We start from the raw sequence: 115,343 nt of genomic DNA, 5'->3' as shown, positions 1-115,343 counted from the left end.
GTCACTGGAAGAGAACATTGAAATCTGCTCCAAATACCTGGCGCGCATGTCCAAAATGGGCATGACCCTGGAAATCGAACTGGGTTGCACCGGTGGTGAAGAAGATGGTGTGGATAACAGCCACATGGACGCTTCTGCTCTGTACACCCAGCCGGAAGACGTTGATTACGCGTACACCGAGCTGAGCAAAATCAGCCCGCGTTTTACCATCGCGGCTTCCTTCGGTAACGTACACGGCGTTTACAAGCCGGGTAACGTGGTTCTGACCCCGACCATCCTGCGCGACTCTCAGGACTATGTTTCTAAGAAACACAACCTGCCGCACAACAGCCTGAACTTCGTCTTCCACGGTGGTTCCGGTTCTACCGCTCAGGAAATCAAAGACTCCGTAAGCTACGGCGTAGTGAAAATGAACATTGATACCGATACCCAATGGGCGACCTGGGAAGGTGTTCTGAACTACTACAAAGCGAACGAAGCGTATCTGCAGGGTCAGTTGGGCAACCCGAAAGGTGAAGATCAGCCGAACAAGAAATACTACGATCCGCGCGTATGGCTGCGTGCTGGTCAGGCAACGATGATCACCCGTCTGGAACAGGCTTTCAAAGAACTGAACGCGATCGACGTTCTGTAATGTAGTCAGCTGATTGTAAAAATGGCTTCCTTCGGGAAGCCTTTTTTTTGCTTTGTTGCCGGAGGATGTTGTAGGCCGGATAAGACGCTTGAGCGTCGCCATCCGGCAATGACAAACGGCAGGGCGTTTACTGTGTCACGCAGGTGCCTTTCTCGCCCATTAATATCTGCGGCGCATCTCTCAGGGCGCCAATAAACGCCGAGCTTCCGGTTTGCTTAACAAACTGGATAACTGCCGCCGCCTTTGGACCCATCGCACCGTCTGGTGCAGCAAACGGCGCCAGCTCTTCTGTCGTGACATGTCGCAATGCGCGCGCCTGCGGCGTTCCCCAGTGTTCATAAACGGCATCGGCATCGGTCAGGATCAGCAGGTGATCGGCGTTGATGGCATTGGCCAGCACTGCCGCTGTCAGATCTTTATCGATTACCGCTTCGGTTCCCTGGTAGCCGTCGCCCTGAGCCACCACCGGAACACCGCCGCCACCACAGCAAATCACCGTATGTCCCGCTTCCATCAACATCTGGATGGCATCGCTGTCGAGGATAGCTTGCGGTATCGGTGAGGGAACGACCCGACGGATGTACTGCCCGTCAGCCTTCATTGTCCAGCCATAACGTTGTTCCAGTTCAGCCTGCTGATCGGGTTGATACACGGGCCCGATGTATTTGCCCGGTGCGCAAAATGCCTCATCCTGTGGATCCACTTCCACACGTGTCATCAGGGTTGTCACCGGCGCGGCCCCTGCGTTTTGTGTCAGCGCCTGGGCGATAGCGACGCCAATCATTCCCTGGCTTTCGGCTACCAGAATATCCAGCGGCCAGGCGGGCGCTTCCGTGTATGCCGCGTTCTGTAACGCCAGCAATCCCACCTGAGGCCCATTGCCATGCACAATCACCAGTTGGTAATCGCGGGCCAGCATTGTCACCATTTGTGCAAAAACCTGAATGCTGCGCTGTTGGTTTTCCGCGCTCAATACTTCTCCGCGCTGTAATAACGCATTACCGCCCAGCGCAATGACCAGTTTCTTTTTCATTATGACCTCAATGTGCAAAATATCTCGTGGTCAAAATAACGTTCCTGGCTTTTTATAATGTGACTTATTCGACAGCTTATTGACTGATAAAAATAACGCGTTAATTCGGATTGTTTTTAATTACTTTGTTTAAAATATTTAAAAAATGATTGTTAGACTTTTTTTAATAATGCTGCGGTCAGTTCCCAGGAATTTATAACAATGGATTTTGTGTGACTTTGCTCAAACGAAATGACCTCACGGCCCGATATGGTGGGTATAGTTAAAACATCAAGCCTCATCAATCGTCAGATAACCTGAGGTGTTCAACGGTAAATATTACCGGGAGATTACTTATGTCTGAATCATGTGAAGTGACTGAGGTCACGAAGAAAAAAGGAATACCGGCCTGGTGGGTTACCATTTTCCTGTTCTGGTTGGGATGGATTTTTATGTATGCCGACCGGACGGTATTGAACCCGGTGATGGGCGAACTGGAGAAAGAGTTTGGCTTAAGTGGAACACAATTAGGCATTCTTAATTCTGTATTTTATTTTTCTTATGCGTTATTACAGGTTCCGGCCGGAATACTGGGTGACAAAATCGGTAAGAAAAAAGTGCTGGTGCCAGGGTTTATTCTCTTTGGCGTTTTCACCGCGGTGACCGGCTGGGCAAAAAGCTGGTACACGTTGCTGTTTGCCCGCGTGGTAACCGGTGCGGGAGAAGGGACCTATTACGGTCCTCAGTACGGCCTTTCTTCTGAGCAAATCCCTAAAAAGTATCGCTCGCTGGGCAGTGCAATTATCAATAGCGGCATGGCTTTTGGTATCGCGCTGGGGCTGATGACCTCAAGCTGGCTGGTGTACGATCAGGGGCATTCATGGCGGATGCCGTTCTACGTGATGGCGATCCCTTCGGTGCTGGTGGGGGTAGCGATCTGGCTGTTTGTGAAAGAAAAGAAACGCACCGTAGATACCGATGGTCAGCCGTTAAAAAAAGGGAAATTCAGCGATCTCTTGAAAAACCGCAACCTCGTTCTGACCTATATTATGGTGTTCTGTAGCCTGTTTGGTTTCTTCGTTATTCTGACCTGGCTTCCCTATTATCTGCAAAATGAGCGCGGTATTGCCGGTAGCGAAACCGGGTTTATCTCTTCGCTGGTGGCCTGGATTTCAATACCCGGCGCGCTGTTATTCTCCAGCCTGTCTGACAAATTAGGTAAGCGTAAACCGTTAATTATGTTCCTCGTGCCGGTGGCGATCCTCAGCATGCTGTCCATTGTCTGGATGCCAAATATGACCGGCGTGATTGTCGCCCTGTGTGTTTACGGCCTTGTCGGCAAACTGGCGTTAGATCCCGTGCTGGTTGCACTGGTTGCCGATAGCGTCGATGAAAATAATTACAGCACCGCGTTTGGCTTATTTAATTTTATCGGCATGAGTTCCTCCATTCTTGCTCCGATTATTGCCGGTGCGGCGCGCGATATAACGGGCAGCCTGGCATCCAGTTTTTATGTGTCAGCCATTCTGTTAGTTGTCGGATTGGTTGCCATGCTGTTTTTGAAAGAAAAACGTACATAAGAGGTAGCGGTAATGATTTACGCCTTTATTAAAAAGGGAAGCTTTCAGGACTCCGTCAGCCTGATGATCATTTCCCGTAAATTAAGTGAGCGACCGGAAGTCGACCAGGTTTCCGTCATGATGGGAACGCCTGCGAATAAAGCGATGCTGGATTCCACAGGCTTCTGGCATGCCGATTTTGCCGAGGCCACGCCGAACGATATTTGTGTGGCGGTACGAACGCATGACGAGCAACCCGAGATTCTCGAATTAATTCGCGAACAGCTGGAAAAAGAGTTGAGTGCGATTGCCAGCGCCTCGGGCAGTTCACAGCAACTGCTGAAGGCGCGTCGCTGGGAGAGCGCCTGCCAGAAACTACCGCAGGCCAATTTGCTGCTGGTTTCGGTTGCCGGGGAGTATGCAGCCTCCGTGGCTAAAGAGGGGCTGTTGGCGGGTAAGAACGTGATGATGTTCTCCGATAACGTACCGCTGGCGCAGGAAGTGGCGCTGAAAACGCTGGCGCGCGAAAAGGGGCTTATCGTGATGGGGCCGGACTGCGGGACGGCGATGATTGCCGGTAGCCCACTGGCATTCGCTAACGTGTTACCAGAAGGTGGAATTGGCGTGATAGGGGCGTCCGGGACCGGTATTCAGGAGGTCACCTCGCAGATTGCGCTACACCAACAGGGCATCAGCCATGCCATCGGTTTGGGTGGGCGCGATCTGAGCGCGGAAGTGGGGGGGATCAGTGCGCTAACGGCGCTGGAGATGCTGGCTGCCGATGATGCGACTCGAGTGATTGCGTTTGTCTCCAAACCGCCGTCGCCGCAGGTCAGAACGCGCATTATCAACGCGATGCAGAACGTCGGTAAACCGGTGGTAGCGCTCTTTCTCGGCAATAAACCGGAACAGCGTCGTGAGGGGAACGTCTGGCTGGCGGATTCGCTCTCGGATGCCGCCCAACTGGCCGTCTTACTGATGCGCGTGGCGCAGCAGCGCCTGATTCAACCCGAGGTGGCTGGAAAAGGTATTTACGGTCTGTACGCCGGCGGCACCCTCGCGGCAGAAGCGGCGATGCTGCTCTCATCCGGGCTTGGCGTTCCGGTTAGCGAAAGCCACGATGCTGGCGTCATGCTCGACGCGCAGGGCCACCGCATTGTCGATCTGGGGGATGACAGCTACACGCTGGGCCGACCGCACCCGATGATTGACCCAACCACCCGCAGCATTGAAATCGAAAAGCTGGCCGCAATGCCGGACGTCGGCGTGCTGTTGCTGGATGTGGTGCTGGGCTATGGCGCCTGCGCCGACCCGGCTGGCGCGGTTGTAGAGGCGGTCGAAAAGGTTCGTGCGGCGCGGAGCGCGCCGCTGGTAACCATTGCCACCATGACCGGAACCGATGCTGACCCGCAGGGGCGCAGCGGACAAATTGACATCCTACGCGAAGCGGGCATCGCCGTGGTGGAAACCCTGGAGGAGGCCGTGTTGCTCGCCATCAGCCTGACACATCATCAGGACGCCCGCCCATCAGCCGAACCAGGCACTTTGCTGGATGGCGTACAGGTGATCAATGCCGGATTACGCAGCTTCGCGCTGGATCTGCAAAGCAGCGGCACGCCGGTTGTGCATTATCAGTGGGCGCCGATTGCTGGTGGCAATGCGCGTCTCGCCAGTTTACTCAAGCAGTTACATTAATTCAGAGGTACCGATATGTATTCATCAATTGCACAGGCCAACGACGCCATTATTGAACGCATTAAAACCGCGCGCCCGCACTGGGTTGCCGTCCGTCCTGCGAAAGAGGCGGTGGTGGAATTGTCCTCAGGACGTAAGTTACTGCACGCCGGTCCGCCGATTGCCTGGGAAGAGATGACGGGGCCAATGCGCGGCGCGTGTATCGGCGCATCGCTGTTCGAAGGCTGGGCCGCCAGTGAGGAAGAAGCGGTGGCGCTGTTGAGTCGGGGTGAAGTGGAATTTATTCCCTGTCATCACGTTGGCGCCGTCGGCCCGATGGGCGGAATCACCTCTGCGAACATGCCAGTGCTGGTGGTGCGAGACGTAGTGCACGGCAATCAGTCCTGTTGCAACCTGAACGAAGGGATCGGTAAGGTCATGCGCTTCGGGGCCTACGGTGAAGATGTGCAGACACGCCTGCGCTGGATGCGCGATACGTTGGCGCCGGTGTTGCAGGAGGCGTTATCGCGTATGGAGAACGGCGTTGATTTGACGGCAATGATGGCCCAGGCGATTACGATGGGTGACGAATTCCATCAGCGTAATATCGCGGCCTCGTCGCTGCTGCTGCGCGCACTGTCCCCTGTGATTGCGGGTCTGGACCGGCCGAAAGCTGAAATCATTGAGGTGCTGCAATTCCTGAGCGTGACCGATCAGTTCTTCCTGAATCTGGCGATGGCCTACAGCAAAGCGGTGATGGATGCGGCGGCAGTGATTAAAGCCGGTTCGGTGGTGACAGCAATGACGCGCAACGGCCGTGAGTTCGGGATTCGTGTCAGCGGCACCGGCGACCGATGGTTTACTGCACCCGTGAATACGCCGCAGGGCCTGTTTTTTACCGGCTACAGCCAGGCTGACGCCAACCCGGATATCGGTGACAGCGCCATTACCGAAACGCTGGGCATCGGCGGCGCGGCAATGATTGCCGCCCCCGGCGTGACGCGTTTCGTTGGCGCGGGCGGTATGGGCGCCGCGCTGGAAACCTCCGAAGAGATGGCGGAAATCTACCTCGCTAACAACCCGCTGTTCCAGATCCCGTCCTGGGATTTCAAAGGCGCGTGTCTGGGGCTGGATATCCGCCGCGTTGTGGAAACGGGGATTACGCCGCTTATCAACACCGGTATCGCTCACCGCGAAGCAGGGATTGGGCAGGTTGGCGCGGGTACTGTTCGCGCTCCGCTGCTCTGCTTTGAAAAAGCGCTGGAAGCGCTGGCGGAAGAGCATCACATCACGGCGTAACAGCAATGCCCGGTGGCGCTAACGCTTACCGGGCCTACGAATCTGTGTCAATCGTGGGCCGGATACGCTGAAGCCGCGATCCGGCATTTCGGAGCAACCTATGCTCATACTCAATGCTCTGGCCTGCGCCGGGCTTTATCGACTTCCTGATGGTGAATGGACGCTGCACAGTCGCTTCTCTCAGGCGATCAATTTCAGTCATGCAAACGGTGAGTTACTGACGTTATACCGCTACGGTAAAGGCATGGGACCAACCGGCATGCTGTTGAGTCATAAGCAGTTTTCCCGCCTGACTGCGGTTTCGCACCTGTACAAAACCGGGAATCTGCTGAGCGGGCAGGGAGTGACCCTTCGCTCTCAGCGCCAGCTCAGACTGCAACTCAATCCTGCTGATAGCGCCCCTGTCGGGCTCTCCCGTTGTGGGCAACAAAGCGGCCTGTGTGGGGCATTGAATCAACCCCTTAATGACATACCATTTTATTCAGAAATCATGGCTGCTCTTGCATGCTGGCATCACGGAGGGGAACCGGACTGGCGTTGGCTTATCGGGCGAGGCCCAGGACTCACGCCCAGCGGTGATGATATGCTGACAGGAATGCTGGCGGTCTTTATTGCTGCAGGGATACCGGTTCACCTTTTTTTACCCTCGATTGATCTACTGGCATTGCTGACAACGTCGGTAAGCTGTAGCTATCTTAATAGCGCCAGGCTGGGCGAATTTTCGACGCCCGTGTTGGGCGTCATGCGCAGTTTACAAACCGGACGTAATACAGACCGTGCGCTTGGCCGTCTGCTTGCGGTAGGACATACTTCCGGCGCTGACACGGTATTGGGTATCGCGTTGGCGCAACACTGGTTACAGATGGCTGATTCAAGGGGAATGCATGCTCGATCAGGAAACAATACGCACATTTATTCGGGTGGCTGAGACCGAGAGTTTTTCCCGTGCCGCCAGCTCGCTGCATAAAACGCCCGCGGCGATAAGTTATCGGATTAAAACGCTGGAAGAACAGGTGGGGACGCAGCTTTTTTTACGTACCACGCGCTCCGTCAGCCTGACCCTGGCCGGTCAGCATCTGCTCGAACATTGCCGCCAGTGGCTCAACTGGCTGGACGCCATGCCGGATGAGTTACAGCAGATCAATGCGGGCGTTGAGCGTCAGGTCAATATCGTCATCAATAATTTGCTGTATCAGCCGCAGACGACCGCTGATTTACTGACGTGGCTGCATCAACAATTTCCCTTCACCCGCTTTCAGATCTCCCGCCAGGTTTATATGGGCGTGTGGGATTCGCTGTTGTATGACGACTATCAACTGGCGATTGGCGTGACCGGTTCCGAATCACTGTCGAACAACATTTCGTTGCTGCCGCTGGGGGATATTAGCTGGCAGTTTGTGGTGGCGCAGAATCACCCGCTGGCCAGCCATCCGGCAACGGTGTTATCGGACGACATGCTGCGTCGCTACCCCGCGATTAATATTGAAGATACTTCGCGCACGCTCACCCGCCGCGTGGCCTGGCTGCTGAGTGGACAAAAGGAGATTAAGGTTCCGGATCTCAGCACCAAGCTGGCCTGTCACTTAAGCGGCCTGGGCGTGGGTTTTTTACCGGAACGTCTGTGCCGTCCTTACGTTGAGTCGGGCGCACTGGTGGCTCGTTCGGTAGTGAATCCTCGCCAGCCGTCACCGCTCTCTATCGCCTGGAAGAATGCCGGCAGTGGAAAAGTGGTCAGCGAGATTGCCGACATTTTTAAACAAAAAAATGCGCTGGTAGGAGGATTTTTGCGGATGGTGGATCGTCCCGCAGAACAGAAAAAATAGCGTCATCCGGAACTGGAACGTAACGAAAATGGCTTATTCACCCATTATTGTTTACCTTTAACGGGGTGTTTTCGTGAGATTGATCTCATTTGCTCTGATTTGTTATGACCAAGGAACATGTAATGGAAGATTTGAATGTTGTCGACAGCATCAACGGTGCGGGGACCTGGCTGGTCCGCAACCAGGAATTGCTGTTGAGCTATGCCGTCAACATCGTGGCGGCAGTTGCCATTGTTATTGTCGGGATGATTGTGGCGCGTCTGGTGTCGAATACGGTTAACCGTCTGATGGTGGCGCGTCATATTGATGCCACCGTGGCAGACTTTCTCTCCGCGCTGGTGCGCTACGGGATTGTTGCCTTCACGCTGATCGCCGCGCTGGGTCGGGTGGGCGTGCAAACGGCATCTGTCATCGCTGTTCTCGGTGCCGCCGGTTTAGCGGTCGGTCTGGCGTTGCAGGGGTCGTTGTCTAACCTGGCCGCAGGGGTTCTGCTGGTCATGTTCCGTCCGTTCCGTGCCGGTGAGTATGTTGATCTGGGCGGTGTCGCCGGGACGGTGCTGAATGTGCAGATTTTCTCCACCACCATGCGTACCGTGGACGGTAAAATTGTCGTGATCCCAAACGGTAAAATCATTGCCGGCAATATCATCAACTTTTCCCGCGAGCCGGTACGCCGTAATGAATTCACTATCAGCGTCGCCTACGACTCTGACATCGATAAGGTGAAACAGATCCTCACCGGGATTATCGAGTCGGAAGACCGCATTCTCAAAGATCGCGAAATGACGGTACGTCTGAATGAACTGGGCGCGTCATCGCTCAACTTCGTGGTGCGTGTCTGGAGCAACAGTGGCGATCTGCAAAACGTGTACTGGGACGTGCTGGAACGGATTAAGCGTGAGTTTGATGCCGCAGGTATTCGCTTCCCGTATCCGCAGATGGACATCAATTTTAAACGCGTGAAAGAAGGCGCGGCAGAGTAATGGTGTGCCGGATGAGCATCGCGCCATCCGGCAAAATTCCTTCGGCATTAATTTCTCTAATCTGCGATTAATATTATCCATTTCCGCTAATAATCATCCCGCGTTATAGTCTGCGCTATAGAGACAACGCTCAGGATGATTACCGTGATATCGTATTATTTTCAAGGTCTTGCACTCGGCGCAGCCATGATACTTCCGCTCGGCCCACAGAATGCTTTTGTGATGAATCAGGGGATACGCCGCCAGTATCACATCATGATTGCGCTGCTGTGCGCCGTCAGCGATCTGTTGCTGATTTGCGCCGGAATTTTTGGTGGCAGCGCATTACTGATGCAATCTCCCTGGCTGCTGGCGCTGGTCACATGGGGCGGTGTGGCATTTTTGCTGTGGTACGGCTTTGGTGCGTTAAAGACGGCGATGAGCAGCAATCTGGAACTGGCCAGCGCGGAAGTGATGAAGCAGGGGCGCTGGAAGATTATCGCCACGATGCTGGCAGTGACATGGCTGAATCCACACGTCTATCTCGATACCTTCGTGGTGCTGGGCAGTCTGGGCGGACAACTGGACGTGGAGCCGAAACGCTGGTTCGCGCTTGGCACCGTCAGCGCCTCTTTCCTGTGGTTCTTCGGTCTGGCGCTGTTGGCGGCGTGGCTCGCGCCGCGACTGCGCACCGCAAAAGCGCAGCGGATCATCAATTCGCTGGTCGGTCTGGTGATGTGGTTTATTGCTTTTCAACTGGCAAAAGAAGGCGTTGCGCATGTTCACGCCTTGTTCAACTAAGCGTTGTCTGATGGACAACACACTATTTCACGCTAAGCTTGCCTGCATGCGCCCTGAAATTTGGGCAACTCACGTAACATGGAGGAGCGACAGTGAAGTTCAAAGTGATGGCCCTGGCGGCATTAGTGGGATTCAGTGCAATGTCGGTACAGGCAGGCGAATTGCCTGATGGACCGCACATCGTGACTTCCGGGACGGCAAGCGTGGACGCTGCACCTGATATTGCCACTCTGGCAATTGAGGTTAATGTGGCGGCAAAAGACGCGGCGACGGCGAAGAAACAGGCAGATGAGCGCGTTGCGCAATATCTTTCCTTCCTTGAGCAAAATCAGGTCGCGAAAAAAGACATCAGCTCGGCGAACCTGCGCACGCAGCCGGATTACGACTACCAGAACGGGAAAAGCATTCTGAAAGGCTATCGGGCGGTGCGCACTGTCGAAGTGACGCTGCGTCAGCTCGATAAACTCAACCCGCTGCTGGACGGCGCGTTGAAGGCGGGGCTGAACGAAATTCGTTCCGTGTCGTTAGGCGTGGCACAACCGGATGCTTACAAAGACAAAGCGCGTAAAGCGGCGATTGATGATGCGATACATCAGGCGCAAGAACTGGCGGCAGGCTTTAACAGCAAGCTGGGGCCGGTTTACAGCGTGCGTTATCATGTCTCGAACTATCAGCCAAGCCCGGTGGTGCGGATGATGAAAGCGGATGCGGCACCGGTATCTGCTCAGGAAACCTACGAGCAGGCAGCGATTCAGTTTGATGATCAGGTCGATGTGGTGTTCCAACTGGAACCTGCGGCGGGCCAGCAACCGGCAACGGCTAAAGCGCAATAATCGAAAATACCGGATGGCGCTGCGCTTATCCGGCCTACAGATATGCATCCTGTAGGCCGGATAAGGCGTTTTCGCCGCCATCCGGCATGACTAACAATTACTTCGCAATACGTTTGTACTTGATACGCTTTGGCTCCAGCGCGTCTGCGCCCAGCGTGCGTTTCTTATACTCTTCGTATTCGGTGAAGTTACCTTCGAAGAACTCCACTTTGCCTTCATCCTGGTAGTCCAGAATGTGGGTGGCGATACGGTCGAGGAACCAGCGGTCGTGCGAGATAACCATCGCGCAACCCGGGAACTCCAGCAGGGCGTTTTCCAGCGCGCGCAGGGTTTCGATATCCAGGTCGTTGGTCGGTTCATCGAGCAGCAGCATGTTGCCGCCAACCTGTAACAGTTTTGCCAGGTGCAGACGACCACGCTCGCCGCCGGACAGTTCGCCCACGCGTTTCCCCTGATCAACACCCTTAAAGTTAAAGCGGCCAACGTAGGCGCGGCTTGGCATCTCGGTGTTGCCGATCTTCATGATATCCAGCCCGCCGGACACTTCTTCCCACACGGTTTTGCTGTTATCCATGGCGTCACGGAACTGGTCAACAGAGGCCAGCTTGACGGTTTCACCCAGCGTGATAGTACCGCTGTCAGGCTGTTCCTGACCGGACATCATGCGGAACAGCGTCGATTTACCCGCGCCGTTCGGACCGATGATACCGACAATCGCGCCTTTCGGTACGGAGAAGCTCAGATCGTCAATTAGCAGGCGGTCACCGTAGGATTTACGCAGATGGCTGACTTCAACGACTTTATCGCCCAGACGCGGTCCAGGTGGAATAAACAGTTCGTTGGTTTCGTTACGCTTCTGGTATTCGGTGCTGTTCAGTTCTTCAAAGCGTGCCAGACGGGCTTTACCCTTAGACTGACGGCCTTTCGCGCCCTGACGTACCCACTCCAGCTCTTTCTCGATAGATTTACGACGCGCCGCTTCCTGAGAAGCTTCCTGCGCCAGACGCTGATCTTTCTGCTCCAGCCACGAGGAGTAGTTGCCTTCCCACGGAATCCCTTCGCCGCGGTCAAGTTCGAGGATCCAGCCTGCGACGTTGTCGAGGAAGTAACGGTCGTGGGTAATCGCCACCACGGTCCCTTCGAAGTCGTGCAGGAAGCGTTCCAGCCAGGCCACGGATTCCGCATCCAGGTGGTTGGTGGGTTCGTCGAGCAGCAGCATGTCTGGTTTTTCTAACAGCAGACGGCACAGTGCGACACGGCGACGTTCACCCCCGGAGAGGGTCGCGATTTTGGCGTCCCAGTCCGGCAGACGCAGGGCGTCGGCAGCGCGCTCCAGTTGCACGTTCAGGTTATGACCGTCGTGCGCCTGAATGATCTCTTCAAACTTGCCCTGTTGCGCGGCCAGTTTATCGAAGTCGGCATCCGGCTCGGCGTACTTCGCGTAAACTTCATCCAGACCTTTCAGCGCATTAACCACTTCCGCCACCGCTTCTTCAACAGATTCGCGAACGGTGTGCTCAGGATTGAGCTTGGGTTCCTGCGGCAGGTAACCAATTTTGATGCCTGGCTGCGGGCGGGCTTCGCCTTCGATATCGGTATCGATGCCCGCCATGATGCGCAGCAGGGTGGACTTACCGGCACCGTTAAGGCCCAGTACGCCGATTTTTGCGCCAGGGAAGAAGCTCAGAGAGATGTTTTTAAGAATATGACGTTTCGGCGGAACGACCTTGCCGACACGATGCATGGTATAAACGAATTGGGCCACGTTGGACTCGCCTCTGTATTTATCGTGATGAATATACCCGTCATACTTCAAGTTGCATGCGCGTTGGCTGCACTCGTTCACCCCAGTCACTTACTTATGTAAGCTCCTGGGGGATTAATGAGAGACATCCTGTCTCTCACCGAAGGCCAGTCTGCGGCTGGTCAAATTCGTTCCCGACGAATTTGTCACTCCCTTGCCGCGTGACTCAGCCTTCGGCTTCGCCCCTCCGGGGCCAGCGCTAGCGCTGTTCAAAGCCCTTTGGGCTTTGTCCTGCAACTCGAATTATTTAGGGTATAGATGTTTTCAAAGGCGAAGTGTAGCCTTTTTCCCCTCTCAATCCCAGCCAGCAGATCTCACTCGCCGTAAAAGTAAAAAAGTGTCCTCGACGTGGCGTAAATGCCAATGACTGGTTAGCATGAAATCATTAGGCGGCATGAGGCTGCAACGACGTATCATTTTTAGAGGAAGAGCTTGTGGACAAAGCCCAACGATTTACCTGGCGTCTTATTGCCGCCGGTGTGTGCCTGCTGACGCTAAGTCAGGCTGCGCGAGCCGATTCACTGGATGAACAGCGTAACCGTTACGCACAAATTAAGCAGGCCTGGGATAACCGACAGATGGATGTCGTGGAACAGATGATGCCGGGCCTGAAGAATTACCCTCTGTATCCCTACCTGGAATATCGGCAGATCACCGATGATCTGATGAATCAACCGACTGTCACGGTGACCAACTTTGTCCGTGCCAACCCGACTCTGCCGCCAGCACGCACGCTGGAATCGCGTTTTGTGAATGAACTGGCGCGGCGTGAAGACTGGCGCGGGTTATTAGCGTTTAGTCCGGAGAAACCGAGAACCACCGAGGCGCAGTGCAATTACTACTACGCGAAGTGGAATACCGGACAAGCGGAAGAGGCCTGGCAGGGGGCGAAAGAGCTGTGGTTGACCGGTAAGAGTCAGCCCAATGCCTGTGACAAACTGTTCAGCGTCTGGCGCGCTTCCGGTACTCAGGACCCGCTCTCTTACCTGGAGCGCATCCGCCTGGCGATGAAAGCGGGAAATACCGGACTGGTGACGGTACTGGCCGGGCAGATGCCAGCGGAGTACCAGACTATCGCGTCAGCGATTATCTCACTGGCGAACGATCCGAACAGCGTCATGAACTTTGCGCGCACCACCGGCGCTACCGATTTTACCCGTCAGATGGCCGCCGTGGCCTTTGCCAGCGTCGCGCGTCAGGATGCGGAAAACGCGCGTCTGATGATCCCGTCACTGGTGCAGGCGCAGCAACTGAATGAGGATCAAACCCAGGAGTTACGCGATATCGTCGCCTGGCGATTAATGGGTAACGACGTCACCGACGAGCAGGCGAAATGGCGCGATGATGCGATCATGCGCTCGCAATCCACGACGCTTGTGGAGCGTCGGGTGCGGATGGCGCTCGGGACCGGCGATCGTCGTGGCCTGAACACCTGGCTGGCGCGTCTGCCGATGGAAGCGAAAGAGAAGGACGAATGGCGCTACTGGCAGGCCGATTTGCTGCTGGAGCGGGGACGGGAAAACGAAGCAAAAGAGATCCTGCATGCGCTGATGCAGCAGCGCGGTTTCTACCCGATGGTGGCGGCGCAGCGTCTGGGGGAAGAGTACGTCCTGAAAATTGATAAAGCGCCGGGCAATGTGGATAACGCACTGACTCAGGGGCCGGAAATGGCTCGTGTTCGCGAACTGATGTACTGGAATCTGGATAACACCGCCCGCAGCGAATGGGCGAACCTGGTCACCAGTCGCACGAAGACGGAACAGGCGCAACTGGCGCGTTATGCCTTCAACAATCAGTGGTGGGATCTGAGCGTGCAGGCGACGATCGCCGGTAAACTCTGGGATCATCTGGAGGAGCGTTTCCCGCTGGCGTATCAGGATATCTTTACTCGCTATACCCGCGGCAAAGACATCCCGCAAAGCTATGCAATGGCGATAGCGCGTCAGGAGAGCGCCTGGAATCCGAAGGTGAAATCTCCGGTCGGTGCCAGTGGGCTAATGCAGATTATGCCCGGCACGGCGACACACACGGTGAAGATGTTCTCTATTCCGGGTTACAGCAGCCAGAACCAGTTACTGGATCCAGAAATGAATATCAACATCGGTACCAGTTACCTGCAGTACGTCTACCAGCAGTTCGGCAATAACCGGATCTTCTCCTCTGCAGCCTACAACGCCGGACCGGGGCGTGTGCGTACCTGGCTTGGCAACAGTGCGGGACGGATTGATGCCGTGGCGTTTGTCGAGAGTATTCCCTTCTCGGAAACGCGCGGCTACGTGAAGAACGTGCTGGCCTACGATGCTTACTATCGCTATTTCATGGGACAGAAAGACACCCTGATGAGCGATTCTGAGTGGCAGAGACGTTATTAATCCGATGGGTTATGTTATGATTTGTACTCGTGTATGAGTACAACAGGGCGACATAACATGACCCAGCATTCCCCTTATTCATCGGCGATAGCCGAACAACGCAATCAGGAGTGGCTTCGTTTTGTGGAGTTGCTCCGCCAGTCTTACGCAGAGGATCTGCACTTACCGCTGTTGCAGTTGATGCTGACCCCGGACGAGCGCGAAGCGTTAGGGACGCGTGTACGCATTATCGAAGAGTTATTACGCGGCGAAATGAGTCAGCGTGAGCTGAAAAACGAACTGGGCGCGGGGATTGCTACCATCACTCGCGGCTCTAACAGCCTGAAATCTGCCCCTGTCGAACTGCGTCAGTGGCTTGAAGTCGTATTGTTGAAAAACGCCTGAAAAGCGTTTTCGTAGGCCTGATAAGCGTAGCGCCATCAGGCTCGCAACTGCACCATCGCCGGATGACGACTTCGTCTTATCCGGCCTACAATCTCACTGATAAATCGCGTTATGAAACGGGCTGAGCGCCAGAATCACCGCCTGGTGGTAGACGCTGGCACGCGTCAGTTTCCCGGCGGTAAACACGCCAATCGCGCCTTCTTTTCGACCAATCTTATCAATGCCCGTGTAGTGAGACATCACCGGGCCAAGCGCTTCACCCTCACGCACTTTTTCAAGGATCACTGCAGGTAGCGGCAGCGTCGCGGAACGGGCTTCACCGCGTTGGGTTGCATTCTCGACAACCACCCAACTGAAGGTCGCGTCTTCATCAATACCCGCTTCGATAGCCACCCAGAAGTCGGCATCTGGTCGCGCACGACGGGCATTTTCGACCCGATTACGTGCGCCAGCACGCGTTTCAGAACTTCCGAAGGGTTGCTCCGGTACGCCACTATCGACGTCAACAGACTCTATATGGCAGGATCCTTCACCGAAGATCTCGTTAAATGCCTGCAGAATTGCCTGAATTTTGGCGGGATTGGTGGTTGCTGAGACAACATGGTGCATAATTAAGCTCGATTTTAAAAAACTCATCGCAGTATACGGAAAAATAGCATGTTACAGGTATACCTTGTTCGCCACGGTGAAACGCAGTGGAACGCCGAGCGACGTATTCAAGGCCAGTCCGACAGTCCGCTGACCGCTAAAGGTGAGCAACAAGCAGTGCAGGTAGGTGAACGCGCGAAAAGCCTCGGCATCACCCACGTCATCAGTAGTGATTTGGGACGTACCCGCCGCACTGCTGACATCATCGCCCAGGCCTGTGGTTGTGATATCACCTTAGACGCCCGCCTGCGCGAGCTGCACATGGGAGTGCTGGAAAAACGTCATATTGATACCCTGACCGCCGAAGAAGAAAACTGGCGTCGCCAGTTAGTCAACGGCACCGTCGACGGGCGTATCCCCGAAGGGGAGTCGATGCAGGAACTGAACGATCGTGTTCATGGTGCGCTCGCCGCGTGCCTGAATTTGCCGCAGGGGAGTCGTCCGCTGTTGGTCAGCCATGGCATCGCGCTGGGCTGTCTGGTCAGTACGATTCTGGGACTTCCTGCGTATGCGGAACGCCGCTTACGTCTGCGTAACTGCTCGATTTCGCGGGTGGATTATCAGGAAAGTTTGTGGCTGGCGCCGGGATGGGTCGTGGAAACGGCAGGGGACATCTCGCATCTGGACGCCCCTGCGCTGGATGAGCTACAGCGTTAACGGCGAATCGGTATCAGGAATTCGCAGCGCAGGTTAATCGGGCGGTCACCGGCTTTGGCATCTTCAGCCGGGTAGTACCGTTCGATATCCTGCCCTTTGCGGCGCGTCAGGTTCAGCATTGGCATGCAGGTTCCGTAGACGGTCAGGATGAACTCCTGGACGCCCGTTCCCAGCCCCTCGTAGGTAAACATGACATATTCGCCGCCCTGCAACAGCACCGGTTGAGCTGACTGCACGTAGCCGTTGGCTTGCTCCTGAGGTAGCGCGGTAGTGTAGAACACTTCCTGTTCGTCATCTTTCTCAAGACTCGGACGCGTTTCGTTCAGGCCATACAGTACGGGCGGGATCGCGGGGGCATGCGCGAGGAAATTGTGCCAGAACTGCACGCGCATTTCGTGGCGGAAATCGGAGATTTGCTCCAGCGAACATGAGTAGCTCTGGGTGATGCCAAGCAGTGGCGTATCTTCCAGAGTGACAAACTTATGCTCAGGTATGGCAAATTCGCCCAGACGCAGAGGCGGACGGATACCGAACGCGCTCCATTCCGGTGAACGACGATACAGCGCAGGCGTTTGGGAAAACTGTTTCTTAAAGGCGCGGGTGAATGTTTGTTGAGAGTCAAAGCGGTACTGTAGGGCAATATCCAGAATCGGGCGAGCCGTCAGGCGAAGCGCAACAGCGGATTTCGATAAGCGGCGTGCGCGAATATACGCGCCAATCGCGTGGCCCGTCACGTCCTTAAACATTCTCTGCAGATGCCACTTGGAATAACCCGCTTTTGCCGCCACATTGTCAAGCGACAGGGGCTGATCCAGATGACCTTCCAGCCAGATTAATAGGTCGCGAATAATGCCGGCCTGATCCATAAAATATCCTCATCCTTTCAACTACAAACACCTGACATCAGATTATTGGATAATAGCATTTTTTGTTGTTTTAGCATTCAGTGTTTTTTTTGCGCATTAATGCTTTTTTTGGATCAAATAAAACGTGATTATTGTAATCCTGTGATCTGTAAACAGTTTCTTTTACAATGTCGAATAATTGCCCAGCGTAATTTTAAAGAATGGTAACAATATGAAATACAAGAGTTTAGTTCTTTCCACTCTGTTGTTTATGCTGGCGCCGCTGGCGTCCGCCGAACAGATCGGCTCTGTCGATACGGTGTTCAAAATCTTTGGACCGGATCATAAAATCGTCGTGGAGGCGTTTGACGATCCCGATGTCAAAAACGTGACCTGCTACGTCAGCCGTGCCAAGACCGGGGGCATTAAAGGCGGGCTGGGGCTGGCTGAAGACACCTCCGATGCCGCCATCTCCTGTCAGCAGGTGGGACCGGTAGAACTGAGCGACAGAATCAAGAACGGCAAAGCTCAGGGGGAAGTGGTCTTTAAGAAACGCACTTCGCTGGTCTTCAAATCTTTACAGGTCGTGCGTTTTTATGATGCTAAACGCAACGCGCTGGCCTATCTGGCCTATTCCGACAAGGTTGTCGACGGGTCGCCGAAAAATGCCATTAGCGCGGTACCCATCATGCCGTGGCGCGAATAACAGGGAAGCATAATGCAGCAGGTATCGGTCTGGCTGGTGGAAGATGAGCAGGGTATCGCGGATACCCTGATTTATATGCTCCAGCAGGAAGGGTTTAGTGTGGAAGCCTTTGAGCGCGGTCTGCCTGCGCTGGATAAAGCGCGTCATCAGTGCCCGGATGTGGCGATTCTCGATGTCGGGTTGCCGGATATCAGCGGCTTTGAACTGTGCCGACGATTGCTGGAGCAGCATCCGGCGTTACCGATCCTCTTTCTTACGGCGCGTAGTGACGAGGTGGATCGCCTGCTGGGGCTGGAAATTGGCGCTGACGATTACGTCGCTAAACCGTTTTCACCCCGGGAAGTGTGCGCCAGGGTACGCACGCTGTTACGCCGTGTGAAGAAGTTTTCTACGCCGTCGCCCATTGTCAAAACCGGTCATTTTGAGCTGAATGAGCCCGCTGCCGAAGTGGCCTGGTTCGGCACGCCCCTGCCACTCACGCGCTATGAGTTTTTGCTGCTGAAAACGCTGCTGTTATCTCCTGGTCGCGTCTATTCTCGCCAGCAACTGATGGATATCGTCTGGGCTGATGCGCAGGATACTTTCGACCGGACGGTCGATACGCACATCAAAACGCTGCGTGCCAAACTGCGTGCCGTCAATCCGACGCTCTCGCCTATCAACACGCATCGTGGAATGGGTTACAGCCTGAGGAGCCTCTGATGCGCATTGGCATGCGTTTGCTGTTGGGCTATTTCCTGATTGTCGCCGTTGCCGCGTGGTTTGTTCTCTCTATCTTTGTGCAGGAGATTAAACCTGGCGTACGGCGTGCAACGGAAGGGACGCTGATCGATACCGCCACGCTGCTGGCGGCGCTGGCCCGTGACGATCTGCTGTCCGGCAATCCGGAGCATGGCCAACTGGCGCAGGCGTTTACGCAACTGCACAATCGTCCCTTTCGCGCCAATATCAGCGGAATCAATAAAGTCCGCAACGAGTACCATGTCTACATGACGGACGCGCAGGGCAAAGTGGTGTTTGATTCCGTCAGCAAAGCGGTCGGGCAGGATTACTCCCGCTGGAACGATGTCTGGCTAACGCTGCGTGGACAGTATGGCGCACGCAGTACGCCACAGAACCCCGCAGACCCGGAAAGCTCGGTCATGTATGTTGCCGCGCCGATTGTCGATAATGGAAAGATCGTCGGCGTGCTCAGCGTGGGGAAGCCTAATGCCGCTATGGCGCCGGTGATTAAACGCAGCGAGCGACGGATCCTCTGGGCCAGCGCGGTTCTGCTTGGCATCGCGCTGGTGATTGGTGCCGGGATGGTCTGGTGGATTAACCGCTCGATCGCCCGTCTGACGCGCTATGCGGATTCAGTGACTGAAAACCAGCCGATGCCGCTGCCAGAACTGGGCAGCAGCGAGTTGCGCAAGCTGGCGCAGGCGCTGGAGAGCATGCGCCTGAAGCTGGAAGGTAAGAATTACATTGAACAGTACGTGTACGCGCTTACCCACGAGCTGAAGAGTCCGCTGGCGGCCATTCGCGGCGCGGCGGAAATCCTGCGGGAAAATCCGCCTCCGGACATTGTTAAGCGCTTTACCGACAATATTCTCAGCCAAAACGCGCGAATGCAGGCGCTGGTTGAAACACTGCTGCGTCAGGCGCGGCTGGAGAATCGTCAGGATATTGCGCTCTCTGCGGTTGCCGTCGATAAACTGTTTGCGCAAATCAGCGACGCACGCGCCATTCAACTGGCGTCGAATGCAATATCGCTGGAGAGGGTTCCTTCAACGTTAAGCGTCTGTGCAGAGCCAGCGCTGCTGGAGCAGGCGTTGGGCAACCTGCTGGACAACGCCATTGATTTCACCCCGGCTGGTGGGACGATCACCCTCAGCGCGCAGGCGCATGCAGAGAAAGTGACGCTGACGGTGGCCGATACCGGCACCGGTATTCCCGATTTTGCCTTACCGCGGATATTTGACCGTTTTTACTCACTGCCGCGTGAAAATGGCTTCAAAAGCAGCGGTCTGGGCCTGGCGTTCGTGCGCGAAGTCGCGCGACTGCTGAAGGGAAGTGTGGAATTGCGTAACCGACCGGAAGGTGGCGTCGAGGCCATGCTCATACTTCACCGTCACTTCACATAGCTTCAAATTCCCCCCACACAGCGTGCGTACTCTGCCGGTATTGCATAAGGAGAACGCTATGTTGAAATCCCCCCTGTTCTGGAAAATCGTCACTTTAGGTGGCGCGATTGTGTTGCTGCTGATCCCACTGATGATGGTCCGGCAGATCATTGTGGAACGCGCTGATTATCGCGATGCGGTAGAGGATGCCATTCGGCAGAGTACCAGCGGACCGCAAAAAGTGGTCGGCCCGTTGATTGCCGTGCCCGTGACCGAGTTATACACGGTGCTGGAAAACGAGAAAGAGGTGCAGCACACGCGCAGCTTTATCCACTTCTGGCTGCCGGAGTCGCTCATGGTTGAGGGTAACCAGAATGTCGAGCCACGAAAAGTGGGCATCTACGAGGGGCAGGTCTGGCATACCGATGTCACGTTGAAGGCGGAGTTTGATGTCGCGCGGCTGAGTGAACTTAACAGGCCCAACGTGACCCTCGGAAAACCGTTTATTGTGGTTGGCGTGGGCGATGCGCGGGGCATTGGCGTAGTGAAAGCGCCGACGGCGAATGGCGTGGCGCTTGCCGTCGAGCCGGGGACAGGATTAACGGGACGTGGAGAGGGGCTTCACATCCCGCTTCCCGACGAACAATGGGCGATGCGCGATGTGAACCTGGCGATGTCACTCAACTTAAGCGGAACCGGATCTTTCTCCGTGGTTCCGGTGGGGCGCAGCAGTCAAATGACGCTCACCAGTAACTGGCCGCACCCCAACTTCCTTGGTGATTTTCTGCCCGAAAAGCGCGAAATCAGTGAGTCAGGGTTTCAGGCGCAGTGGCAAAGCAGTTGGTTTGCCAATAACCTCGGCGAGCGGTTTGTGGATGCGCAAAAAGACGGGTGGTATAACCTGCCGTCATTTAGCGTCGCAGTTGCCACTCCTGCCGATCAGTACCAGCTGACGGATCGGGCAACTAAGTATGCCATTCTGCTAATTACGTTGACCTTTATGGCTTTCTTTGTGTTCGAAACCTTAACCGGCAAAAGGTTACACCCGATGCAGTATCTGCTGGTGGGGCTGTCGCTGGTGATGTTTTATCTGCTGCTGCTGGCGCTCTCAGAACACATTGGCTTCACCCTGGCGTGGGTTGTCGCCAGTCTGGTGGGCGCGCTGATGAACGGGGTTTATCTCCAGGCGGTATTGCAGGGCTGGCGTAGCAGTGTGGTCTTCACCCTGGCATTGCTGGCGCTGGATGGCGTGATGTGGGTTCTGCTGCGCTCGGAAGACAGCGCGCTTCTGCTGGGAACGAGCGTACTGCTGCTGGCGCTGGGGAGCGTGATGTTCCTGACACGGCATCTGGACTGGTATGCGTTCTCGCGTACGAAACCGACAACAACGCCGAAACCGACAGCGCCAGTGGACGATGCGCTACGCGTGTGGAAGTAAATTCAGTTAACGGCAGACAAGAAAAACGGCGCATTGAGCGCCGTTTTTTTGACGGTAATAACTTGATTAATCCTGCAGATCGCCACAGAAACGGTAACCTTCACCGTGAATTGTCGCGATAATTTCCGGCGTATCCGGCGTCGATTCGAAATGCTTACGAATACGACGGATGGTCACGTCAACGGTGTGGTCATGCGGCTTCAGCTCACGACCGGTCATTTTCTTCAGCAGTTCAGCACGAGACTGGATCTTACCCGGGTTCTCGCAGAAGTGAAGCATGGCACGGAACTCGCTGCGCGGCAGTTTGTACTGTTCGCCATCAGGCCCGATCAGAGAACGGCTGTTGATGTCCAGTTCCCAACCGTTGAACTTGTAGCTTTCAACGCTACGACGTTCTTCACTGACGGTGCCCAGGTTCATGGTACGCGACAGAAGGTTGCGGGCACGGATAGTCAGTTCGCGCGGGTTAAACGGTTTGGTGATGTAATCATCTGCACCGATTTCGAGGCCGAGGATTTTATCGACTTCGTTATCGCGACCCGTCAGGAACATCAGCGCAACGTTAGCCTGCTCGCGCAGTTCACGCGCCAGCAAAAGACCGTTTTTGCCTGGCAGGTTGATATCCATGATCACCAGGTTGATGTCATATTCAGAGAGGATTTGATGCATTTCCGCGCCATCTGTCGCTTCGAATACATCATAGCCTTCCGCTTCGAAAATACTTTTTAACGTGTTGCGTGTTACCAACTCGTCTTCAACGATAAGAATGTGCGGGGTCTGCATGTTTGCTACCTAAATTGCCAACTAAATCGAAACAGGAAGTACAAAAGTCCCTGACCTGCCTGATGCATGTCGCAAATTAACATGATCGGCGTAACATGACTAAAGTACGTAATTGCGTTCTTGATGCACTTTCCATCAACGTCAACAACATCATTAGCTTGGTCGTGGGTAGTTTCCCTCTGGACCCGACAGTGTCAAAAACGGCTGTCATCCTAACCATTTTAACAGCAACATAACAGGCTAAGACGTACCGGACACCCAATAAAACTACGCTTCGTTGACATATATCAAGTTCAATTGTAGCACGTTAACAGTTTGATGAAATCATCGTATCCAAATGCTAGCTTTCATCACAAAATTGCAATAATCCAACTAGTTGCACAAGATAACTAATTAACACGGCGAATCCTATGAATGAGATTCATTTTAAATCAAATTATCTCTGATAAACAGAAGGATATACTGTTTCTGTTAACATAAAAAACATTAGTAAAGTAAGGAAATAGTTTAGCGTCTTTTATCAACGATGAAACGCTTTTTCAGTGATTTTCGTTAAAATTTTGTAAATTCGCTCCGCGTAATATCTTGACACAGGTCACACAAGTGTCTGCGGACAGGCATATAGAGAAGAAAAATGCGCATAACAATTATCCTCGTCGCTCCTGCCAGAGCGGAAAATATCGGCGCGGCAGCGCGCGCCATGAAGACCATGGGGTTTACACAGTTGCGTATTGTCGACAGTCAGGTTCATCTTGAACCCGCTACGCGCTGGGTGGCGCATGGCTCCGGCGATCTTATTGATAATATTGCCGTTTTCCCAACTCTCGCGGATGCGCTTACCGATGTTGATTTTACCGTCGCCACCACGGCGCGCAGTCGGGCCAAATTTCATTACTACGCGACGCCAGCGGAGCTGGTACCGCTCCTGGAAGAAAAATCGGCCTGGATGAATCATACCGCGCTGGTTTTTGGTCGTGAAGATTCCGGACTGACCAACGATGAACTGGCGCTGGCAGATATTCTGACTGGCGTACCGATGGTTGCAGATTATCCTTCATTAAATCTGGGCCAGGCGGTAATGGTCTACTGCTATCAATTAGCAAATTTAATGCAACAACCTGCTAAAGAAGTCGATTCATCTGATGAATTTCAGTTACAGGCATTACGATCTCGCATAATGACATTACTGACCTCTCTGGAGGTTGCGGATGACATCAAACTGGTCGACTGGCTGCAACAGCGTCTGGGACAATTAGGGCAGCGAGACACGGTAATGTTGCACCGGTTAGTCCATGATATCGAAAAAAATATCACGAAATAATAGTTCGCCTTTAGTCTTATTTTTGGTGATAAGTGCTAATTTCAAGAGGGGTGTTCCTGCTGTATTGGTTGAAAATAAACCCTTCGCCAGCAGCACATGAACAAGTTTCGTCAGGTGAGTAAATCAAATATTTATTGACTTAGGTCACCAGATACTTTAACCAATATAGACATACGGCACAGACAGATAAAAATTACAGAGTACACAACATCCATGAAACGCATCAGCATCACCATTACCACAACCATCACCATTACCACAGGTAACGGTGCGGGCTGACGCGTACAGGAAACACAGAAAAAAGCCCGCACCGAACAGTGCGGGCTTTTTTTTCGACCAAAGGTAACGAGGTAACAACCATGCGAGTGTTGAAGTTCGGCGGTACATCAGTGGCAAATGCAGAACGTTTTCTGCGGGTTGCCGATATTCTGGAAAGCAATGCCAGGCAGGGGCAGGTAGCGACCGTTCTTTCTGCCCCCGCTAAAATTACCAACCATCTGGTGGCGATGATTGAAAAAACCATCGGAGGTCAGGACGCATTGCCCAATATCAGCGATGCCGAACGTATTTTCGCCGAACTTCTGACAGGCCTCGCCGACGCCCAGCCTGGCTTTCCGCTGGCGCAGTTGAAAGTGTTTGTTGAACAAGAATTTGCCCAAATTAAGCATGTGCTGCATGGGATTAGCCTGCTCGGACAGTGCCCGGACAGCATTAACGCCGCGCTCATCTGCCGTGGCGAAAAGATGTCGATCGCCATCATGGCGGGGTTACTGGAAGCGCGTGGTCACCATGTTACCGTTATTGATCCGGTCGAAAAACTGCTGGCGGTGGGGCACTACCTTGAATCCACTGTCGATATTGCTGAATCAACGCGTCGCATCGCCGCCGGGCGAATTCCCGCTGACCACATGGTGCTGATGGCCGGTTTCACCGCCGGTAATGAGAAGGGCGAACTGGTGGTACTGGGACGTAACGGCTCTGATTACTCTGCTGCGGTTCTGGCTGCCTGCTTACGTGCCGACTGCTGCGAGATCTGGACGGACGTCGACGGTGTGTATACCTGCGATCCGCGCCAGGTGCCCGACGCCAGGTTGCTGAAGTCGATGTCTTATCAGGAAGCGATGGAGCTCTCCTATTTCGGCGCGAAAGTGCTTCACCCTCGTACCATTACCCCCATCGCGCAGTTCCAGATCCCTTGCCTTATCAAAAATACCGGTAATCCGCAGGCGGCAGGCACGCTGATCGGCGCCAGTCGCGATGAAGACGAACTGCCGGTGAAGGGGATTTCAAACCTCAATAATATGGCGATGTTCAACGTCTCTGGTCCCGGTATGAAAGGGATGGTGGGGATGGCGGCGCGCGTGTTTGCGGTGATGTCCCGCGCGGGAATTTCCGTCGTATTGATTACCCAGTCTTCTTCTGAGTACAGCATCAGCTTTTGCGTGCCGCAGGCGGACTGCGCACGTGCTCAGCGCGCTTTACAGGATGAGTTCTATCTCGAGCTGAAAGAGGGCGTACTGGAACCTCTGGCGGTCACTGAACGGCTGGCTATTATCTCCGTCGTCGGGGATGGCATGCGGACGCTGCGCGGTATTTCAGCAAAATTCTTTGCCGCACTGGCGCGCGCCAATATCAATATCGTGGCCATCGCTCAGGGCTCCTCCGAGCGTTCCATTTCGGTGGTGGTCAACAATGACGACGCCACGACAGGCGTACGCGTCACCCATCAGATGCTGTTCAACACCGACCAGGTGATTGAAGTGTTTGTCATTGGCGTCGGTGGGGTAGGCGGCGCGTTACTGGAGCAGCTTAAGCGTCAGCAGACCTGGCTGAAGAAAAAACATATCGACCTGCGCGTGTGCGGCGTGGCGAACTCCAGAGCGCTGCTGACTCATGTGCATGGCCTGAACCTGGAGAACTGGCAGGCCGAGCTGGCTGAAGCGAAAGAGCCGTTCAATCTCGGTCGCTTAATTCGCCTGGTGAAGGAATATCATCTGCTGAACCCGGTGATTGTTGACTGCACCTCCAGTCAGGCGGTGGCCGATCAATACGCTGACTTCCTGCGCGAAGGTTTCCACGTGGTCACGCCGAACAAAAAGGCGAATACCTCGTCAATGGATTACTACCATCAGTTGCGTTTCGCTGCCGCGAAATCACGGCGTAAATTCCTCTATGACACCAACGTGGGTGCCGGTCTGCCGGTGATCGAAAACCTGCAAAACCTGTTGAACGCGGGCGATGAGTTACTGAAATTCTCCGGCATTCTGTCTGGTTCGTTGTCGTTTATTTTCGGTAAGCTCGACGAAGGCATGAGCCTCTCTGAAGCGACCCGCATCGCGCGTGAAATGGGCTATACCGAGCCAGACCCGCGTGACGATCTTTCCGGAATGGATGTGGCGCGTAAGCTGCTGATCCTTGTCCGTGAAACCGGACGCGAGCTGGAACTGTCTGACATCGTCATTGAACCGGTGCTGCCGAAAGCGTTTGATGACTCCGGTGACGTTGACGCGTTCATGGCGAATCTGTCGCAGCTTGATGACGCGTTCGCCGCTCGCGTGGCAAAAGCCCGTGATGAGGGCAAAGTATTGCGCTATGTTGGCAACATCGAAGAAGACGGCGTGTGTCGGGTGAAAATTTCTGAAGTGGACGGTAACGATCCGTTGTACAAAGTGAAAAACGGTGAAAACGCGCTGGCTTTCTACAGTCACTACTATCAGCCTCTGCCATTGGTTCTGCGCGGTTATGGCGCGGGCAATGACGTCACGGCGGCAGGGGTGTTTGCTGACCTGTTGCGCACCCTCTCATGGAAGCTAGGAGTTTAACATGGTTAAAGTTTATGCCCCGGCTTCCAGTGCCAATATGAGCGTTGGATTTGATGTGCTTGGGGCGGCGGTGACCCCCGTTGATGGCTCACTGCTGGGCGACGTGGTAACGGTCGAGGCGGCAGACAGTTTCAGTCTGAACAATCTGGGCCGCTTTGCTGACAAACTGCCGTCAAAACCGCGTGAAAATATTGTCTACCAGTGTTGGGAGCGTTTTTGTCAGGAGCTGGGTAAGCAAATCCCGGTGACGATGACGCTGGAAAAAAATATGCCAATCGGCTCCGGATTAGGCTCCAGCGCCTGCTCGGTGGTGGCGGCACTGGTGGCGATGAATGAGCACTGCGGCAAGCCGCTGAATGACACGCGTCTGCTGGCGATTATGGGGGAGCTGGAAGGGCGTATCTCCGGCAGCATTCATTACGATAACGTCGCGCCGTGCTTCCTCGGCGGTATGCAGTTGATGATTGAAGAAAACGGCATTATCAGTCAGCAGGTGCCAGGCTTTGATGAGTGGCTGTGGGTGCTGGCCTATCCAGGCATTAAGGTTTCCACCGCGGAAGCGCGGGCCATTTTACCTGCGCAATATCGTCGCCAGGATTGCATTGCCCACGGGCGACACCTGGCCGGGTTTATTCACGCCTGCTATTCCCGCCAGCCAGGGCTTGCGGCGAAACTGATGAAGGATGTGATTGCCGAACCGTATCGCGAACGTCTGTTGCCAGGTTTTGCCCAGGCGCGTCAGGCCGTCGCAGAAATTGGCGCGCTGGCGAGCGGTATTTCCGGTTCAGGGCCGACGCTGTTTGCGCTCTGCGATAAACCGGATACGGCGCAGCGCGTGGCGGACTGGCTGGGTAGTCACTACCTGCAAAATCAGGAAGGCTTTGTTCATATTTGCCGGCTGGACACGGCGGGCGCACGAGTACTGGGATAATTGATGAAACTCTACAATCTAAAAGATCACAACGAACAGGTTAGTTTTGCGCAGGCCGTCACGCAGGGGCTGGGCAAAAATCAGGGGCTGTTTTTCCCGCACGATCTGCCGGAATTCAACCTGACAGAAGTGGATGAGATGCTGAACCAGGACTTCGTCAGCCGCAGCGCGAAGATCCTGTCCGCGTTTATCGGCGATGAAATCCCGCAAGAGATCCTCGAAGCGCGCGTGCGCGCCGCCTTTGCTTTTCCGGCACCGGTTGTCCAGGTGGAGGGCGACGTCGGTTGTCTGGAACTGTTCCACGGCCCGACGCTGGCGTTTAAAGATTTCGGCGGCCGTTTTATGGCGCAGATGCTGACCCACATCAGCGGCGACAAGCCGGTGACCATTCTGACGGCAACCTCCGGTGATACCGGCGCGGCTGTGGCACATGCGTTTTATGACCTGCCGAACGTGCGCGTGGTGATCCTCTACCCGAACGGCAAAATCAGTCCGTTGCAGGAAAAACTGTTCTGCACGCTGGGCGGCAACATTGAAACTGTCGCCATCGACGGTGATTTTGATGCCTGCCAGGCGCTGGTCAAACAGGCCTTTGATGATGAAGAGCTGAAAGTGGCGCTGGGGCTGAACTCGGCTAACTCTATTAATATCAGCCGCCTGCTGGCGCAGATTTGTTACTACTTTGAAGCCGTTGCACAATTGCCGCAGGAAGCGCGGAATCAACTGGTTGTTTCTGTTCCAAGCGGCAACTTTGGCGACCTGACAGCGGGCCTGCTGGCGAAATCCCTCGGCCTGCCGGTGAAGCGTTTTATCGCCGCCACCAACGTTAACGACACGGTACCCCGCTTCCTGCAGGACGGGCAGTGGGCGCCAAAAGCGACCCAGGCGACGTTGTCTAACGCGATGGACGTGAGTCAGCCGAACAACTGGCCGCGCGTAGAGGAGCTGTTCCGCCGTAAAATCTGGCGTCTGAATGAGCTTGGTTATGCTGCCGTGGATGATGAGACAACGCAGGAAACGATGCGTGAGCTAAAAGCGAAGGGCTACACCTCTGAGCCGCACGCGGCAGTGGCGTACCGTGCTCTGCGTGACCAGCTTAATCCGGGCGAATACGGCCTGTTCCTTGGTACCGCACACCCGGCGAAGTTTAAAGAGAGCGTGGAAGCTGTCCTGAATGAAACGCTGGAGCTGCCGAAAGAACTGGCGGATCGTGCGGATCTGCCGCTGCTTTCGCAACATCTGCCGGCAGATTTCGCTGCTCTGCGTAAGCTGATGATGACGCGCGGTTAAGTTTGTCGCCGTGTTGAAAACGCCGGGGATACCCGGCTTTTTTATGGAGAAAATAAGGAGAAATTACGCAGAGAAAAAGCAGAAATTCTCAATAAATGCGGACACTTAGAGATTAGGATTGCGGAGAATAACAACTCACGTTCCCATCACGTAATCTCCTTTCATCGACCCGAAACGGGCAATGACAGAAAGGAGTACCTCATGAACAAACTGAAACCTGTGCTTCTGGCACTCTCCATGATGCTGGTGACTCCACTCGCAGTACAGGCGGCTGAAATCACTCTGGTTCCTGCCGTTAAATTACAGATTGGCGATCGCGATAATCACGGTAACTACTGGGATGGCGGAAACTGGCGCGACCATGGCTGGTGGAATAAACACTATGAGTGGCGCGGAAATCGCTGGCAGTCGCACGGACCGCGTCCGCAACCGCACTATGACCGTCGTCATGGCGATCATCGTCAAGGTCCTGGCGGGAAACACCATTAATGCTTATGCCGGGCAGACGCGCGTCCCCCGGCAGCGCATTACGGTTCGTGACGCTTAAACACCAGTTCGCCATTCCCGGAGGCGGCTTCATCAAAGAAGTAACCTTCGCTGTTGAAGTCGGTGAGTTGTTCAGGCTTCGTCAGACGGTTTTCAATGATGTAGCGGCTCATCAGGCCGCGTGCCTTTTTGGCGTAGAAACTGATGACTTTGAACTTACCGTTTTTCTCGTCGAGGAAGACGGGTTTAATCAGCTCAGCGTTCAGTTTCTTCGGCTTCACGGAACGGAAGTATTCATCCGATGCAAGGTTAATCACCACCTGGTCGCCCTGTGCGGCGAGCGCTTCATTGAGCTTATCCGTGATGATATCGCCCCAGAATTGATACAGATCTTTTCCTTTGGCGTTCTCCAGACGAATGCCCATTTCCAGACGATAAGGCTGCATCAGATCCAGCGGGCGCAGTACACCGTACAGGCCTGAGAGCATACGCAAATGCTGCTGAGCAAAATCGAAATCGGCTTCGTTGAAGGTTTCGGCCTGCAATCCGGTATAGACATCACCTTTGAAGGCCAGAATAGCCTGGCGTGCGTTTTCCGGCGTGAAGTCCGGCTGCCAGTCGTGAAAGCGGGTGGCATTCAGGTCAGCAAGCTTATCGCTGATGTGCATCAGTTTACCGATCTGCGGGGCCGAGAGCTTGCGTGCCACATGAATCAGTTGCTGGGAGTGGTCCAGCAGCTCAGGCAACGTATGGCGCGTTGTCGCCAGCGGGCTCTGGTAGTCGAGCGTTTTTGCAGGTGAAATCAGAATCAGCATATCCAGTCCTTGCAGGAAATTTACTGCGACTGTAGCAAAAAACACGACTGAGTTGATCGATAGTTGCGATTAGTCTCGCGGTATGTCGTCCCAGGCATCTGGCGCCAGTTGCTGTTCAATATCCGGGTAGCGCAGCGGATCAAAGACCGGACGAACCCCCAGTTTTCGCTGACGTAAGTAGTCGCTGGCCAGAGTATGCACCACCGGAGAGAGCAGCAATATTGCCGTCAGGTTAGTGATCGCCATGCAGGCCATGATGACATCTGCCAACTGCCATAGCAGCGGGAAGCTGAGCAACGTTCCGGCCACCACCGTCAGGCAGGTGACAATACGTAAAATCCAGATGGTGCGTTTGTTGTCCAGGTTCAGAAAGTACAGGTTGTTTTCCGCATAGATGTAGTTGACCACAATGGAGCTGAAGGCAAAAAGAATCACGATAACCGCGACGAACGCAGCCCCCCAGTCACCGACCAGCGCGTTCATTGCTTTCTGCACCAGTTGGATCCCTTCCATCGACGCATAGGTCGTGCCGTTGCCAGCCAGTAAAACCAGCATTGCCGTTGCACTACAGACGACCAGCGTATCGATAAAAATACCGATCATCTGCACAATCCCCTGCGCTGCAGGGTGCGGCGGCCAGGATGATGCGGCGGCAGCGGCGTTAGGCGTTGAGCCCATCCCGGCTTCATTGGAAAACATACTGCGTTGAAAACCGCTGGTGATCGCCTGGCTCAGCGTATATCCCGCCACGCCGCCCGCGGCTTCTTGCCAGCCAAACGCGCTTTTGATGATAGAAATGATGATGTCAGGCAACTGGCCGATATTGATCAGACAAACCACCAGGCTGGTGACCACCCACATCAGCGCCATCACAGGGACGAACCACTGCATCATCCGTGCCACGCCCTTGATCCCCCGAACGATGACCAACAGGGCGGTAATCGCCATGACAATACCGGTGGCGATCGGCGGGAAATCAAACGCGAATTTGAGGGCGCGGGATACGGAATTGGCCTGTACGCTGTTGAACACCAGTCCGTAGGCGATCAGCAAAAAGATGGCGAATAACACGCCCATCCAGCGCATGCCTAACCCACGCGCCATATACCAGGCGGGGCCACCGCGAAACTGACCGTGGCGATCGCGCTCTTTGTAGAGCTGTGCGAGGGCGCATTCGGCAAATGAGGTTGCCATACCAATGATGGCGGCGACCCACATCCAGAACACTGCGCCAGGCCCGCCTGCGGTAATGGCTAGCGCCACGCCCGCCAGGTTGCCGCTACCGATACGGGCGGCAAGGCTGGTACAGAGTGACTGAAACGAGGTTAACCCTCCCGGCTGTGGGTTAATGCTGTTTCTCAGACTTTTGCCAACCTGGCGGATATAGCGAAATTGTACGAAGCCTGTGCGCCAGGTAAACCAACACCCTGCCCCAAAGAGCAGGTAGATCATCACTGACCCCCAGAGCACATCATTAATAAACGCGAAAAAATCAGGCATTAACATCCCTCTTGTTGCTGCCGGTACGCTGTAACAACCCTGTGTAAGCGTTACCAATTGTTGAATAGTATATATACACTTCATCCTTCAGGCTGCCTCTTTGTTGGCTGCACGCTAAAACCTCAGTCACATCGTTTTCTCTGTTCCTGGTCCTGGGATTTTATCGTTTGCCGTCTCGAGGCAACCCGAACGCTTTTGTGTAGACACCGCCAGGCAATTGATAGCGACCGCGTAGTGTACATGAGGTTGAGTGCCTGAATGGCGCGCTACATCAATGCCGGATCAGAAATTGTCCGCAGGTGCCCTCAAGGGGATAAGCGCATTGTCTGCGGTTGCGCTGTCACAACGTCGTGTTATCATCAGGGCAGACCGGTTACATCCCCCTAACAAGCTGTTTAAAGAGAAACACTATCATGACGGACAAATTGACCTCCCTTCGTCAGTTCACCACCGTGGTGGCCGACACCGGAGACATCGCGGCAATGAAGCTGTATCAGCCGCAGGATGCCACAACCAACCCTTCTCTCATTCTTAACGCAGCGCAGATCCCGGAATACCGTAAGCTGATCGATGACGCTGTTGCCTGGGCTAAGCAGCAGAGTAGCGACCGCGCGCAGCAGATTGTTGACGCAACCGACAAACTGGCAGTGAACATCGGTCTGGAGATCCTGAAACTGGTCCCGGGTCGTATCTCCACTGAAGTGGATGCTCGCCTGTCCTATGACACTGACGCGTCTATTGCCAAAGCGAAACGCATCATCAAACTGTACAACGATGCAGGCATCAGCAACGATCGCATTCTGATTAAACTGGCTTCAACCTGGCAGGGCATCCGCGCTGCAGAGCAGCTGGAAAAAGAAGGCATCAACTGTAACCTGACGCTGCTGTTCTCCTTCGCGCAGGCGCGCGCCTGCGCCGAAGCTGGCGTGTTCCTGATCTCCCCGTTCGTGGGTCGTATTCTTGACTGGTATAAATCCAATACCGACAAGAAAGAGTATGCCCCGGCTGAAGATCCGGGCGTAGTTTCCGTTACGGAGATCTACGAATACTACAAACAGCACGGCTACGAGACGGTTGTGATGGGCGCAAGCTTCCGTAACATCGGCGAAATTCTTGAGCTGGCTGGCTGCGACCGCCTGACCATCGCACCGGCACTGCTGAAAGAGCTGGCGGAAAGCGAAGGGGCTATCGAGCGTAAACTGTCCTTCTCTGGCGAAGTGAAAGCGCGTCCGGAACGTATCACCGAGTCTGAGTTCCTGTGGCAGCACAACCAGGATCCGATGGCGGTAGATAAACTGGCGGACGGTATCCGTAAGTTTGCTGTCGATCAGGAAAAACTGGAGAAAATGATCGGCGATCTGCTGTAATCATTTTTGCCCTATGTAGCGTGGTCGGTACACCGGTCACGCTACCTCTTCTGAACCCTGTCTGTCCTTCCCTTCGCAGTGTATCATTCTGTTTAACGAGACTGTTTAAACGGAATAATCATGAACACCTTACGTATTGGCTTAGTTTCCATTTCTGACCGCGCCTCCAGCGGTGTCTATCAGGATAAAGGCATTCCGGCACTGGAAGAGTGGCTATCGACGGCGCTGACCACGCCTTTCGAGGTGCTGACGCGCTTGATTCCTGACGAACAGGTCATCATCGAACAAACGCTGTGTGAACTGGTAGACGAGATGAGTTGTCATCTGGTGCTGACCACCGGGGGCACCGGTCCTGCACGTCGTGATGTAACGCCGGATGCTACCCTCGCGGTTGCCGATCGCCAGATGCCTGGCTTTGGCGAACAGATGCGGCAGATTAGTCTGCACTTTGTGCCGACGGCGATTTTGTCACGTCAGGTCGGGGTGATTCGCAAGCAGGCGTTAATCCTCAACTTACCGGGTCAGCCGAAATCCATCAAAGAGACCCTGGAAGGGGTGAAGGATGCAGAAGGTAAGGTCGTCGTGGCGGGTATCTTTGCAAGTGTACCGTATTGTATACAGCTCCTTGACGGGCCGTATGTGGAGACCGCACCGGAAATCGTAGCATCTTTTCGCCCGAAAAGTGCCAGGCGCGATACAAATGCCTGAAGTTAGTCTTTTCGTAAGATAAGTGATGGTGAAAGTGGAGTGTTGATTTGTTTACGGTATAGTAAGTTTTACTTTACATGTGTCGTTCATAACATCCAACGCTCCACAGACTTATGGTTCACTATGTCACAACATACACGCCCCCTGAATCGCCAGGATTACAAAACGCTGACGTTGGCCGCTCTTGGCGGTGCGCTTGAATTTTACGACTTCATTATCTTCGTCTTTTTCGCAGCCGTGGTGGGGGCGTTGTTTTTCCCCGCTGATATTCCCGAATGGCTTCGTCAGGTACAAACCTTTGGCATCTTCGCAGCCGGGTATCTGGCGCGTCCGTTAGGCGGCATTATCATGGCGCATTTTGGCGATTTGGTCGGGCGCAAAAAGATGTTCACCTTGAGCATTCTGCTGATGGCCGTGCCGACGCTGGCGATGGGGTTGTTGCCGACCTATGCCGCTGTTGGGATTGCCGCGCCCTTGTTGTTGCTGTTGATGCGCATTCTGCAGGGCGCTGCGATTGGCGGCGAAGTGCCGGGCGCATGGGTGTTCGTCGCCGAGCACGTCCCTGAACGTCGAATTGGGATGGCTTGCGGCACGCTGACGGCAGGTTTGACGGTGGGGATCCTGTTAGGCTCGGTGGTGGCGACGCAGATTAACACACACCTGACGCAGCAGGCTGTACATGACTATGGCTGGCGAATTCCGTTCCTGCTGGGGGGAGTTTTTGGGCTGGTGGCGATGTATTTACGCCGCTGGTTACAGGAAACGCCTATCTTTCTGGAGATGCAACAGCGCAAGACGTTGGCTCAGGAACTGCCGGTGAAGTCGGTGGTGGTGAATCACCAGAAGGCGGTGGTGATCTCCATGCTTCTGACCTGGCTGCTTTCTGCAGGGATTGTGGTGGTGATTTTAATGTCGCCGGTCTGGCTGCAAAAGCAGTACGGCCTGTCACCGGCCCTGACGTTGCAGGCAAACAGCGTGGCGACCATTATGCTTTGCCTGGGTTGTCTGTTAGCGGGCTTTATCGTCGACCGTGTTGGTGCCAGCAAAACCTTTATTGTTGGCAGCATATTGTTAGCCTGTTCGAGCGGGTTGTTCTATCACCTGTCGGGCACACATTCGCAGTACTTATTCCTGCTCTATGGGCTGGTGGGATTGTGCGTGGGTGTGGTGGGCGCGGTGCCATACGTGATGGTGCGCGCGTTTCCTGCGGAAGTCCGCTTTACCGGCATTTCATTTTCCTACAATGTTTCTTACGCCATTTTCGGTGGACTGACGCCGATTGCCGTGACACTGCTAATGAGCGTTTCGCCGATGGCTCCGGCCTGGTATGTGCTGGCGTTGTCGCTGGTGGGATTGGGACTGGGTGTTTGGCTGCGACAGGATATGTATTATCGCGATACGGAAATGCAGGCTGAGCTACAACAGCCGTAATAATAATCCCCCCTTAACGGGGGGATACTGATGATTAGTGCGCATCACCAATCGGCAGAATGGTACGGCCGAACTGTTCGTTCAGCACTTCACCCATCGCCAGATAAATCGCGCTGGCACCACACACTAAGCCAACCCAGCCGGCAAAGTGGATCACCGCTTCATTACCCGCAATGTTACCCACGGCCAGCAGGGCGAACAGAACGGTCAGGCTCAGGAACACGAACTGAAGCGCGCGTGCGCCAGTCAGCGTGCCGAAGAACATAAACAGAGTGAATACGCCCCACAGGCCCAGGTAGGCACCGAGGAACTGCGCATTAGGCGCTTCTGTCAGACCCATTTTCGGCATCAGCAGGATCGCAACCAGCGTCAGCCAGAACGAGCCGTAAGAGGTGAATGCGGTCAAACCGAAGGTATTCCCTTTTTTGTATTCCAGCAGGCCGGCAAAAATTTGCGCAATACCGCCGTAGAAAATTCCCATCGCGAGAATAATACCGTCAAGGGCGAAGAAACCCGCGTTATGCAGGTTAAGCAGAATGGTGGTCATGCCGAAGCCCATCAGGCCCAGCGGTGCCGGGTTAGCCAACTTAGTGTTGCCCATAAATCCTCAAAATCATCATTAATTGAATGGTGAAATAGTTATCCCCGTTAAAACATGACACCGTTCGGGGCGCGGCATAATAATCAGGAGAGAAGGGGCTGTCTATGATCTGAGGAGGGGAAAATGAATTATTTTCCCCTGTGACCGACATCACGCTCTTGTCGCGTTGATCATCCGGCGCAAACAGGCGATTTGCAGTACTGCCGGGATCGTGACGCGATAGGCGCTGCCGCTTACCGCTTTCACGCCGTTTAGCGCTGCGCCCACCGGGCCGCCGAGACCTGCGCCGCGAAGCAAACCGTGACCCAGTACGCTCATCGCGGCATGGGTGCGCAGAATACGGGTGAGCTGACCAGAAAGGAGGTGTGAAACCCCTTTTGCTAATTGATGATCTTTCAGGAGGAGCGGCAGTAACTCCTCCAGCTCAGAGACTTTTGCATTGACGGCTTGCAGGAACGTTTGCCGCTGCTCCACGTCCATTTTTTTCCAGGTGTTGCGTAGAAAATGCTCCAGTAGCTGTTGCTCGATGTCGAAAGTGGACATCTCTTTATCCGCCTTGAGCGACAACCGACCGGAGACATCAAGCAAAATGGTACGATACCGTTTTCCGTGCCCCCGTAGCTTATTGACGATGCTGTCGCCGCCGAAATGCTGAAATTCGCCGGCGATCAGTTGCCAGTTCTGGCGGTGCTGCTCCGGGTGTCCTTCCATCGCTTTAAAACGTTCGCTGTGGTTTAACACGCTCGACAGACGGGTTTTCCCCTTTTCATTATGCGTCAGCAGGCGGGTAAATTCGGCCAGTTGCTCTTCGCTACAATGTTGAAGAAAATCTAAATCCTCGTCATTTAAATAAGTGACATTCATCTTAGGTCCAACTTTTATCATTATTCCTGAAAAGCAGCGGCTTAATCGTCGCCGATAATTTTCAACGTTGCCATATCAGAAGAGTTCACCGTGTGGCCAGAGAAGGTGATTTTTGATACGCAGCGTTTGTTGTCGTTATCGCTATTGATGTTTATCCACGCAGTGGTCTGCCCTTCTTTAATCAAGTGCGGAACATTCAGGCTCTGGTTGGCGCTGCGTGATGTTTTGAAATAGACGGAGGCGCCGCTGAGCTGAACGTCGCCGTGATCGGTGGCTAACTGAATCCGTTTGACCGGGCGGCAGACGGGAATTTTCAGCGCCAGATCGTTGGTTTCATTACGGGGCATTGCAATGACCCCCAATACTTTGTGATCGTTAGCCTGAGCGCTTGTGGTGAACAAAACGCCCACAAGCAAGCTGGCGGAGATCGTCAGAACAGATTTCATGGTCTTTCTCTTTTAGAAGGTCAGCAAAATGTTCTTTATCTTACCCCTCTCCTTGTGCTGATTCATGGACGTAATCTTTTCTTTTTATTACAATTTTTTCGTGAATTGTTGCTTTATTTTTATGGTTTCAGTGAATGTTTTAGCCCATAGAAATGCTGTCGTCGGCCACCTGTCCCGGTTTTAATGACCCTTTATGACTGCGGGAATAAATATTTTTTTTTCATTCCCCCCTTGATGAAGTGGGTTGCGACCCCACTTAGTAGTCAACCGCAGTGGTGAGTCTGAAAAAAAACGAATCAAGGTAGTTGAAACCGCACGTTTCGCCCTTATTACAGACTCACAACCACATGTTGACCGAATTTTTAGTGGAGACGTTTAGATGGGTAAAATTATTGGTATCGACCTGGGTACTACCAACTCTTGTGTAGCGATTATGGATGGCACCACTGCACGCGTGCTGGAGAACGCCGAGGGCGATCGCACCACGCCTTCTATCATTGCTTATACCCAGGATGGTGAAACTCTGGTTGGTCAGCCGGCTAAACGTCAGGCAGTGACAAACCCGCAAAACACCCTGTTTGCGATTAAACGCCTGATTGGCCGCCGCTTCCAGGACGAAGAAGTTCAACGTGATGTTTCCATCATGCCGTACAAAATCATCGGCGCTGACAACGGCGACGCATGGCTGGATGTGAAAGGTCAGAAAATGGCACCGCCGCAAATTTCGGCTGAAGTGCTGAAGAAAATGAAGAAAACGGCTGAAGATTACCTGGGTGAACCGGTAACTGAAGCGGTTATCACCGTACCGGCTTACTTTAACGATGCTCAGCGTCAGGCAACCAAAGACGCTGGCCGTATCGCAGGTCTGGAAGTGAAACGTATCATCAACGAACCGACTGCCGCTGCACTGGCGTATGGTCTGGATAAAGAAGTTGGTAACCGTACTATCGCGGTTTATGACCTCGGTGGTGGTACGTTCGATATCTCTATTATCGAAATCGACGAAGTTGATGGCGAAAAAACCTTCGAAGTTCTGGCAACCAACGGTGATACCCACCTGGGTGGTGAAGACTTCGACAGCCGTATGATCAACTATCTGGTTGAAGAGTTTAAGAAAGATCAGGGCATTGACCTGCGTAACGACCCGCTGGCAATGCAGCGCCTGAAAGAAGCGGCAGAAAAAGCGAAAATTGAGCTTTCTTCTGCACAGCAGACCGACGTGAACCTGCCGTACATCACTGCAGATGCCACCGGTCCGAAACACATGAACATCAAAGTGACTCGCGCGAAACTGGAAAGCCTGGTCGAAGATCTGGTGAACCGTTCCATCGAGCCGCTGAAAGTCGCTCTGCAGGACGCTGGCCTGTCCGTATCTGATATCAACGACGTTATCCTCGTTGGTGGTCAGACGCGTATGCCAATGGTGCAGAAGAAAGTGGCTGAATTCTTTGGTAAAGAACCGCGTAAAGACGTGAACCCGGACGAAGCCGTGGCAATTGGTGCTGCTGTCCAGGGTGGTGTATTGACCGGTGATGTGAAAGACGTACTGCTGCTGGACGTTACCCCGCTGTCTCTGGGTATCGAAACCATGGGCGGTGTGATGACTGCGCTGATCAACAAAAACACCACTATCCCGACCAAGCACAGCCAGGTGTTCTCTACCGCGGAAGACAACCAGTCTGCGGTAACCATCCATGTGCTGCAGGGTGAACGTAAACGTGCGTCTGATAACAAATCTCTGGGTCAGTTCAACCTGGATGGGATCAACCCGGCACCGCGCGGCATGCCGCAGATCGAAGTGACCTTCGATATCGATGCTGACGGTATCCTGCACGTTTCCGCGAAAGACAAAAACAGCGGTAAAGAGCAGAAGATCACCATCAAGGCGTCTTCTGGCCTGAATGAAGAAGAAATTCAGAAAATGGTTCGCGAAGCCGAAGCGAATGCTGAGTCTGACCGTAAGTTTGAAGAGCTGGTTCAGACCCGCAACCAGGGCGACCATCTGCTGCACAGCACGCGTAAGCAGGTTGAAGAAGCAGGCGAGCAGTTACCGGCTGACGACAAAACGGCCATTGAATCTGCGCTGACCGCACTGGAAACGGCGCTGAAAGGCGAAGACAAAGCGGCCATCGAAGCGAAGATGCAGGAGCTGGCGCAGGTTTCCCAGAAACTGATGGAAATCGCTCAGCAGCAGCATGCGCAACAGCAGGCGGGCTCCGCTGACGCTTCCGCAAACAACGCGAAAGATGATGATGTTGTCGACGCTGAGTTTGAAGAAGTGAAAGACAAAAAATAATCGCCCTTTGAACGGGTAATTACTGGCACGGGCGAAGAGGTTTCCTCTCCGCCCGTGCACGCATGTTAAGGGCAGAAAAAAGAGATGGCTAAGCAAGACTATTACGAGATTTTAGGCGTTTCCAAATCAGCGGAAGAGCGTGAAATCAAAAAGGCCTACAAGCGCCTGGCCATGAAATTTCACCCGGACCGTAACCAGGGTGATAAAGAGGCCGAAGCCAAGTTTAAAGAGATCAAAGAAGCGTATGAAGTCCTGACCGACTCGCAGAAACGCGCTGCCTATGACCAGTACGGTCATGCCGCGTTTGAGCAAGGCGGGATGGGCGGCGGCGGCGGTTTTGGCGGCGGCGCTGACTTCAGCGATATCTTTGGTGACGTTTTTGGCGATATCTTTGGCGGTGGTCGGGGTCGTCAACGTGCTGCGCGTGGGGCCGATTTACGTTACAACATGGATCTCACCCTGGAAGAAGCCGTACGTGGCGTGACCAAAGAGATCCGCATTCCGACGCTGGAAGAGTGTGATGTTTGCCACGGCAGTGGCGCGAAAGCGGGGACTCAGCCGCAGACCTGTCCGACCTGTCATGGTTCCGGTCAGGTGCAGATGCGTCAGGGGTTCTTCGCGGTTCAGCAAACCTGTCCACACTGTCAGGGGCGCGGTACGCTGATCAAAGATCCGTGCAACAAGTGTCACGGTCATGGTCGCGTCGAGAAGAGCAAAACGCTGTCGGTTAAAATACCGGCAGGCGTGGATACCGGTGATCGCATTCGTCTCTCTGGCGAAGGTGAAGCTGGTGAGCACGGCGCACCGGCAGGGGATCTGTACGTTCAGGTTCAGGTGAAACAGCACCCAATCTTCGAACGTGAAGGCAACAACCTGTACTGTGAAGTACCTATTAACTTTGCGATGGCAGCACTCGGCGGCGAAATTGAAGTTCCGACGCTGGATGGCCGCGTGAAGCTGAAAGTACCCAGCGAAACGCAGACCGGAAAACTGTTCCGCATGCGTGGCAAAGGAGTGAAGTCGGTTCGCGGCGGCGCGCAGGGCGATTTGCTGTGCCGCGTCGTGGTCGAAACGCCGGTTGGTCTGAACGAGAAACAGAAGCAACTGCTGAAAGATCTGCAGGAAAGCTTTGGTGGCCCAACCGGTGAAAAGAACAGCCCGCGCTCCAAGAGCTTCTTTGACGGCGTGAAAAAGTTCTTTGATGATTTGACCCGCTAATCACGTCTGCCGTATCGACCAAAAGCCTGGGATTGCGAGATCTCAGGCTTTTTTTATGTCTCTATAACTCGGTAAAATCGAATGTTATGCCATGAATAATCTAATTTTAACGATTATTCATGCGGAGTATGATAGTAATTACGAAGTATTCACCCTATAGAGAGAATAAAAAGTGAAACATCTGCATCGTTTCTTTAGCAGTGATGCCTCTGGGGGCATCATTCTTATCATCGCCGCTGTACTGGCCATGCTGATGGCCAATATGGGTGTGACCAGTGGATGGTATCGCGCCTTTCTCGAGACGCCTGTCCAACTGCGCGTTGGCGCGCTTGAAATCAATAAAAACATGCTGCTGTGGATCAACGACGCCCTGATGGCGGTGTTTTTCCTGCTGATTGGCCTTGAGGTCAAGCGCGAGCTGATGCAGGGCTCTCTGGCGAGTCTGCGTCAGGCGGCTTTCCCGGTGATTGCCGCTATTGGCGGAATGATTGTCCCGGCGCTGCTGTATCTGGCATTCAACTATGCCGATCCGATCACCCGCGAAGGCTGGGCGATCCCGGCCGCCACGGATATCGCTTTTGCCCTGGGCGTGCTGGCCCTGCTCGGCAGTCGGGTGCCGCTGGCGTTGAAAATTTTCCTGATGGCGCTGGCGATTATCGATGACCTGGGCGCGATCATTATTATCGCCGTCTTCTACACCCACGATCTGTCGATGGTGTCATTGGGTGTGGCGGCATTTGCGATTGCGATTCTGGCGCTCCTTAATTTGTGCGGCGTCCGGCGTACGGGCGTGTACATCCTTGTTGGGGTGGTGTTGTGGACCGCCGTGCTGAAATCCGGCGTTCATGCAACGCTGGCGGGTGTGATCGTCGGCTTTTTCATTCCGCTGAAAGAGAAGTACGGGCGTTCTCCGGCGAAGCGTCTGGAGCATGTTCTGCATCCGTGGGTGGCATATCTGATCCTGCCGCTGTTTGCCTTCGCCAATGCGGGCGTTTCTTTGCAGGGCGTGACGATGGACGGGCTGACCTCCATCCTGCCGCTGGGCATCATTGCGGGCCTGCTGGTGGGTAAGCCGCTGGGTATCAGCCTGTTCTGTTGGTTGGCGTTGCGTCTGAAGCTGGCGCAACTGCCGGAGGGAACCTCGTTCCCGCAAATCATGGCGGTCGGCATCCTGTGCGGCATTGGCTTTACGATGTCGATCTTTATCGCCAGCCTGGCCTTTGGCAGCGTGGATCCGGAGCTGATTAACTGGGCGAAGCTGGGGATCCTGATTGGCTCCTTGCTGTCGGCGGTGATTGGCTACAGCTTGCTGCGCGCACGTTTACGCCCGTCAGTCTGATCGGGGCGAGTTAGCAGGGAAGCTTTTTCCGGCTTCCCTTATTGTGACATTTTTCAGAGAGAGTGTATGTCCCACATTAATTACAACCATCTCTATTACTTCTGGCACGTCTATAAAGAGGGCTCCGTGGTCGGTGCGGCGGAGGCGCTTTATTTAACGCCGCAAACCATCACCGGGCAGATTAAAGCGCTTGAGGAGCGCCTGCAGGGTAAACTCTTCAAGCGTAAGGGGCGCGGTCTGGAGCCCAGTGAACTCGGCGAACTGGTTTTTCGCTATGCGGATAAAATGTTTACCCTAAGCCAGGAGATGCTGGATATCGTGAACTACCGCAAAGAGTCCAATCTGCTATTTGACGTGGGCGTGGCGGATGCGCTGTCGAAACGACTGGTCAGCAACGTACTGGATGCGGCTGTCGTTGAAGGTGAACAGATCCACCTGCGCTGTTTTGAATCGACCCATGAGATGCTGCTGGAGCAACTCAGTCAGCATAAGCTGGACATGATTATTTCGGACTGCCCGATTGATTCTACGCAGCAGGAAGGGCTGTTTTCGGTGAAGATTGGCGAATGTAGCGTCAGCTTCTGGTGTACTCAGCCGTTACCGGAAAAACCCTTCCCGGCCTGTCTGGAAGAGCGACGTTTGCTGATCCCCGGGCGGCGTTCGATGCTAGGACGCAAGTTGCTGAACTGGATTAATTCCCAGGGGCTGAAGATTGAGATTCTGGGGGAGTTTGACGACGCCGCATTGATGAAAGCCTTTGGCGCGACGCATAATGCGATTTTCGTGGCTCCAACGCTCTATGCGCATGATTTTTACGCGGACGATTCGGTGGTAGAAATTGGTCGCGTGGAAAATGTGATGGAGGAATATCATGCCATCTTTGCCGAGAGGATGATTCAGCATCCGGCGGTACAGCGCATCTGCAATACGAACTATTCGGCGTTATTCACGCCCCAGAACAAATAGTCCAGACATAAAAAAACCCGCTTGCGCGGGTTTCTTCACAAAGCAACAATCAACAGGCGATTAAGCCAGTTTGTTGATCTGTGCAGTCAGGTTAGCTTTATGACGTGCAGCTTTGTTTTTGTGGATCAGACCTTTAGCAGCCTGACGGTCCACGATTGGTTGCATTTCGTTAAATGCTTTCAGTGCAGTAGCTTTGTCGCCAGCTTCGATAGCTGCGTATACTTTCTTGATGAAAGTACGCATCATAGAGCGACGGCTTGCGTTGTGCTTACGAGCCTTTTCAGACTGAACGGCGCGCTTCTTAGCTGATTTGATATTAGCCAAGGTCCAACTCCCAAATGTGTTCTATATGGACAATTCAAAGGCCGAGGAATATGCCCTTTTAGCCTTCTTTTGTCAATGGATTTGTGCAAATAAGCGCCGTTAATCTAGCGACGCTACGTTACGTATTGATGGCGCAGGATTCTACCAGCTTGCTGGCTGTGAATACAGCTTTTCAGCGATAAAAATTGAATTGCTTTGTCAGTTTGTGGTCGGTATTTGCCTCAGGGTAATGAAATCCATCTGCTTTCTGTTTCGCCACATCAATCGCCGGTTAACCTTGACCGCCGTACAAGGTATACTTTGGCGATTTTCACTGTTTTGAGCCAGACATGAAGCTGATACGCGGCATACATAATCTCAGTCAGGCCCCGCACGGGTGTGTGCTGACTATTGGTAATTTCGACGGCGTGCATCGTGGTCATCGTGCGCTGCTGCATGGTTTGCAGGAAGAAGGGCGCAGGCGTGGCTTACCGGTGATGGTGATGATTTTTGAACCGCAGCCGCTCGAACTGTTTGCGACAGACAAAGCCCCTGCGCGGCTGACCCGCCTGCGTGAAAAATTGCGTTATCTCGCGCAATGCGGCGTCGACTACGTGCTGTGCGTGCGATTCGATCGCCGTTTCGCTGCCCTCACGGCGCAGTCCTTTATCAGCGAATTGTTGGTGAATCGTCTTGGCGTGCAATTTCTCGCGGTGGGGGATGATTTCCGCTTTGGCGCTGGTCGTGAAGGCGATTTCTTGTTATTACAGAAGGCCGGCGTGGAATATGGTTTTGATATCACCAGCACCCAAACTTTCTGCGAAGGTGGTGTTCGTATCAGTAGCACCGCCGTGCGTCAGGCGCTGGCAGAAGACAACCTGGCCCTCGCCGAAAGCCTGCTGGGCCATCCGTTTACCATCTCTGGTCGCGTAGTGCACGGTGATGAACTCGGACGCACCATTGGTTTCCCGACGGCAAATTTACCGCTGCGTCGTCAGGTTTCCCCGGTAAAAGGGGTTTATGCGGTAGAAGTGATGGGGCTTGGCGAAAAGCCATTGCCCGGCGTAGCGAACATCGGGACCCGTCCGACGGTTTCGGGCGTGCGCCAGCAACTGGAAGTGCATCTGCTGGATGTTGCAATGGACCTCTATGGTCGCCATATAGATGTTGTGCTGCGTAAAAAAATACGCAATGAACAGCGATTTGCCTCGCTGGATGAACTCAAAGCGCAGATTGCGCGAGATGAATTAACTGCCCGTGATTTTTTTGGGCTAACAAAACCGGCTTAAATGCCTGGGTAATCAATACGGAACCGAGAATCTGATGAGTGACTTTAAATCAACCCTGAATTTGCCGGAAACAGGGTTCCCGATGCGCGGCGATCTCGCCAAGCGCGAACCGGGAATGCTGGCGCGTTGGACTGATGATGACCTGTACGGCATCATTCGTGCGGCCAAAAAAGGCAAAAAAACCTTCATTCTGCATGATGGCCCTCCTTATGCGAATGGCAGCATTCATATTGGTCACTCGGTTAACAAGATTCTGAAAGACATTATCGTGAAGTCCAAAGGACTCGCGGGATATGACTCGCCTTACGTTCCGGGTTGGGACTGCCACGGTCTACCGATCGAGCTGAAAGTGGAGCAGGAATTCGGTAAGCCAGGCGAAAAATTTACCGCGGCGGAGTTCCGCGCGAAGTGCCGTGAATATGCCGCAACCCAGGTTGACGGTCAGCGTAAAGATTTTATCCGTCTGGGCGTGCTTGGCGACTGGTCCCATCCGTATCTGACGATGGACTTCAAAACGGAAGCCAACATCATCCGCGCGCTGGGCAAAATCATTGGCAATGGTCACCTGCATAAAGGCGCGAAGCCTGTGCACTGGTGCGTAGACTGCCGTTCTGCGCTGGCAGAAGCGGAAGTGGAATATTACGACAAAACCTCTCCGTCCATCGACGTGGCTTTTGTTGCTGCGGATCAGGATGCGGTGAAGGCGAAATTTGGCGTGACGAACGTCAATGGCCCAATCTCGCTGGTGATCTGGACCACCACGCCGTGGACGCTGCCGGCAAACCGCGCGATCTCCATTGCGCCTGACTTTGACTATGCGCTGGTACAGATCGACGGTCAGGCGGTGATCCTGGCGAAAGATCTGGTTGAAAGCGTGATGCAACGCATTGGCGCGACGGACTACACCGTTCTCGCTAGCGTAAAAGGGGCAGAGCTTGAGCTGCTGCGCTTTACGCATCCGTTTATGGGCTTCGACGTTCCGGCGATCCTCGGCGATCACGTGACGCTGGATGCCGGTACCGGGGCCGTACATACCGCGCCGGGTCATGGTCCGGATGACTATGTCATCGGCCAGAAATACGGTCTGGAAGTCGCTAACCCGGTGGGGCCGGACGGTGCGTATCTGCCGGGCACCTGGCCGACGCTGGACGGTGTGAACGTCTTTAAAGCCAACGATCTTATCGTTGAGCTGTTGCGTGAAAAAGGCGCGCTGCTGCACGTTGAGAAAATGCAGCACAGCTATCCGTGCTGCTGGCGTCACAAATCGCCGATTATCTTCCGTGCGACCCCACAGTGGTTCGTCAGCATGGATCAGAAAGGTCTGCGTGAGCAGTCTCTGAAAGAGATCAAAGGCGTGCAGTGGATCCCGGACTGGGGTCAGGCACGTATCGAATCGATGGTTGCGAACCGCCCTGACTGGTGTATCTCTCGTCAGCGTACCTGGGGTGTACCGATGTCTCTGTTCGTTCACAAAGACACTGAAGAGCTGCATCCGCGCGCCATCGAACTGATGGAAGAAGTGGCGAAACGCGTTGAAGTTGACGGTATTCAGGCCTGGTGGGATCTCGATCCGAAAGAGATTCTGGGTGATGAAGCCGATCGGTACGTGAAAGTGCCGGATACGCTGGACGTCTGGTTTGACTCCGGATCAACTCACGCCTCCGTCGTGGACGTGCGTCCGGAATTCGCCGGTCATGCCGCGGATATGTATCTGGAAGGCTCCGACCAGCACCGTGGCTGGTTCATGTCTTCTCTGATGATCTCCACCGCGATGAAAGGCAAAGCGCCGTATCGCCAGGTACTGACGCACGGCTTTACCGTTGATGGTCAGGGCCGCAAAATGTCCAAATCCATCGGTAACACCGTTTCGCCGCAGGATGTGATGAACAAACTGGGCGCCGACATTCTGCGTTTGTGGGTGGCATCAACCGACTACACCGGTGAAATGGCCGTTTCGGATGAGATCCTCAAACGTGCTGCCGACAGCTATCGTCGTATCCGTAACACCGCGCGCTTCCTGCTGGCGAACCTGAACGGGTTTGATCCGGTTAAAGACATGGTGAAACCGGAAGAGATGGTGGTACTGGACAGATGGGCGGTCGGCTGCGCGAAAGCGGCACAGGAAGATATCCTGAAAGCGTACGAATCCTATGATTTCCACGAAGTGGTGCAGCGCCTGATGCGCTTCTGCTCGGTGGAAATGGGGTCGTTCTATCTCGACATCATCAAAGACCGCCAGTACACCGCGAAAGCGGACAGCGTGGCGCGTCGCAGCTGCCAGAGCGCGCTGTATCATATCGCGGAAGCGCTGGTACGCTGGATGGCACCGATCATGTCCTTCACCGCGGATGAAATCTGGGGCTACCTGCCGGGCTCCCGTGAGAAGTATGTCTTCACCGGCGAGTGGTACGAAGGTCTGTTTGGTCTGGCGGACAGCGAAGCGATGAACGATGACTTCTGGGACGAGCTGCTGAAAGTGCGTGGCGAAGTGAACAAAGTTATCGAACAAGCGCGTGCGGATAAGAAAGTGGGTGGCTCTCTGGAAGCGGCAGTGACCCTGTACGCGGAACCTGAACTGGCTGCTAAACTGACCGCGCTGGGCGATGAATTACGATTTGTCCTGTTGACCTCCGGGGCGAAAGTCGCTGACTATGCCGGGGCTTCTGCTGACGCACAGCAGAGCGAAGTGCTCAAAGGGCTGAAGATCGCCCTGAGCAAAGCCGAAGGTGATAAATGCCCGCGTTGCTGGCATTACACGACGGATGTCGGCAAGGTAGCGGAACACGCAGAAATCTGCGGTCGCTGTGTCAGCAACATCGCCGGTGACGGCGAAAAACGTAAGTTTGCCTGATGAGTAAGCCTCTTTGTTCAACAGGGCTACGCTGGCTGTGGCTGGTAGTAGTCGTGCTGATTATCGATTTGGGCAGCAAGTACCTGATCCTCCAGAATTTTGCTCTGGGGGATACGGTGTCGCTGTTCCCGTCGCTTAATCTGCATTATGCGCGTAACTATGGTGCGGCGTTTAGCTTCCTCGCCGATAGCGGCGGCTGGCAGCGCTGGTTCTTTGCCGGTATTGCGATCGGTATCTGTGTCATTCTGGCGGTGATGATGTACCGCTCCAGAGCGACGCAGAAGCTGAATAACATCGCGTATGCGTTAATCATTGGCGGTGCGCTGGGGAACCTGTTCGACCGCCTGTGGCATGGCTTCGTTGTCGACATGATCGATTTCTACGTCGGGGACTGGCATTTTGCCACCTTCAACCTGGCCGATTCGGCGATTTGTGTCGGTGCGGCGTTGATTGTGCTGGAAGGTTTTTTGCCCTCCAGAGAGAAAAAAGCCGCATAAAAATTGCCGGCTGGCGGCGCAAGCGCCTTATCCGGCCTACAACATAGCGCGAACCTTGTAGGCCCGATAAGCGCAAGCGCCATCGGGCAAACATATGCCGGATGGCGGCGTAAGCGCCTTATCCAGCCTACAAAATAGCGCGAACCTTGTAGGCCCGATAAGCGTAGCGTCATCGGGCAAACATGTGCCGGATGGCGGCGCAAGCACCTTATCCGGCCTACAAAATAGCGCGAACCTTGTAGGCCTGATAAGCGCAAGCGCCATCGGGCAAACCGGTGAGTCACAACAAGTGAGCAATCTGCATGTCTAAATCAGTACAGAGTAACAGTGCGGTGCTGGTGCACTTCACCTTAAAACTCGACGATGGCTCCACCGCAGAGTCAACCCGTAATAACGGCAAGCCCGCGCTTTTCCGCCTGGGGGATGGTTCTCTGTCTGAAGGACTGGAGCAACATCTTCTCGGACTGAAAGACGGCGATAAAACCACCTTTTCCCTGGAGCCGGATGCCGCGTTTGGCATCACGACGCCAGACCTGATTCAGTACTTCTCGCGTCGCGAATTTATGGACGCAGGCGAACCTGAAATCGGGGCTATTATGCTTTTTACCGCAATGGACGGCAGTGAGATGCCTGGTGTGATCCGTGAAATCAATGGTGACTCCATCACCGTTGATTTCAACCATCCGCTGGCCGGGCATACCGTTCATTTTGATATTGAAGTGCTGGAAGTTGATCCGGCACTGGAGGCGTAAAATGCAGATCCTGTTGGCCAACCCGCGCGGCTTTTGCGCCGGTGTAGACCGCGCTATCAGCATTGTTGAAAACGCGCTGGCCATTTATGGCGCGCCGATTTATGTTCGTCACGAAGTGGTGCATAACCGTTACGTGGTCGACAGCCTGCGCGAGCGCGGGGCGATTTTCATCGAACAGATCAGCGAAGTGCCGGACGGCGCGATCCTGATCTTCTCCGCTCACGGTGTTTCTCAGGCGGTGCGCAACGAAGCAAAAGGCCGCGATCTCACCGTCTTTGACGCCACCTGTCCGCTGGTGACCAAAGTGCATATGGAAGTGGCGCGCGCCAGTCGTCGCGGTGAAGAGTCGATCCTGATTGGTCACGCCGGGCATCCGGAAGTCGAAGGCACGATGGGACAGTACAGCAACCCGGAAGGGGGCATGTACCTGGTTGAGTCGCCGGAAGATGTTTTTTCGCTTAATGTGAAAAACGAAGGCAAGCTCTCCTTTATGACCCAGACTACGCTCTCCGTGGACGATACGTCAGACGTGATTGACGCGCTGCGTCAACGCTTCCCGAAAATCGTCGGACCGCGTAAAGATGATATTTGTTACGCCACCACAAACCGTCAGGAAGCGGTGCGTGCGCTGGCTGAGCAGGCGGATGTCGTGCTGGTGGTGGGGTCAAAGAATTCGTCTAACTCCAACCGTCTGGCCGAACTGGCGCAGCGGATGGGGAAAGCCGCGTTTTTGATTGACGACGCGACCGATATCCAGGAAGCCTGGGTGAAAGAGGCACAATGCGTGGGCGTCACCGCTGGCGCATCGGCGCCGGATATTCTGGTGCAAAACGTCATCGCGCGTTTGCAGGAGCTGGGTGGCGGCGATGCTATCCCGCTGGAAGGGCGTGAAGAGAACATCGTTTTCGAAGTGCCGAAAGAGCTGCGTGTGGATGTTCGTGAAGTCGAATGATTTAGTTCACGCTAATCTATGCGAAGATGCCGGGTCTGATACCCGGCATTTTTTATGGAGGAATCATGCGTCTGCCCATTATTCTCGACACCGACCCGGGCATTGATGATGCTGCGGCGATTGCCGCCGCGCTGTTTGCCCCGCAGCTCGACCTGCAACTGATGACCACGGTCGCCGGTAACGTCTCCGTGGAGAAAACCACCCGCAACGCTCTGCAACTACTGCATTTCTGGAATGCTGATGTCCCTCTCGCACAGGGGGCCGCGACGCCGCTGCTGCGTTCGCTACGCGACGCGGCTTATGTCCATGGCGAATCGGGCATGGAAGGCTACGATTTTGTCGAGCATGACCGACAGCCGCTGGCGAAACCGGCGTTTATTGCCCTTCGCGACGCGCTGATGAGCGCCCCGAAGCCGATTACGCTGGTTGCGATCGGTCCGCTGACGAATATTGCGCTGCTGCTGATGCACTATCCAGAATGTACCTTCAATATCCGTCGTCTGGTGATCATGGGCGGTTCTGCCGGACGAGGGAATTTTACCCCTAACGCCGAATTTAACATTGCTGTCGATCCAGAAGCGGCCGCCCGCGTATTTCGCAGCGGCATTGAAATTGTGATGTGCGGGCTGGACGTCACGAACCAGGCGATGCTGACGCCGGACTATCTGGCAGCGCTTCCCGCCCTCAATCGCACCGGGAATATGTTGCATGCTCTGTTCAGCCACTATCGCAGCGGGACAATGCGCACCGGCGTGCGGATGCACGATCTCTGCGCCATAGCCTGGCTGGTGCGACCGGATCTGTTTACCGTGAAGCCGTGCTTCGTCGCGGTTGAAACGCTGGGGGAATATACCGCCGGGACGACCGTGGTGGATATTGAGGGACGGATGAACAAACCGGCGAACGTGCAGGTCGCTCTGGATATTAATGTTTCCGGTTTCCAGCAGTGGGTGGCGGAGGTTCTGGCGCTGGCACCCTAAGGAGTGTGATACGCGCCGCACTCTGTTGACAGAACAGGCAGGTTAATCGATTAATCTGCTATTCTGATTCTGTTGTTCTCCTCGGGCCGGAGACACATATGAATCATCCATTTATCCAGCCACCGCAGGTGGAATGGGCGAGCGGCGCGTTGACAAAAGGGCCGCTGTTGCGTAAATCAACCCGTATTCGGGATCTTATTGGTATTTTTGCCGACGATCCCGCCAGACAACGACTGGCGGGTGAGCATGTGGTGTATGACGTTGAGATCCTGGCGACCTCCCCGGCGGAAGGCGAACTCTATACGGGCGTTACTCATCTTTATCCCGGACGCGTCGGCGATGAATATTTCATGACTCGCGGGCACTTTCATGCGCGCCGTGAACAGGGCGAAGTCTATTTTGGCCTGCGCGGGAACGGGCTTTTGCTGCTGCAAAATGAGCAGGGGCAAGCACGACTGGAAAGCGTTTGTGCCGGGTCAATTCATATCATTCCAGGTTTCACCGCGCACCGGTTGATCAACACCGGAAGTGAGGTGCTTTCTGCGCTTGCCGTCTGGCCAGGTGTGGCCGGGCATGATTATGCGGCGCTGGCGAAGGGGTTCACTCTCAGGGTCTTTGAGGAAAATCAGCAGATTCAGGTGAGGGAGGCGCAGAATGAGTGACTCAGCGCGTCTTTATGGTCTGGATATGACCGTGCATCGTCATCCGCTTGGCTTCAGCTATGGGGATGATGTGACCGGGCCGATGCCGGAAATTCGCCGACTCGATCAGATTCGTCCTTCCCTGCGCGATCCGCAGTGTGAGGGGCCGGAAGAGGTGTACGCTATCGCGATGGATGTGGCGCGAATGAAGGATCGCGAAGAGCTGAAAAAACGCATGCTGCTGTTTGGCGTGGTGACCTATGCGGCGGGTCGGTTGGGCGAAGAACCGATTCGCAGTCAGGGACATGTGCATCGCGTGAGTCAGCACAGCGGCTGGTCTCCGCCGGAGTTGTATGAGATCTGGCAGGGGAAAGCGATCGTCTACATGCAGGAATATGTGGGTGACGATCCCGGTCGCTGCTTTGCGGTGATTGCCGGTCCTGGAGAAAAAGTGCTGGTGCCGCCCGGTTGGGCACATGCGACGATATCCGCGGATCCGAATGCGCCATTAACCTTTGGTGCGTGGTGCGATCGGGAATATGGCTTTGAGTATGAGGCCGTGCGGGCGCATAAAGGACTGGCATGGTATCCGTTACTACAGGGTAACCACGTTATCTGGCAGCATAATCCGCGCTATATTCCCGGAAGACTGCAGGCCGTTACGCCCCGTCACTATACGGAATTTTCACTCACTTCCGCGCCAATCTATCAGCAATTTATTACCGACCCGGGACGCTTTCAGTTTATCTCTCGTCCGGATAAGTATGCAGGGCTGTGGCAGAACTTCCATCCCTGAAAACCGGGGCATGGCCCCGGTTGTTCCGTTTCATCGGCACTAACCTGCAAACAGGCCTGTTGCGACGCCCAGTGCAGCCAGGATCAGCAACAGGACCATTGCTTTCACCGGCGAGACGCCGCGTTTCGCCATCAGATACCAGGTGCCGAGAACGACCACCAGCGGGAGCAGTTGCGGAAAGATACCATCCAGCATCTGCTGAACATGAATATTTACGCCATCTTTGGTAATAAATTCCATCCCGGTTCCAAGCTTCACGTAGCTTGCCGCGACGCCGCCCATGACGAAAACGCCCAGCAGTGATAGGGCTTCGCGCAGACGAGTCGATTTGCTGCTCACCAGTATTTCCACCGAGCCGGAGCCCATCTTGTAGCCTTTCAGAAACAAGAACCATGAGCCGGGAATGATGATGGCGAGCCAGGCGACGGTATAAAACAGCGGACCCAGGATATTGCCGCCAGCCGCCAGCGCCATGCCGATACTGAGCAGAATGGGGATCAGCATACCGGGGATCATCGAGTCGCCGATCCCGGCAATCGGGCCCATCAGACCCACCTTCAGGGTGTTGATCGTCTCCCCGTCGATCGGTTCGCCGTTCGCTTTTTTCTCTTCCAGTCCCAGCGCCATCCCGTTCACGATGGCGCCAATCTGGGGTTCGGTATTGTAGAACGATGCGTGTCGACGCAACATTTCGGTCCGCTGTGCGGCATCGGGATAGAGCTTTCTCGCAACGGGCAACATGCTCAGACAAAAGCCAAAAGACTCCAGCCGTTCAAAACTCATTGACGATAAGTTATGCATCATCCAGGCTCGCCAGCAGCGGCGAAGATCTTTACGGGTAAGCGTACGTTCTTCCATCAGAATTCATCCTCATCATCGCGGGTAACCGACGTCGCGTTTGTCGCCTGCGGCGGTTCCGGCTTGTAGTTATAGTGAATCAACGCCAGCAGTGAACCGACGATCACCAGCGCGACCATGTTGAGTTTTAAAAAGACGATGCAGACGAAACCGACGAGGAAGTAGATCAGCATGGTGTAATTTTTGATGATCTGCTTGAGCAAAATCGCAATCCCGACGGCGGGCAAAATGCCGCCCAGCACGTTCATCGTCGACAGAACGATCTTCGGCAGGCTGTCCATAAAGCCGCTGATGTACTGGGCGCCGAAGTACACCGCAATAAAGGTGGGCACAAAACGCAGCACAAAGTTCGTTACCTGCGGCCAGATGGCACTGTTCAGATAAATGCCCCGCTCATCGCCCCGTTCCAGCGCCGTGTCGGCGCGATGGTTCCAGAAAGAGTTTAGTACCATCATTGCATTAAACAGTATGGTCCCGGCAATCCCGATGGTGGCGGCCAGCGCGACCGCCACTTCCGGACCTTTACCTGAGAGGATCCCCAGCGCAATAGCCGGGTAAGCTACAAAGTTGAGATCGGCGGGCATTGAACCGCCGGGCGTCACCATGGCGATATATACTGCCTGAACCGCAACGCCAATCATGATCCCGGTTTTCATGTCACCAAGAATAATCCCGACCAACGTGCCGGAAATCAGCGGTCGGGTGATCAGATACCAGCCGCCCGTCAGCCCCAGAAGCCAGGGACTGCTGAGGGCGCCGAGATAACACAGAATACCAATCAACATCGCTTCGATAATCATCGTCCGCTCCTTATTTCAGCTTCTGGCGCGCATCCTGCCAACTGTAGCAACTGGCATCCGGCACCAGCCGGAATTCAACCTGGTGCCCGTGCTGCGTCAACCAGTCAAAGGCGGCGATCTCATGCGCATTGACTGACTGATTGGGGCCAATTGTCGTGGTATCGGCGCGCGCGCTCATCGGGCCAACGTTAATTTTGCCGTTGGCATTGCGCAGGCTGATACCCGCTTCTTCGATGCGCATCAGCGTGACCGGCGATTTGCCAATCACGAAATAACGTTTCTCACTGGCGATGACTTTGGGCAGTTTCTCAATCGCGGTGGCGGTATCAAATAACCAGACTTTAGTGTCCTGCACCGCGCCTTTCATCACCGAGGAGAGCAGCGGATCGGCCGCGACGGCATCGTCAATGGCGACAATGCCGTCGCAGGGCAGCTCTTTGGCCCAACGTGTGACGAGCTGCCCATGAATAACGCGGTCATCGATACGGACAAAAGAAATACTCATAATGGTTTCCTTTAAAAATCATCTGACTGCACGGAAAAAACCGGGGCGGCCTTCGTCAGCGTGGGGGCGGTTAACGCCAGCAGCGTTTCGGCTGCGGCATGAACATCTGTGAGCGGGACTATCTCCTCGCTTAACAGCAGCATCGGGAGATTCATCCCCGCCACGACGGCGACGGGCGGAACCGTTTGTGGCGAAAAGGCGTGCTGGCAGGCGACATTCCACGGCGTGCCGCTTTGCATGTCGCAGAGCACCAGTACACCGTCAGCGCGTTGCCCCGCATCCGCCAGTACCTCGCAAAAGCGCGCTTTAAATCCTTCGATACCGTCCTGTTCGCTGAGCGTCACGGCGTAAACGTGCGGTAATTCGCCGTAAACCATTCGTCCGCTAGCGAGAAGCGCTTGTGCCAGAGGGCCGTGGCTGGCGACAATAATGTGGATCATCGGCTTATCCTCTTACCCAGGCTTTGATGGTCGCCAGTTGCTGACCGACGCTGTCGCCTGAAGGTGAAATTCGGTATTCCCCAACGGCGGCGGGGATGATAAAGGTCTCTGCATAGTGAACGACAAACGGGGCAAACGCGCCGCTCGGGCTGTCAACTACCGCTTGTGCGCCTTCGACCAGATTCAGAACGTTAACACCGCCGTGAGTATGATGTGTCACCGGCGTCGTAAACCAGTGGCGGCGGGTTTCGATAAACTCACGTTCATGCATCCCGGTTCTTTCTTCCCGCCAGCCGTCCCCTTCAGCGATGAGCTCAATGCGGTTGATCAGATTGTCGTGAACCCATTGCGTATCGCGCTGCCAGTCAATGACCTGTTGACCATGATCCAGATGGACGGGACGCGGCAATCCGTCCAGGCCCAGACGCCCCCAGTCCCACAGTTTGAAGGTAAAAATATAGGGCGTGGCGCTGATCTCCAGAACCATCGTCCCGGCCCCCGAGCAGTGCACGGTTCCGGCGGGGATGAGAAAGTGATCGTGCTTACGCGCGGGGATCTGATTGACAAAGCGTTCGTCATTAAAGGCTTTCTCGCCTCGTCCCGCCGCCCGCAAATCGTCCAGCATCGCTTCAGGCGCGATCCCGGTTTTCGTGCCCAGATAGACCACCGCATCGGGTTCTGCTTCGAGGATGTAATAACTCTCATCCTGGGTATAGTGCATACCAAATTGCTGCTGGATGTATTCGGTAACCGGGTGAACCTGAAAGCTCAAATTCTGACCGCCAATAGTGTCGAGGAAGTCAAAGCGAATCGGGAATTCCGCGCCAAAGCGAGCATGAACTTTCTCGCCAAGCAGGGCGCGGGGGTAGGTCAGCACCAGGTCCTGAGAGGGGATCTCGATCCGCACATGACCAAAACGCAGTAACAGGCTGTTTTCCTCGGGCACGCAATCAAAACACCACGCGTAATTGGGCGCTGAGGGATCGAGATCGAATTGTTGTTTCATCCACTGTCCGCCCCAGACGCCCGGATCAAAGAAGGGGGCGACGCGAAACGGTTGTGTGGTGGTTTGCTGCAACCCGGCACGTAGCGCTTCGCCGCTGACTATCACCGGCGCGTCTGCAACCGTGGTATCAAGCAAATAATCAGCGCGTTTAAGCAGCGGCGTTTTGTGTCGGTCAAAGACTCGCCATTCAATAAAAAAGGCGCGCTTATAGCGACGAAGAATATCTTCATCCTCGTTATCCGCTCCCCAGTTCCCCAGACCGTCATGACGCATTCGCTGTTGAATCTCCCAGCGTGGGAGATCGGCATACACCAGCACATCGCCGGGATGCGCCAGGGCCGCGCCTGACCCATAGACGATCACGAGACCGCTGGGGATAGCATCAATCTGTTGGTGCAACAGGTTGAGCCTGTGGGTATCAAAAAACTCGTCAAGATGGTGGCAGGAGAGAACGCCAAATACGCGGTCATCGGTCAGATTACGCGCCAGCAAATCATGCAGTGCCTGTTCATCACGGCGTGCGGATTCGATATTGACCACTAAGGCGGCGTTAAACGTCGTGACGAGCCGTTGTTCCAGTTCATCCAGTCGTACGCCCGGATAGCAATCGACAATCAGTATAGTTTTAGATGATTCGCAAACCCGGGCGTTAAGCACCGAATGGATCGCCGCCCAGCCTTCCCAGGCCTCGTCGTCATAACCCTGAACATCAACCTCAGGGAATTTATTGTAGGTTGTACGCATTTTCCGTCTCCGTATTGGCTAATTAAAGATTAATCGATTAACCTTATTTTCATAGGGTGGTTAACGCGATTAACCCGCCATAATCAGAAACCAGGGTGGTGAAAAGCACACCAGCGTGATGAGAATCACACGTATTGGGACCACATTGAGGTTATTCGATTAACCTTCAGGGAAAACAGGAGAAGTCATGACAACCATTACCCTGGCGCAGGTTGCGGAACGCGCAGGCGTCTCCACGGCGACCGTGTCGATGGTGCTGCGCAATCGGGGGCGAATTTCACAGGCAACGCGCGAACGCGTGCTAAAAGCGCTGGATGATTCTGGCTATGTCTATAACCAGACCGCAGCGAATTTGCGTAATCGCAGCAGTAATCAGGTTGGGCTCTTGTTGCATGATATTACCAACCCGTTTTATGGCGAGATGACGGCGGGACTCAGTCATGAGATGGAACGGCACGACCTGCTGCTGTTTCTGGCGAACAGCGAAGAGTCAGGTGAGCGTCAGCAAAAGTTTGTTGACTCGCTGATGCGTAATAACGCCTGTGGCATGGTGCTCTGCGCGGCGCGGGAAACGCCGGGCTCATTTTTTGAAGCGCTAAAACGGCGCAATATCCCCGCCATCATGGTCGTTCGCCCGCTCAGCGATCCGGATTTTGATTTTGTCGGCACCGATAACTTTCTCGGGACGCAGATGGCAACGACCCATTTAGTCAACATGGGGCATAAAAATATCGCCTTCATTGGCGGCAGTCCAAATTCAGGAAGTCGGGCGCAGCGTATTGGCGGATTTACCAGCACGCTACTGGAACATGGCATCTCGCCGAATCCGCAGTGGATCGTTGCCGCAGAGGCCAGCCAGATTGATGGCGCGAAAGTCGCAGAGGCTCTGCTGGTGCATCATCCGCACATTACCGCCGCCGTGTGTTATCAGGACATTGTGGCGCTGGGGGTGATGCAGGCGCTACGTAAAATGGGGCGTGAGCCCGGGCGTGACTTTGCATTAGTCGGGTTCGATGATATTACCGAAGCGGCGTTGGTTCAGCCTGCGCTCACGACCGTATCGGTGGCGGCAAAAGAGATCGGTCGTAAGGCGGGAGAGTTACTTTACAGTCGTATTCAGGGAAACGATGAGCCGGCGAAACGCATTATTCTGCCGCCGGCGCTGGTGGTCAGAGAATCATGTGGTTTTCGCTGATCGTCATGCTTTTTACTGATATCTCTCTGTGTTTATCATTAAATTCTAATTATCGACGTTTTTGGCTAGCGGCATGACGATGTGCTGGGTAATCTGAAAACGATTTACATCATTTTAACGTAAGAGAATAACTATGCATGATGCACAGGTCCGTGTCGCAATAGCGGGCGCGGGTGGCCGTATGGGCCGCCAGTTAATTCAGGCAGCGCTACAGATGGAAGGCGTTGCACTTGGTGCGGCGCTTGAGCGCGAGGGATCGTCACTGCTGGGCAGCGATGCCGGAGAACTGGCGGGCGTCGGGAAGACCGGCGTTACCGTGCAAAGTAGCCTTGAGGCGGTAAAAGGGGATTTCGATGTGTTTATCGATTTTACCCGTCCGGAAGGTACGCTGAATCATCTGGCATTTTGTCGTCAGCATGGTAAAGGGATGGTCATTGGCACCACCGGTTTTGACGATGCGGGAAAACAGGCGATTCGCGATGCCGCCCAGGAGATGGGTATTGTCTTCGCGGCGAACTTTAGCGTTGGCGTCAACGTGATGCTCAAGCTGCTGGAAAAGGCGGCGAAGGTGATGGGTGACTACACCGACATCGAAATCATTGAAGCGCACCACCGCCATAAGGTTGATGCGCCGTCAGGCACCGCGCTGGCGATGGGCGAGGCGATTGCCCATGCGCTGGATAAAGATCTGAAAGCGTGCGCCGTCTACAGTCGCGAAGGCTATACCGGCGAACGTGTACCGGGAACGATTGGTTTTGCCACCGTGCGCGCCGGAGACATTGTGGGCGAACATACCGCCATGTTTGCAGATATCGGTGAGCGCATCGAAATCACCCACAAAGCGTCCAGTCGTATGACTTTTGCCAATGGTGCCGTCAGATCGGCACTTTGGGTGAGTACAAAGCAAAACGGTCTTTTTGATATGCGAGATGTGCTTGATCTCAACAATTTATAGTCAATTATTACCTTTCGTGATGTGGTTATTGTAATCTCAATGCATTGATTACATAGGGCAATATTTTTATTGCCCTTTTATTTTGCACGTTTACGTCTGTTATCTTAATTAATGGCAAGAAAACTCATCTTTTCTCGCTGTTTTACGTTATCTTATTGTAAATTTTGACCATATGGTCCACTTTTTCAAAGCGTAAGACTGTTTTTCACGCATAATTGTTCACGCAAGCGTTTTCCTGCCAGGGTTAGGTGATCTTTTTGCCTGTTAAATTCGATGAATTCATCCTGAGTCGTAAAAGAATATAAAAAATACCGCCTTTAAGTTGACTTTTGCCTGCCTTATCTCCAGAATGCCGCCGTTTGCCAGAAATCCACGGGTAAGCAAATTTGCATTGATCTATGCTATGAAAGTGCATTAATATGCAAATAAAGTGAGTGAATATTCTCTGGAGGGTGTTTTGATTAAGTCAGCGCTATTGGTTCTGGAAGACGGAACCCAGTTTCACGGTCGGGCCATAGGGGCAACAGGTTCGGCGGTTGGGGAAGTCGTTTTCAATACTTCAATGACCGGTTATCAAGAAATCCTCACTGATCCTTCCTATTCCCGCCAAATCGTTACTCTTACTTATCCCCATATTGGTAATGTCGGCACCAATGCCGCCGATGAAGAATCCTCCCAGGTCCATGCGCAAGGCCTCGTCATTCGTGACCTGCCGCTGATTGCCAGCAACTTCCGCAATACCGAAGACCTTTCTTCTTACCTGAAACGCCATAACATCGTGGCGATTGCCGATATCGATACCCGTAAGCTGACGCGTCTGCTGCGTGAGAAAGGGGCGCAAAACGGTTGCATCATCGCGGGCGATAACCTGGATGCCGCGCTGGCGCTGGAAAAAGCAAAAGCGTTCCCGGGCCTGAACGGAATGGATTTGGCGAAAGAAGTGACCACCACGGAATCATACAGCTGGACGCAGGGGAGCTGGACGCTGGCCGATGACCTGCCGGAAGCGAAGACAGAAAGCGAGCTGCCCTTCCACGTTGTTGCCTACGATTTTGGCGCCAAGCGCAACATCCTGCGCATGCTGGTAGACAGAGGCTGTCGCCTGACGGTCGTTCCGGCAAAAACGTCGGCGGAAGAAGTGCTGAAGATGAATCCGGACGGGATCTTCCTGTCGAACGGTCCTGGTGACCCGGCGCCGTGCGATTACGCTATCGACGCGATTCAGAAATTCCTCGAGACCGATATTCCGGTGTTCGGCATCTGCTTAGGCCATCAGTTGCTGGCACTGGCAAGCGGGGCGAAAACCGTGAAAATGAAATTCGGTCACCACGGCGGTAACCATCCGGTCAAAGATATCGACAACAATACGGTGATGATTACGGCCCAGAACCACGGCTTTGCGGTGGATGAAGCGTCCATGCCGGCAAATCTACGCGTCACCCACAAGTCGCTGTTCGATGGCACCTTGCAGGGGATTCATCGCACCGACAAACCGGCATTCAGCTTCCAGGGCCACCCGGAAGCGAGCCCGGGACCTCACGATGCCGCGCCGTTGTTCGACCACTTTATCGAGTTAATTGAGCTTTACCGTCAGTCCGCGAAATAATCAGGAGTTAAGAGAGCCATGCCAAAACGTACAGACATAAAAAGTATCCTGATTCTGGGCGCGGGTCCGATTGTTATCGGTCAGGCGTGTGAGTTTGACTACTCCGGTGCGCAGGCGTGTAAAGCGCTGCGTGAAGAGGGTTACCGCGTCATCCTCGTGAACTCCAACCCGGCAACCATCATGACCGACCCGGAAATGGCCGATGCGACCTACATCGAGCCGATTCACTGGGAAGTGGTCCGCAAAATCATTGAAAAAGAGCGCCCGGACGCGGTGCTGCCGACCATGGGCGGTCAGACGGCGCTGAACTGCGCGCTGGAACTGGAGCGTCAGGGGGTGCTTGCCGAGTTCGGTGTGACCATGATTGGTGCTACGGCTGACGCGATTGATAAAGCAGAAGACCGTCGCCGTTTCGACATCGCGATGAAAAAAATCGGTCTCGACACAGCACGCTCCGGTATTGCCCATACGCTGGAAGAAGCGTTGGCGGTAGCGGCCGACGTCGGTTATCCGTGTATCATCCGTCCGTCCTTTACGATGGGCGGCACCGGCGGCGGCATCGCTTACAACCGCGAAGAGTTTGAAGAGATTTGTACCCGCGGTCTGGATCTCTCCCCAACCAACGAGCTGCTGATTGATGAATCGCTGATTGGCTGGAAAGAGTACGAGATGGAAGTGGTGCGTGATAAAAACGACAACTGCATCATCGTCTGCTCCATCGAGAACTTCGATGCGATGGGTATTCACACCGGTGACTCCATCACCGTTGCGCCTGCCCAGACGCTGACCGACAAAGAATATCAAATCATGCGTAACGCTTCGATGGCGGTACTGCGTGAAATCGGCGTTGAAACCGGCGGTTCGAACGTTCAGTTTGCGGTGAACCCGAAAAACGGTCGTCTGATTGTGATCGAGATGAACCCGCGCGTATCCCGCTCCTCGGCGCTGGCGTCGAAAGCGACTGGGTTCCCGATTGCAAAAGTGGCGGCGAAACTGGCGGTGGGTTACACCCTTGATGAACTGATGAATGACATCACCGGCGGTCGTACCCCGGCGTCGTTTGAGCCGTCCATCGACTATGTGGTCACTAAAATCCCTCGCTTCAACTTCGAAAAATTCGTCGGCGCTAATGACCGTCTGACCACCCAGATGAAATCTGTCGGTGAAGTGATGGCGATTGGCCGCACCCAGCAGGAATCTCTGCAAAAAGCGCTGCGCGGTCTGGAAGTGGGTGCCACCGGCTTCGACCCGAAAGTAAGCCTGGATGACCCGGAAGCGCTGACCAAAATCCGCCGCGAGCTGAAAGATGCTGGCGCCGAGCGTATCTGGTATATCGCCGATGCGTTCCGTGCGGGCCTGTCCGTTGACGGCGTGTTCAACCTGACCAACATCGATCGCTGGTTCCTGGTACAGATTGAAGAGCTGGTACGTCTGGAAGAAAAAGTCGTGGAGTTGGGCATCAACGGCCTGACCCCTGACTTCCTGCGCGCCCTGAAACGCAAAGGCTTTGCCGATGCGCGTCTGGCTAAACTGGCCGGTGTGCGTGAAGCGGAAGTACGCAAACTGCGTGACCAGTACAACCTGCACCCGGTCTACAAGCGTGTGGACACCTGTGCGGCAGAATTCGCCACCGATACCGCCTACATGTACTCCACTTATGAAGATGAGTGCGAGGCGAACCCGTCCGTTGACCGCGACAAAATCATGGTGCTCGGCGGTGGTCCAAACCGTATCGGCCAGGGGATCGAGTTTGATTACTGCTGCGTACACGCCTCTCTGGCGCTGCGTGAAGACGGTTACGAAACCATCATGGTCAACTGTAACCCGGAAACGGTCTCCACCGACTATGACACCTCCGACCGCCTCTACTTTGAGCCGGTAACGCTGGAAGACGTGCTGGAAATTGTGCGCATCGAGAAGCCAAAGGGCGTGATCGTACAGTACGGCGGTCAGACCCCGCTGAAACTGGCGCGTGCGCTGGAAGCGGCAGGCGTACCGGTTATCGGCACCAGCCCGGATGCGATTGACCGTGCGGAAGACCGTGAGCGTTTCCAGCAGGCCGTTGACCGTCTGAAGCTGAAACAACCGGCGAACGCTACCGTGACCGCGATTGAAATGGCGGTTGAAAAGGCGAAAGAAATTGGCTACCCGCTGGTGGTGCGCCCGTCCTACGTGCTGGGTGGCCGCGCGATGGAAATCGTCTACGACGAAGCTGACCTGCGCCGCTACTTCCAGACCGCAGTCAGCGTTTCCAACGACGCGCCGGTTCTGCTCGACCGCTTCCTTGACGACGCGATTGAAGTGGATGTGGATGCAATCTGCGACGGCGAAATGGTGCTGATTGGCGGCATCATGGAGCACATTGAACAAGCGGGCGTCCACTCCGGCGACTCCGCCTGTTCTCTGCCCGCTTACACTCTGAGTCAGGAAATTCAGGATGTGATGCGCCAGCAGGTGCAGAAACTGGCCTTCGAACTGCAGGTGCGCGGTTTGATGAACGTTCAGTTTGCGGTGAAAGATAACGAAGTCTACCTGATTGAAGTTAACCCGCGTGCGGCGCGTACCGTACCGTTTGTCTCCAAAGCGACCGGCGTACCGCTGGCGAAAGTGGCGGCGCGCGTGATGGCGGGCAAATCGCTGACCGAGCAGGGCGTGACCAAAGAAATTATCCCACCGTACTACTCGGTGAAAGAAGTGGTGCTGCCGTTCAACAAGTTCCCGGGCGTCGACCCGCTGTTAGGGCCAGAAATGCGCTCCACCGGGGAAGTGATGGGCGTAGGCCGTACCTTTGCGGAAGCGTTCGCCAAGGCGCAACTGGGCAGCAACTCCACGATGAAGAAACAGGGCCGAGCGCTGCTCTCCGTACGCGAAGGTGATAAAGAGCGCGTGGTGGACCTGGCCGCGAAACTGCTGAAGCAGGGATTTGAGCTGGATGCTACCCACGGTACTGCGATTGTGCTGGGTGAAGCCGGAATCAACCCGCGTCTGGTGAACAAGGTGCACGAAGGTCGTCCGCACATTCAGGACCGTATCAAGAATGGCGAATATACCTACATCATCAACACCACCGCAGGCCGTCGTGCAATCGAAGACTCCAGGGTGATTCGCCGTAGCGCGCTGCAATACAAAGTGCATTACGACACCACGCTGAACGGGGGTTTTGCCACGGCGATGGCGCTGAATGCTGATGCGACGGAGAAAGTGACCTCCGTTCAGGAAATGCACGCGCAAATTAAAAAATAAGCGGCGGCAGCATTAGCCTTTGTTTTAAAAACGGTTCCGGAAACGGAGCCGTTTTTTTATGCACTCAGTTCATTCCTGGGGGTATATTGCACGCCAGGGCGACTTTCAATGTAACAAGCAAGATTTGGCTCACACTAATGCGCCGCTAAGTTGCTTACTATTATTTAATCCCACAATTTCAATGTGGTCTTGTTTTGTATTTGATGGACAGGGCATAGCAAGATTTTTAATTTGTGAAATGGTGTGCTTATGTGTGAAGAATATGTTGAAAAACCGCTTTACCTGTTGATCGCTGATTGGGTGATGGCAGAAAAGCGTTGGGTGAGTGCGAAAGAGATTGCGAAGCACTTTAATATGGATCACTGCAAAGCGATCAATACCGTCTCTTATATTCTCGCTGAGGTCGGGGAAATTAATTGCGAGACTAAGACTATCCCTAATCAACTGGAAGGTCGTGGATGTCAGTGCCAGCGACTGGTCAGAGTGACACACATTGATCCACAACTGTATGCTCGTCTGGGGCATAGCGCGCAGGAGAAGATGGTCAACAAATCGCCGCGGATGTCGGCGGTGCCGCCGTCAGAACTGAACCGCGAGCAGAAATGGCAGATGATGCTGTCAAAAAGTATGCGTCGGTAATCTTTTGTTTGCCGGATGGCGCAGTGCCATCCGGCATGATTACATTGCCGATTTGGGCTTCACCTCGGTCGTGCCCTTCAGGCGCGGTCGGTTTGCTTCCACCGCCGTTAACGGCGACGTTTCCCGTAGCGATGCCCGACAGCGCACGGCGAGATCCTGATATTCCTGCGTATTCAGCCGTTTCCAGTACAGTTCCTGTTCGCTGACGTCACGAACGACGCGAGCCGGCGTGCCGACCAGCAACTGCCGCGCGGCACCGGTAAATCCGGCTTTGACGAAGCTCATGGCGGCGACAATGCTTTCGTCACCGATCATCGCACCGTCCATGATTACGCTGTTCATTCCAACCAGCGCGTCCCGGCCAATCACACAGCCGTGCAGGATGGCGCCGTGTCCGATGTGTCCGTTCTCACGTACCACCGTGTCCGTATCGCAGTAGCCATGCATGATGCAACCGTCCTGGAGGTTGGAACCCGCTTCGAGGATCAAGCGGCCATAGTCACCGCGCAGCGAGGCGAGCGGGCCGACGTAAACGCCAGCCCCCACGATCACATCGCCAATCAGTACCGCGCTGGGATGCACATACGCCTCGGGATGGACCACGGGAATTAAGCCTTCAAAGTCGTAGCAACTCATCGACATACCTCAATTGTTTTTTGCCGGATGGCGGCGTAAACGCCTTATCCGGCCTACAGGACAGCGTATGTTTTGCCGGATGGCGGTGTGAACGCCTTATCCGGCCTACAGGGCCGCGTATGTTTTGCCGGATGGCGGCGTAAGCGCCTTATCCGGCCTACAGGACAGCGTATATTTTGCCGGATGGCGGCGTAAACGCCTTATCCGGCCTACAGGACAGCGTATATTTTTGCCGGATGGCGTCGTGAACGCCTTATCCGGCCTACAGGGCCGCGTATATTTTGCCGGATGGCGGTGTGAACGCCTTATCCGGCATACAGGGCCGCGTATGTTTTGCCGGATGGCGGCGTAAACGCCTTACCCGGCCTACAGGACAGCGTATATTTTTGCCGGATGGCGGCGTAAACATATGGGCGGCGTAGGCCTGATAAGCGCAGCGCCATCAGGCATTACCGTCCCTTCCAGACCGGATCGCGTTTTTCAGCAAACGCCAGCGGCCCTTCGAACGCATCTTCAGAATGCAGTACAGAAGGATAGTGCTTCAGCACGCCGCTGCGGATGAAGCGATAAGCCTCTTCCACCGGCATTTCACTGGTTGCGCGGTAAATTTCTTTCAGTGCGGCGATCGCCAGCGGGGCGCTGTTCACCAGTTGTTGTGCCAGTTCACGTGCGCTGGCCATCAGCTCTTGCTGGCTGACCACGCGGTTGACTATCCCCCAGCGCTGAGCCTCTTGCGCATTCATGCGTCTGCCGGTCATGACCATTTCGTTGATGATTGCCGGGGGCAATATTTTCGGCAGGCGCAGAACGCCGCCGCTGTCCGGTACGATGCCAAGTTTGGCTTCAGGGAGCGCAAAACTGGCGTTATCGGCACAAACAATAAAGTCTGCCGCCAGCGCCAGTTCAAAACCACCGCCGAAGGCATAGCCATTGACGGCGGCGATCACCGGTTTGTCGAGATTGAATATTTCGGTCAGACCAGCGAATCCACCAGGACCAAAATCTGCGTCCGGCGCTTCACCTTCCGCGGCGGCTTTTAAATCCCAGCCGGCGGAAAAAAATTTTTCACCCGCGCCAGTGACGATTGCCACGCGCAGTTCGGGATCGTCACGGAAATTAAGAAAAACCTCGCCCATTTGAAAACTGGTTTTTGCATCAATGGCATTCGCTTTTGGCCTGTCCAGCATAATTTCCAGAATCGGCCCATTGCGGGTTAAATGTAAAGATTCACTCATGGTTCATCTCCAAAAATAGGATGTCTGGCAGGGCTATTCCTGCCTGTAGGGTTATTTCAGATTTTTTTTGATTATTTTTCCTGAACAATTTCGCGGCAGGTCGGTTCTAATCTCCATAATTGAAGGGACTTTAAATTTCGCCATATTTTTTTCACAGAAGCTGAAAAATTCCTCTTCACTGAGCGTTTCACCTTCGTTGAGTACCACAAAAGCTTTTATTGCCTCATCGCGAATTGAATCTTTAATTCCGATAACGACAATGTCCTGAATTTTAGGATGTGCTGAAATAATATTTTCCAGCTCTACGCAGGAGACGTTTTCCCCTCCGCGCTTAATCATGTTGCAGCGGCGGTCGACGAAATAGAAAAAACCGTCCTCATCGCGATAGCCGGAATCACCGGTATGCAGCCAGCCGGTTGGTTCAAGCGCTTTGGCCGTCGCGTCTGGTCTGCCGTAGTACTCTTTGAAAATCGTTTTACCCGGCACGCCCTTGATGCAGATTTCCCCAATTTCACCCACGGGCAGCGCGCGGTTCTGCTCATCGCGAATTTCCGCTTCGTAACAAAAACCGGGACGTCCGATGGAGGGCCAGCGTCGCTTATCGCCGGGGCGATCGCCGATGATGCCGACGATGGTTTCCGTCATGCCGTACGAGGTCAACAGACGCACCCCGAAGCGCTCAAGAAACGCGTCTTTTTCCTGCACCGACAGATTGAGGTAGTACATCACTTCCCGTAAGCGGTGCTCTTTGTCCAGCGGCGAGGCGGGTTGAACCATCAGCGTTCTGATCATCATCGGAATACATTCCGTGACGGTCGCACGGTATTTACGTATCTGTCCCCAAAAGGCGCGGGCGCTGTACTTCTCAATCAGCACAAAGGTTGCGCCTGCCGAAAAGGCGGCCATGGCGGCAGTGCACTGGCAGTCGATGTGAAACGCAGGCATCACCGTCAGGTAAACGTCGTCATCTCGCAGGGCGCATTGCCATGACGAGTAGTAGCCGGCAAAACGCAGGTTGTAGTGGGTGATCACCACCCCCTTAGGTCGGGAGGTGGTGCCGGAGGTAAACAGGATTTCGGCCATGTCGTCCGTGGACAACGCAGGGGTATCGCGCAATGTCGTCGGCTGCTGGTCCTTCAACAGCGTAAAATGGCTTACGCCGTCAGCCACAGGTAACGCTTCGCCAATCAGGCAGATATGGTTAAGCAGCGTTGCGTTTTCCTGTTGAATCTGGCGATACATCGGATAAAAAGCCGCGCTGGTCACCAGCAGCTGAACCTCGCTGTTTTGCAGGATCCACGTGCTTTCGTCGCGCAGCAGGCGGGCATTAATTGGCACCATGACCGCGCCAATTTTTGCCAGCCCGAACCAGCAAAAGAAAAACTCCGGGCAGTTATCCAGATGCAGGGCAACCTTATCGCCTTTGCGAATGCCCAACGCGTGGAAAAGGTTTGCCGTCCGATTGATTTCCTCGTTAAGCGAGGCGTAGCTGTACTGGCGCACGACCCCTTCACTGGATTCGCAAATCAGCGCCGTTTTACTGCCATATACCCCGGCCAGGTCGTCCCACATCTGACGTAGGTGTTGTCCGCCAACGATATCCATTGCACTCCTGTCCATCTTCACTGGCGATGCGCTAACCAGACTGCCCGGTCAGCGCGTCGCGTTTAGTTCTCAACCTTGGCCAGACCTTTACTGACCAGTTCCTTAATGTCTGCGTCGTTGTAACCGATATTTTTCAGAATGGCGGCCGTATCCATGCCATGCGACGGCATACCACGCCAGATTTTCCCCGGGTTGTTTTTGAATTTCGGCATGATGTTTGGCCCTTTGCAGGTGCGGCCATCCATCGTTTGCCACTGGGTGATGGATTCGCGGGCAACGTACTGCGGATTGCCTTCCAGTTCAGGAATGGTCAGCACTTTGGCGCAAGCGATGTTCAGCTCAGCGAAACGCGCCTGGACTTCCGCGATGGTGTGCGCGCCCAGCCACGCATCCAGTTTCTCTTCGACCAGCGGTCCGTACGGACACTCGACGCGATGAATTAACTGTGTTCCTTCCGGCACTTCCGGCGTACCGAGAATGTGGGCCAGGCCGATGTCTTTAAAGCATTCGGTGACCTGCGTAATCCCGACCAGCTCCATCACGATGTAGCCGTCGGCGCATTTATACAGCCCACAGCCGGCGTAGTAGGGGTCTTTACCTTTGGTCATACGTGGGCAAATTTCGCCGCCGTTGAAGTAATCCATCATGAAGTACTGACCCATGCGCAGCATCACTTCGTACATTGCGACATCGATACTTTCGCCTTTGCCGGTTTCCCGCACCTTATGCAATGCCGCCAGCGCGGCTGTGGTGGCCGTCATGCCAGAGAAGTAGTCGGCGGTGTAGGGGAATGCGGGCATGGGCTGGTCGACGTCGCCGTTTTGGATCAGATAGCCGCTGAAGGCCTGAGCAATGGTGTTATAGGCCGGAAGGTTGGTGTACTCCTCAGTACCGTACTGGCCGAAGCCGGACAGGTGAGCGATAACCAGTTTCGGGTTATGTTGCCACAGGACGTCATCGGTAATTCCCCGACGGGCAAATGCCGGACCTTTACTGGCCTCAATGAAGATATCGGTGGTTTCCATCAGCTTCAGAAACGCTTCCCGACCTTCATCTTTAAAAATATTCAGCGAGAGCGCGTGCAGATTACGCCGCGACAATTGCGGATAGTTTGGCTGAACGCGGATGGTATCGGCCCAGGCGACGTTTTCGATCCAGATAACTTCAGCGCCCCATTCGGCAAACATCTGTCCGGCGAACGGCCCGGCGATTTCGATCCCGGAGAAAACCACCCGTAGCCCGGCAAGCGGCCCAAAAGCCGGCATTGGTAGACGATCCATAAAATACTCCTGAATAATTTGTAGGCCTGATAAGACGCAAGGGTCGCCATCAGGCAATCGACGCCGGATGGCGGCGTAAACGCCTTATCCGGCCTACAAAACATGGGCCCGGTAGGCGCAGCGTCACCGGGCATGTCGCTGTCTTAACGGTATTGCTTCAGTACGGCACGGCCGAGCGTCAGGATCTGCATTTCGTCAGAGCCACCGGATACGCGGTCAACGCGCAGGTCACGCCAGAAGCGGGTGATACGGTGGTTGCCCGCAATCCCCACGCCGCCAAGGACCTGCATGGCGGTGTCCACCACGTCAAACGCGGCATTGGCGCAGAAGTATTTGCACATCGCCGCATCACCCGAGGTGATGGTGCCGTTGTCTGCTTTCCACGCCGCTTCCAGCAGCATGTTTTTCATGGAGTTTAATTTGATCGCCATATGGGCGAATTTCTCCTGGATCAACTGGAAACGACCGATGGTTTCACCAAACTGCACGCGCTGGTTGGCGTAGCGCGCGGCATCTTCAAAGGCGCACATTGCCGTACCGTAGTTGGTGAGGGCGACGAGGAAACGTTCGTGGTCGAACTCTTCTTTTACGCGGTTAAAGCCGTTACCTTCCCGACCGAACATGTCTTTTTCGTCCAGCTCGACATCGTCAAAGTTGATTTCACAGCAGCTGTCCATGCGCAGACCCAACTTCTCAAGTTTGTTGACCTTGATGCCGGGTTTACTCATGTCGACAAACCATTCGGTATAGATGGGTTTATCCGGGGAAGCGCCGTCTCTTGCCATGACCACGATATAAGGGGTGTAGGCGCTACTGGTGATAAAACACTTACTACCATTAAGATAAACCTTACCATTTTTGCGGGTATAAGTGGTTTTCAAACTCCCAACATCCGATCCCGCTCCCGGTTCGGTGATGGCGGAGTTCCACATTTGTTTCCCCGTTCCCTGGAACGCCATGATTTTATCGATCTGCTCCTGGGTGCCTTCGCGCAGGAAGGTATTAAAACCGCCCGGCAACTGGTACAGCACGTAGGTAGGCGCGCCGAGGCGTCCCAACTCCATCCAGACGGCAGCCACGGTGACGAATCCGGCTTCCAGGCCGCCATGTTCTTCCGGGATCAGCAGGCTATCGATGCCCATATCCGCCAGCGCTTTCACGAAACGCTCCGGATACACGCTGTCGCGATCGCACTCGGCAAAATAGGCTTCCCAGTTCTCACTGGCCATCAGTTCACGAATACCGGCGACAAACAGTTCCTGCTCATCATTGAAATTGAAATCCATCTTCTAACCTCTATGTCATGGGGTAATTAGGTTTATTTATCTTTCCAGTGCACTTTGGCGTCTTTGATAAAGGAGAGCGTCACCATAATGTTGACGAAGAACAGCGGGCAGCCCCCGGCGATAATCGCGGTTTGTATCGGCTTCAGGCCGCCGAGCGCCAGCAGCACGATGCCAATCACGCCGACCAGCACGGACCAGCCGATACGCACCAGCAGCGGCGGCTCTTCGCCATCGCGAACTTCACGACAGGTCGACATCGCCAGGGTGTAAGAACAGGCGTTGATCAATGTGACGGTGGCAATAAAGCAGAGGATAAAGAATCCCCACATCGTGGCGGTGCTGAGCGGCAGGGCGGCCCAGGTTTCGATAATTGCGCGCGGCACGCCGTGATCGGCAATCAGTTGCGGAATGTTGATGATGTTTTTATCCATCAGCAGCAGGGTGTTACTGCCCAGCACTGTCCACAGGATCCAGGTCGATGCCGTCAGGCCCAACACCATGCCGAAGCACAGTTCGCGCACGGTACGACCGCGAGAGATACGCGCCAGGAAGATACTCATCTGGATGGCGTAAATCACCCACCATGCCCAGTAGAAGACCGTCCAGCCCTGCGGGAAACCGCCTTTGCCGATGGCATCGGTATAGAACAGCATGCGTGGCAGGTACATCAGCAGCATCCCGACGGAGTCGGTGAAGTAGTTCATGATGAAGCTGGCGCCGCTGACGATGAATACCCAGCCGAGCATCAGGAAGCTCAAATAGCTGCGCACGTCGCTGGCGATTTTGACCCCTTTTTGCAGGCCGCAGGCCACGCAAATGGCGTTCAAAATTATCCAGCAGGTGATGATGATAGCGTCAAGTTCCAGGGTGTGCGGAATACCAAACAGCCACTGCATGCACTCGGTCACCAGCGGCGTCGCCAGCCCAAGGCTGGTTCCCATCGCGAAGATCAGCGCCACCAGGTAGAAGTTATCAACGATAGTGCCGAATAGCCCTTTCGCATGTTTTTCGCCAACCAGTGGAACCAATGTTGAACTTGGGCGAATAACGTCCATTTTGCGTACAAAGAAGAAGTAGGCGAAGGCCACGGAAAGGAAGCTGTACGTTGCCCACGGCAGCGGCCCCCAGTGGAACAGGCTGTAGGCCAGACCTATCTCTTTCGCCGGCGTTGAGCCCGGCGTCAGCGCGAACGGCGGCGTGGAGATGTAGTAGTAAATCTCTATCGATCCCCAGAACAGCACGGCGGCTGAGGTACAGGAGGCGAACATCATGAAAATCCAGCTGGCGGTGCTGAACTCCGGTTTCTCGTCACCTAATTTCTTTTTCGCGTAGGGGCCAAACACCAGCCAGAACCAGCCGATGAGCATAATGACCATATACCACTCAAATGCCCATCCCCAGACATTGGTGACATAACTGAAGACGGCATTAATAACGACGTTTGCGGCATCGAGATCGCGTACCGTTAGCCAGCAAAGTATCCCGACTATTATTAGCGGCGGGAAAAAAACCTTTGGCTCAATTCCAGACTTTCTTTTTTCATTTTTCATGAGTGAATTCCAGGTTGAAAACGAAATTTATTTAGCGTTCCCGTTTGTTTTATTTTTGTTTATTTTTATTAAATATTTGTTGATACCCGTTTAACCTCAGGACGCGTTGGCAAGTAACTCATAATGGGTATTCGTTTTGCGGCATTCTGTAACGTTCGTCACACTTCTGGGTTGGGGCGTTCTGGCGCCAAAATTACAATAAAATAAATATAAATCATTAAGTTAATGATGTGATCGTTCGGTTTTACATCGTTTGTCGTTCAATATTGGTGATCTGCCAGGCAATATTGAAAATCTTTCTTTTTGGCGCTGGGTTTCAATATTGGTGAGGCGCTTAACAATATTGAAAGTTGCGAATATCAGTGTGTGACATTTTCAATATTGGTGATTATGGTTTTATTTCCGAATTAAAGAGCGTGATATCTGTATTTAACACCGCCGATATAAATACGTTTCCTTCATGATATCTGGAGATGCAATGAAGATAATTACTTGCTACAAGTGTGTACCTGATGAACAGGATATTGTCGTCAATCACGCAGATGGTTCATTAGATTTCAGCAAAGCAGATGGCAAAATCAGCCAGTACGATCTGAACGCGATTGAAGCGGCCTGTCAGTTGAAACAGCAGGCCAGCGATGCGCAGGTGATTGCCCTGAGCGTGGGAGGCAAAGCGTTAACCAACGCAAAAGGGCGTAAGGATGTCCTCTCCCGCGGTCCGGACGAACTGGTGGTGGTCATTGACGACCAGTTCGAGCAGGCGCTGCCACAGCAGACCGCTGCGGCGCTGGCCGCTGCCGCACAAAAGTCGGGATTTGACCTGATGATTTGCGGCGATGGCTCTTCCGATCTCTACGCGCAGCAGGTCAGCCTGCTGGTGGGTGAAACACTGAACATTCCCGCCATCAACGGCGTGAGTAAAATCCTCTCCCTGACGGAAAGCACGCTGACCGTTGAACGTGAACTGGAGGATGAAATCGAAACGCTGAGCATCCCTCTTCCGGCGGTCGTGGCCGTCTCCACCGACATTAACTCCCCACAAATTCCGTCCATGAAAGCCATTCTGGGGGCGGCGAAAAAACCGGTTCAGGTCTGGTCAGCGGCCGATATTGGCTTCAGCGGCGGGGACGCGTGGTCCATACAAACGGTGGCCGCGCCAAAACAACGTGAGCGCCAGCGCATTGTGATTGAAGGCGATGGTGAAGATCAGATTGCTGCGTTTGCCGATAGCCTGCGCAAAATCATTAATTAAGAAGGGGATGTTATGAGCAAGTTTTCCAGCGTCTGGGTATTCAGCGATACCGCGTCTCGTCTGCCGGAACTGATGAGCGGCGCGCAGGTTTTAGGTGAACAGGTTAACGCATTTGTGCAAAACGCCGACGAGGCGACCACCGCCATTCAGTTGGGCGCGCATCACGTCTGGCAACTGAGCGGCAAACCGGACGATCGCATGGTGGAAGACTATGCGCACGTGATGGCACAGACCGTTCGTCAGCAGAGCGATTCTGGCCTCGTGCTGCTGCCTAACACGCGTCGCGGCAAACTGCTGGCGGCAAAACTGGGCTATCGCCTTGCGGCAGCGGTCTCTAATGACGCCAGCGCGGTAACGCAGCAGGATGGCCGGGCGACAGTCAAACATATGGTGTATGGCGGTCTGGCGATGGGTGAAGAGACGCTCTCAACGCCGTTTGCGGTACTGACGCTCAGCAGCGGCACCTTTGAGGCGCAACAGCTGGATGCCGCACGCAGCGGCGAGACGCACAGCGTGGCATGGCAGGCGCCGGAGATTACCGTCACGCGCACCGCCATCCAACCACGTCAGAGTAACAGCGTCGATCTCGATAAAGCCCGACTGGTGGTCAGCGTCGGACGCGGCATAGGCAGCAAAGAGAATATCTCACTGGCGCAAGCGCTGTGCCAGGCCATTGGCGCAGAACTGGCTTGTTCGCGCCCGGTCGCCGAAAACGAGAAGTGGATGGAGCATGAGCGCTACGTCGGGATCTCGAACCTGATGCTCAAACCGGAACTGTACCTGGCGGTGGGGATCTCCGGGCAGATCCAGCACATGGTGGGGGCGAACGGCGCGCAGACCATTTTTGCCATCAACAAAGACAAAAATGCGCCGATCTTTCAGTATGCGGATTACGGCATTGTCGGCGACGCGCTGAAGATCCTGCCCGCGCTGACGACCGCACTGGCACGCTAATCCATTCAGGCAGGGAGTACGTATGTCCGAAGATATCTTTGATGCCATCATCGTGGGCGCCGGGCTTGCCGGTTCCGTCGCGGCCCTGGTGCTCGCCCGTGAAGGGGCCCAGGTGTTGGTTATCGAGCGCGGAAATTCCGCTGGCGCGAAGAATGTTACCGGTGGGCGCATTTACGCCCACAGCCTGGAGCGCATTATTCCAGGCTTTGCTGAGCAGGCCCCTGTTGAGCGGGTCATCACCCACGAAAAGCTTGCTTTTATGACCGATAACGGGGCGATGACCGTGGACTATCTCAACGGTGAAAAGGCGGGCCCGTCGCAGGTCTCTTATTCGGTGTTGCGCAGTAAATTTGACGCCTGGCTGATGGCGCAGGCGGAAGAAGCTGGCGCGCAGTTGATCACCGGGATCCGCGTGGATAACGTCGTTCAGCGCGATGGCAACGTGGTTGGCGTGGAAGCGGACGGCGACATCATTGAATCCAGGGTGGTCATCCTCGCCGATGGCGTCAACTCCCTGCTGGCAGAAAAATTGGGGATGGCGAAACGCGTTGAGGCGGCGCACGTGGCGGTCGGTGTGAAAGAGCTGATCGAACTGCCGAAGTCGGTGATTGAAGATCGCTTCCAGTTGCAGGGTAACGAAGGGGCGGCCTGTCTGTTCGCCGGATCGCCCACGGATGGCCTGATGGGCGGTGGCTTCCTCTATACCAACGAAAACACCCTGTCACTGGGGCTGGTGTGCGGTCTTCATCACCTGAAAGAGGCGAAAAAATCAGTCCCGCAAATGCTGGAAGATTTCAAGCAGCATCCGGCGGTTGCGCCGCTGATCGCGGGTGGCAAGCTGGTGGAGTACGCCGCGCACGTGGTGCCGGAAGCAGGGATGAACATGCAGCCTGAACTGGTGGGCGACGGCGTGCTGATTGCCGGCGACGCGGCGGGCATGTGTATGAACCTCGGCTTTACGATTCGCGGGATGGATCTCGCGGTGGCGGCTGGCGAAGCGGCGGCGAAAACGGTGCTCTCGGCCATGCAAAGCAACGACTTTAGCCGTCAGGGGCTGGCGGAGTATCGCCAGCATCTCGACAACGGTCCGATGCGCGATATGCGCATGTACCAGCGGCTGCCCGCGTTCCTCGATAACCCGCGCATGTTTACCCGTTATCCGGAAATGGTCGTCGGTATCGCACGCGACCTCTTTACCGTCGACGGCAGTGCGCCGGTGCCGATGCGTAAGAAGATCCTGCACCATGCGAAGAAGGTGGGCTTCATCAACCTGATGAAGGATGGCATTAAAGGAGTGACCGTATTATGACCTCTCCCGTCAACGTGGACGTCAAACTGGGCGTCAACAAATTCAATGTCGATGAAGAGCATCCGCACATCATCATGAAGGCGGTACCGGACAAACAGGTGCTGGAGGTGTTGATCAAGGCCTGTCCGGCCGGGTTATACAAAAAGCAGGATGATGGCAGCGTGCGCTTTGATTACGCCGGATGTCTGGAGTGCGGCACCTGTCGGATCCTGGGACTCGATACGGCGCTGGAGAAGTGGGAATACCCGCGCGGTACCTTCGGTGTGGAGTTCCGTTACGGTTAAACCGGGTGCCGGATGGCGGCTTCGCCTTATCCGGCCTACAGGGGGTTATGTAGGCCTGATAAGCGCAGCGTCATCAGGCATTAAGGTAAATAAAACAGTACAGGTAGACACTCCACTGCCGGATGGCGCCTTCGCCTTATCTGGCCTACGGGGGATTATGTAGGCCTGATAAGCGCAGCGTCATCAGGCATTAAGGTAAATAAAACAGTACAGATAGACACTCCACTGCCGGATGGCGGTTTCGCCTTATCCGGCCTACGGGGGATAAGTAGGCCTGATAAGCGCAGCGTCATCAGGCATTAAGGTAAATAAAACAGTACAGGTAGACACTCCACTGCCGGATGGCGGCTTCGCCTTATCCGGCCTACGGGGGATAAGTAGGCCTGATAAGCGCAGTGCCATCAGGCAGTTAAGCACTAATGCCGAATGTCGGCAAACAGGACATCGCCATGCAACAGCCCAGGAACTTTGATGATATTCAGTTCTCCTCTATTCACCGCAGGATCATGCTGTGGGGAAGCGGTGGCCCGTTTCTGGACGGTTATGTACTGGTGATGATTGGCGTTGCGCTGGAACAGCTCACGCCAGCGCTGAAGCTGGATGCCGACTGGATTGGTTTGCTGGGCGCGGGAACGCTGGCCGGGCTGTTTGTCGGCACTTCTCTGTTTGGTTATATCTCGGATAAAGTAGGGCGGCGCAAAATGTTTCTCATCGATATCATCGCCATCGGGGTGATATCGGTAGCCACCATGTTTGTCTCGTCCCCGGCTGAGCTACTGGTGATGCGGGTGCTGATTGGCGTCGTGATTGGCGCAGATTATCCTATCGCCACCTCGATGATTACCGAGTTTTCCAGCACGCGGCAACGCGCCTTCTCGATCAGTTTTATTGCGGCGATGTGGTACGTCGGCGCGACCTGCGCCGATCTGGTGGGTTACTGGCTGTATGACGTCGAAGGCGGCTGGCGCTGGATGCTCGGGAGCGCGGCGATCCCCTGTCTTTTGATCCTGATCGGTCGCTTTGATTTGCCCGAATCCCCGCGCTGGCTGCTGCGCAAAGGGCGGGTCAAAGAGTGCGAAGCGATGATGATTAAGCTGTTCGGCGAGCCGGTGGCGTTTGATGAAGACACGACGCAGGAGACGCGCTTTTTGCAGCTGTTCAATCGTCGCCACTTTCCGTTTGTGCTGTTTGTCGCGGCGATCTGGACCTGTCAGGTGATCCCCATGTTTGCCATTTACACCTTTGGTCCGCAGATTGTCGGTCTGTTGGGGCTGGGTGCCGGGAAGAGCGCGGCGCTGGGTAACGTAGTGATCAGCCTGTTCTTTATGCTGGGCTGTATCCCGCCGATGTTCTGGCTGAACAGTGCGGGGCGGCGACCGCTGCTGATTGGCAGCTTCGTGATGATGACGCTGGCGCTGGCGGTGCTGGGGCTGATCCCGGAAATGGGCATCTGGCTGGTGGTGACGGCATTCGCGGTGTATGCCTTTTTCTCCGGTGGACCGGGGAATCTACAGTGGCTCTATCCCAATGAACTGTTCCCGACCGATATTCGCGCCTCTGCCGTGGGGGTGATCATGTCGTTGAGCCGCATTGGCACCATTCTCTCCACCTGGGCATTGCCGATCTTCATTACTAAATACGGTATCAGCCAGGTGATGCTGATGGGGGCGGGGATCTCGTTGGTAGGGCTGCTGGTCTCCATTGCCTTTGCGCCAGAAACGCGCGGCCTGACGCTTGCTCAGACCAGTACGATGACGATTCGCAGGAAACCGCTGTCTTAAGGTGAACCTTCAGAGTGTTCTGTATTTGCCCCCAGCGTCAGTCAGTGCGTCTACAGTTAATGGGTATATCACTGAAAATGACTGAAAAGCAGGGAGAACACCATGCAAAAGAAACTGTTGATCGCTTCCATTTTTGCCGCAGCAACCGTCTTCACCGTCGCCGGCTGCTCTTCGAACCAGGCTGTACGTACGACCGATGGCCGAACCATTGTCACCGACGGTAAACCGCAGGTGGATGACGACACGGGCCTGGTCTCCTACAAAAACGCGGAAACTGGCCAGACGGAGCAAATTAACCGCGATCAGGTGAAAAATATGAGCGAGCTGGATAACTAGTTCAGTTTTGTCCATTTGTCTGCTCAATAATATTCACTATTAGCCTGTTGGATTACTGACTACACTCTCTTATAAAACAGAGTGGTAAAATAACAGGCTTATCATGATTCTCATTATTTATGCGCATCCTTATCCGCAGCATTCGCATGCGAATAAACGGATGCTTGAGCAGGCAAGGACGCTGGAAGGCGTCGAGGTTCGTTCGCTCTATCAACTCTATCCTGACTTCAATATCGATATCGCTGCGGAACAAGAGGCGCTCTCTCGCGCTGATCTGATCGTCTGGCAGCACCCCATGCAATGGTACAGCGTTCCCCCCTTACTCAAACTGTGGATGGATAAAGTGCTTTCCCACGGCTGGGCCTATGGTCACGGCGGGACAGCGCTGCGCGGTAAACAGGTGATGTGGGCGGTGACCACCGGCGGCGGCGATAATCACTTCGATATCGGTTCGCACCCAGGCTTTGATGTGCTCTCACAGCCGCTCCAGGCGACGGCAATCTACTGCGGGCTCAACTGGCTTCCACCGTTTGCGATGCACTGTACGTTTATCTGCGATGACGAAACGCTGCAGGCGCAGGCACGTCATTACAAGCAACGACTGATGGAATGGCAGGAGGCGCACAATGGATAGCCATACGCTCATACAGGCGCTGATTTATCTTGGGTCGGCGGCGCTGATCGTGCCGATTGCCGTCCGGCTGGGCTTAGGCTCGGTGCTGGGTTATCTCATCGCGGGCTGCATCATCGGCCCCTGGGGTTTACGTCTGGTAACGGATGCCGAATCTATTCTGCACTTTGCCGAAATCGGCGTGGTGCTGATGCTGTTCGTCATTGGACTGGAACTCGATCCCCAGCGGCTATGGAAACTGCGCGCCTCGGTGTTTGGCGGCGGCGCGCTACAGATGGTGGTCTGCGGCGGCCTGATTGGTCTGTTCTGTATGTTCCTCGGCCTGCGCTGGCAGGTGGCGGAACTGATTGGTATGACGCTGGCGCTCTCCTCCACGGCGATTGCCATGCAGGCGATGAATGAGCGCAACCTGACCGTTTCGCAGATGGGGCGCAGCGCCTTTGCCGTGCTGCTGTTCCAGGATATCGCGGCGATTCCACTGGTGGCGATGATCCCGCTACTGGCAACGAGTGGCGCGTCGACCACGCTCGGGGCGTTCGCGCTGTCGGCACTGAAAGTCGCTGGCGCGCTGGTGCTGGTGGTGCTGTTGGGGCGCTATGTGACCCGTCCGGCGCTGCGTTTCGTTGCGCGTTCTGGCCTGCGCGAAGTGTTCAGCGCCGTGGCGCTTTTTCTGGTTTTTGGCTTCGGGCTGTTGCTTGAAGAAGTGGGACTGTCGATGGCGATGGGGGCGTTCCTGGCTGGCGTATTGCTGGCAAGTTCAGAGTATCGCCACGCGCTGGAAAGCGATATTGAGCCGTTTAAGGGGCTGCTGCTGGGGCTGTTTTTCATCGGCGTCGGCATGTCTATCGATTTCGGGACGTTTATCGATAATCCGCTACGTATCATTATTCTGCTGGTCGGCTTCCTGGTGATTAAAACCGGGGTGCTGTGGCTGATTGCTCGTCCTTTACAGGTGCCGAATAAACAGCGTCGCTGGTTTGCGGTACTGCTCGGGCAGGGCAGTGAGTTCGCGTTTGTGGTCTTTGGTGCGGCGCAGATGGCGAACGTGCTCGATCCGCAATGGGCGAAAGCACTGACGCTGGCGGTCGCGCTGTCGATGGCAGCGACGCCGATTTTCTTGGTCATCCTCACGCGAATGGAGAAATCGGCCGCGGGTGAAGAACGGGAAGCTGATGAAATTGATGAAGAGCAGCCGCGCGTGATTATTGCCGGGTTTGGGCGCTTCGGGCAAATCACCGGCCGTTTGCTGCTCTCCAGCGGCGTGAAGATGGTGGTTCTCGATCACGATCCGGACCACATCGAGACGCTGCGTAAATTCGGCATGAAGGTGTTCTACGGCGATGCAACCCGGATGGATCTGCTGGAGTCCGCCGGGGCATCGAAAGCGGAAGTGTTGATTAACGCCATTGACGATCCGCAAACCAGCCTGGAGTTGACGGAGATGGTAAAAATCCATTTCCCGAACCTGCAAATTATTGCGCGGGCGCGCGATGTTGATCATTACATTCGCCTGCGCCAGGCGGGTGTGGATCAACCGGAACGTGAAACGTTTGAAGGCGCACTTAAAACCGGGCGTCTGGCGCTGGAAAGCCTCGGGCTTGGCCGTTATGAAGCGCGTGAACGCGCTGACCTGTTCCGCCGCTTTAATACGCAAATGGTGGAAGAAATGGCGAAAGGTGAGGACGACGCAATCTCCCGGGCGGCGGTCTATAAACGAACCAGCGCGATGTTGAGCGAAATCATCACCGAGGATCGCGAACATCTGTCGCTCATTCAGCGCCATGGCTGGCAGGGAACCGACGAAGGTAAGCATACTGGAGACGTTGCCGATGAACCGGAAGTTAAACCGTCAACCTGAGTAAAAAATGTGATGTACTGCAAACTTTACTGTTAATTGATTGTTTTTGAACTACTGTAATGCCGGGAGTCCACTGCGAAGTCGTGGACTCGCCAGCAGATCGGAAAATTTTCGTGCTCTTCTTCTGTTCGTTAGTCGACGAAAGATTGCTCTTTCCGTATAGTGGCGACAATTTTTTTTGCTTCCGGGAAATATTCAATGATCAGTCTGATTGCTGCGTTAGCGGTAGATCGCGTTATTGGCATGGAAAACGCCATGCCGTGGAATCTACCTGCTGATCTCGCCTGGTTTAAACGTAATACGTTAAATAAACCTGTCGTTATGGGGCGCCATACCTGGGAATCCATCGGTCGACCGTTGCCGGGACGTAAGAACATCGTCATCAGCAGCCAGCCGGGTACTGACGATCGCGTGCAGTGGGTTAAATCGGTTGATGAAGCGATTGCGGCCTGCGGTGATGCGCCAGAAATTATGGTGATTGGTGGGGGTCGTGTGTACGAGCAGTTCCTGCCAAAAGCGCAGAAACTGTATCTGACGCACATCGATGCGGAAGTGGAAGGGGATACGCATTTCCCGGACTACGAGCCGGATGACTGGGAATCGGTGTTCAGTGAGTTTCACGACGCTGACGGGCAGAACTCACACAGCTATTGTTTCGAAATTCTGGAACGCCGCTAAGTAAGTGATGAGTGCCGGATGGCGACGCTTAGCGTCTTATCCGGCCTACAAACCATCTCGTATACCTGATAAGCGCAGCGCCACCAGGCAAAACAGATCAGGCGTTAACGGCTTCGCCTTCATCCAGATCCATCTGTCGGTTTGACGGCTGAACAAAGTACTGCTTATCTTCCCAGCGCAGGCAGGTTAAATTTCCTCCCCAGCAGCATCCGGTATCCAGCGCATAGATCCCCTCCGGCGTCCCTTTTCCTTCCAGAGAAGCCCAGTGACCAAACGCGATGCTGTAAGCCTCGCTGACGGGCCCAGGAATGGCAAACCACGGTTTCAACGGTGCGGGGGCATCCTCCGGGGACTCTTTGCTGTACATATCCAGTTGCCCGTTCGGGAAGCAGTAACGCATCCGGGTAAAAGCATTGGTGATAAAGCGCAGGCGTGCCAGTCCGGTCAGTTCCGGCGTCCAGTTATTCGGCATGTCGCCATACATGGCATCGAGGAAGAAGGGGTAAGAGTCGCTCGACAGCACCGCTTCGACATCACGTGCGCACTCTTTGGCGGTCTGCAAATCCCACTGCGGCGTGATACCCGCATGCGCCATTACCAGCTTCTTCTCTTCATCTATCTGCAACAGCGGCTGACGGCGCAGCCAGTTGAGCAGTTCGTCCGCGTCCGGTGCTTCCAGCAGCGGGCTCAGACGGTCTTTCGGTTTGTTGCGACTGATACCCGCAAAAACCGCCAGCAGATGCAGATCGTGGTTGCCAAGCACCAGACGAACACAGTCGCCGAGTGATTTCACATAACGCAGCACGTCCAGTGAGCCGGGGCCACGGGCGACCAGATCGCCGGTTAACCACAAGGTATCGTTTTCGGGCGTAAAATTGACTTGTTGCAGCAATGCGATCAGCTCATCGTAGCAACCGTGAACGTCGCCAATAAGGTATGTTGCCATAGTTATTGTTTTAATGAATAAGAGTGGAAACGGCGAGTCGGAAAACCGGAATATCGATGGTAAAGGCGACGCCGTTCTCATCAATCATTTCGTAATGACCCTGCATGGTGCCCAGCGGCGTTTCAATAACGGCACCGCTGGTGTACTGGTACTCTTCGCCAGGTTCAATGTGCGGCTGAACGCCGACCACACCTTCTCCCTGGACTTCGGTTTCTCGGCCATGACCGTTGGTTATCAACCAATAGCGTCCCAGTAGCTGCACGGGCGCTCGCCCCAAATTGCGGATGGTTACGGTGTAGGCAAAAACGTAACGTTCATCATCAGGTGAGGATTGCGCCTCAATATAGACGCTCTGGACCTGAATACACACTCGGGGCGAATTGATCATGCTTAACTCTCCTTCGATGGCGCGTTTTCTGACAGATAGTTCGCCATCTGGCAGTACTGCGCGACAGAGATATTTTCCGCTCGCATTGCCGGGTCAATACCCAGTTCCGTTAAGACCTCAACGCTGAACAAATTGCCGAGGCTATTACGAATCGTTTTACGGCGCTGGTTGAACGCTTCTGTGGTGATGCGGCTCAACAGGCGAATATCTTTTACCGGATAGGGCATCGTGGTGTGCGGTACCAGTCGCACCACGGCGGAATCCACTTTTGGCGGCGGTGTGAAAGCGGATGGCGGCACTTCAAGCACCGGGATCACGTTGCAATAATATTGCGCCATCACGCTTAAGCGACCATACGCCTTACGGTTTGGTCCTGCAACCAGACGATTCACCACTTCTTTCTGCAACATAAAGTGCATATCGGCTATGGCATCAGTATAGCTAAACAGGTGGAACATCAGCGGCGTAGAGATGTTATAGGGCAGGTTGCCGAACACGCGCAGCGGTTGTCCCATCTTTTCAGACAATTCGCCAAAATTCATGGTCATGGCGTCCTGCTGATAGATAGTCAGCTTGGGTCCCAGGAAAGGATGTGTTTGCAGACGAGCGGCCAGATCGCGGTCAAGTTCAATGACCGTCAGCGCATCCAGACGTTCGCCAACCGGCTCCGTCAGCGCAGCCAGACCGGGGCCGATTTCGACCATCGCCTGACCTTTTTGCGGGTTAATGGCGGAGACAATACTGTCGATCACAAACCGATCGTTGAGGAAGTTTTGCCCGAAGCGTTTACGGGCTAAGTGGCCCTGATGGACTCGATTATTCATTGGGTATTAACAATCATTTTGATGGCGAGATTAAGCGCCGTAATAAAACTGCCGACATCAGCTTCACCCCGACCCGCCAGTTCAAGCGCGGTGCCGTGATCAACCGAGGTACGAATAAAGGGCAGGCCCAACGTGATATTCACGCCGCGACCAAATCCCTGGTATTTTAGCACGGGGAGGCCCTGATCGTGGTACATTGCCAGCACAGCATCGGCATGTTGCAGATATTTAGCCTGAAACAGTGTGTCAGCGGGTAGCGGACCCATCAATTTCATCCCCTGGGCGCGTAGCGCGTCAAGCACCGGAATGATTGTGTCATTCTCCTCGCTGCCCATATGCCCCCCTTCACCGGCATGTGGGTTCAGACCACAGACCAGCACGCGCGGATCGTCCACACCAAATTTGGTGCGCAGATCGTGATGCAAAATGCCAATCACTTCATGCAGCAGCGCGGGGGTAATGGCGTCAGCGACGTCGCGCAGCGGCAGGTGGGTGGTCGCCAGCGCCACGCGTAACTCTTCGGTCGCCAGCATCATCACGACTTTTTTCGCTTGCGAACGCTCTTCAAAAAACTCGGTGTGACCGGTGAAAGGCACGCCCGCGTCGTTGATAACGCCTTTATGCACGGGACCCGTAATCAGCGCGGCAAATTCACCTTGCAAACAGCCGTCACAGGCGCGGGCCAACGTCTGCACCACATACTCGCCATTCTCCACGACTAACAGCCCAGGAACGACAGGCGCACGAAGTGCGACGGGTAACAGCATAAGCGTGCCGGCAGCCTGCGGTTTGGCAGGGTTTTGTGGGGAGTAGGGGTGTAGCGTGAGGGGAAGACCGAGCATTGCCGCCCGGTCGGCCAGTACCGTGGCATCGGCGCAAACCACCAGTTCAACGGGCCAGTCGCGCTGGGCAAGTTGAACGACAAGATCCGGACCAATCCCGGCGGGCTCGCCGGGAGTGATCACAACACGTTGAGCAACCGTCATTAATTGCTCAGGATTTTAACGTAAGCGCTGGCACGCTGTTCCTGCATCCAGGTTGCGGCTTCTTCCGAGAACTTCCTGTTCATCAGCATACGGTAAGCACGATCTTTCTGCGCGGCGTCGGTTTTATCAACGTTACGCGTATCCAGCAGTTCGATCAGGTGCCAACCGAAAGAGGAGTGCACCGGTGCGCTCATCTGGCCTTTGTTCATGCGGGTTAACGCATCGCGGAATGCCGGATCGAAAATGTCCGCAGCAGCCCAGCCCAGATCGCCGCCCTGGTTAGCCGAGCCCGGATCCTGAGAGAACTCTTTCGCTGCGGCAGCAAAGGTGGTTTTACCGCTCTTGATATCCGCTGCGATCTGCTCAAGCTTCAGACGCGCCTGCTGGTCGGTCATGATAGGCGACGGCTTCAGCAGAATATGACGAGCGTGAACTTCGGTCACGGAGATGCTCTGGCTCTGGCCGCGCATATCGTTCACTTTCAGGATATGGAAACCGACACCGGAACGAATCGGGCCAATAATATCGCCTTTCTTCGCGGTGCTCAGCGCCTGGGCAAAAATGCCCGGCAGTTCCTGAATACGACCCCAACCCATCTGGCCGCCTTTCAGCGCCTGCTGGTCAGCAGAATAGGTGATCGCCAGTTTGCCGAAGTCGCTGCCGTTACGGGCTTGCTCAACAATGGAACGCGCCTGGGATTCTGCGTCGTTCACCTGGTCAGACGTTGGGTTTTCCGGCAGCGGGATCAGGATGTGGCTCAGGTTCAGCTCCGTGCTGGCATCATTTTGATTGCCAACCTGTTGCGCCAGCGCATCGACTTCCTGCGGCAGGATCGTTACGCGGCGGCGCACTTCGTTGTTACGCACTTCAGAGATGAGCATCTCTTTACGGATCTGATTACGATAGGTTGAGTAGCTCAGACCATCATAAGCCAGACGGCTGCGCATCTGATCCAGCGTCATGTTGTTCTGTTTAGCGATATTGGCAATCGCCTGATCAAGCTGTTCGTCAGAGATTTTTACGCCCATCTTCTGACCCATCTGCAGGACAATCTGATCCATGATCAGACGTTCCAGGATCTGATGACGCAGCGTAGCGTCGTCCGGAAGTTGTTGACCTGCCTGGTTGGCGTTCAGTTTGACAGACTGCATCAGGCCATCAACGTCGCTTTCCAGTACGACACCGTTATTTACGACGGCTGCGACTTTATCGACTACCTGCGGGGCAGCGAAACTGGTATTCGCGATCATGGCGATACCGAGAAGCAGCGTTTTCCAGTTCTTCATACTTTTTCCATTTCAATTAACCGCACTGCGGATTACGTGGTAAATCAATCAGATCACAAAGAGTTTTGATATGGCAAAATGTTGGAACGCAACATCTCGCTCGTGCCGAGACCGTAGTTGGAGCTCAGGCCGCGAAGTTCGATGTTAAAGCCAATCACGTTGTCATATACCGCGTGTTCTTTATCGCTATCCCAACCGTTCAGCTTACGCTCGTAACCGACGCGAATTGCATAACAGCAGGAGTTGTACTGCACACCTAACATTTGGTCGGCAGGTTTATTCACATTCGTATCAAAATAATAAGCGCCGACAATGGACCAGCGATCAGCAATCGGCCAACTGGCAACGGTACCGATCTGGCTGATCCCGTTTTTGTACTGTTCTGCCGTGGAATATCGTGCTGGCAATGTCGCCTGAATATACTCCGGACTGGCGTAACGGTAGTTCAACTGGACCAGACGGTCTTCATCGCGACGGTATTCAAGACTGGAGCTGCTGGTGGCGACGCTGTCCAGACGAGTGTCGTACTGAATGCCGCCGCGCAGACCCCAGCGTTCCGAAATACGCCAGTAGGTGTCACCTGCCCATACTAATGAACCTGTCTGGTTATCGTTCTCCCATTGGATATTGTCATCGCCGGTGCGAGACTCCGTGAAATAGTAGATTTGACCAACAGAAACGTTAAAACGTTCAACGGCAGCGTCATCATAAACGCGAGATGTGACGCCGGTCGTGACCTGGTTAGCGGAAGCAATGCGGTCCAGACCGCCATAGCTGCGGTCACGGAACAGGCCAGTATAGTCAGATTGCAGCAGGGAAGAGTCGTAGTTGTAAATGCCGCTCTGGTCACGATACGGCACGTACAGGTACTGCGCACGCGGCTCCAGCGTCTGGGTGTAACCCGGCGCGAGCATATTCATATCCCGTTCAAAGACCATCTTACCGTCGACTTTAAACTGCGGCATCACGCGGTTGGCGGAATCATCAAGATCTGTCGCATAGTTGGCGTTATACCATTTCAGATTGGTCTGCTGATAGTGGGTCGCCAGCAGTTTCGCTTCGGTGTTGATGCTGCCCCACTGGTTTGACAGCGGCAGGTTGATGGTCGGCTCCAGGTGCAGACGCGTTGCTTCCGGCATGTTGTCATTGGTATTCACAAAATGCACGGCCTGACCGTAAATGCGGGTATCAAACGGACCCAGATCGTTCTGGTAGAAGTTGACGTCTAACTGCGGCTGCGCGGAATAGCTTTTGCTGTTTGCCGTATCGAACACCTGGAACTGCTTGGTAGAGACCGTCGCATCAAAGTTCTGCACCGCGTAGCCCACGCTGAATTTCTGCGTGGCGTAACCGTCGGTACTGGAACCGTACTTGTTATCGAAATCGTTAAAGTAGCTAGGGTCGCTCACCTTGGTGTAGTTGACGTTGAAGCGCCACACCTGGTCCATCACGCCTGAATGCTGCCAGTAAAACAACCAGCGGCGTGAATTGTCATCTTTCGGATGCTCATCGCTGTAGACGCGGTCGGAATTGAGATAGTCGAACTCCATCAGGCCAGCGCCCGCCTGACTCAGGTAACGGAATTCGTTCTCCCACATCACCCCGCCACGACGGTGCATATAGTGCGGCGTCAGGGTCGCATCCATGTTTGGCGCGATGTTCCAGTAATACGGCAGATAGAACTCAAAATAGTTCTTCGACGAATACTTGGCGTTGGGGATCAGGAAACCGGAGCGGCGTTTATCCCCCACCGGCAACTGCAAATACGGACTGTAAAAAACAGGAACCGGACCCAGCTTAAAGCGGGCGTTCCAGATTTCCGCGACCTGCTCTTCGCGGTCGTGAATCACTTCGCTACCGACGACGCTCCAGGTATCAGAACCCGGCAGACAGGAGGTGAAGGTCCCGTTCTCAAGAATGGTATAGCGGTTCTCGCCGCGCTGTTTCATCAGGTCGGCTTTACCACGCCCCTGACGGCCCACCATCTGGTAGTCACCTTCCCAGACGTTGGTATCTTTGGTGTTCAGGTTCGCCCAACCCTTCGGTCCTTTCAGGATAACCTGGTTGTCATCGTAATGGACGTTGCCGAGCGCATCGACGGTACGCACGGGCTCAGGCTGACCCTGAGCCTCTTTCTGATGAAGCTGTACCTCATCGGCCTGCAGTCGACTGTTACCCTGCATGATGTCCACATTACCGGTAAACACCGCGTCATCGGGATAATTCCCTTTCGCGTGATCGGCATTAATTGTGACGGGGAGTTCATTTGTCTCGCCCTGCACCAGAGGACGGTCATAGCTTGGCACGCCTAACATACACTGTGAGGCGAGACTGGCTGCCAGACCCTGTTGACTGTAAAGGGCTGTGGCAATCATGGTGGCCAGGAGGGTGGGAATACGTTTTTTCATACGTTGTATTTTATTGTTCCATCATCAGTAGCGTCGCGCGTGACAAACCGCCACAGCCTAACTTACTCATGTTCGTAGCGCTAGTGTTAATCCTGCCGCTATAGCGTCTGTGGTGTTAGTCACGGCTGTGAATGACAGGTATGATAATGCAAATTATAGGCGATGTCCCACAATTGACCGTAGCCGGAAGATCGTAAAAAGCCGCTTGTTTTGTGGGACCTGGCCTCACCGGGAGTGAGACAAATTGGGGAGTCTATGCAGTACTGGGGAAAAATAATTGGCGTGGCCATGGCTCTGCTCATGGGCGGCGGCTTTTGGGGCGTGGTTCTGGGGCTGTTGATCGGCCACATGTTCGATAAGGCCCGCAGCCGAAAAATGGCGTGGTTTGCCAACCAGCGTGAGCGTCAGGCGCTGTTTTTTGCCACCACCTTTGAGGTGATGGGGCACTTAACCAAATCGAAAGGGCGCGTCACTGAAGCAGATATTCATGTCGCTAATGTACTGATGGATCGGATGAATTTGCACGGTGAATCGCGATCGGCTGCGCAAAATGCGTTCCGCATCGGAAAATCAGATAATTACCCGCTACGCGAAAAAATGCGCCAGTTTCGTAGCGTCTGTTTTGGCCGTTTCGATCTGATTCGTATGTTTCTCGAAATTCAGATTCAGGCGGCGTTTGCCGACGGATCGCTGCATCCCAACGAGCGTGAAGTGCTGTATGTGATTGCCGAAGAGCTGGGCATTTCCCGTACTCAGTTCGATCAGTTCCTGCGTATGATGCAGGGTGGCGCGCAGTTTGGCGGCGGCTATCAGCAGCAGTCCGGCGGCGGTGGCTGGCAGCAGGCGCAGCGTGGCCCGACGCTGGAAGACGCCTGCAACGTACTGGGGGTTAAACCCACTGACGATGCGACCACCATCAAACGCGCTTACCGTAAGCAGATGAGCGAGCACCATCCGGATAAGCTGGTGGCGAAAGGTCTGCCGCCCGAAATGATGGAGATGGCGAAGCAAAAAGCGCAGGAAATTCAGAAGGCTTACGAGCTGATCAAAGAACAGAAAGGCTTTAAATAATGGTTTTGCCGGATGGCGACGCAACGCGTCTTATCCGGCCTACAAAGCCCAAACGTAGACCTGATAAGCGTAGCGCCATCAGGCATTATTGTTAAAAATCTGCCGGCGCTTTAAACGTCATGCTATTGCCGTACGCGGGGTGGGTGATGGTCAGCATCTCGGCATGCAGTTGCAGTCGGGGGGCCATCGCCAGCGCGTCGGGTGGCGCATAAAAGCGGTCACCGAGAATCGGATGACCTAGCGCCAGCATATGGACGCGCAGTTGATGCGAACGTCCGGTGATGGGCTTCAACACGACTCGCGCAGTGTTATCTGCCGCAAACTCCACCACTTCATATTCGGTCTGCGCCGCTTTACCGGTTTCATAACACACTTTCTGCTTCGGGCGATTCGGCCAGTCGCAGATCAGCGGTAAATCCACCAGCCCCTCTGCGGGCGCGGGATGTCCCCATACCCGCGCCACATACTGTTTTTTCGGCTCACGCTCGCGAAACTGACGCTTCAACTCCCGCTCTGCCGCTTTGGTGAGGGCTACTACAATCACGCCGCTGGTCGCCATATCCAGACGATGCACAGATTCTGCCTGCGGATAGTCGCGTTGAATACGCGTCATCACGCTGTCTTTATGTTCCTCAAGACGCCCCGGCACAGATAACAGGCCGCTCGGCTTGTTGACTACCATTATGTGCTCATCCTGATACAGGATCACCAGCCAGGGATCCTGTGGCGGATTGTAGTTTTCCATCCCCATTTTCGGCTCCGTTACTGATGCGTGACGACGATGAGACGCAGTGAATCCAGACGCCATCCCGCCTGATCGAGGCTTTCCAGCACCTGCTGACGGTTGCTTTCAATTGCCGCAAGTTCGTCATCACGTATGTTCGGGTTGACGGCGCGCAGCGCTTCCAGGCGCGACAGTTCGCCAGACAGTTTTTCATCCGCTTCATTACGCGCGGCGTCAATCAGGGCGCGGGCAGACTTCTCAACCTGCGCCTCACCCAGTTGCAGAATCGCATGTACATCCTGTTGCACCGCGTTGACCAGCTTGCTGCCGGTGTGGCGGTTAACGGCGCTCAGCTGACGGTTGAAGGTTTCAAACTCTACCTGCGCGGCGAGGTTATTGCCGTTTTTATCCAGCAGCATGCGTACCGGCGTTGGCGGCAGGAAGCGGTTAAGCTGAAGCTGTTTCGGCGCCTGCGCCTCAACGACATAGACCAGTTCCAGCAGCAGCGTTCCAACCGGCAAGGCTTTGTTCTTCAGCAACGAAATGGTGCTGCTGCCAGTATCGCCGGAGAGGATGAGGTCCAGACCGTTACGAATCAGCGGGTGTTCCCAGGTAATAAACTGGGCATCTTCACGCGACAGCGCCACGTCACGCTCAAAGGTAATGGTGCAGCCGTCTTCCGGCAGGCCCGGAAAATCCGGGACCAGCATGTGATCGGACGGGGTCAGCACAATCAGGTTTTCACCGCGATCGTCCTGATTAATCCCCACGATATCAAACAGGTTCATGGCAAAGGCGATAAGGTTAGTGTCATCATCCTGCTCTTCGATGCTTTCAGCCAGTTGTTGCGCCTTTTCGCCGCCGTTGGAATGGATCTCCAGCAGGCGGTCACGGCCCTGCTCCAGTTGTAACTTCAGCGCTTCATGCTGTTCGCGACAGGTTTTGAGCAGTTCATCAAAGCCGTCGGTCTCTTCGGGCGCCGCCAGATAGTTGATCAGGTTGCTGTAGACCATGTCATAGATGGCGCGACCGGTCGGGCAGGTGTGTTCGAACGCGTCCAGACCTTCGTGATACCAGCGAACCAGCACCGACTGGGCGGTTTTCTCTAAGTATGGGACATGGATTTGGATATCGTGCGCCTGGCCGATACGGTCGAGGCGGCCAATACGCTGCTCCAGCAGGTCCGGGTTAAACGGCAGGTCGAACATCACCAGGTTGCTGGCAAACTGGAAGTTACGTCCTTCTGAGCCAATTTCTGAGCACAACAGCACCTGCGCGCCGCTGTCCTCTTCGCCAAACCAGGCGGCGGCGCGGTCGCGTTCGATAATTGACATACCTTCGTGGAAGACGGCGGCGCGGATACCTTCACGTTCGCGCAGCACTTGTTCCAGTTGCAGGGCGGTTGTCGCCTTCGCGCAGATCACCAGCACTTTCTGCGAGCGATGGCTGGTCAGGTAGCCCATCAGCCACTCAACGCGCGGGTCGAAGTTCCACCAGGTGCCGGTATCGCCTTCAAATTCCTGATAAATTTGTTCCGGATAGAGCATATCGCGCGCTCTGTCCTCGGCGTTTTTGCGGGCCCCCATGATGCCGGACACTTTAATAGCAGTCTGATACTGCGTCGGCAGCGGCAGCTTAATGGTGTGCAGTTCGCGTTTCGGGAAGCCTTTCACACCGTTACGGGTGTTACGGAACAGCACGCGGCTGGTGCCGTGGCGGTCCATCAGCATGGAGACCAGTTCCTGACGCGCGTTCTGCGCACCGTCACGGTCGCTATTGGCGGTTTGCAGCAGCGGCTCTATATCCTGCTCGCCGATCAGTTCACCCAGCATGTTGAGCTCTTCATTGCTGAGTTTGTTACCAGCCAGCAGCATAGCGACGGCGTCGGCCACCGGACGATAGTTTTTCTGCTCTTCAACAAATTGTTCGAAATCGTGGAAGCGGTTGGGATCCAGCAGGCGCAGACGCGCAAAGTGGCTTTCCATACCCAGTTGTTCCGGGGTGGCGGTCAGCAAGAGTACGCCTGGCACACGTTCCGCCAGTTGTTCAATCGCCAGATACTCGCGGCTCGGTGCCTCTTCGCTCCAGACAAGGTGGTGGGCTTCATCGACAACCAGCAGATCCCACTCGGCATCACACAGATGTTCCAGCCGCTGTTTGTTGCGGCGGGCGAAATCCAGTGAACAGATAACCAGCTGTTCGGTTTCAAACGGGTTCAGCGCATCGTGCTGTGCTTCGGCGTAGCGTTCGTCGTCAAACAGGGCGAAACGCAGGTTAAAACGGCGCAGCATTTCGACCAGCCACTGATGTTGTAAAGTTTCCGGCACAATGACCAGCACGCGTTCTGCCGCGCCGGACAGCAGTTGTTGGTGCAGGATCATCCCGGCTTCAATGGTTTTCCCCAGACCCACTTCATCCGCCAACAGCACGCGCGGCGCATGACGACGCCCCACGTCGTGGGCGATGTTTAACTGGTGAGGGATCAGACTGGTGCGCTGTCCGCGCAGACCGCTCCACGGCATACGGTACTGTTCACTCTGAAATTTACGCGCGCGATAGCGCAGCGCAAACCGGTCCATGCGGTCAATCTGACCGGCAAACAGACGATCCTGTGGTTTACTGAACGCCAGTTTACTGTCGAGCAGAACTTCACGCAGCGTCACGCCGGTTTCTTCGGTATCAAGACGGGTACCAATGTAGGCAAGCAAACCGCTTTCTTCTTTTACTTCATCGATTTGCAGTTGCCAGCCTTCATGGCTGGTAATGGTATCGCCAGGGTTGAACATCACGCGGGTCACGGGGGAGTCGCTACGCGCATACAGACGGTTTTCACCAGTGGAGGGGAAAAGTAAAGTGACGGTGCGCGCATCCATTGCGACGACGGTTCCAAGTCCCAGTTCGCTTTCTGTATCGCTGATCCAGCGTTGACCAAGTGTAAAAGGCATATTTGTTCGGCTCTATTTCTTTAATTGCAGGCAATAATCACCCTCTGCCAGGGAGATGCTATGGCAGAACGGTAAATTGGGTCCAGGAATGGAAAGGGCGCTATGGTAATGGATGGCGATGGATTCGTCACGCGTCAAAATAACCCTAATTGGCCTGTCAGTAGTGTAGCAAAGTTATCATCAATGAAGGGAAGAATTCCTTCCGCGACGGGCTGAAGCTGACGCGTCAGATAGTGTTCGTAATCCAGCGGCGAGTGTTGATAATCCTTTGGCTCCGGGCCGTTCAGGGTCCAGACATACTGGATAGTGCCGCGGTTCTGGTACTGCGCCGGACGTCCCCGCTTCAGGTTTTCTTCGTCAGCCAGTCTGGCGGCGCGCACGTGCGGTGGGACGTTGCGCTGGTACTCGCTCAACGGTCGACGCAGGCGCTTGCGATAGACCAGGCGATCGTCCAGTTCACCTGCCATCAGTCGATCAATGGTGTCGCGAACGTAATCCTGATACGGTTCATTACGAAAAATACGCAGATACAACTCCTGCTGGAACTGTTGCGCCAGCGGCGTCCAGTCGGTGCGCACGGTTTCCAGACCTTTAAACACCATCCGCTGGCGCTCTCCTTCCTGAATCAGGCCCGCATAGCGTTTTTTGCTGCCGGTATCCGCCCCGCGGATGGTGGGCATCAGAAAGCGGCAGAAATGCGTTTCATATTCCAGTTCCAGCGCGCTGGTGAGATTTTTCTCTTGTAGCGACTGCGTCCACCAGGCGTTGACGTGTTCCACCAGCGCACGGCCAATTTTCGCCGCTTCCTCTTCCGTGTGGGCGCGTTTCAGCCAGACGAAGGTGGAGTCGGTATCACCATAAATCACGTCATACCCCTGGGCTTCAATGAGCGTTTTGGTCTGGCGCATGATCGCGTGACCGCGCATGGTGATCGACGAGGCCAGGCGGGGATCGAAGAAGCGGCAGGCCGTCGTGCCGAGCACACCGTAAAAGGCATTCATGATGATCTTCAGCGCCTGAGAAAGCGGTTTGTTGCCGTGCCGCTTGGCGTCGTCGCGACCGTGCCAGATATTCGTCACGATCTCCGGCAAGCAGTGTTTTTCCCGCGAGAACCAGGCGTCGAGGAACCCTTCGGTGCTGTGTTCGGGATCCGGGTGCGCCATCCCTTCCACCAGACCGACGGGGTCTATCAAAAAGGTGCGAATGATCGAGGGGTACAGGCTTTTGTAATCCAGCACCAGCACGGAATCATACAAACCGGGACGTGAATCCATCACGTAACCGCCGGGGCTGGCGTGAGGCGGAATTTCACCGAGGTTCGGCGCGACGTACCCGGCACGGTGCATACGCGGAAAATAGAGATGGCCGAAGGCGGCGACCGAACCACCGTGGCGATCGACAGGTAATCCGTTGACCGTGGAACGCTCTAACAGGAACGGTACGATCTCGGTTTTATGAAAGACTCGCGTTACCAGCTCACAATCTTTCAGGTTATACATGGCAAGCGCGGGTTTATCCTCGGCAAAACGCCTGTCGATTTCATCCATGCGATCCCACGGATTATCGATCGATTTGCCTTCCCCAAGCAGCTCCTGCGAAACGGTCTCCAGCGAAAATGACGAGAAATTCCAGAAGGCAGACTTCAGCGCCTCAATGCCGTCAATAATCAGCCGACCTTTGGCCTGGGCGAAAAAAACGCCATTTTTAAAACCGTGTTCACGCCATTCGAGTTCGCTGTTATCGCGGCCAAAACGCAGCGGGATACGGTAGCGCTCAGCATGTTTTTGCAACACGCGCAGGTCGAACTGCACCAGATTCCAGCCAATGATGAGGTCGGGATCGTGGCGGGCAATCCACTCGTTCAGCTTTTCCAGCAGTTGCGGGCGACTGTTGACGTACTCAAGCTGGAAGTCGAGCGTCGACGCCTCGCCATTTTCGGGGCCGAGCATATAGACAACGCGCTGTCCGCAGCCTTCCAGTCCAATGCAGTACAACTCGCCGTGGCGGGTGGTCTCAATATCCAGAGAAAGCCACTTGAGCGGCGGGCGATAATCGGGATGGGGTTTTAATCGCGCATTAATGATGGCACCGTTGCGTGTCTCACCTTCGACCCACACCGGCGAGGTGATAAAGCGTTCCATCAGATAGCGTTCCGGCGGGCGGACATCGCCTTCATAAACCGTCACGCCGTTCTCACGCAACAGCTTTTCCAGACGCATCAACTGGCGATGCGAGCGACAGTAAAGACCCGAAACCGGCTGACGATGAAAATCTTTAAGATTAAGCGGCGTCAGGCGGTAGCCATTTTCAGCACTCAATAACGACGTGACGCGGGCGGTATGTGCGGTGGGGATAAACGCAACGGATTCCTGTGGCGCAAGCGTGACCTGCAAAGGCCCGCTGTCTGTTGCCAGCCAGAAGGTGACTTCTGTTCCCTGCGACGTATCCCGCCAGTGCCGGGTTAAGATAAAACCTGACTGCGCCACGCTGTGTATCCATCAAAAAAACCAGGCATGATTATAGCCTGGTTTACTCAGGGATACTGTTATTTTGTACAGGCGTGTGCCGCAGGATGAGGTATCCACTGTAGTAAAAGGATTCACGAAGTAAAAAACGCGCTTGCGCCAGCCAGGTTTGGTAACGGGTTGATGAGGTGGGGGATGACCAACTCTCAATGCCATCATCTTCGGCGAGCGTTTTCAGGCGCCGCATATGCAGTGGATCGCTCACCAATAGCGCGGTATGCCACCGCTGGCGCAGCAGGATTTGCTTCGCATAGCGGATATTTTCGCGAGTGATCGTAGAGTGCTCTTCAATAAAAATCGCCCTGGCAGGAACGCCTTTTCCCAGTACATATTGTCGGGCAATCGCCGCATCGGAAGCGGATGCCCCGGCGCTGTAACCTCCGGTTAGCACCAGCGCGCGTACCAGACCCTGCTGATAAAGCCAAATGGCGTGATCCAGCCTGGCTTCAAAGACCGGTGACGGTCGCCCTCCATCGACGCCAGCGCCTGCAACAATTGCGCAGTCCGTCGGTCGCGTCTCATCTTCCAGACTGAACTGATAAATAGCGACCGCGTTCCAGGTAAACACGGCAGCGATAACGACGATGAGGAATGTGGCGACTCTGACGATGTGTTGAATATCCCAGCTCCAGTGAGGGGAGTGCTAAGCGCATTCGCGGAATAGATTCCCTTCGTCGTTCAAGCCGCATTTTTGTTGGCTTCTTCTGTTCACCCCAGTCACATCATATTATCTATGCTTCTGGGGATTCATGGAAAAGCCATCGCAATGCGACTCGAAATCCATTGGGTATGGAGCCTGATAATAAGGGAAAGCGCAACGGTCTGACGAGCGCTTATTGCATGTTACTGCCCGTAATAGGCTTTAGCCCCGTGTTTGCGCAGATAATGCTTGTCCAGCAGCGTTTGCTGCATATCCGGTAACTGTGGCGCGAGCTGGCGGCAGAAAATGCCCATATAGGCGACCTCTTCTAAGACGATGGCGTTATGCACGGCGTCTTCGGCATTTTTCCCCCACGCGAAGGGGCCGTGTGAATGCACCAGCACCCCTGGCATCTGCGCGGCGTCGATGCCCTGTTTTGCAAAGGTTTCGACAATTACGTTGCCGGTTTCCCACTCATACTCGCCGTTGATTTCGCTGTCGGTCATTTTGCGGGTGCAGGGAATCGCGCCATAGAAATAGTCGGCGTGCGTGGTCCCCGTTGCCGGAATGGGCTGTCCGGCCTGCGCCCAGATGGTCGCGTGGCGCGAATGGGTATGCACAATACCGCCAATAGTGGGAAAAGCCTGGTACAGCAGACGGTGCGTCGGCGTATCGGACGACGGCTTTTTCTTACCTTCAACCACTTCCCCTGTCGCGATGCTGACAACCACCATATCTTCTGCGGTCATTACGCTGTAATCGACGCCGGAAGGTTTGATCACAAAGACGCCGCGCTCGCGATCGACCGCGCTGACGTTCCCCCAGGTGAGGGTGACCAGGTTGTGCGTTGGCAGCGCCAGATTCGCTTCCAGCACCTGACGTTTGAGATTTTCTAGCATGTTTTTCTCCCTGCCTGATGACGGCGTAAACGCCTTTTCAGGCCTACGCAGAGAGGTAGACCTGATAAGCAAAGCGCCATCAGGCAACCATTCGCTTAACGTTTAAAGCCGTAATACACTTCGTTCCAGCGCAGCGCGTCCTTGAAGGCGGGCAGGCGCGTATCGTTATCAATCACGGTGATTTCGATATCGTGCATTTCGGCGAACTGACGCATGTCGTTCAGATCCAGCGCATGACTGAAGACGGTATGGTGCGCACCGCCGGCCAGGATCCATGCTTCAGACGCGGTCGGTAGATCCGGCTGCGCTTTCCACAGTGCGTTCGCGACGGGCAGTTTTGGCAGCGCGTGCGGGGTCTTCACGGTGTCGATGCCGTTGACCAGCAGACGGTAGCGATCGCCGAGGTCGATCAGGCTGGCAACGATCGCCGGACCGGTTTGGGTGTTGAAGATCAGGCGAGCAGGGGCGTCTTTACCGCCAATGCCGAGATGCTGGACGTCGAGGATCGGTTTGTCTTCCACGGCGATGGTCGGGCAGACTTCCAGCATATGGGAGCCGAGTACCAGATCGTTGCCTTTTTCGAAGTGATAGGTGTAATCCTCCATAAAAGAGGTGCCGCCCTGCAGACCGGTTGACATCACTTTCATGATGCGAAGCAGAGCGGCAGTTTTCCAGTCGCCTTCGCCGGCAAAGCCATAGCCTTGCTGCATCAGACGCTGTACGGCCAGACCCGGAAGCTGTTTCAGACCGTGTAAATCTTCAAAGGTGGTGGTGAACGCGTGGAAGCCACCCTGTTCCAGAAAGCGCTTCATACCCAACTCGATCCGCGCTGCTTCCAGCACGTTCTGGCGTTTTTCGCCGTGAACCTGAGTGGCGGCGGTCAGGGTATAGCTGCTTTCGTATTCATCAATCAGGGCGTTGATGTCACCATCGCTGATGGAATTGACCACCTGCACCAGATCGCCGACCGCCCAGGTGTTAACCGAGAAGCCGAACTTGATCTGCGCGGCGACTTTATCGCCATCGGTGACCGCCACTTCACGCATGTTATCGCCAAAGCGGCACACTTTCAGATGACGGGTATCCTGTTTCGATACCGCATGGCGCATCCAGGAACCGATGCGCTGCTGCGCCTGTGGGTCCTGCCAGTGACCGGTTACGACCGCGTGCTGTTGACGCATACGCGCGCCGATGAAGCCAAACTCACGACCGCCGTGCGCGGTCTGGTTCAGGTTCATAAAGTCCATATCGATACTGTCCCACGGCAGGGCGGCATTGAACTGGGTGTGGAATTGCAGCAGAGGTTTGTTGAGCGTCGTCAGGCCGTTGATCCACATTTTGGCCGGAGAGAAGGTATGCAACCAGACCACCAGACCCGCACAGCGTTCGTCATAGTTTGCGTCACGGCAAATGGCGGTGATCTCATCCGGTGTGGTCCCCAGCGGTTTTAACACCAGCTTGCAGGGCAGTTTGGCTTCGGTATTCAGCGCCTTGACGACGTGCTCAGCGTGCTGAGTCACCTGACGCAGCGTCTCAGGGCCGTACAAGTGCTGGCTGCCAATTACAAACCACACTTCATAGTTATCAAAAATAGTCATTGTCGTGTCCTTAGTGAGTCAGGGTTGCCTGGTCAGCCGGCGCAGTATTTACCGGGGTGGCAGTCGGAAGATAATGTTGTTCAGCGCTTACCGCCCACTGCTGGTAGCGACGATAGAGCTGTTCGAAACGTTGCGCCTGTTCGGGGCGAGGTTGCAGTGTGTTTTCCACTGCGCTGGCCATTTTCCGCTGGGCCGCAGGAATATCGGCATACACGTTGGCCGCCACGGCGGCGAAGATGGCTGCACCGAGTGCACAGCACTGATCGGAGGCGACGATTTGTAGCGGACGGTTCAGCACATCGCAGCAGGCCTGCATAATGACTTTGTTTTTCCGGGCGATGCCGCCCAGCGCCATCACGTTGTTGACCGCAATGCCTTGTTCGGTAAAGCATTCCATAATGGCCCGCGCGCCAAAGGCGGTCGCCGCGATCAGCCCGCCAAACATCGCCGGGGCGTCTGTGGCCAGATTCAGATCGGTCATCACCCCTTTCAGACGCTGGTTTGCGTTCGGCGTACGGCGACCGTTAAACCAGTCAAGCACCACCGGCAGGTGATCCAGCGACGGGTTCTTCGCCCAGGCTTCGGTTAATGCCGGCAGCAGTTGCTTCTGACTGGCGTTAATCTGCGCTTTCAGTTCCGGGTGCTGCGCGGCGAGTTGCTCCAGCGGCCAGCCGAGAATGCGGCCAAACCATGCATAGATATCGCCAAAGGCAGATTGCCCCGCCTCCAGACCGATGAAACCGGGCACCACGCTGCCGTCGACTTGCCCGCAAATGCCTTTCACGGCGCGCTCGCCGACGCTTTGTTTATCCGCAATCAGGATGTCGCAGGTTGAGGTACCAATCACTTTCACCAGCGCGTTGGGCTGCGCACCCGCGCCGACGGCACCCATGTGGCAGTCGAACGCGCCACCGGAGATGACGACATTTTCCGGCAGACCGAGGCGCTGCGCCCACTCGGCGCACAATGTCCCAACCGGCAGATCGGCGGTGAACGTGTCTGTGAACAGGGGATACTGCAAATGCTGGTTAATCAGTGGGTCGAGTTCGTCGAAGAAGCCGGCGGGCGGCAGACCGCCCCAGCTTTCATGCCACAGTGATTTATGCCCGGCGCTACAGCGACCCCGGCGGAGATCCTGTGGACGCGTGGTGCCAGAAAGCAGGGCAGGCACCCAGTCGCACAGTTCAATCCAGGAGACGGCGGCCTCGGCGATCGCGCTGTCTTCGCGGGTAACATGAAGGATCTTTGCCCAAAACCATTCGCTGGAGTAAATGCCGCCGATGTAGCGGGAGTAATCGACCTTGCCCGGCGTATGGCACAGACGGGTAATCGCTTCGGCTTCTTCCACCGATGTGTGATCTTTCCACAGGACGAACATCGCATTCGGGTTTTCCGCGAACTCTTCCCGGAGCGCCAGCACGTTGCCATCGGCGTCAATCGGCGCTGGCGTTGAGCCCGTACTGTCGACGCCAATCCCAACGACCTCCGCGCGCTGCGCCGCGCTCAGTTCAGCCAGTACGCTTTTCAGCGCTGCTTCCATCGACTCCATGTAGTCGCGCGGATGATGGCGGAACCGGTTGTTCGGCGCGTCACAGTAACGCCCTTCCTGCCAGCGCGGGTACCACTCAACGCTGGTGGCGATCTCTTCGCCGGTGGCGCATTCCACTGCCAGCGCGCGCACAGAATCACTGCCAAAATCGAGGCCAATTGCAATTGCCATCCTCTTACTCCATCCAGAAATACGGGTATGGAGAAACAGTAGTGAGTGGGGATAAAAACCGTCAGGTAGGATCCGCTAATCTTATGGATTAAAATGCTATGGCATCGCAAAGTGTGACGCCGTGCAAATAATCAATGTGGACATTTCTGCTCTAGTTATAGACACTTTTGTTACCCGTTTTTGTCGCAGTCACCGAGCAGAGTTGTTACATAATGCTTTTCACACGCGGGATTGATGGTCTGCCAATGACATTGCGGTGGCGAGGCAGGGCGCAAACAATGCCGCCTTGCGTAATATGGACAATTTGTTTCCTCACTGAACCTCGGGAGTCGTGAAATTATGGCTGAACCGCAAAATGACCCTCTCCTGCCGGGGTACTCGTTTAACGCGCATCTGGTTGCTGGTTTAACGCCGATAGATGCCAACGGATATCTGGATTTTTTTATCGACAGGCCGTTGGGGATGAAAGGCTATATCCTTAACCTCACGATTCGGGGGGAAGGGGTGATTAAAAATCACGGCAGAGAGTTTGTCTGCCGACCAGGCGATATTTTGCTGTTTCCGCCGGGCGAAATTCATCACTACGGGCGCCACCCGGATGCCAGCGAGTGGTATCACCAGTGGGTTTACTTTCGTCCTCGCGCTTACTGGCAGGAGTGGTTGACCTGGCCGTCCATCTTTGCGCAGACCGGTTTTTTTCGCCCGGACGAGGTGCACCAGCCGCACTTTAATGAACTGTTCGGCCAGATTATCAGCGCCGGACAGGGGGAAGGTCGCTACTGCGAGCTGCTGGCGATCAACCTGCTGGAGCAGCTACTGCTGCGGCGTATGGAAGCGATCAATGCGTCGCTGCACCCGCCGATGGATAACCGCGTGCGCGATGCCTGTCAGTACATCAGCGATCATCTGGCGGACAGCCATTTTGATATTGCCAGCGTTGCTCAGCACGTCTGCCTGTCGCCGTCGCGCCTGTCGCACCTGTTCCGTCAACAGTTGGGCATTAGCGTGCTGAGCTGGCGTGAGGATCAGCGCATTAGCCAGGCGAAACTGCTGCTCAGTACGACACGTATGCCGATTGCCACCGTCGGACGCAATGTCGGGTTCGACGATCAGCTCTATTTCTCCCGCGTCTTTAAAAAATGTACCGGTGCCAGCCCAAGCGAGTTCCGCGCGGGTTGTGAAGAAAAAGTGAATGATGTGCCCGTAAAGATGTCATAACCTGTAACGATTCAGACAATTGATGGCTTGACGAAGCAGGGATGGGTTAGCAGAATCCCTGCTTCGTAAATCTGACGGACGCATTATGCAAGCATTGCTGGAACATTTCATTCTCCAGTCCGCCATGTACTCTTTGATTGCTGTGGCGCTGGTGGCTTTCCTGGAATCGCTGGCGCTGGTGGGGTTGATTTTACCGGGAACGGTAATGATGGCCGGGCTGGGTGCCCTGATCGGCAGCGGGGAGCTTAACTTCTGGCATGCCTGGCTGGCGGGAATTATCGGCTGTCTGCTTGGCGACTGGATCTCGTTCTGGCTGGGCTGGCGCTTCAAAAAACCGCTGCATCGCTGGTCGTTCATGAAAAAGAACAAGGCGCTGTTGGATAAAACCGAGCACGCGCTGCATCAGCACAGTATGTTCACGATTCTTGTGGGGCGTTTTGTCGGACCGACGCGCCCGCTGGTGCCGATGGTCGCCGGGATGCTGGATCTGCCGGTGGCGAAATTCATCACGCCAAATATTATTGGTTGCGTACTCTGGCCGCCGTTTTACTTTCTGCCGGGGATTCTGGCCGGTGCGGCAATTGATATTCCGGCGGGAATGCAAAGCGGCGAGTTTAAGTGGCTGCTGCTGGCGACAGCCGTTCTGCTATGGCTTGGCGGCTGGCTGTGCTGGCGCCTGTGGCGCAGCGGAAAAGCCGCGACGGACCGTTTAACCCACTACCTGCCAAAAGGACGTCTGCTCTGGCTGGCGCCAATGGTGCTGGGGATGGGGATTGTCGCGCTGGTGACGTTGATCCGCCACCCGCTGATGCCGGTGTATATCGATATTCTGCAAAAAGTGGTGGGACACTGATATTCCTGGCGGATGGCGTGTATCTCATAGGTGATATTCCTGGCGGATGGCGTGTATCTCGTAGGCCGGATAAGCGTCAGCGCCATCCGGCAACACCTTTCAGCAACACCTTTCAGTTAGCCTTAATCCCCAACAGCGCTGAGGCGCTGGCTCTACCGCTCAGCAATTCATTGGTTTTGCCCTGCCACGCGATGCGACCGTCGGCCACGACGACTGAGCGCGGGGCGATGCGCGCCGCATCTTCGACGCTGTGTGAAACCATCAGTAGCGTCAGTTGGCGGGCGTGGCAGATATCGCTCACCAGGGTCAGCATCTCCTGGCGCAGGGCGGGGTCAAGGGCTGAAAACGGTTCGTCCAGCAGCAGAACCGGCTGTTCACGCACCAGACAACGTGCCAGCGCCACACGCTGGCGCTGGCCGCCGGAAAGCTCGCCGGGCAGGCGAGCCATCAACGTCTCGATCCCCATTTGTTGCGCGATATGCCGGCGCTTCTCTTTCTGTTCAGCGCTTAATTTCAGTCCGGGATCCAGCCCCAGCCCGATGTTTTGCTCAACGTTTAAATGGCTGAACAGATTATTTTCCTGAAACAGCATCGAAACCGGGCGGCGTGACGGCGGCGTGGTGGTGTGGTCTTCCCCTTCGATCAGCAGGGTGCCGCGGGCAGGCGTGAGAAAACCAGCGATCAGACTCAGCAATGTACTTTTCCCAGCGCCACTCGGCCCCAGAATTGCCACCTGTTCACCGCGTGCCACGGACAGCGTAAAGCGCATGGGCAGGTGGTGATAAAGCCAGGTGATATCAGTCAGTTTTAACATTTCGCCCCGGTAACGTCTCAATAACGGTAAATAAAATAAAGCACAGGATCAGCAGTAAGAGCGCAGTGACGGCGCCGTCCTGACTGCGATAAGAGCCAATTTGCTGATACAGATAAAACGGTAGGGTGCGGAAGTCATCGTTGCCGAACAGCGCCACCACGCCAAAATCACCGATAGACAGTACGCAGGCAAAGGCCAGCGCCTGCGCCAGCGGGCGTTTCAATGCCCGCAGTTCTACGATTTTTAGCCGCCGCCAGCCTTCAACCCCCAGCGACTGACACAGCATCGTGTAGCGGGCGGTAATATCGCGCATCGGGTTTTCCAGCACTTTCAGGGCGTAGGGAATGGCCATCAGCGCATTGGTGAAAATCACGATACCGTCTGCGGACTCCGGCAGGCCGATGCTGTTGTTGAGCAACAGGAAGAAACCGGTGGCCAGCACAATGCCCGGCATCGCGAGAATAAGCATACCGCTTAGCTCCAGCGCTTGTCCTGCCAGTAGTTGCTGACGGGCGCGCAGTTCGCGACTGCTCCACAGCAGCATCATTGTCAGGATCACGCACAGCAGACCCGCAGCCAGCGCAATGCGCAGCGAGGTCCACACCGCCTGCCACAAAATGGGCTGCGCAAGCACGTCCAACAGATGGCGATTCACCCCGTCGACCATCACGGCCAGCAGGGGGGGGAGCAACAGCAGAAGCGCGATACCGATCAGCAAGGCATCGGTTAAACGGCTGTACAGCCGATCGTCCGGATCGCACCAACCCTGAACCAGCGTGGTGCCTGGCGCGATAGCTTTACTCAATCGTTGACTGAGGAGCATCAGCCCCAGACAGCACACCATCTGGATCAGCGCCAGCATGGCGGCGCGGGCGGGATCGTAGTCGAAATTCAGCGCCTGATAAATCGCCAGTTCGATGGTCGTCGCCTGCGGCCCGCCGCCCAGCGACAGGACGGTAGCGAAGCTGGCAAAACAGAGCATAAAAATCAACGCGGCGACCGGTGGTATCTGGCGGCGTAGCCACGGCCACTCAACAAAACGGAAGAACTGCCAGCCGCGAATACCCAATTGTGCGGCCAACTGACGCTGTTCACCGGGGATATTTTCCAGCGACTGCAACAGCAGGCGGCTTGCCATCGGCATATTAAAAAAGACGTGGGCCAGCAGAATGCCCTGCAATCCGTAAGGCGAGAAGGTCCACTCCATCCCGAGCATGTGCCAGAGCGTGGCTAACCACCCCTGGCGTCCATAGACGCTGAGAATACCAAATACTGCGACCAGCACCGGGAGGATTAGCGTCATGGCGCACAGGCGCAGCAGGGCCAGACGCCCCGGAAAGCGGCGTCGGTACAGCGCACGAGCAAGGAAGATGGCCGGAACGACAGAAAGCACCGCCGACAGGAAAGCCTGCCAGAAGGAAAAGCGCACCACGTGCCACAGGTAGCTGTCCTGCCAGAGCGAGGACCATGCCGCCTGCGGCGCGTTGAACCACAGGGCCAGAAAGGCCGCCAGCGCTACCGCCACCATCAGCATGGCGGCGGAAAGGCCGGGAGCCAGCCAGCCAGCAATTAACGGCTGACGGCGCGTTGCCATTCGCTAATCCATGCCTGACGTTGTGCCGCCACTTCTGCGGGCGTGAACTCCAGCGTGGTCGCGGGTTTAGTCAGTTGTTCGAACCCGGCGGGCAGGGGGACATTCACCACCGGATACATCCAGTTGCCGGTCGGGATTGCAGTCTGAAACGCGGGCGAGACCATGAATTTGAGAAACTTTTCCGCCAGTTCAGGTTGCTTACTGGCCGCGGTACGCGCGGCAACTTCCACCTGCAGGTAATGGCCCTCGCTAAAGTTGGCCGCCGCGTAGTTCTCTTTTTTCTCTTCGATGATGTGATACGCCGGAGAGGTGGTATAGCTCAGCACCAGATCGCTTTCCCCTTTCAGGAACAGGCCATAGGCTTCGCTCCAGCCTTTGGTGACGGTGACAGTTTTTGCCGCCAGTTTCTGCCATGCCTGCGGTGTTTTATCGCCATACACTTTCTGCATCCACAGCATCAGCCCAAGTCCTGGCGTACTGGTGCGCGGATCCTGATAAATCACTCGCCATTTCTGATCGCTCTCGACCAGTTCCTTCAGGTTCTTCGGTGGGTTTTTGAGTTTGTTTTTGTCATACACGAAAGCGAAGTAGCCGTAATCAAACGGAACGAAGGTGTCATTCTTCCAGCCGCCAGGGACATTGACCGCCTCGCTGGCGACACCGCTTTTCGCGAACAACTGGGTTTGCGTCGCCGCTTCCAGCAGGTTGTTATCCAGCCCAAGCACCACGTCGGCTTTGCTGTTTTTCCCTTCCATCCGCAGACGGTTGAGGAGTGAAACGCCATCTTCCAGCGCCACCAGTTTCAGCTCACAGTTGCAGTCGGCTTCAAAGGCTTTTTTCACCGCCGGGCCAGGGCCCCAGTCAGCGGCGAACGAGTCGTAGGTATAGACGGTCAGGACCGGTTTTGCGAAGGCAGGCGCTGCGCACAGCACCAGTAAAGGAAGACATTTTTTTAACACTTTGCACCTCAATAGAAGAGTGGCAAAGGATTTTGAGCGGTAGCCTCAAATCCCTTCGCCGGCGTTATCCGGATCAGGTTCGACGGGTATTTTCTCAGCCCACGCCTCTGGCGCAGCACCCCGTTGAGAACGCCACATTGTAATGATTACGTGAAGAGATCAAAAGGACTAAGGATCTGGCGGGGCAAACCACGCGGATTTAAAGTCGAACCAGCCGAGGGTGTTCATGCGCAAGCCACGCATACTGCGCTGCCCCTGAATAATCAGCCAGTGGTGAATAAGCGGGACAATCGCTTTGCTGGCGAGTAGTTGCTGGCACCACGCGGCCAGATTCATCTCGCCGGTGCGCCATCGTGCGGCGTCGGCTTCCCAGTCCAGCGGAATGCAGTGCTGCAACAGCGGGACTTCGCACAGATGCGCGAACAAGGAGAAGTCGAGCGGCAGGGTGAAGTTGGCGCTGTTAAGCCAGATGTCGCTCTCAATTTCCCCTGCATGCCACTGATCGTAGTCGATCTCCTGAATTTCCAGCGTCACCTGATGTTCAGCCAGCAGCTGACTCATGATCTGCGCAATCACTTGGTGTTCGATGTGTTCGTGATAATAGGTCAGCGTGAGCGTTTCCAGCCCGGCGGGTTTCTCGCCGTGGCCCGGTCGAGCGTGATGCCAGCGGGGCAGCAAACCGTAGGCCGGGAACCAGTGGCGCTGATACTGTTCATCGGCATAGTAAAGCAGGTTGCTCGGTGACAGTACGCGACTGACCCACTCTCTGACCTCCTGATTGGCGCCGCGATGGGTACGGGCGTCGAACAGCAGGTAATAGCACCCTTCTTCCAGGCGGCTTTCGATGGCCTTCTCATCTTCTGTGGGACCTTTCAACGTCAGACCGCCGTTCGGCTCGTCACCAATATCCGGCAGTACCCAGACGTTCACTTCATCAATCAGTGCCCGAAAACCGAAGAAATCGTCAAAGGCGTGGATTTTCAGCTGATTACGTGTATTTCGTATCACGGCGTAAGGGCCGGTGCCAATCGGATGGCTGGAGAAATTGCTCAGGGTTTCCCATTCGCGTGGCAGGATCATCGCCGGGACCTGGCCCAGCAACCACGGCAGCCAGCGATCGGGCTGAGACAGGTGAATGTCCAGCGTCCAGGATGTTGGCGAGACGATCTCGCTGATATGGGAATAGAGCGGTAAGACGTTAATGCGCGTCAGGGACGACACCACATCGTCCATTTCCAGTTCACGACCGTGATGAAAATGGATCCCCGGACGCAGAAAAAAGCGCCAGTGCAGGGGAGAAATTTGTTGCCAGTGATGGGCGATATCCGCTTCCAGTTCCCCATTTTCCTCATTTACGCGGGTCAGGGCGCTGAAGATTTGGCGGGCAATATGGGTTTCTGAGCGTCGCAGCGCGCTGCCCGGCAGTAGATTTTGCATCGGGCGGTAGTAAAGAACACGAAGAATATGACGACCCTGACGGAAACTGCGGCCCAGATGGGAGACCAGCATCTGCCGTACGGCCGTTTTGTCACCCACCAGTTGCACCAGTTGATCGATGCGATCCTGCTCCAGTAGATCTTCCGCGCGCTGCTGCTGGAGCGCCAGTCCGGTATACAGGAAAGTTAAGCGTGAACGTTTTCCGCGTCCAACCTCTGCTTCCCACGTTAGCCAACCGCGTTCCTGCATAGTATTGAGCAGCGTACGCATATGGCGACGGGAGCAGCTCAGGAGATCCGCCAGTTCGTTAAGCGTGGTGTCCTGCGTTTTGCCGTCGCAGCATTGCCACAAGCGGATGAACTGTTGTTGCAGACGGCCAGAAGACATAAAAGGGGAACTCCTGCGGAAAACTCAGCAATTTTATTATCCCTATATTAGGCCAATAATACATTCCGATGAAGCACTATGAAGGGGTCATCTATGCGCCAGTTTTATCAGAAGTACTTTGCCGCGACAGAAGGGTTGTCTTGGTTGGCTTGCCTGAGCGCGCCGCAGCGCTTAAAGATGCTGGAAGAACTGATGCAGTGGGAGGTGACAGCCTGACCCTGGAGTAGCAGACATCATGTGTGACTGAGTATTGGTGTTAATCACCGCGCCAGCAGGTATTATCTGCTGGCTTTTTTCGTTTTGACTTCGTTTATATACGAAATCATTCAGGCCAGACGGCAAGTGAGTGAATCCCCAGAAGTATGTGACTGGGGGTGAGCGCGCGTAATTAACGCAGAGGCAGCCTGAAGGATGACGTGTGTATTAAGGGATAAATATGCTCTGGTTGATCACGATGGGACGACGTCTCAACGGTGTGTACGCGGCGTTTATGCTGGTCGCATTTATGATGGGCGTGGCAGGGGCGCTACAGGCCCCGACGCTGAGCCTGTTTCTCAGTCGCGAGGTCGGGGCGCAGCCGTTCTGGGTGGGACTGTTCTATACCGTTAACGCCATCGCCGGGATTGGCGTGAGTCTTGCGCTGGCAAAACGCTCCGACAGCCAGGGAGACCGCCGCAAGCTGATTCTGTTCTGTTGTCTGATGGCAGTCGGTAATGCGCTGTTGTTTGCCTTTAATCGTCACTATCTGACGTTGATTACCTGCGGCGTACTGCTGGCGTCGCTGGCAAATACCGCGATGCCGCAACTGTTCGCCCTGGCACGGGAATATGCCGACAGCTCGGCGCGTGAAGTGGTGATGTTCAGTTCGGTGATGCGTGCACAGCTTTCACTGGCGTGGGTGATTGGCCCGCCGCTGGCATTCATGTTGGCGCTGAATTATGGCTTCATGATGATGTTTTCGATTGCCGCCACGATTTTTGCGCTCAGTTTCATCCTGATTGCCTTTATGCTGCCATCCGTCGCCCGCGTTGAACAACCTGCGGATGTGCCGGTCAGCCAGGCCGGTGGCTGGCAGGATAAAAACGTCCGCATGCTGTTTATTGCCTCCACGCTGATGTGGACCTGCAACACCATGTACATCATCGATATGCCGCTATGGATTAGCGCAGAGCTTGGACTGCCGGATAAGCTTGCCGGGATCCTGATGGGGACCGCTGCAGGGCTGGAAATCCCGGCGATGATCCTTGCTGGCTTTTACGTCAAACGCTTCGGCAAGCGACGGATGATGGTTACCGCCGTGGCGGCGGGCGTGCTGTTTTATCTCGGGCTGATTTTCTTCCATAGCCATCGGGCGCTGCTTATCCTGCAGCTGTTCAATGCCGTGTTTATCGGCATTATTGCCGGTATTGGAATGCTCTGGTTTCAGGATCTGATGCCGGGCAGGGCCGGATCGGCGACAACGTTATTTACCAACAGCATTTCGACTGGCGTCATTCTGGCAGGGGTTATCCAGGGGGCTGTCGCGCAGAGCTACGGTCACTTCGCGGTGTACTGGGTGATTGCGGCGATTTCGCTGGTGACGCTGGTGATGACCGGGCGGGTGAAAGACGTTTGATTTATGGATTGCCGGATGGCGGCTAACGCCTTATCCGACCTACAGAAATTCGTAGGCCGGATAAGCGCAGCGCATCCGGCATGGCGGGCTTAGCGCATAAACGCGGGCTGTTTCTCTTCGTAGGTGGCGATCGCATCTTCGTGCTGCAGCGTCAACCCGATGCTGTCCAGACCGTTCAACATGCAGTGGCGGCGGAAGTCGTCGATCTTAAAGCTGTAAGACTTATCGCCTGCTTTCACTACCTGCGCGACCAGGTCCACTTCAAATGTAATCCCCGGATTGGCTTTGACCAGGTTGAACAGCTCATCCACCTCATCGTCGCTCAGCTTCACAGGCAACAGCTGATTGTTAAAGCTGTTGCCATAGAAGATGTCCGCGAAGCTCGGCGCAATCACTACTTTGAAGCCATAGTCCGTCAGCGCCCACGGCGCGTGCTCACGGGAAGAGCCGCAGCCGAAGTTCTCACGCGCCAACAGAATCGAGGCCCCTTGATACTCCGGGAAATTCAGGACGAACTCCGGATTCGGCTGTTGGCCGTTCTCATCCAGAAAACGCCAGTCATTGAACAGGTGCGCGCCAAAACCGGTGCGGGTAACCTTCTGCAAGAACTGCTTAGGAATGATGGCGTCGGTATCGACGTTGGCGGCATCCAGTGGGACAACCAGGCCTTGATGTTGGGTAAATTTCTCTGCCATGGGAGTCTCCTTATTTGATGCTGCGAATATCGGCAAAATGACCGGTAACGGCAGCGGCAGCGGCCATCGCCGGGCTGACCAGATGGGTACGCCCACCACGACCCTGACGACCTTCAAAGTTACGGTTGCTGGTCGACGCGCAGCGCTCACCTGGATTCAGGCGGTCATTGTTCATTGCCAGACACATGGAGCAACCCGGCAGACGCCACTCGAAACCGGCTTCGATAAAGATCTTATCCAGCCCTTCTGCTTCTGCCTGCGCCTTCACCGGACCGGAGCCTGGAACCACCAGAGCCTGGACGCCCGGCGCGACTTTACGGCCTCTGGCGACTTCCGCGGCGGCGCGCAAATCTTCAATACGCGAGTTGGTGCACGAGCCGATGAACACTTTATCAATCGCCACTTCCGTTAACGGTACGCCGGACTTCAGGCCCATATAGGCCAGCGCTTTCTCGGCACTGGCGCGTTCAACCGGATCGGTAAAGGACGCCGGATCGGGAATGTTGTCGGTAACGGCGATGACCTGGCCCGGGTTGGTTCCCCAGGTTACCTGCGGGGCAATCTCTTCTGCCTGTAAGGTCACAACCGTATCAAAGCTTGCATCAGCGTCGGTTTGCAGTGTTTTCCAGTACGCGACTGCGTCATCAAAATCGTTGCCTTTCGGCGCGTGCAGACGACCTTTGACGTAATTGAAGGTGGTTTCATCCGGGGCAACTAATCCGGCTTTGGCACCCATTTCGATAGCCATGTTGCACAGGGTCATACGGCCTTCCATGCTCAGGGCTCGGATGGCATCACCGCAAAACTCAACGACGTGACCGGTCCCACCGGCGCTACCGGTTTTACCGATAATCGCCAGCACGATATCTTTCGCAGTGATCCCCGGCGCGGCGGTGCCGTTGACTTCAATCTTCATGGTTTTGGCGCGGCCCTGTTTCAGGGTCTGGGTCGCCAGGACGTGCTCCACTTCGGAGGTGCCAATACCGAACGCCAGTGCACCGAAGGCACCGTGGGTTGCGGTATGCGAGTCGCCACAAACGATGGTCATTCCCGGCAGGGTCACGCCTTGTTCCGGCCCCATCACGTGAACGATACCCTGATACGGGTGGTTCAGATCGTACAATTCAACGCCAAACTCGTTGCAGTTTTTAATCAACTCCTGCATCTGGATACGCGCCATTTCACCGGACGCATTGATATCTTTGGTCTGCGTAGAGACGTTGTGATCCATCGTGGCAAAGGTTTTGCCCGGCTGACGAACCGGACGACCATGTGCACGCAGACCGTCGAACGCCTGCGGAGAGGTCACTTCATGCACCAGATGTCGGTCGATATACAGCAGCGGGGTTTCGTTGTGCGCTTCATAGACTACGTGCGCATCAAACAATTTTTCGTATAACGTTTTAGCCATGATTACACCCCTTGTGCGACGTAGCGAGCAATGATGTCGCCCATCTCATCAGTACCGACGGCCGCCGCGCCACGGGCTAAATCACCGGTGCGGATACCTTCTTCTAATGCGCGGTTAACCGCACGTTCAATGGCGGATGCTGCGTCATCGGCATCAAGGCTGTAGCGCAGCAGCAGCGCCAGCGACAAAATTTGCGCAATCGGATTGGCGATATTCTTGCCGGCAATATCCGGCGCGGAGCCGCCCGCGGGTTCATACAAACCAAAGCCCTGCTCGTTCAGACTGGCGGAGGGCAACATGCCCATTGAGCCGGTGATCATTGCACATTCGTCAGACAAAATGTCGCCAAACAGGTTAGAGCACAGCAGCACATCGAACTGTGACGGGTCTTTAATCAACTGCATGGTGGCGTTGTCGATATACATATGCGCCAGCTCAACGTCCGGATACTCTTTGGCGATTTCATTGACGATTTCACGCCACAAAATAGAGGTTTGCAGAACGTTCGCTTTGTCGATAGAAGTCACCTTACGGTGGCGTTTACGCGCGGATTCAAACGCGATGCGCGCGATACGTTCAATTTCAAAGCGGTGATAGACTTCGGTATCAAACGCTTTTTCATGCTGGCCGCTGCCTTCGCGACCTTTTGGTTGACCGAAGTAGATGCCACCGGTCAGTTCGCGGACGCACAGAATGTCGAAGCCATTTGCGGCGATGTCGGCGCGCAGTGGGCAGAAGGCTTCCAGCCCCTGATACAGTTTTGCCGGACGCAGGTTGCTGAACAGTTTGAAGTGTTTACGCAGCGGCAGCAGCGCGCCGCGCTCCGGCTGACTGTCAGGCGGCAGATGTTCCCATTTCGGGCCGCCTACGGAGCCAAACAGAACGGCGTCGGCCTGTTCGCACCCTTCAACCGTCGCCTTCGGCAGCGGTTGACCGTGGTTGTCGATCGCCGCGCCGCCGACGTCATAACGACTGGTGGTAATGCGCATCTCAAATCGATGGCGAACCGCTTCCAGGACTTTCAGGGCTTGCGCCATCACTTCCGGACCAATACCGTCGCCCGGCAAAACAGCAATATGGTAATTCTTCGACATCACACGGTTTCCTTGTTGTTCTCGTTGTTCTGAGCTTTACGTTGCAACTCTTTTTCGACTTCTGCCGCACGCCAGATGTTGTTCAGCACGTGCACCATCGCTTTCGCGGAAGATTCAACAATGTCTGTCGCCAGACCGACGCCGTGGAAGCGACGTCCGTTATAGTTCGCGACGATATCCACCTGACCCAGAGCGTCTTTACCGTGCCCTTTGGCGGACAGGCTGTATTTCACCAGCTCAATGTCGTAATCGGTAATACGGTTGATCGCCTGGTAAATCGCATCGACTGGACCGTTACCGTTAGCCGCTTCGGCTTTTACGTCACTGCCGCAGGCCAGCCTGACGGAGGCGGTGGCAATATCGTTAGAACCGGACTGGACGCTGAAATAATCCAGGCGGAAGTGCTCGGGTTCTTCCTGTTGCTTGCCAATAAACGCCAGCGCTTCCAGATCGTAGTCGAACACCTGACCTTTCTTATCGGCCAGCTTCAGGAAGGCGTCGTACAGGTTGTCCAGGCTGTATTCACTCTCTTTATAGCCCATCTCATCCATACGGTGTTTCACCGCCGCGCGCCCGGAACGGGAGGTCAGGTTCAGTTGCACCTGATTCAGACCGATGGATTCCGGCGTCATGATTTCGTAGTTTTCTCGGTTCTTCAGCACGCCATCCTGGTGGATCCCGGAGGAGTGGGCAAACGCGCCGCTACCGACAATGGCTTTGTTCGCCGGGATCGGCATGTTGCAGATCTGGCTGACTAACTGGCTGGTACGCCAGATCTCCTGATGGTTAATGCGGGTGTTGACGTTCAGGATGTCCTGACGAACTTTAATCGCCATGATCACCTCTTCCAGCGAGCAGTTGCCCGCACGCTCACCAATCCCGTTCATCGCGCCTTCAACCTGGCGCGCACCCGCGTGGACCGCAGCCAGCGCGTTGCCGACACCCAGACCTAAGTCGTCATGGGTATGGACAGAGATGATCGCTTTATCGATGTTTGGCACGCGCTCATACAGGCCAGAGATAATGCCGGCGAACTCGAAGGGCATGGTGTAGCCGACGGTGTCAGGAATATTGATCGTTTTTGCGCCAGCATTGATGGCGGCTTCCACGACGCGAGCCAGATCGGCAATAGGCGTACGGCCAGCATCCTCACACGAGAATTCGACGTCGTCAGTATAATTACGTGCGCGTTTCACCATATAGACAGCACGCTCAATCACTTCATCCAGCGTGCTGCGCAGTTTGGTGGCGATATGCATCGGTGAGGTGGCAATAAAGGTATGAATACGGAAAGCTTCGGCGACCTTCAGCGACTCAGCCGCGACGTCGATATCTTTTTCCACGCAGCGGGCTAATGCACAAACCCGACTGTTCTTGACCTGGCGGGCGATGGTTTGTACGGATTCGAAGTCGCCGGGAGACGAGACCGGGAAACCGACTTCCATGACGTCAACACCCATACGCTCAAGGGCCAGCGCAATCTGCAGCTTCTCTTTCACACTCAGGCTTGCCTGTAACGCCTGTTCACCGTCGCGTAAAGTGGTATCGAAAATAATGACTTGCTGGCTCATGTTTTAGGTCCTTAGTCTTTAGGGCGCCTTGCTTCGAGCATAAAAAAACCCGCGCAACGGCGCGGGTTTTTTATCTTACTGGATACGACTTAATGCTGTATGCCGCTCACCAGTCTACCGCGCAACGAAGATGCGTTTAGTAGTAGTAGACCGTTAAAGCGAGCGATACGAATCATTAAATCAACTCCAGGCGAATGCGATATGCTTTTAGTGGTACTGGATACGATGGCTGATGTCAACCCCGCTGCGCGAAAACACCCTCAAGGGAAGAAGGAAACGGACAGAGAACTTTAGCTAATTGTGCTGAACTTTTTCCATTACTCCCTATTAAAAAATGGGAGCGTATTCACACTTTTCATCGTTTGACATAATTGAGCATGATTTTTTTCAATTAACATAACGAAAGCGAGTCCGCAGAGCACTATGATTTATTTTTTATCCACATGATTTTAATGGTTTTATTGATATTGTTAATCAATTGATATCTGCTTGAAGAATATTATTGATAAGCAAATGTTAGGCGTTAATGCGTGAGTAATATAAATAGTCAATTAAAATTTACACTTTTATTCATTAAGCGCATGATTGTTTGTTGGTGTTTCTTATGTTTATATTGCATTCGTCATTAAAAATTTATGATTTATTGTGCTGTGAATAATACCGCATCACGCAGGCACCCGTTTCTTCCGCATTATCCCGGTGCCTTTATGTTTTCCTAATTTCAATCTTTACTCTTTTTCTTATTTTATATGCATGGTAAATCATATTTTCCGAGATTATTTCTCTGCATTCCGGCAAGAAAAGGGAGTTAAGCGTGACAGTGGAGTTAACTATGCCAGAAGTAACCGTTGATAAACCCAATCCCCATCATTTAGAGATGGATAAACCGCAACTTCGTATGGTTGATCTTAATCTATTGACTGTATTTGATGCGGTAATGCAGGAGCAGAATATTACCCGTGCCGCGCATGCCCTCGGGATGTCGCAGCCAGCCGTAAGTAACGCCGTGGCGCGTCTTAAAGTGATGTTCAATGATGAGCTTTTTGTGCGCTACGGTCGTGGGATCCAACCTACCGCGCGGGCTTTCCAGCTTTTTGGTTCCGTCCGCCAGGCTCTGCAATTAGTGCAGAACGAATTGCCCGGATCCGGCTTTGAACCTGGCAGCAGTGAACGCATTTTTCATCTTTGCGTTTGCAGTCCGCTGGATAATATCCTGACCTCATTAATTTATAATCGTGTTGAAAAAATTGCGCCTAATATTCATGTTGTATTTAAGTCATCCTTAAATAAGGACACTGAACACCAATTACGTTATCAGGAAACTGAGTTCGTTATTAGTTATGAAGAATTTCGTCGTCCTGAATTTACGAGTATTCCGTTGTTTAATGACGAAATGGTGCTGGTCTCCAGCCGTAAACATCCGCGCATTAACGGACCCCTGTTGGAAAGCGATATCTATAATGAACAACATGCTGTTGTTTCACTGGATCGTTTTGACTCGTTTAGTCAACCCTGGTACGACACGGTTGACGCACAAGCGTGTGTGGCCTATCAGGGGATGGCATTAATCAGTGTTCTTAATGTTGTTTCGCAAACGCATCTGGTGGCTATTGCCCCACGTTGGTTAGCGGAAGAGTTCACCGCCTCTTTAGATCTACAGATATTACCGCTACCTTTAAAACTGAATAGCAGAACCTGTTATCTTTCATGGCATGAAGCTGCCGGTCGGGACAAAGGACATCAATGGATGGAAGAGTTGTTAGCTTCTGTCTGCAAGCGTTAGACGCGAATGAGATAAACCGGGTGTAAACATCCGGTTTGTCCTGTCTATTTTTCATTAACTGGTATTTTATCCTGAATTTTGTTGATCATTCTTTTTTCTGTCCGCGAAAAAATTGATGATTCGCTGTATGTGTCCATTTTCAGCCGATTAATTATCAATACCTGAGTTAAATTTAGTTTTATTCGCCGGTTCTCCGTCATTTTCCTCTCATTTATGCTTATTTCACGGCGTCTTCGCCCCTTTCTCTGAATTGCCTGCATCCTGGGGAGCGGTTAAGGTGTTTTACACATCATTAATCGTCATTCAGTGAGGCAAGCCATGGAGATGTTATCTGGAGCCGAAATGGTCGTCCGATCGCTTATTGATCAGGGCGTTAAGCAGGTATTCGGTTATCCCGGGGGCGCAGTCCTCGATATTTATGATGCGTTGCATACGGTCGGTGGGATCGATCACGTGCTCGTTCGTCATGAACAGGCGGCCGTGCA

104 protein-coding genes, 1 riboswitch and 1 other annotated feature (2 of these 106 cut by a window edge) are annotated in these 115,343 nt (G+C 54.7%); of the genes, 60 read left to right on the top strand and 44 right to left on the bottom strand.

What is annotated here, in order from left to right; all coding sequences use genetic code 11:
* Positions 1 to 634 carry the 3' portion of a class II fructose-bisphosphate aldolase gene (fbaA, locus tag QQZ17_RS09800; RefSeq protein ID WP_152405968.1) on the top strand. The gene continues 446 nt to the left of window position 1, outside the view, so 634 of the gene's 1,080 nt are visible here — the last part of the coding sequence; the start codon falls outside the window, past its left edge; its stop codon occupies positions 632 to 634.
* A gap of 127 nt (positions 635 to 761) precedes the next feature.
* Here fbaA and QQZ17_RS09795 read toward each other — a convergent pair whose 3' ends face one another.
* Positions 762 to 1,667: a carbamate kinase gene (locus tag QQZ17_RS09795; RefSeq protein WP_152405967.1), complete on the bottom strand. Its 906-nt coding sequence runs from the start codon at positions 1,665 to 1,667 to the stop codon at positions 762 to 764.
* 335 nt (positions 1,668 to 2,002) lie between these two features.
* On the opposite strand from QQZ17_RS09795, the gene QQZ17_RS09790 reads away from it, so the two are divergent.
* The 8 genes from QQZ17_RS09790 to QQZ17_RS09755 all read left to right on the top strand — a co-directional run bounded on the left by QQZ17_RS09790 (position 2,003) and on the right by QQZ17_RS09755 (position 10,597).
* Entirely contained in the window at positions 2,003 to 3,226 is a 1,224-nt protein-coding gene (locus QQZ17_RS09790; protein ID WP_152405966.1) for an MFS transporter, read from the top strand.
* A 12-nt stretch (positions 3,227 to 3,238) separates the two neighbouring features.
* On the top strand, positions 3,239 to 4,900 hold the full coding sequence (locus QQZ17_RS09785) for an acyl-CoA synthetase FdrA (RefSeq protein WP_152405965.1): 1,662 nt from the start codon (positions 3,239 to 3,241) through the stop codon (positions 4,898 to 4,900).
* A gap of 15 nt (positions 4,901 to 4,915) precedes the next feature.
* Complete coding sequence (locus QQZ17_RS09780; protein WP_152405964.1) at positions 4,916 to 6,178, top strand: DUF1116 domain-containing protein; 1,263 nt, start codon at positions 4,916 to 4,918, stop codon at positions 6,176 to 6,178.
* Positions 6,179 to 6,278: 100 nt separating this feature from the next.
* Positions 6,279 to 7,106 carry a DUF2877 domain-containing protein gene (locus QQZ17_RS09775; RefSeq protein ID WP_152405963.1) on the top strand — a complete coding sequence of 276 codons (828 nt, stop codon included), beginning with the start codon at positions 6,279 to 6,281 and terminating at the stop codon, positions 7,104 to 7,106.
* The gene (allS, locus tag QQZ17_RS09770; RefSeq protein ID WP_152405962.1) at positions 7,063 to 8,001 is read left to right on the top strand and encodes an HTH-type transcriptional activator AllS; all 939 of its coding nucleotides are present in this window, start codon (positions 7,063 to 7,065) and stop codon (positions 7,999 to 8,001) included. The genes QQZ17_RS09775 and allS overlap by 44 nt, the downstream gene beginning before the upstream one ends.
* Positions 8,002 to 8,123: 122 nt before the next feature.
* Positions 8,124 to 8,984 carry a small-conductance mechanosensitive channel MscS gene (locus QQZ17_RS09765; RefSeq protein WP_152405961.1) on the top strand — a complete coding sequence of 287 codons (861 nt, stop codon included), beginning with the start codon at positions 8,124 to 8,126 and terminating at the stop codon, positions 8,982 to 8,984.
* A gap of 144 nt (positions 8,985 to 9,128) precedes the next feature.
* A complete protein-coding gene (argO, locus tag QQZ17_RS09760) occupies positions 9,129 to 9,764 on the top strand; it encodes an arginine exporter ArgO (protein ID WP_152405960.1) in 636 nt (211 codons plus the stop codon).
* A 92-nt stretch (positions 9,765 to 9,856) separates the two neighbouring features.
* The gene (locus tag QQZ17_RS09755; protein ID WP_152405959.1) at positions 9,857 to 10,597 is read left to right on the top strand and encodes an oxidative stress defense protein; all 741 of its coding nucleotides are present in this window, start codon (positions 9,857 to 9,859) and stop codon (positions 10,595 to 10,597) included.
* Between the two features lie 97 nt (positions 10,598 to 10,694).
* Here QQZ17_RS09755 and ettA read toward each other — a convergent pair whose 3' ends face one another.
* Positions 10,695 to 12,362: an energy-dependent translational throttle protein EttA gene (ettA, locus tag QQZ17_RS09750; protein WP_152405958.1), complete on the bottom strand. Its 1,668-nt coding sequence runs from the start codon at positions 12,360 to 12,362 to the stop codon at positions 10,695 to 10,697.
* A 473-nt stretch (positions 12,363 to 12,835) separates the two neighbouring features.
* On the opposite strand from ettA, the gene sltY reads away from it, so the two are divergent.
* Together sltY and trpR are read left to right on the top strand one after the other, a co-directional pair.
* On the top strand, positions 12,836 to 14,773 hold the full coding sequence (gene sltY / locus QQZ17_RS09745) for a murein transglycosylase (RefSeq protein ID WP_152405957.1): 1,938 nt from the start codon (positions 12,836 to 12,838) through the stop codon (positions 14,771 to 14,773).
* A 57-nt stretch (positions 14,774 to 14,830) separates the two neighbouring features.
* A complete protein-coding gene (gene trpR, locus QQZ17_RS09740) occupies positions 14,831 to 15,157 on the top strand; it encodes a trp operon repressor (protein WP_152405956.1) in 327 nt (108 codons plus the stop codon).
* A 93-nt stretch (positions 15,158 to 15,250) separates the two neighbouring features.
* On the opposite strand, the gene yjjX is transcribed toward trpR, so the two are convergent.
* Positions 15,251 to 15,766: an inosine/xanthosine triphosphatase gene (gene yjjX / locus QQZ17_RS09735; RefSeq protein WP_152405955.1), complete on the bottom strand. Its 516-nt coding sequence runs from the start codon at positions 15,764 to 15,766 to the stop codon at positions 15,251 to 15,253.
* A 48-nt stretch (positions 15,767 to 15,814) separates the two neighbouring features.
* Here yjjX and gpmB point away from each other — a divergent pair, with 48 nt between their 5' ends.
* Positions 15,815 to 16,462 carry a 2,3-diphosphoglycerate-dependent phosphoglycerate mutase GpmB gene (gene gpmB / locus QQZ17_RS09730; protein ID WP_152405954.1) on the top strand — a complete coding sequence of 216 codons (648 nt, stop codon included), beginning with the start codon at positions 15,815 to 15,817 and terminating at the stop codon, positions 16,460 to 16,462.
* Here the strand turns inward: gpmB and robA are convergent.
* Complete coding sequence (gene robA / locus QQZ17_RS09725) at positions 16,459 to 17,328, bottom strand: MDR efflux pump AcrAB transcriptional activator RobA (RefSeq protein WP_284554132.1); 870 nt, start codon at positions 17,326 to 17,328, stop codon at positions 16,459 to 16,461. The two genes, gpmB and robA, sit on opposite strands and share 4 nt — an antisense overlap.
* A 211-nt stretch (positions 17,329 to 17,539) precedes the next feature.
* Between robA and creA the strand changes: the two genes are divergently transcribed.
* From creA to creD, 4 genes are read left to right on the top strand one after another with little or no spacing between them, the layout of a single operon-like run.
* A complete protein-coding gene (creA, locus tag QQZ17_RS09720; RefSeq protein ID WP_152405952.1) occupies positions 17,540 to 18,013 on the top strand; it encodes a protein CreA in 474 nt (157 codons plus the stop codon).
* 12 nt (positions 18,014 to 18,025) lie between these two features.
* On the top strand, positions 18,026 to 18,715 hold the full coding sequence (creB, locus tag QQZ17_RS09715) for a two-component system response regulator CreB (protein WP_152405951.1): 690 nt from the start codon (positions 18,026 to 18,028) through the stop codon (positions 18,713 to 18,715).
* Positions 18,715 to 20,139, top strand: a complete 1,425-nt coding sequence (gene creC / locus QQZ17_RS09710; RefSeq protein WP_152405950.1) for a two-component system sensor histidine kinase CreC — start codon at positions 18,715 to 18,717, stop codon at positions 20,137 to 20,139. The genes creB and creC overlap by 1 nt, the downstream gene beginning before the upstream one ends.
* Before the next feature lie 58 nt (positions 20,140 to 20,197).
* Positions 20,198 to 21,556, top strand: coding sequence for a cell envelope integrity protein CreD (gene creD / locus QQZ17_RS09705; protein ID WP_152405949.1), 1,359 nt, complete (start codon positions 20,198 to 20,200; stop codon positions 21,554 to 21,556).
* Between the two features lie 66 nt (positions 21,557 to 21,622).
* Here the strand turns inward: creD and arcA are convergent, their stop codons facing one another.
* On the bottom strand, positions 21,623 to 22,339 hold the full coding sequence (arcA, locus tag QQZ17_RS09700) for a two-component system response regulator ArcA (protein ID WP_284554131.1): 717 nt from the start codon (positions 22,337 to 22,339) through the stop codon (positions 21,623 to 21,625).
* Positions 22,340 to 22,434: 95 nt separating this feature from the next.
* Here arcA and yjjY point away from each other — a divergent pair, with 95 nt between their 5' ends.
* From yjjY to QQZ17_RS09665, 7 genes are all read left to right on the top strand, one after another.
* Entirely contained in the window at positions 22,435 to 22,575 is a 141-nt protein-coding gene (gene yjjY, locus QQZ17_RS09695) for a YjjY family protein (RefSeq protein WP_042998021.1), read from the top strand.
* 398 nt (positions 22,576 to 22,973) lie between these two features.
* The gene (locus tag QQZ17_RS09690) at positions 22,974 to 23,660 is read left to right on the top strand and encodes a tRNA/rRNA methyltransferase (protein WP_152405948.1); all 687 of its coding nucleotides are present in this window, start codon (positions 22,974 to 22,976) and stop codon (positions 23,658 to 23,660) included.
* Between the two features lie 213 nt (positions 23,661 to 23,873).
* Positions 23,874 to 23,939, top strand: a complete 66-nt coding sequence (gene thrL / locus QQZ17_RS09685; RefSeq protein ID WP_032337689.1) for a thr operon leader peptide — start codon at positions 23,874 to 23,876, stop codon at positions 23,937 to 23,939.
* Positions 23,875 to 23,994, top strand: a sequence feature (Thr leader region). It overlaps the preceding gene by 65 nt.
* 25 nt (positions 23,995 to 24,019) lie before the next feature.
* Positions 24,020 to 26,482, top strand: coding sequence for a bifunctional aspartate kinase/homoserine dehydrogenase I (gene thrA, locus QQZ17_RS09680; RefSeq protein WP_152405947.1), 2,463 nt, complete (start codon positions 24,020 to 24,022; stop codon positions 26,480 to 26,482).
* 1 nt (position 26,483) lies between these two features.
* Positions 26,484 to 27,413, top strand: a complete 930-nt coding sequence (thrB, locus tag QQZ17_RS09675; protein ID WP_152405946.1) for a homoserine kinase — start codon at positions 26,484 to 26,486, stop codon at positions 27,411 to 27,413.
* A gap of 3 nt (positions 27,414 to 27,416) precedes the next feature.
* The gene (gene thrC, locus QQZ17_RS09670) at positions 27,417 to 28,703 is read left to right on the top strand and encodes a threonine synthase (RefSeq protein ID WP_152405945.1); all 1,287 of its coding nucleotides are present in this window, start codon (positions 27,417 to 27,419) and stop codon (positions 28,701 to 28,703) included.
* Between the two features lie 201 nt (positions 28,704 to 28,904).
* On the top strand, positions 28,905 to 29,192 hold the full coding sequence (locus QQZ17_RS09665) for a DUF2502 domain-containing protein (protein WP_152405944.1): 288 nt from the start codon (positions 28,905 to 28,907) through the stop codon (positions 29,190 to 29,192).
* A gap of 38 nt (positions 29,193 to 29,230) precedes the next feature.
* Here QQZ17_RS09665 and yaaA read toward each other — a convergent pair whose 3' ends face one another.
* Complete coding sequence (gene yaaA / locus QQZ17_RS09660) at positions 29,231 to 30,004, bottom strand: peroxide stress protein YaaA (RefSeq protein ID WP_152405943.1); 774 nt, start codon at positions 30,002 to 30,004, stop codon at positions 29,231 to 29,233.
* 69 nt (positions 30,005 to 30,073) lie between these two features.
* Positions 30,074 to 31,504: an alanine/glycine:cation symporter family protein gene (locus QQZ17_RS09655; RefSeq protein ID WP_152405942.1), complete on the bottom strand. Its 1,431-nt coding sequence runs from the start codon at positions 31,502 to 31,504 to the stop codon at positions 30,074 to 30,076.
* Positions 31,505 to 31,917: 413 nt separating this feature from the next.
* Between QQZ17_RS09655 and tal the strand changes: the two genes are divergently transcribed.
* From tal to QQZ17_RS09640, 3 genes are all read left to right on the top strand, one after another.
* Positions 31,918 to 32,871 carry a transaldolase gene (tal, locus tag QQZ17_RS09650; RefSeq protein WP_152405941.1) on the top strand — a complete coding sequence of 318 codons (954 nt, stop codon included), beginning with the start codon at positions 31,918 to 31,920 and terminating at the stop codon, positions 32,869 to 32,871.
* Between the two features lie 120 nt (positions 32,872 to 32,991).
* Positions 32,992 to 33,579, top strand: a complete 588-nt coding sequence (mog, locus tag QQZ17_RS09645) for a molybdopterin adenylyltransferase (RefSeq protein WP_152405940.1) — start codon at positions 32,992 to 32,994, stop codon at positions 33,577 to 33,579.
* Between the two features lie 123 nt (positions 33,580 to 33,702).
* The gene (locus QQZ17_RS09640) at positions 33,703 to 35,010 is read left to right on the top strand and encodes an MFS transporter (protein ID WP_152405939.1); all 1,308 of its coding nucleotides are present in this window, start codon (positions 33,703 to 33,705) and stop codon (positions 35,008 to 35,010) included.
* Positions 35,011 to 35,044: 34 nt separating this feature from the next.
* On the opposite strand, the gene satP is transcribed toward QQZ17_RS09640, so the two are convergent.
* The 3 genes from satP to QQZ17_RS09625 form a co-directional block, all read right to left on the bottom strand.
* Complete coding sequence (satP, locus tag QQZ17_RS09635; RefSeq protein WP_152405938.1) at positions 35,045 to 35,611, bottom strand: acetate uptake transporter; 567 nt, start codon at positions 35,609 to 35,611, stop codon at positions 35,045 to 35,047.
* A 150-nt stretch (positions 35,612 to 35,761) separates the two neighbouring features.
* Positions 35,762 to 36,475 carry an acidic protein MsyB gene (msyB, locus tag QQZ17_RS09630; RefSeq protein WP_152405937.1) on the bottom strand — a complete coding sequence of 238 codons (714 nt, stop codon included), beginning with the start codon at positions 36,473 to 36,475 and terminating at the stop codon, positions 35,762 to 35,764.
* Positions 36,476 to 36,516: 41 nt separating this feature from the next.
* On the bottom strand, positions 36,517 to 36,921 hold the full coding sequence (locus QQZ17_RS09625) for a DUF2541 family protein (protein WP_152405936.1): 405 nt from the start codon (positions 36,919 to 36,921) through the stop codon (positions 36,517 to 36,519).
* A 379-nt stretch (positions 36,922 to 37,300) separates the two neighbouring features.
* On the opposite strand from QQZ17_RS09625, the gene dnaK reads away from it, so the two are divergent.
* The 4 genes from dnaK to nhaR all read left to right on the top strand — a co-directional run bounded on the left by dnaK (position 37,301) and on the right by nhaR (position 42,740).
* Positions 37,301 to 39,217 carry a molecular chaperone DnaK gene (gene dnaK / locus QQZ17_RS09620; RefSeq protein ID WP_042323997.1) on the top strand — a complete coding sequence of 639 codons (1,917 nt, stop codon included), beginning with the start codon at positions 37,301 to 37,303 and terminating at the stop codon, positions 39,215 to 39,217.
* Between the two features lie 84 nt (positions 39,218 to 39,301).
* A complete protein-coding gene (dnaJ, locus tag QQZ17_RS09615) occupies positions 39,302 to 40,435 on the top strand; it encodes a molecular chaperone DnaJ (RefSeq protein ID WP_061076371.1) in 1,134 nt (377 codons plus the stop codon).
* Between the two features lie 172 nt (positions 40,436 to 40,607).
* The gene (gene nhaA, locus QQZ17_RS09610) at positions 40,608 to 41,774 is read left to right on the top strand and encodes a Na+/H+ antiporter NhaA (protein WP_152405935.1); all 1,167 of its coding nucleotides are present in this window, start codon (positions 40,608 to 40,610) and stop codon (positions 41,772 to 41,774) included.
* 66 nt (positions 41,775 to 41,840) lie between these two features.
* Positions 41,841 to 42,740 (top strand): transcriptional activator NhaR, encoded by a 900-nt coding sequence (gene nhaR, locus QQZ17_RS09605; RefSeq protein WP_152405934.1) that lies wholly within the window; start codon positions 41,841 to 41,843, stop codon positions 42,738 to 42,740.
* Between the two features lie 60 nt (positions 42,741 to 42,800).
* On the opposite strand, the gene rpsT is transcribed toward nhaR, so the two are convergent.
* Positions 42,801 to 43,064 (bottom strand): 30S ribosomal protein S20, encoded by a 264-nt coding sequence (rpsT, locus tag QQZ17_RS09600; protein ID WP_003018940.1) that lies wholly within the window; start codon positions 43,062 to 43,064, stop codon positions 42,801 to 42,803.
* A gap of 124 nt (positions 43,065 to 43,188) precedes the next feature.
* Between rpsT and QQZ17_RS09595 the strand changes: the two genes are divergently transcribed.
* From QQZ17_RS09595 to QQZ17_RS09555, 9 genes are all read left to right on the top strand, one after another.
* Complete coding sequence (locus QQZ17_RS09595; RefSeq protein ID WP_052746862.1) at positions 43,189 to 43,386, top strand: DUF2575 family protein; 198 nt, start codon at positions 43,189 to 43,191, stop codon at positions 43,384 to 43,386.
* A 7-nt stretch (positions 43,387 to 43,393) separates the two neighbouring features.
* On the top strand, positions 43,394 to 44,332 hold the full coding sequence (gene ribF / locus QQZ17_RS09590) for a bifunctional riboflavin kinase/FAD synthetase (RefSeq protein ID WP_152405933.1): 939 nt from the start codon (positions 43,394 to 43,396) through the stop codon (positions 44,330 to 44,332).
* Positions 44,333 to 44,366: 34 nt separating this feature from the next.
* A complete protein-coding gene (gene ileS, locus QQZ17_RS09585) occupies positions 44,367 to 47,183 on the top strand; it encodes an isoleucine--tRNA ligase (RefSeq protein WP_152405932.1) in 2,817 nt (938 codons plus the stop codon).
* Positions 47,183 to 47,680, top strand: coding sequence for a signal peptidase II (gene lspA / locus QQZ17_RS09580; protein ID WP_152405931.1), 498 nt, complete (start codon positions 47,183 to 47,185; stop codon positions 47,678 to 47,680). The genes ileS and lspA overlap by 1 nt, the downstream gene beginning before the upstream one ends.
* Positions 47,681 to 47,982: 302 nt before the next feature.
* Positions 47,983 to 48,432 (top strand): FKBP-type peptidyl-prolyl cis-trans isomerase, encoded by a 450-nt coding sequence (gene fkpB / locus QQZ17_RS09575; RefSeq protein WP_042998001.1) that lies wholly within the window; start codon positions 47,983 to 47,985, stop codon positions 48,430 to 48,432.
* Between the two features lies 1 nt (position 48,433).
* Positions 48,434 to 49,384 (top strand): 4-hydroxy-3-methylbut-2-enyl diphosphate reductase, encoded by a 951-nt coding sequence (gene ispH / locus QQZ17_RS09570; RefSeq protein WP_152405930.1) that lies wholly within the window; start codon positions 48,434 to 48,436, stop codon positions 49,382 to 49,384.
* Positions 49,385 to 49,449: 65 nt separating this feature from the next.
* Positions 49,450 to 50,364: a ribonucleoside hydrolase RihC gene (rihC, locus tag QQZ17_RS09565; RefSeq protein WP_152405929.1), complete on the top strand. Its 915-nt coding sequence runs from the start codon at positions 49,450 to 49,452 to the stop codon at positions 50,362 to 50,364.
* Positions 50,365 to 50,462: 98 nt separating this feature from the next.
* Complete coding sequence (locus tag QQZ17_RS09560) at positions 50,463 to 51,026, top strand: glucose-6-phosphate isomerase family protein (RefSeq protein ID WP_152405928.1); 564 nt, start codon at positions 50,463 to 50,465, stop codon at positions 51,024 to 51,026.
* Entirely contained in the window at positions 51,019 to 51,801 is a 783-nt protein-coding gene (locus QQZ17_RS09555) for a glucose-6-phosphate isomerase family protein (protein WP_152405927.1), read from the top strand. The genes QQZ17_RS09560 and QQZ17_RS09555 overlap by 8 nt, the downstream gene beginning before the upstream one ends.
* 39 nt (positions 51,802 to 51,840) lie before the next feature.
* On the opposite strand, the gene QQZ17_RS09550 is transcribed toward QQZ17_RS09555, so the two are convergent.
* The 5 genes from QQZ17_RS09550 to QQZ17_RS09530 are packed head-to-tail and all read right to left on the bottom strand — an operon-like array spanning position 51,841 to position 56,154.
* A complete protein-coding gene (locus QQZ17_RS09550) occupies positions 51,841 to 52,659 on the bottom strand; it encodes a PTS system mannose/fructose/sorbose family transporter subunit IID (RefSeq protein ID WP_152405926.1) in 819 nt (272 codons plus the stop codon).
* Complete coding sequence (locus QQZ17_RS09545; protein WP_152405925.1) at positions 52,659 to 53,459, bottom strand: PTS mannose/fructose/sorbose/N-acetylgalactosamine transporter subunit IIC; 801 nt, start codon at positions 53,457 to 53,459, stop codon at positions 52,659 to 52,661. Before QQZ17_RS09545 ends, QQZ17_RS09550 begins: the two co-directional genes overlap by 1 nt.
* Before the next feature lie 10 nt (positions 53,460 to 53,469).
* Entirely contained in the window at positions 53,470 to 53,964 is a 495-nt protein-coding gene (locus QQZ17_RS09540; protein ID WP_042323970.1) for a PTS system mannose/fructose/N-acetylgalactosamine-transporter subunit IIB, read from the bottom strand.
* An 11-nt stretch (positions 53,965 to 53,975) separates the two neighbouring features.
* Positions 53,976 to 54,404 (bottom strand): PTS sugar transporter subunit IIA, encoded by a 429-nt coding sequence (locus tag QQZ17_RS09535; RefSeq protein WP_152405924.1) that lies wholly within the window; start codon positions 54,402 to 54,404, stop codon positions 53,976 to 53,978.
* 4 nt (positions 54,405 to 54,408) lie between these two features.
* On the bottom strand, positions 54,409 to 56,154 hold the full coding sequence (locus QQZ17_RS09530) for a class I mannose-6-phosphate isomerase (RefSeq protein ID WP_152405923.1): 1,746 nt from the start codon (positions 56,152 to 56,154) through the stop codon (positions 54,409 to 54,411).
* Positions 56,155 to 56,341: 187 nt separating this feature from the next.
* On the opposite strand from QQZ17_RS09530, the gene QQZ17_RS09525 reads away from it, so the two are divergent.
* The 5 genes from QQZ17_RS09525 to caiF all read left to right on the top strand — a co-directional run bounded on the left by QQZ17_RS09525 (position 56,342) and on the right by caiF (position 63,792).
* Complete coding sequence (locus tag QQZ17_RS09525; RefSeq protein WP_152405922.1) at positions 56,342 to 57,349, top strand: LacI family DNA-binding transcriptional regulator; 1,008 nt, start codon at positions 56,342 to 56,344, stop codon at positions 57,347 to 57,349.
* A gap of 133 nt (positions 57,350 to 57,482) precedes the next feature.
* Positions 57,483 to 58,304, top strand: a complete 822-nt coding sequence (dapB, locus tag QQZ17_RS09520; RefSeq protein ID WP_152405921.1) for a 4-hydroxy-tetrahydrodipicolinate reductase — start codon at positions 57,483 to 57,485, stop codon at positions 58,302 to 58,304.
* Positions 58,305 to 58,761: 457 nt separating this feature from the next.
* A complete protein-coding gene (carA, locus tag QQZ17_RS09515) occupies positions 58,762 to 59,910 on the top strand; it encodes a glutamine-hydrolyzing carbamoyl-phosphate synthase small subunit (protein ID WP_152405920.1) in 1,149 nt (382 codons plus the stop codon).
* A gap of 18 nt (positions 59,911 to 59,928) precedes the next feature.
* The gene (gene carB, locus QQZ17_RS09510) at positions 59,929 to 63,153 is read left to right on the top strand and encodes a carbamoyl-phosphate synthase large subunit (RefSeq protein ID WP_152405919.1); all 3,225 of its coding nucleotides are present in this window, start codon (positions 59,929 to 59,931) and stop codon (positions 63,151 to 63,153) included.
* A gap of 249 nt (positions 63,154 to 63,402) precedes the next feature.
* Positions 63,403 to 63,792, top strand: coding sequence for a carnitine metabolism transcriptional regulator CaiF (caiF, locus tag QQZ17_RS09505; RefSeq protein WP_152405918.1), 390 nt, complete (start codon positions 63,403 to 63,405; stop codon positions 63,790 to 63,792).
* Positions 63,793 to 63,831: 39 nt separating this feature from the next.
* Here the strand turns inward: caiF and caiE are convergent, their stop codons facing one another.
* The 6 genes from caiE to caiT all read right to left on the bottom strand — a co-directional run bounded on the left by caiE (position 63,832) and on the right by caiT (position 71,384).
* Complete coding sequence (gene caiE, locus QQZ17_RS09500; RefSeq protein ID WP_152405917.1) at positions 63,832 to 64,428, bottom strand: carnitine operon protein CaiE; 597 nt, start codon at positions 64,426 to 64,428, stop codon at positions 63,832 to 63,834.
* Positions 64,429 to 64,877: 449 nt separating this feature from the next.
* Complete coding sequence (gene caiD, locus QQZ17_RS09495; protein WP_152405916.1) at positions 64,878 to 65,663, bottom strand: crotonobetainyl-CoA hydratase; 786 nt, start codon at positions 65,661 to 65,663, stop codon at positions 64,878 to 64,880.
* A gap of 51 nt (positions 65,664 to 65,714) precedes the next feature.
* Positions 65,715 to 67,268 carry a crotonobetaine/carnitine-CoA ligase gene (gene caiC, locus QQZ17_RS09490; RefSeq protein ID WP_152405915.1) on the bottom strand — a complete coding sequence of 518 codons (1,554 nt, stop codon included), beginning with the start codon at positions 67,266 to 67,268 and terminating at the stop codon, positions 65,715 to 65,717.
* A 62-nt stretch (positions 67,269 to 67,330) separates the two neighbouring features.
* Positions 67,331 to 68,548, bottom strand: a complete 1,218-nt coding sequence (caiB, locus tag QQZ17_RS09485; protein WP_152405914.1) for an L-carnitine CoA-transferase — start codon at positions 68,546 to 68,548, stop codon at positions 67,331 to 67,333.
* Between the two features lie 143 nt (positions 68,549 to 68,691).
* Complete coding sequence (gene caiA, locus QQZ17_RS09480) at positions 68,692 to 69,834, bottom strand: crotonobetainyl-CoA dehydrogenase (RefSeq protein WP_152405913.1); 1,143 nt, start codon at positions 69,832 to 69,834, stop codon at positions 68,692 to 68,694.
* A gap of 32 nt (positions 69,835 to 69,866) precedes the next feature.
* Positions 69,867 to 71,384, bottom strand: a complete 1,518-nt coding sequence (gene caiT / locus QQZ17_RS09475) for an L-carnitine/gamma-butyrobetaine antiporter (RefSeq protein ID WP_152405912.1) — start codon at positions 71,382 to 71,384, stop codon at positions 69,867 to 69,869.
* Positions 71,385 to 71,862: 478 nt separating this feature from the next.
* On the opposite strand from caiT, the gene QQZ17_RS09470 reads away from it, so the two are divergent.
* The 9 genes from QQZ17_RS09470 (at position 71,863) to folA (ending at position 80,467) form a co-directional block, all read left to right on the top strand.
* Entirely contained in the window at positions 71,863 to 72,636 is a 774-nt protein-coding gene (locus QQZ17_RS09470) for an electron transfer flavoprotein FixA (protein ID WP_152405911.1), read from the top strand.
* Between the two features lie 12 nt (positions 72,637 to 72,648).
* Positions 72,649 to 73,590: an electron transfer flavoprotein subunit alpha/FixB family protein gene (locus QQZ17_RS09465; RefSeq protein WP_152405910.1), complete on the top strand. Its 942-nt coding sequence runs from the start codon at positions 72,649 to 72,651 to the stop codon at positions 73,588 to 73,590.
* A gap of 22 nt (positions 73,591 to 73,612) precedes the next feature.
* Positions 73,613 to 74,899: an FAD-dependent oxidoreductase gene (locus QQZ17_RS09460; protein ID WP_152405909.1), complete on the top strand. Its 1,287-nt coding sequence runs from the start codon at positions 73,613 to 73,615 to the stop codon at positions 74,897 to 74,899.
* Positions 74,896 to 75,183 carry a ferredoxin-like protein FixX gene (gene fixX / locus QQZ17_RS09455; RefSeq protein ID WP_152405908.1) on the top strand — a complete coding sequence of 96 codons (288 nt, stop codon included), beginning with the start codon at positions 74,896 to 74,898 and terminating at the stop codon, positions 75,181 to 75,183. The genes QQZ17_RS09460 and fixX overlap by 4 nt, the downstream gene beginning before the upstream one ends.
* 449 nt (positions 75,184 to 75,632) lie before the next feature.
* Positions 75,633 to 76,964: an MFS transporter gene (locus QQZ17_RS09450; RefSeq protein WP_152405907.1), complete on the top strand. Its 1,332-nt coding sequence runs from the start codon at positions 75,633 to 75,635 to the stop codon at positions 76,962 to 76,964.
* Between the two features lie 102 nt (positions 76,965 to 77,066).
* A complete protein-coding gene (locus QQZ17_RS09445; protein ID WP_042323934.1) occupies positions 77,067 to 77,300 on the top strand; it encodes a YgdI/YgdR family lipoprotein in 234 nt (77 codons plus the stop codon).
* 103 nt (positions 77,301 to 77,403) lie between these two features.
* Positions 77,404 to 77,934: a glutathione-regulated potassium-efflux system oxidoreductase KefF gene (kefF, locus tag QQZ17_RS09440; RefSeq protein WP_152405906.1), complete on the top strand. Its 531-nt coding sequence runs from the start codon at positions 77,404 to 77,406 to the stop codon at positions 77,932 to 77,934.
* A complete protein-coding gene (gene kefC, locus QQZ17_RS09435; RefSeq protein WP_152405905.1) occupies positions 77,927 to 79,789 on the top strand; it encodes a glutathione-regulated potassium-efflux system protein KefC in 1,863 nt (620 codons plus the stop codon). The genes kefF and kefC overlap by 8 nt, the downstream gene beginning before the upstream one ends.
* Positions 79,790 to 79,987: 198 nt before the next feature.
* Positions 79,988 to 80,467 (top strand): type 3 dihydrofolate reductase, encoded by a 480-nt coding sequence (gene folA / locus QQZ17_RS09430; protein WP_042323929.1) that lies wholly within the window; start codon positions 79,988 to 79,990, stop codon positions 80,465 to 80,467.
* Between the two features lie 97 nt (positions 80,468 to 80,564).
* On the opposite strand, the gene apaH is transcribed toward folA, so the two are convergent.
* The 6 genes from apaH to lptD are packed head-to-tail and all read right to left on the bottom strand — an operon-like array spanning position 80,565 to position 87,305.
* On the bottom strand, positions 80,565 to 81,413 hold the full coding sequence (gene apaH / locus QQZ17_RS09425) for a bis(5'-nucleosyl)-tetraphosphatase (symmetrical) ApaH (protein ID WP_152405904.1): 849 nt from the start codon (positions 81,411 to 81,413) through the stop codon (positions 80,565 to 80,567).
* Positions 81,414 to 81,423: 10 nt separating this feature from the next.
* Positions 81,424 to 81,801 carry a Co2+/Mg2+ efflux protein ApaG gene (apaG, locus tag QQZ17_RS09420; protein WP_046475370.1) on the bottom strand — a complete coding sequence of 126 codons (378 nt, stop codon included), beginning with the start codon at positions 81,799 to 81,801 and terminating at the stop codon, positions 81,424 to 81,426.
* Positions 81,802 to 81,803: 2 nt separating this feature from the next.
* On the bottom strand, positions 81,804 to 82,625 hold the full coding sequence (gene rsmA, locus QQZ17_RS09415; protein ID WP_152405903.1) for a 16S rRNA (adenine(1518)-N(6)/adenine(1519)-N(6))-dimethyltransferase RsmA: 822 nt from the start codon (positions 82,623 to 82,625) through the stop codon (positions 81,804 to 81,806).
* Entirely contained in the window at positions 82,622 to 83,611 is a 990-nt protein-coding gene (pdxA, locus tag QQZ17_RS09410) for a 4-hydroxythreonine-4-phosphate dehydrogenase PdxA (protein ID WP_152405902.1), read from the bottom strand. The genes rsmA and pdxA overlap by 4 nt, the downstream gene beginning before the upstream one ends.
* A complete protein-coding gene (gene surA / locus QQZ17_RS09405; RefSeq protein ID WP_152405901.1) occupies positions 83,611 to 84,897 on the bottom strand; it encodes a peptidylprolyl isomerase SurA in 1,287 nt (428 codons plus the stop codon). The genes pdxA and surA overlap by 1 nt, the downstream gene beginning before the upstream one ends.
* Positions 84,898 to 84,950: 53 nt before the next feature.
* Positions 84,951 to 87,305 (bottom strand): LPS assembly protein LptD, encoded by a 2,355-nt coding sequence (gene lptD, locus QQZ17_RS09400; protein WP_152405900.1) that lies wholly within the window; start codon positions 87,303 to 87,305, stop codon positions 84,951 to 84,953.
* Between the two features lie 255 nt (positions 87,306 to 87,560).
* Between lptD and djlA the strand changes: the two genes are divergently transcribed.
* A complete protein-coding gene (gene djlA / locus QQZ17_RS09395; RefSeq protein WP_046475383.1) occupies positions 87,561 to 88,376 on the top strand; it encodes a co-chaperone DjlA in 816 nt (271 codons plus the stop codon).
* 91 nt (positions 88,377 to 88,467) lie between these two features.
* Here the strand turns inward: djlA and rluA are convergent, their stop codons facing one another.
* From rluA to araB, 7 genes are all read right to left on the bottom strand, one after another.
* The gene (gene rluA / locus QQZ17_RS09390) at positions 88,468 to 89,127 is read right to left on the bottom strand and encodes a bifunctional tRNA pseudouridine(32) synthase/23S rRNA pseudouridine(746) synthase RluA (protein ID WP_152405899.1); all 660 of its coding nucleotides are present in this window, start codon (positions 89,125 to 89,127) and stop codon (positions 88,468 to 88,470) included.
* A gap of 11 nt (positions 89,128 to 89,138) precedes the next feature.
* Positions 89,139 to 92,045: an RNA polymerase-associated protein RapA gene (gene rapA / locus QQZ17_RS09385; protein ID WP_152405898.1), complete on the bottom strand. Its 2,907-nt coding sequence runs from the start codon at positions 92,043 to 92,045 to the stop codon at positions 89,139 to 89,141.
* Between the two features lie 134 nt (positions 92,046 to 92,179).
* On the bottom strand, positions 92,180 to 94,531 hold the full coding sequence (polB, locus tag QQZ17_RS09380) for a DNA polymerase II (RefSeq protein WP_152405897.1): 2,352 nt from the start codon (positions 94,529 to 94,531) through the stop codon (positions 92,180 to 92,182).
* Between the two features lie 43 nt (positions 94,532 to 94,574).
* Complete coding sequence (locus tag QQZ17_RS09375) at positions 94,575 to 95,189, bottom strand: YdcF family protein (RefSeq protein ID WP_342395157.1); 615 nt, start codon at positions 95,187 to 95,189, stop codon at positions 94,575 to 94,577.
* Between the two features lie 224 nt (positions 95,190 to 95,413).
* Entirely contained in the window at positions 95,414 to 96,109 is a 696-nt protein-coding gene (gene araD / locus QQZ17_RS09370; RefSeq protein WP_152405895.1) for an L-ribulose-5-phosphate 4-epimerase, read from the bottom strand.
* A gap of 95 nt (positions 96,110 to 96,204) precedes the next feature.
* On the bottom strand, positions 96,205 to 97,707 hold the full coding sequence (gene araA, locus QQZ17_RS09365) for an L-arabinose isomerase (protein ID WP_152405894.1): 1,503 nt from the start codon (positions 97,705 to 97,707) through the stop codon (positions 96,205 to 96,207).
* Between the two features lie 10 nt (positions 97,708 to 97,717).
* Positions 97,718 to 99,427, bottom strand: a complete 1,710-nt coding sequence (gene araB / locus QQZ17_RS09360; RefSeq protein WP_152405893.1) for a ribulokinase — start codon at positions 99,425 to 99,427, stop codon at positions 97,718 to 97,720.
* Between the two features lie 339 nt (positions 99,428 to 99,766).
* Here araB and araC point away from each other — a divergent pair, with 339 nt between their 5' ends.
* Positions 99,767 to 100,645 carry an arabinose operon transcriptional regulator AraC gene (gene araC, locus QQZ17_RS09355; protein WP_152405892.1) on the top strand — a complete coding sequence of 293 codons (879 nt, stop codon included), beginning with the start codon at positions 99,767 to 99,769 and terminating at the stop codon, positions 100,643 to 100,645.
* Between the two features lie 85 nt (positions 100,646 to 100,730).
* Positions 100,731 to 101,498 (top strand): DedA family protein, encoded by a 768-nt coding sequence (locus QQZ17_RS09350; protein ID WP_152405891.1) that lies wholly within the window; start codon positions 100,731 to 100,733, stop codon positions 101,496 to 101,498.
* A gap of 112 nt (positions 101,499 to 101,610) precedes the next feature.
* Here the strand turns inward: QQZ17_RS09350 and thiQ are convergent, their stop codons facing one another.
* From thiQ to sgrR, 4 genes are all read right to left on the bottom strand, one after another.
* The gene (gene thiQ / locus QQZ17_RS09345) at positions 101,611 to 102,312 is read right to left on the bottom strand and encodes a thiamine ABC transporter ATP-binding protein ThiQ (protein WP_152405890.1); all 702 of its coding nucleotides are present in this window, start codon (positions 102,310 to 102,312) and stop codon (positions 101,611 to 101,613) included.
* A complete protein-coding gene (gene thiP / locus QQZ17_RS09340) occupies positions 102,296 to 103,906 on the bottom strand; it encodes a thiamine/thiamine pyrophosphate ABC transporter permease ThiP (RefSeq protein WP_152405889.1) in 1,611 nt (536 codons plus the stop codon). The genes thiQ and thiP overlap by 17 nt, the downstream gene beginning before the upstream one ends.
* On the bottom strand, positions 103,882 to 104,865 hold the full coding sequence (gene thiB / locus QQZ17_RS09335; protein ID WP_152405888.1) for a thiamine ABC transporter substrate binding subunit: 984 nt from the start codon (positions 104,863 to 104,865) through the stop codon (positions 103,882 to 103,884). Before thiB ends, thiP begins: the two co-directional genes overlap by 25 nt.
* A gap of 32 nt (positions 104,866 to 104,897) precedes the next feature.
* Positions 104,898 to 104,998, bottom strand: a riboswitch (TPP riboswitch).
* Positions 104,999 to 105,033: 35 nt separating this feature from the next.
* The gene (gene sgrR, locus QQZ17_RS09330; protein ID WP_152405887.1) at positions 105,034 to 106,689 is read right to left on the bottom strand and encodes an HTH-type transcriptional regulator SgrR; all 1,656 of its coding nucleotides are present in this window, start codon (positions 106,687 to 106,689) and stop codon (positions 105,034 to 105,036) included.
* 93 nt (positions 106,690 to 106,782) lie between these two features.
* Here sgrR and sgrT point away from each other — a divergent pair, with 93 nt between their 5' ends.
* Entirely contained in the window at positions 106,783 to 106,905 is a 123-nt protein-coding gene (gene sgrT, locus QQZ17_RS09325; RefSeq protein ID WP_042323887.1) for a glucose uptake inhibitor SgrT, read from the top strand.
* A gap of 220 nt (positions 106,906 to 107,125) precedes the next feature.
* Positions 107,126 to 108,304, top strand: coding sequence for a sugar efflux transporter (locus QQZ17_RS09320; RefSeq protein ID WP_152405886.1), 1,179 nt, complete (start codon positions 107,126 to 107,128; stop codon positions 108,302 to 108,304).
* Between the two features lie 89 nt (positions 108,305 to 108,393).
* On the opposite strand, the gene leuD is transcribed toward QQZ17_RS09320, so the two are convergent.
* From leuD to leuL, 5 genes are all read right to left on the bottom strand, one after another.
* Positions 108,394 to 108,999 carry a 3-isopropylmalate dehydratase small subunit gene (gene leuD, locus QQZ17_RS09315; RefSeq protein WP_152405885.1) on the bottom strand — a complete coding sequence of 202 codons (606 nt, stop codon included), beginning with the start codon at positions 108,997 to 108,999 and terminating at the stop codon, positions 108,394 to 108,396.
* A gap of 10 nt (positions 109,000 to 109,009) precedes the next feature.
* On the bottom strand, positions 109,010 to 110,410 hold the full coding sequence (leuC, locus tag QQZ17_RS09310) for a 3-isopropylmalate dehydratase large subunit (RefSeq protein ID WP_152405884.1): 1,401 nt from the start codon (positions 110,408 to 110,410) through the stop codon (positions 109,010 to 109,012).
* A gap of 2 nt (positions 110,411 to 110,412) precedes the next feature.
* Positions 110,413 to 111,504 (bottom strand): 3-isopropylmalate dehydrogenase, encoded by a 1,092-nt coding sequence (gene leuB / locus QQZ17_RS09305; protein ID WP_152405883.1) that lies wholly within the window; start codon positions 111,502 to 111,504, stop codon positions 110,413 to 110,415.
* Positions 111,504 to 113,075, bottom strand: coding sequence for a 2-isopropylmalate synthase (gene leuA, locus QQZ17_RS09300; protein WP_152405882.1), 1,572 nt, complete (start codon positions 113,073 to 113,075; stop codon positions 111,504 to 111,506). The genes leuB and leuA overlap by 1 nt, the downstream gene beginning before the upstream one ends.
* Before the next feature lie 89 nt (positions 113,076 to 113,164).
* On the bottom strand, positions 113,165 to 113,251 hold the full coding sequence (gene leuL / locus QQZ17_RS09295) for a leu operon leader peptide (protein ID WP_042323878.1): 87 nt from the start codon (positions 113,249 to 113,251) through the stop codon (positions 113,165 to 113,167).
* Positions 113,252 to 113,907: 656 nt separating this feature from the next.
* Between leuL and leuO the strand changes: the two genes are divergently transcribed.
* On the top strand, positions 113,908 to 114,858 hold the full coding sequence (gene leuO / locus QQZ17_RS09290) for a transcriptional regulator LeuO (protein WP_152405881.1): 951 nt from the start codon (positions 113,908 to 113,910) through the stop codon (positions 114,856 to 114,858).
* A gap of 318 nt (positions 114,859 to 115,176) precedes the next feature.
* Positions 115,177 to 115,343, top strand: partial view of an acetolactate synthase 3 large subunit gene (ilvI, locus tag QQZ17_RS09285; protein ID WP_152405880.1) — the 5' portion only. The gene runs 1,558 nt beyond the window's last position; 167 of the gene's 1,725 nt are visible here — the first part of the coding sequence; it begins with the start codon at positions 115,177 to 115,179; its stop codon lies off the right edge, out of view.

Source organism: Citrobacter sp. T1.2D-1, from assembly GCF_950098555.1.
Taxonomy (GTDB): domain Bacteria; phylum Pseudomonadota; class Gammaproteobacteria; order Enterobacterales; family Enterobacteriaceae; genus Citrobacter_A; species Citrobacter_A telavivensis.
The sequence above is the reverse complement of the archived record's forward strand: the minus strand, read 5'-3'. Positions and strand labels throughout refer to the sequence as shown.

Coding starts and splice junctions, on each gene's coding strand:
- araD (WP_152405895.1), bottom strand. CDS start 96,109: ATGCTAGAAAATCTCAAACGTCAGGTGCTGGAAGCGAATCTGGCGCTG.
- dnaK (WP_042323997.1), top strand. CDS start 37,301: ATGGGTAAAATTATTGGTATCGACCTGGGTACTACCAACTCTTGTGTA.
- ispH (WP_152405930.1), top strand. CDS start 48,434: ATGCAGATCCTGTTGGCCAACCCGCGCGGCTTTTGCGCCGGTGTAGAC.
- QQZ17_RS09465 (WP_152405910.1), top strand. CDS start 72,649: ATGAGCAAGTTTTCCAGCGTCTGGGTATTCAGCGATACCGCGTCTCGT.
- QQZ17_RS09320 (WP_152405886.1), top strand. CDS start 107,126: ATGCTCTGGTTGATCACGATGGGACGACGTCTCAACGGTGTGTACGCG.
- fixX (WP_152405908.1), top strand. CDS start 74,896: ATGACCTCTCCCGTCAACGTGGACGTCAAACTGGGCGTCAACAAATTC.
- thrA (WP_152405947.1), top strand. CDS start 24,020: ATGCGAGTGTTGAAGTTCGGCGGTACATCAGTGGCAAATGCAGAACGT.
- rihC (WP_152405929.1), top strand. CDS start 49,450: ATGCGTCTGCCCATTATTCTCGACACCGACCCGGGCATTGATGATGCT.
- caiF (WP_152405918.1), top strand. CDS start 63,403: ATGTGTGAAGAATATGTTGAAAAACCGCTTTACCTGTTGATCGCTGAT.
- caiE (WP_152405917.1), bottom strand. CDS start 64,428: ATGAGTTGCTACGACTTTGAAGGCTTAATTCCCGTGGTCCATCCCGAG.
- kefF (WP_152405906.1), top strand. CDS start 77,404: ATGATTCTCATTATTTATGCGCATCCTTATCCGCAGCATTCGCATGCG.
- pdxA (WP_152405902.1), bottom strand. CDS start 83,611: ATGACGGTTGCTCAACGTGTTGTGATCACTCCCGGCGAGCCCGCCGGG.
- rluA (WP_152405899.1), bottom strand. CDS start 89,127: ATGGGGATGGAAAACTACAATCCGCCACAGGATCCCTGGCTGGTGATC.
- fkpB (WP_042998001.1), top strand. CDS start 47,983: ATGTCTAAATCAGTACAGAGTAACAGTGCGGTGCTGGTGCACTTCACC.
- thrB (WP_152405946.1), top strand. CDS start 26,484: ATGGTTAAAGTTTATGCCCCGGCTTCCAGTGCCAATATGAGCGTTGGA.
- thiQ (WP_152405890.1), bottom strand. CDS start 102,312: ATGTTAAAACTGACTGATATCACCTGGCTTTATCACCACCTGCCCATG.
- allS (WP_152405962.1), top strand. CDS start 7,063: ATGCTCGATCAGGAAACAATACGCACATTTATTCGGGTGGCTGAGACC.
- yjjY (WP_042998021.1), top strand. CDS start 22,435: ATGACTAAAGTACGTAATTGCGTTCTTGATGCACTTTCCATCAACGTC.
- QQZ17_RS09540 (WP_042323970.1), bottom strand. CDS start 53,964: ATGAGTATTTCTTTTGTCCGTATCGATGACCGCGTTATTCATGGGCAG.
- lspA (WP_152405931.1), top strand. CDS start 47,183: ATGAGTAAGCCTCTTTGTTCAACAGGGCTACGCTGGCTGTGGCTGGTA.
- nhaR (WP_152405934.1), top strand. CDS start 41,841: ATGTCCCACATTAATTACAACCATCTCTATTACTTCTGGCACGTCTAT.
- QQZ17_RS09625 (WP_152405936.1), bottom strand. CDS start 36,921: ATGAAATCTGTTCTGACGATCTCCGCCAGCTTGCTTGTGGGCGTTTTG.
- carB (WP_152405919.1), top strand. CDS start 59,929: ATGCCAAAACGTACAGACATAAAAAGTATCCTGATTCTGGGCGCGGGT.
- leuB (WP_152405883.1), bottom strand. CDS start 111,504: ATGTCGAAGAATTACCATATTGCTGTTTTGCCGGGCGACGGTATTGGT.
- leuD (WP_152405885.1), bottom strand. CDS start 108,999: ATGGCAGAGAAATTTACCCAACATCAAGGCCTGGTTGTCCCACTGGAT.
- QQZ17_RS09350 (WP_152405891.1), top strand. CDS start 100,731: ATGCAAGCATTGCTGGAACATTTCATTCTCCAGTCCGCCATGTACTCT.
- yaaA (WP_152405943.1), bottom strand. CDS start 30,004: ATGCTGATTCTGATTTCACCTGCAAAAACGCTCGACTACCAGAGCCCG.
- apaH (WP_152405904.1), bottom strand. CDS start 81,413: ATGGCAACATACCTTATTGGCGACGTTCACGGTTGCTACGATGAGCTG.
- QQZ17_RS09655 (WP_152405942.1), bottom strand. CDS start 31,504: ATGCCTGATTTTTTCGCGTTTATTAATGATGTGCTCTGGGGGTCAGTG.
- araC (WP_152405892.1), top strand. CDS start 99,767: ATGGCTGAACCGCAAAATGACCCTCTCCTGCCGGGGTACTCGTTTAAC.
- caiT (WP_152405912.1), bottom strand. CDS start 71,384: ATGAAAAATGAAAAAAGAAAGTCTGGAATTGAGCCAAAGGTTTTTTTC.
- djlA (WP_046475383.1), top strand. CDS start 87,561: ATGCAGTACTGGGGAAAAATAATTGGCGTGGCCATGGCTCTGCTCATG.
- folA (WP_042323929.1), top strand. CDS start 79,988: ATGATCAGTCTGATTGCTGCGTTAGCGGTAGATCGCGTTATTGGCATG.
- lptD (WP_152405900.1), bottom strand. CDS start 87,305: ATGAAAAAACGTATTCCCACCCTCCTGGCCACCATGATTGCCACAGCC.
- leuO (WP_152405881.1), top strand. CDS start 113,908: ATGCCAGAAGTAACCGTTGATAAACCCAATCCCCATCATTTAGAGATG.
- surA (WP_152405901.1), bottom strand. CDS start 84,897: ATGAAGAACTGGAAAACGCTGCTTCTCGGTATCGCCATGATCGCGAAT.
- QQZ17_RS09470 (WP_152405911.1), top strand. CDS start 71,863: ATGAAGATAATTACTTGCTACAAGTGTGTACCTGATGAACAGGATATT.
- leuA (WP_152405882.1), bottom strand. CDS start 113,075: ATGAGCCAGCAAGTCATTATTTTCGATACCACTTTACGCGACGGTGAA.
- rapA (WP_152405898.1), bottom strand. CDS start 92,045: ATGCCTTTTACACTTGGTCAACGCTGGATCAGCGATACAGAAAGCGAA.
- sgrR (WP_152405887.1), bottom strand. CDS start 106,689: ATGTCTTCTGGCCGTCTGCAACAACAGTTCATCCGCTTGTGGCAATGC.
- QQZ17_RS09460 (WP_152405909.1), top strand. CDS start 73,613: ATGTCCGAAGATATCTTTGATGCCATCATCGTGGGCGCCGGGCTTGCC.
- dapB (WP_152405921.1), top strand. CDS start 57,483: ATGCATGATGCACAGGTCCGTGTCGCAATAGCGGGCGCGGGTGGCCGT.
- QQZ17_RS09535 (WP_152405924.1), bottom strand. CDS start 54,404: ATGATCCACATTATTGTCGCCAGCCACGGCCCTCTGGCACAAGCGCTT.
- yjjX (WP_152405955.1), bottom strand. CDS start 15,766: ATGCACCATGTTGTCTCAGCAACCACCAATCCCGCCAAAATTCAGGCA.
- araB (WP_152405893.1), bottom strand. CDS start 99,427: ATGGCAATTGCAATTGGCCTCGATTTTGGCAGTGATTCTGTGCGCGCG.
- kefC (WP_152405905.1), top strand. CDS start 77,927: ATGGATAGCCATACGCTCATACAGGCGCTGATTTATCTTGGGTCGGCG.
- QQZ17_RS09795 (WP_152405967.1), bottom strand. CDS start 1,667: ATGAAAAAGAAACTGGTCATTGCGCTGGGCGGTAATGCGTTATTACAG.
- leuL (WP_042323878.1), bottom strand. CDS start 113,251: ATGATTCGTATCGCTCGCTTTAACGGTCTACTACTACTAAACGCATCT.
- QQZ17_RS09665 (WP_152405944.1), top strand. CDS start 28,905: ATGAACAAACTGAAACCTGTGCTTCTGGCACTCTCCATGATGCTGGTG.
- caiB (WP_152405914.1), bottom strand. CDS start 68,548: ATGGATCGTCTACCAATGCCGGCTTTTGGGCCGCTTGCCGGGCTACGG.
- QQZ17_RS09525 (WP_152405922.1), top strand. CDS start 56,342: ATGACAACCATTACCCTGGCGCAGGTTGCGGAACGCGCAGGCGTCTCC.
- tal (WP_152405941.1), top strand. CDS start 31,918: ATGACGGACAAATTGACCTCCCTTCGTCAGTTCACCACCGTGGTGGCC.
- trpR (WP_152405956.1), top strand. CDS start 14,831: ATGACCCAGCATTCCCCTTATTCATCGGCGATAGCCGAACAACGCAAT.
- caiC (WP_152405915.1), bottom strand. CDS start 67,268: ATGGATATCGTTGGCGGACAACACCTACGTCAGATGTGGGACGACCTG.
- QQZ17_RS09790 (WP_152405966.1), top strand. CDS start 2,003: ATGTCTGAATCATGTGAAGTGACTGAGGTCACGAAGAAAAAAGGAATA.
- creD (WP_152405949.1), top strand. CDS start 20,198: ATGTTGAAATCCCCCCTGTTCTGGAAAATCGTCACTTTAGGTGGCGCG.
- QQZ17_RS09530 (WP_152405923.1), bottom strand. CDS start 56,154: ATGCGTACAACCTACAATAAATTCCCTGAGGTTGATGTTCAGGGTTAT.
- QQZ17_RS09780 (WP_152405964.1), top strand. CDS start 4,916: ATGTATTCATCAATTGCACAGGCCAACGACGCCATTATTGAACGCATT.
- arcA (WP_284554131.1), bottom strand. CDS start 22,339: ATGCAGACCCCGCACATTCTTATCGTTGAAGACGAGTTGGTAACACGC.
- QQZ17_RS09450 (WP_152405907.1), top strand. CDS start 75,633: ATGCAACAGCCCAGGAACTTTGATGATATTCAGTTCTCCTCTATTCAC.
- araA (WP_152405894.1), bottom strand. CDS start 97,707: ATGACTATTTTTGATAACTATGAAGTGTGGTTTGTAATTGGCAGCCAG.
- rsmA (WP_152405903.1), bottom strand. CDS start 82,625: ATGAATAATCGAGTCCATCAGGGCCACTTAGCCCGTAAACGCTTCGGG.
- apaG (WP_046475370.1), bottom strand. CDS start 81,801: ATGATCAATTCGCCCCGAGTGTGTATTCAGGTCCAGAGCGTCTATATT.
- dnaJ (WP_061076371.1), top strand. CDS start 39,302: ATGGCTAAGCAAGACTATTACGAGATTTTAGGCGTTTCCAAATCAGCG.
- satP (WP_152405938.1), bottom strand. CDS start 35,611: ATGGGCAACACTAAGTTGGCTAACCCGGCACCGCTGGGCCTGATGGGC.
- QQZ17_RS09545 (WP_152405925.1), bottom strand. CDS start 53,459: ATGATTATCGAAGCGATGTTGATTGGTATTCTGTGTTATCTCGGCGCC.
- thrC (WP_152405945.1), top strand. CDS start 27,417: ATGAAACTCTACAATCTAAAAGATCACAACGAACAGGTTAGTTTTGCG.
- caiA (WP_152405913.1), bottom strand. CDS start 69,834: ATGGATTTCAATTTCAATGATGAGCAGGAACTGTTTGTCGCCGGTATT.
- creC (WP_152405950.1), top strand. CDS start 18,715: ATGCGCATTGGCATGCGTTTGCTGTTGGGCTATTTCCTGATTGTCGCC.
- QQZ17_RS09560 (WP_152405928.1), top strand. CDS start 50,463: ATGAATCATCCATTTATCCAGCCACCGCAGGTGGAATGGGCGAGCGGC.
- QQZ17_RS09690 (WP_152405948.1), top strand. CDS start 22,974: ATGCGCATAACAATTATCCTCGTCGCTCCTGCCAGAGCGGAAAATATC.
- sgrT (WP_042323887.1), top strand. CDS start 106,783: ATGCGCCAGTTTTATCAGAAGTACTTTGCCGCGACAGAAGGGTTGTCT.
- creB (WP_152405951.1), top strand. CDS start 18,026: ATGCAGCAGGTATCGGTCTGGCTGGTGGAAGATGAGCAGGGTATCGCG.
- QQZ17_RS09785 (WP_152405965.1), top strand. CDS start 3,239: ATGATTTACGCCTTTATTAAAAAGGGAAGCTTTCAGGACTCCGTCAGC.
- msyB (WP_152405937.1), bottom strand. CDS start 36,475: ATGAATGTCACTTATTTAAATGACGAGGATTTAGATTTTCTTCAACAT.
- QQZ17_RS09765 (WP_152405961.1), top strand. CDS start 8,124: ATGGAAGATTTGAATGTTGTCGACAGCATCAACGGTGCGGGGACCTGG.
- QQZ17_RS09555 (WP_152405927.1), top strand. CDS start 51,019: ATGAGTGACTCAGCGCGTCTTTATGGTCTGGATATGACCGTGCATCGT.
- ribF (WP_152405933.1), top strand. CDS start 43,394: ATGAAGCTGATACGCGGCATACATAATCTCAGTCAGGCCCCGCACGGG.
- mog (WP_152405940.1), top strand. CDS start 32,992: ATGAACACCTTACGTATTGGCTTAGTTTCCATTTCTGACCGCGCCTCC.
- gpmB (WP_152405954.1), top strand. CDS start 15,815: ATGTTACAGGTATACCTTGTTCGCCACGGTGAAACGCAGTGGAACGCC.
- QQZ17_RS09550 (WP_152405926.1), bottom strand. CDS start 52,659: ATGGAAGAACGTACGCTTACCCGTAAAGATCTTCGCCGCTGCTGGCGA.
- QQZ17_RS09775 (WP_152405963.1), top strand. CDS start 6,279: ATGCTCATACTCAATGCTCTGGCCTGCGCCGGGCTTTATCGACTTCCT.
- leuC (WP_152405884.1), bottom strand. CDS start 110,410: ATGGCTAAAACGTTATACGAAAAATTGTTTGATGCGCACGTAGTCTAT.
- thiP (WP_152405889.1), bottom strand. CDS start 103,906: ATGGCAACGCGCCGTCAGCCGTTAATTGCTGGCTGGCTGGCTCCCGGC.
- QQZ17_RS09445 (WP_042323934.1), top strand. CDS start 77,067: ATGCAAAAGAAACTGTTGATCGCTTCCATTTTTGCCGCAGCAACCGTC.
- QQZ17_RS09640 (WP_152405939.1), top strand. CDS start 33,703: ATGTCACAACATACACGCCCCCTGAATCGCCAGGATTACAAAACGCTG.
- ileS (WP_152405932.1), top strand. CDS start 44,367: ATGAGTGACTTTAAATCAACCCTGAATTTGCCGGAAACAGGGTTCCCG.
- robA (WP_284554132.1), bottom strand. CDS start 17,328: ATGGATCAGGCCGGCATTATTCGCGACCTATTAATCTGGCTGGAAGGT.
- caiD (WP_152405916.1), bottom strand. CDS start 65,663: ATGAGTGAATCTTTACATTTAACCCGCAATGGGCCGATTCTGGAAATT.
- creA (WP_152405952.1), top strand. CDS start 17,540: ATGAAATACAAGAGTTTAGTTCTTTCCACTCTGTTGTTTATGCTGGCG.